Below are 90,169 nucleotides of genomic sequence, written 5' to 3'. Positions count from 1 at the left end.
AGCCAAGAAAGCCGCGCAACAGGCGGATACCCCTGCTGCGGCAGAACCGGCTCCGGCTGCCATCGAGGAAGATCCGCGCAAGGCGGCGGTCGCGGCGGCTGTCGCCCGTGCCAAAGCCAAGAAAGCGGCGCAACAGGCGGATGCCCCTGCTGCGGCGGAACCGGCTCCGGCAACCGCCGAGGAAGATCCGCGCAAGGCGGCGGTGGCGGCGGCTATCGCCCGTGCCAAAGCCAAAAAAGCCGCCAGAGAATCGCTGGCGGCGGAAACGGAAGACAAATGATGACAGCGGCGCCAGGCCACAGCCTGGCGCCGTTTAATCGATAGAGATCAGATAAGTATAATCCACTTCAATCTGGCGCAGTTTGGACTCGGGGTTCCACTCTTTGGTTTGAATGATCTCCATTTCCATACTGCCGCGCACCTTATCCTTCAATCCCGGCATCACATGTGACACCAGGTAGCCGAAAAACTGCAGACACTCTTTCGCCGTGCCCTTATGGTTGATGGAGATAAACTCGCGGCTCGGCAGATGAATGGTATCTATCTGGTGATTGGAAAGAATATCCTTTTTGTGTTCCGGATCGACCGCCATCACCAGCGTGGAGGACAGCTCTTCGCCTTCCCCCCCGGCATGAGGGGAATAGATGCTGTAAATCCGCCGGCAATCGACGTGCAACCCCTTGAAGAAGTCGTTGAAAATCTCGTCCTTCATCGCCATGCAGGAAGCGTACTCCAGCTCTTGTTCGGAGGCGAAATCCAGCCGGCGCGAGAAGCCGACCAGTTGCATCTCGGGCAAGGTCAGCCGCTTCACCTCCGGATAATAACCGGCGCCGTAGCTGGCTTCGAAGTTAAAGCGCGGCATCAGGTTTTTCACGTCCCAGTGCTCCATCGAGCGGTAGCGATTGGGGGTGGTGCCGAAGCGCTGCTTGAACATGCGGGTAAAGGTCTGCTGCGAGTCGAAGCCCAGCTCATCGGAGATGTCGATGATGGAGCGGCGAGTGATACGCAGCGCCACTGCTGCACGCGTCAGGATGCGCGAACGGATATAAGTGGCGAGTTGAATGCCGGTAATACGCTTGAATTTACGCTGCAGATGCCACTTGGAATAGCCCGAAATTCGCGCGACTTCATCCAGGTTTGGCCGTTTCTCCAGATGTATCTCCACCCACTCAATTAGCTCTTCAATAAAAAAAATGTCTTCATTTGTCATTATTATGGATTCACTGACTCAATAATGTTCGCGATAGTAACCTACACGTATTATGTGAAAGTTGTTATTTTGTGCGAAAATCTGGATAAAAATGATATTTCATTCATACGGTTACCCCGATTCCCGCAGTCAATGGCGGCACAAGTTCCACTGACAATTCCTCACGTTAGCCCATTTTCTGGCCAAAAAAAAATCAAATCGCGCCACCCTGATATTCGCGAGTGCGAAAAGGCGAATACCCCTATCATTAAGGCGTATTACCCTCGCATCGAATCAGGTAGAATGCTCGGCTATCATTTTTGCCGCGCCTTCAGAACGGCGCATCGAAACTGCCGCAGGCGCGGCGCAGAAGGTATCTTTACTCTATGAAGTTCAGGCCGGTATCACCCACAGCCGCCAAAGGCTTACACATCGCCAGCTCGCCTTTCACCCACAACCAGCAAAGCACCAGCCGCATCATGCTGTGGGTCATGTTGGCGTGCATTCCCGGCATCGCGGCACAGATTTGGTTCTTCGGCTACGGCGTATTGATTCAGGTGGCGCTGGCGGCGATCGTCGCGCTGGCGGCGGAAGGCGCAATCCTCACGCTGCGCAAGCTGCCGGTGCGCAGCCGGCTGGCGGATAACTCCGCCCTGCTGACCGCGCTGCTGCTCGGCATCAGCCTGCCGCCGCTGGCGCCGTGGTGGATGATTGTCATCGGTACTTTCTTCGCCATCGTCATCGCCAAGCAGCTGTACGGCGGCCTCGGGCAGAACCCGTTCAACCCGGCAATGGTCGGTTACGTGGTGCTGCTGATCTCCTTCCCTGTACAGATGACCAGCTGGCTGCCGCCGGATGAGCTGCGCGCCACCGCGCTGTCGCTCCACGACACGCTGCTGGCCATTTTCAGCGGCCATACTTCGCAAGGCGCGACGCTGCATGAACTGCAGATGGGCGTGGACGGCATCAGCCAGGCCACGCCGCTCGACGGCTTCAAAACCGGCCTGCGCAGCGGCCACAGCGTGGAACAGGTGTTGCAGCAGCCGCTGTTCGGCGGCGCCCTGGCCGGCATCGGCTGGCAGTGGGTCAACCTCGGCTTCCTGGCCGGCGGCCTGTTTATGCTGGCGCGCCGCCTGATCCACTGGCAGATCCCGTTTAGCATGTTGGCCGCCATCGCCTTCTGTTCCGGCCTGGCCTGGTGGATCGATCCGGCGCATCAGGCTTCGCCGCTGATCCACCTGTTCTCCGGCGCCAGCATGTTGGGCGCGTTCTTCATCGCCACCGACCCGGTCAGCGCCTCCACTACGCCGAAGGGCCGTTTGATCTACGGCGCGCTGATCGGCTTGCTGGTGTGGCTGATCCGCGTCTATGGCGGCTACCCTGACGGGGTGGCCTTCGCCGTGCTGCTCGCCAATATCACCGTCCCGTTAATCGACCACTACACGCAGCCGCGCGTGTACGGCCATCGCTAAGGAGCCGCCATGCTGAATTCCATGAGAAAGCACGGCACCACGCTGGCGGTGTTTGCGGCAGTCACCACCGGCCTGACCGCCGTGGTCTACGCCCTGACGAAAACCACCATCGCCCATCAGGCGGCGCTGCAGCAAAAAGCGCTGCTCGATCAGGTGGTACCGCCGGAAAACTACGACAACATCATGCAGAACGAGTGCTTCCTGGTCAGCGACCCGGCGCTGGGCGACGGCGCGCCGCACCGTTTGTACCTGGCGCGCAAAAACGGGCAACCGACCGCCGGCGCGCTGGAAACCACCGCGCCGGACGGCTACTCCGGCGCCATCAAGCTGCTGGTCGGCGCCGATTTCAACGGCACGGTGCTCGGCACCCGCGTGATTGAGCACCACGAAACCCCAGGGCTGGGTGACAAAATTGAACTGCGCATTTCCGACTGGATTTCTTTCTTCAGCGGCAAGAAAATCGAAGGCCCTGACGATAAGCGCTGGGCGGTGAAGAAAGACGGCGGTATGTTCGACCAGTTCACCGGCGCGACCATCACCCCGCGTGCGGTGGTCAATGCGGTGCACCGCACGGCGTTGTATATGGAAACGCTGCCGCCTAAACTTGAAAGCTTACCTGCGTGTGGAGCCAGCGAATGAGTGAAGCCAAAGAATTGATCGTCCAGGGGCTGTGGAAAAACAACTCCGCACTGGTGCAGCTGCTGGGCATGTGTCCGTTGCTGGCGGTGACCTCCACCGTCACCAACGCGCTGGGCCTGGGGCTGGCCACCACGCTGGTGCTGACGCTGACCAACGCCTCCATCTCCGCGGTACGCCGCTGGGTGCCGAGCGAGGTGCGTATTCCTATCTACGTGATGATCATCGCCGCGGTGGTGAGCATCGTGCAGATGCTGATCAACGCCTATGCCTTCGGCCTGTATCAGTCGCTCGGCATCTTTATTCCATTGATCGTGACCAACTGCATCGTGGTGGGCCGCGCCGAAGCGGTGGCCGCCAAGAAGCCGGTCGGCCTCTCGGCGCTGGACGGCATGGCCATCGGCCTCGGCGCTACCGGCGTGATGGTGACGCTGGGCTCGATGCGCGAACTGTTGGGTAACGGCACGTTGTTCGACGGCGCCGATCAGCTGCTGGGCGGCTGGGCCAAGTCGCTGCGCATCGAAGTCGTGCATTTCGACAGCCCGTTTCTGCTGGCGATGCTGCCGCCGGGTGCCTTTATCGGCCTGGGGCTGCTGCTGGCGGTCAAATATCTGATCGACGAAAAAATGAAGGCGCGCAAAGCCCGCGCCGTGGCGGTGGAACCGCTGCTGGAACAAGGACGTGCTGAGAAGGCCTGATGAACAAGCAGAAGCGACTGGAAATTCTGACCCGGCTGCGCGACAACAACCCGCACCCGACCACCGAGCTGGTGTACACCACGCCGTTTGAACTGCTGATTGCGGTGCTGCTGTCTGCGCAGGCCACCGACGTGAGCGTCAACAAGGCGACCGCCAAGCTTTATCCGGTCGCCAACACCCCCGCCGCCTTGCTGGCGCTGGGGGTTGATGGCGTCAAGGAGTACATCAAGACCATCGGCCTGTTCAACAGCAAGGCCGAAAACGTGATCAAAACCTGCCGCATGCTGCTGGAGCTGCACGGTGGCGAAGTGCCGGAGGATCGCGCCGCGCTGGAGGCGCTGCCGGGCGTCGGCCGCAAGACCGCCAACGTGGTGCTCAACACGGCCTTCGGCTGGGCGACCATCGCCGTCGATACCCATATCTTCCGGGTGTGTAACCGCACCCACTTCGCGCCGGGCAAGAATGTCGATCAGGTGGAAGAGAAGCTGTTGAAGGTAGTGCCCGCCGAATTCAAGGTCGATTGCCACCACTGGCTGATCCTGCACGGGCGCTACACCTGCATCGCGCGCAAACCGCGCTGTGGCTCGTGCATTATCGAAGACCTGTGCGAGTATAAAGAAAAGGTTTATCCGGAATCCTGAGTCTGTTCTGTTGGGTGCGGCAAACCGCACCCGTCGCTTCCTCTCCCCCGCCAGCGCCTCTTTTTTATCGGAAATGTGATATTGCGCAGCAGTAACCCCGGCGTTATCGCGGTTTTCAGTGGAAAACTCAGTACCGCGTTATTTTCAAGCGAAAAATTAGTCGAAAATTGCGGTGAGCGTCACGCTTTCGGGATCACAAGGCGTTCACAAATGCCAGTCCCGTTTTCCTAAATTTCTATAATTTTACAAAACGCGCCATATACACAACATTCCAACGGATTAATAACCGCACATACACTGATGCGCTAAAAAATAGCAATTCAGCAGAATATATCCCTGTTTAAAATCCGTATAGCTTTTAATCAAAACAAAAAATCGGCAAAACATTAAAACCCGAAAGTTAATACTGCATAACATTTGCAACATCGCAGCATAATCCTGCGGGCGTGAAATGTAACCGAATATGACAAACTGCTTGCCACGTTGACAAAGATAGTGAACATTAACCGCCGTCCCCATCCTATAACAACGCAAAAGGATGCCGTTCCGCATCCTTTTGTACTTTCCCGTCCTCCAAAGACGGGCTGCGAAAAAACAGAGGTACCAGTGTCAACAGCAAACAACCAACACCCGGAGAGCGTTAGCCTTAACGCGTTCAAACAACCGAAAGCGTTCTATCTGATCTTCTCGATCGAACTGTGGGAGCGTTTCGGCTATTACGGCCTGCAGGGCATCATGGCGGTTTATCTGGTCAAGATGCTCGGCATGAGCGAAGCCGACTCCATCACCCTGTTCTCTTCCTTCAGCGCCCTGGTATACGGCTTCGTCGCCATCGGCGGCTGGCTGGGCGACAAGGTGCTGGGCGCCAAACGCGTGATCGTGCTCGGCGCACTGGTGCTGGCCGCCGGTTACGCCATGGTGGCCTACTCCGGCCACGACATCTTCTGGGTCTACATGGGTATGGCGACCATCGCCGTGGGCAGTGGCCTGTTCAAGGCTAACCCGTCCTCCCTGCTGTCCACCTGCTATGAGAAAGACGATCCGCGTCTCGACGGCGCCTTCACCATGTACTACATGTCGGTGAACATCGGTTCCTTCTTCTCCATGCTGGCCACTCCATGGCTGGCGGCGAAATATGGCTGGAGCGTGGCGTTCTCCCTGAGCGTGGTCGGCATGCTGATCACCCTGGTCAACTTTATGATGTGCCACAAGTGGGTGAAGAAAAACGGCTCCAAGCCTGACTTCAAGCCGCTGCACCTGCCGAAACTGCTGATGGTGCTGGTCGGCATCGTGGCGCTGGTCGCCGTGTCCAGCTGGCTGCTGCACAACCAGGTGATCGCACGCTGGGCGCTGGCTCTCGTTTCCGCCGGCATCGTTCTGGTGTTCGCCAAGGAAACCTTCGCCCTGCACGGCGCCGCACGCCGCAAGATGATCGTCGCCTTCCTGCTGATGCTGGAAGCGGTAGTGTTCTTCGTGCTGTACAGCCAGATGCCAACCTCGCTGAACTTCTTCGCCATCCACAACGTGGAGCACAACATCTTTGGCGTTGCCTTCGAGCCGGAGCAGTACCAGGCGCTGAACCCGTTCTGGATCATGCTCGCCAGCCCGATTCTGGCCGCGCTGTATAACAAAATGGGCGATCGCCTGCCGATGCCGCACAAGTTCGCTTTCGGCATGATCCTGTGCTCCTGCGCCTTCCTGGTGCTGCCATGGGGCGCCAGCTTCGCCAACGAACAGGGCATCGTGTCGGTCAACTGGCTGATCCTGAGCTACGCGCTGCAGAGCATCGGTGAGCTGATGATTTCCGGCCTGGGTCTGGCGATGGTGGCACAGCTGGTGCCGCAGCGTCTGATGGGCTTCATCATGGGTTCCTGGTTCCTGACCACCGCCGCCGCCGCGCTGATCGCCGGTAAGGTTGCCGGTCTGACCGCCGTCCCAAGCGATATCAACGACGCGCACGCTTCGCTGGCCATCTACAGCCATGTGTTTATGCAGATCGGCATCGTCACCGCCGTCATCGCTATCCTGATGATGCTGACCGCGCCGAAACTGTACCGCATGACGCTGGATACCACCGAAGACGCCAATCAAAAAGCACAGGAAGCCACCGCGGCTCGCTGATCGCAGGCAAATTGAGCGTAAATAAAAACACCGGGGTTAATGCCCCGGTGTTTTTTTTATGGCCGCGAGAAAAGTGCTTACGCTGACTTGGGCTTGCCGCTCAGGTTGGCCCACATGAATTCGCTGACCAGCGCGCTGTGGAATGCCGCCTGTTGCTTATCGGCGGCGGCGCTGTGCCCGCCTTCGGTATTTTCATAGAAATAGGCCTGCTGATACCCCATCGCCTGCATGCGCGCCGCCATTTTGCGGGCGTGGGCCGGGTTGACCCGATCGTCGCTGGTCGCGGTATAGAACAGCACCGGCGGATAAGCCGTCTGCGCCTGAATGTTGTGGTACGGCGAGAAGGTCTTGATGTAGGCCCACTCCTCCGGCTTGCTCGGGTCACCGTATTCGGCGATCCAGGACGCGCCGGCGGAAAGCTGGGTATAGCGCTGCATGTCCAGCAGTGGCACTTCGCAAACGATGCAGCCGAACAGCTGCGGATACAGCGTCAGCATATTGCCCACCAACAGGCCGCCGTTGCTGCCGCCACGCGCCCCCAGATGCGGCGCCGAGGTCACCTTGCGTGCGATGAGATCTTCGGCCACGGCGGCAAAATCCTCGTAGGCGCGATGGCGGTTCTGCTTGAGCGCCGCCTGGTGCCAGGCCGGGCCGTATTCGCCGCCGCCGCGGATGTTGGCCACCACGTACACCCCGCCGCGTTCCAGCCAGGCCGGCGCCTTGCCGCCGAGATAGCCCGGCAGCAGCGGCACTTCAAACCCGCCGTAGCCGTACAGCAGCGTCGGCGTACTGCCGTCCGGTTTGAGATCTTTGGCGGCAATCTGGAAATACGGCACGCGGGTGCCGTCCTTGGAACGCGCAAAATGCTGGCTCACCTGGTAGCCTGACGCGTCAAAATCCTGCGGCGCCTGTTTCAGCAGCGTCGCCTCACCGCCGTCGAGGTTGCCCATATACAGCGAGGTCGGCTGCAGGAACCCGCTGACGGTCAGGAAATAGGCGTTGCTCTCTTCGTCGATGCCGCCGGCGGAAAGGGTGCTGATGGCGCCGGGGTTGCCCAGCGGGCGACGTTGCCAGCTGCCGCCCTGCGGCGTCAGCACTTCCAGCCGGTTGACCACGTTATCCATGATGCTGAGGATCAGATGATCGCGGGTGCCGCTGTAGCCGCTCAGCGCCTGCTCCGCCGTCGGGGTAAACAGCAGATGCAGCTCGCGCTTGCCCGCCAGGTAGTCATCGAAGTTGGCCGCCAGCAGCGCGCCGGATGGATAACGCTTGCCGCCCACCTCCCAGTCGCTGCTCGGTTTGATCAGCAGCCATTCCCGATGCGTATCCAGCTCGGCGTCGGCCGGGATGTCGATTTTTTTCTGCCGGCCATCCTGCGCCAGCAGGAAATAGTCGCGGCGATAGAAGTCCAGGCTGCGGCCGACGAAATCGCGCTCAAAGCCCGGCGTGCGATCGTGATAGGCGAAGACCGCCATATCCTCGGGCTGCGCTTCGTACAGCGTTTCGGCGGCGCTCAGCGGCGTGCCGCGCCGCCAGCGCTTGGCGATGCGCGCGTAGCCGGACTGGGTCATGGAGCCGGGGCCGAAATCGGTGGCGATGAACAGCGTATCCCGATCGACCCAGGAGACCCGGCTTTTCGCCACCGGCACGTTGAAGCCGTCCTTGACGAAGCGTTTGGCCACCAGATCGAATTCGCGGATTTCGGTAGCGTCACCGCCGTCCGGCGACAGCTGCATCAGGCAATAGCGGTATTCCGGCGCCAGCGGCTGCGAGCCCTGATAGACCCAATCCTTGCCTTCCGCCTTGCCCAACGCATCGATATCCAGCACCGTCTCCCAGGCCGGTTTGGCCTTGCGGTACTCGTCCAGCGTGGTGCGCCGCAGCAGGCCGCGCGGGTTGGCCTGGTCCTGCCAGAAGTTGTAATAGTACTCGCCGCGCTTGCTCACCCACGGGATTTGGGTGTCTTTATTGAGGATATCCAGGACTTCGCGCTCAATGCGCTGGAAGTCTTCGCCCTGGCCGAAACGCGCCACGGTACGCTGATTTTCCTGCTGCACCCATTGCAGCGCTTTTTTACCCTGCAGCTCCTCCAGCCACAGGAAGTCATCGCCGGCGGCCGCGCCGCCCTCCGCCGCCATCGCCAGGCGGATACTGTTGGGTAATGAAGTCATCGCGAATACGGCTCCTGCGGTTTGTGCGCTGAGTTTAATAAACTGACGTCGATTGGTGACCGGCAAAATCAAGCTCCTTTTGAGTCGGCTGCAACGCCGCCCCGTCATGGGCGACAGCCTGTGAAATAAGAGTCATTTTCAACAAGGTAGGCGTTTGGCGGCGCGGAGTCAAAGCCCACGGCCGCCGCGTTGAGTCAGGATTGAGGATAGTGGATCAGATCGTGGATGCGCACCGTTTGTGAACTGGCGTTGCGGTAGGCGTGCGGCCGATCGGCCTGAAAGCGCATCGCTTCACCGGCCGCCAGGCTGTGCCATTCGCCGTCTATCGCCAACTCCAACCGGCCGCTGATTACGATCACATGCTCGATCACGCCCGGCTCATGGGGCGACGATTCGCTGAGCGCGCCCGGTGCGAGATCGATGACGAACATATCGAAACCCAGCTGGCGGTCGTAGGGAAACAGCGGCACCACGCGCATATCAGCATTGTCCTGATCGTACACCGGCAGATCGCCGTAGCGGTGCAGCGTCGCTTGTTGCTGAGCGGGCGACGCCTCAAGAAAGGCGGAGAACGCCACGTTGAAGCCGGTGGCGATCTTCCACAGCGTCGCGACCGTCGGGCTGGATTCGCCGCGTTCAATCTGCCCGAGCATCGCTTTGCTGACGCCGGTGTATTCCGCCGCCTGCGTCAGGCTCCAGCCGCGCTGTGCGCGCAGCGTGCGAAGGGTGTGTGCCAAATGGCCGGCAAGTTCCTGCATCCAGTTCTCCTTTGCGTGTCGTGCCCGATTATACCCGCTTGTGCGCTATAGCGCACGGTGCTATGCTGATTTCTCAACGTGCGTTATAACGCACAATCACCGATTGGAGCTTCTCATGCGCCCAGCCCTCTCCCTACGTCATCTGACCCTGCCCGCCGTCATGGCGGGTTTTGTCGCCGTTCTGGTGGGCTACACCAGCTCTGCCGCGATCATTTTCCAGGCCGCCGCCGCTGCGGGCGCCACGCCGGCGCAGATCGGCGGCTGGCTGAGCGCGCTGGGGATCGCGATGGGCGTCACCTCGCTGGGACTGTCGCTTTACTATCGCACCCCGATCCTCACCGCCTGGTCGACGCCCGGCGCAGCGCTGCTGGTCACCAGCCTGCCCGGCACGCCGATCAACGAGGCGATCGGCGTGTTTATCTTCGCTTCAGGTCTGATCCTGCTGTGCGGCGTCACCGGGCTGTTCGCCCGCCTGATGGACTACATCCCGCAGGCGATTTCTGCAGCGATGTTGGCGGGGATCCTGCTGCGCTTCGGGCTGGACGCCTTCGCTTCACTGCAGCTCAATTTCCCTCTGAGCGCCGGCATGGGGCTGGCCTATCTGCTCAGTCGCCGTTATCAACCGCGCTACGCCATCGTGCTGACGCTGGCGGTTGGGCTGACGATCGCCGCGCTGCAGGGCGATATCAAACTGGCACAGCAGGCGCCGGCGTTCGTCATGCCGGAATTTATCGCACCGCACTTCAGCTGGCCGACGCTGCTGGGCATCGGCGTGCCCTTCTTCGTGGTGACCATGGCTTCGCAGAACGCCCCCGGCATCGCCACGCTGCAGGCGGCGGGCTACCGTGTCCCCACCTCACCGCTGATCGCCTGGACGTCGCTGACCGCGCTGCTGTTGGCGCCATTCGGCGGCTTCTCGGTGTGCATCGCCGCGATCACCGCCGCCATCTGCATGGGGCCGGACGTGCATCCCGATCCGCAGCGACGCTATATGGGCGCGGTGGCCGCCGGCGGTTTCTACCTGCTGGCCGGGCTGTTCGGCGGCGCCATCGGCCTGCTGTTCAGCGCGTTGCCGGTCGCCCTGATCCACACCATCGCCGGGCTGGCGCTGCTCGGCACCATCGGCGGCAGCCTGCAACGCGCCCTGCATGATGAAAAGCAGCGCGACGCGGCGCTGATCGCCTTCCTCATCACCGCCTCCGGCGTCACGCTGCTCGGCATCGGTTCGGCCTTCTGGGGCATTGTCGGCGGCGCCATCGCCCACCTGCTGCTGTCGCTGCCGCGGCGAGGAGCTGCAGCATAAAATGCCAACCGCACGCCGTGCATTGACAAGCACGGCGGTGACGCCTTCACTGGATGGGCATACTGCGATTTCCGCACGAGGCCCACATGAAAGAAAAGGAACAATGGTCCCAGGTCGATCGCTATATCGTAGACAGCCTGGTAGAACAAGACGATGCCCTGTTGCAGGCGCTGGCGACCAACGCCGTCGCCGGGCTGCCGGCGCATGATGTAGCGCCGAATCAGGGCAAACTGCTGCAGCTGTTCGCCCGCATGGTTAACGCCAAACGCATTTTGGAAATCGGCACGTTGGGCGGCTACAGCACCATCTGGCTGGCGCGTGCGCTACCGGCGGATGGCACATTGATCACGCTGGAAGCGGATGAAAGCCACGCCGCCGTCGCCCGCCAGAATATCGCGCGCGCCGGTCTCGATGGCCAGGTTGAGCTGCGCGTCGGCCCCGCCATCTCTCACCTGCCCACGCTGCAAACCCTGGCTCCCTTTGATCTCATCTTCATCGACGCCGACAAACCGAGCAACCCGGATTACCTGCGTTGGGCGCTTAAACTCGCTCGCCCGGGTACGGTGATTATCGGTGACAATGTGGTGCGCAATGGCGCAGTCACCGACGCCGCCAGCACGGACGCCCGTGTACAAGGCGTACGCGCATTCTTCACGATGATGGCGCAGGAGCCCCGTCTGACCGCCACCGCCTTACAAACCGTGGGCAGCAAGGGCTGGGACGGATTCTCTCTGGCTATCGTCAACTTTTAAGTGACAATGTCACCAAGGAAGCCTATGACTGAGAAAGCTGCGCTGTTGGCACAGCGCTTGATACGCAATGTCGAACGGGTAGATAAGCAACACGATCGGCGGCCGCCGCTGTATGACAGCGTCGGCGCTCGCCTCGGCACCGGCACCGCCGCCGACAAGCTGGGCGCCTCCTTCGATTGCGTAGCGCCGGGCATGCGCTCCTGCCCCTACCATTTTCACTACGCTCAGGAGGAAATGTTCATCATTCTGGAAGGCAGCGGTACGCTGCGGGTGGCCGGAGAAATGCTGCCGATCGTCAGCGGGGATGTGATTTTCATTCCGCCGGGCCCGGAATATCCGCATCAGATCATCAACACCTCCGATGCGCCGCTGAAGTACCTGTCCGTCAGCACCCGCGAGCAACCGGAGCTGGTGATGTACCCGGATTCCGGCAAATACCAGGCGATGGCGCGCAGCGCAGACGGCGAGCAGGTACGCTACCTGCAGCGCCCTTCAACCTCGCTCGATTACTGGCAGGATGAACCCTGAATCGCCGTCGGGCAGCGGAAGATCCAATGCGCGCGCCGCCAGTTCGGCCACGCGGTAGTCGATATCCGCCGCCTGCCCGTCTTCCATAAACCAGGCGGCGGAGAGCCCCGACCAGGCCAGGATCCATTGCAGCAAGCGCCGGCGCTCCAGCCCGGCCAAGCGACAGACCTGTTCCACGCGCCGCTGGAAAATGGCCGGCTCGGTGGCGATGCCGTAGTTGGGATTACAGAAAATATTGGCGTAATCGAAGCCCCGTTCGCCGTACAAACGCTTGGGATCGATCGCCAGCCAGCCGCGTTCGCCGAAGTCCAGCACGTTGTCATGGTGGATATCGCCGTGCAGCACACTCTCTTCTCGTGGGCTGCTCAGCAGCTCAGCCGCCGTCGTGGCGCTGAGACGCAGCATGCCGCCGTGCGCCTGCGCCGCCGGCCACAGCGAGCTGAACCACTCATGCAGCGGGATCAGCTCGGGCAACGGCGCCGCGCGCGGCGCATGCAAGGCGGCGATAGCCCGGCACAGGATCTGCGTGGCCAGCTCATCGTTGCCGTCACGCACCAGCTGCGCCAACGAACCTTCACCCTGCGCGCGCTCCAGCAGAATGCCGTCGTCGTGCCACGCCAGCACCTGCGCGGCGCCTTCCCCACGCCACCAGCACATCAGCTGGCCGCCGAAGCGCTCCTCCTGCTCGCGGGCGATCTTCAGCATGGCTGCTTCACCCCGGTAACGCACCGGCATCAGCAGACTGCTGTGGGTTTCGAAGGCTTTGCCGTCTTGTTCCAGTTGCCAGCGTTGCAGGTAGGGAGTAAAAAGCGGGTTCATCGTCTCATGCGTCCTTGTGGCCGATCTGCGCCGCACTGTCACATTCGCGTGAGAGACGACGTATAAAATAAAGAGGGATGATACTCTCAAATATCATCGGTGTGCGGCGTCAGGCCGCCGTTTTCTCAGTATCCTAACCAAGTTTGTCGATTTTATTAACCGGTCTTGCGCGGGGTTTGATCATGACATCATTAAAACGCACGAATTATCCGCAGTTGCCTACGCCGGGCGGCCCCTATGTGCATGCGGTGCGCCACGGCGATCGCCTGTATGTGTCGGGATTGACGGCCTTCGCCACCGACGCGCAAGGCTTGAGCGCGCCGGAACAGACGCAGGAGATCCTCGAACAGCTGGCGACCATCGCCGCCAGCGAAGGCGTAAATCTCAAAGCATTGATTAAAATCAGCGTGTTCCTGACCGACATCGCCGATCTGGCGGGCGTGCGCCCGGTGCTGTTTGACTATTTCGATGGCGCGCTGCCGGCCTGTTCGTTGGTGGCGGTCAGCGCGTTGTTCTCACCGCAGGTGTGCGTAGAGATAGAGGCGGTGATGGCGTTGCAATAATGCGCGGCTAGAGCGCGCCCTCATCCAGCACGCAGGGGCCGATCTTGAACCAGGCTTTGGCGATCTGCCCCTGTTCCACTTCGTAGATAGCGATGACATCCATTTTGCCGCGCCCCTGCGGGAAGTTGCGCGTCACCACTTCCTGATCGACCACCATGTTCCCCACCGCCATGCGTTTTATCCGTTCGCCGTACAGGCTCGGCTCCTGGAAACGCACCAGATGCCGTTCGCGGATCGCCGCCTTGCCGCTGGCCAGCAGCGTGTCGGGGTGCTCGTAATACTGCGCGTCGTCCGCCCAGCAGGCCATGAAGGCGTCGATGTCGCGGGCGTTATAGGCGTCAAGCTGTTGTTGAACCACATCCTGCGGGCGTGCCGTTTTATCGTTCATCACATCCTCCTGCCGAAGTTAACCGCCGCATGTATCGAACCCATCACGTTAACCGCCCAGTGCTGCAGCTTGATGACACGGCGAGATTTGAATAAAAACCCAAAAATAGCGAATAAATAACCTACCACGCCCAATGGACAATTCAAGCACCCGCGCACAAATTTTCTGCACCGCGCCAGGGGCGGCGAAAACCGCATGACGCCGCGCGTTAATCTTTGCGGCGGTTGGGGAAATTCTGCTAATTTAGCGTGAACAGCCTGATGATAACGAAACGCTATGCAGCAAAAACCGGTGTTGGACGAAGCCAGACAGTTAAAGCGACTCAACGCCGCCACGCGGCGTCAATCCCATATGTATAAATGGATCGCGCTGATTGCGGCGCTGGATGCGCTATTGGTGTTTTGGTATGACCGGGATATGCGCAACGTCACCTTCTCGGGAGCGGTTGCGCTGGTGTGCGGCTATCTGTGGATCCGCGATCGCAACAAGGCCCGGGGCTACCGGCGCGAGTTCGACCGCAAATTCGGCAAGCGCGGCGGCGATTAAGGCTGCATCGCTTCCAGCACTTTAGCGCTGTCGACAATCTGCACGAACTTCACGATTTTGCCGGCGCGCAGCGTATAAATATGCGCAAAAGAGGCGCTAAAGGATTTGCCGGTGGCCCGGTAGGTGCCGTGATAAAAACCTTGTGCGATCACATTGTCGCCGGCGTCGTAAAAGTGGTCGACATCGGCGCGGTAACCTTGCCATTCGCTGCCCAGGCGCTGATGCACGTTCTTGATGATGTTCTCCGGGCCGATATAGGTACCGGCGTAGGGGAAACCGGCGGCTTCGGTCCACTCGGCATCGGGGGCCAGCGCCGCCAGCAGATTACGGCCGTTTTCTTCGGAACTGCCTTCATAGGTTGCGCGCACTATCTCAAGAGGGGTTGGCATGTCTCTTCTCCAATGGCTGATGAGGATATTCCGGCCATCCCCGCGGACACAGGCTCTCACCACGCGGAGACGGCGGAATGCGGCTATTCTAGGTTGCTTGTTTCGCTGCAAAAACCGCAGTTATGACAATAGTGGGTTGCACTTTAGTAAACAATAGCCGTTTTTCTGTCATTCTCCCGGCATCCGGCGCGGCTATGCTGATTGACCGATTTCCCCCAACAGGAGCTGAACGTGTCTTTACCTTCGCTGACGCAAGAGCTGTTACAACCTTTCTCTCCCTACCAGGCGCTGGCGCAAACGTTGCTGCCGCTTACTCTCGAGTCGGACGACGGTTCGCATGACGTTGCACATCTGCACCGGGTCTGGAAGAACTGCCGCCGAATCAGCAAGCTGGAAGGCGGCGACCGGCGCATTCTCTGCGCGGCGGTGCTGCTGCACGACGCCGTCGCGGTGGAAAAAAACTCGCCGCAGCGCCATCTGGCCTCGCGCATGGCGGCGGAGCAAGCCACGCTGACGCTGACCCGGCTGGAATGGGCGTCGGCGGATATCGCGGCGGTGGCTCACGCCATCGAAGCGCACAGTTTTTCCGCCGGCATCCCCCCACAAACGCTGGAGGCCAAGATCCTGCAGGACGCCGATCGCCTCGACGCCATAGGTCTTATCGGCGTGGCGCGCTGCTTCTATATCGGCGGCCGCATGCGCAGCGCGCTGTATGACGCCGCCGATCCGCGGGCCGAACATCGTCAATATGACGACAAGCGTTTCAGCCTGGACCATTTCGAAACCAAGCTGTTCAAACTGCAAGACGGCTTCCAGACCGCCGCCGGGCGGCACATGGCCGAGCGGCGCACCGAACGCATGCGGCGCTTTGTCGACGATCTGCTGGAAGAGGTGTAATGCCGGTTTGCCGGGCATTTTCGTTATGCCCATAACATTTTCGGTCACATAACGCCGTTAAACTGTAAGTCAACTTCACCGAACGGGCGGCACAGATGAAAAAGTTGACGTTGAAAGAGATGACGGAAAGCGAACAGCGGGAAGTGAAAACCGAACTGGACAAAGCGCGCAAAAGCCACGGGCGGCCACTGACCAACGCCGAACAGCACAAGGTCAAGGATGAAGTGGTGGCGCGCATCATGGCCGCCAGAGCGAAGCTCGCCAAGGCGGAGCGTGCAGAACGCAAGGCCAACCGCTACCGGCCGAGCGGCGACACTTTCAGCTGGTCCGCCACCATCGGCTCCCGCCCGCCGCGCTGAGCCGGCCAAACCCTCCCCGCCGCCGCGGGGATTTTTATTTATTAGCCAAACTCATCCCCGCTGACGAATCATGAATAACAATGTTATCAATCTGTTGTAAATTGACAGCCTGATGAAGAATATTCATTATCACCCCACTTCCCCTTTTCGCGAGACCGCCATGGCCTATCCACGCAACGCTGACATTCTGATGACGCCTGCGTTGCCTATTGGCGGTTTGGCGGCGGTTAAATCGAAGAAACAGACGCTCATTTGACCGGGGCGAGCTGTCCCGTCAGATGAGCTGACTGGATGGCACGCAACGCTCCGCCTTCAATTTTCTCATCTGGCTTCTCTGTCGGTCACACAGAAGGAATATTTTATGGCCTCATTTTCGGGTATTTGGGTGGCGATGGTTACCCCTTTCAATCACGATGCCGTCGATCTGCTGGCGGTCAAACGCCTGGCGCGGCACCTGCTCGGCGCCGGCATCGATGGCCTGGTGGTCTGCGGCTCCACCGGTGAAGCCGCCGCGCTGAGCAAAGAAGAACAGCTGGCGGTGCTCGACGCCGTACTGGACGTGGCGCCCGCCCATCAGGTGGTGATGGGCCTGTCCGGCAATAACATGGCCGCCACGCTGCAGATGCAGCAGGCCATTCAACTGCGCGACATCGCCGGCGTGCTGATCCCGGCGCCTTACTACATCCGCCCTTCGCAATGCGGCCTGATCGACTATTTTACCCAGCTGGCCGACGCCTCAAGCGTGCCGGTGATCCTGTACAACATTCCGCAGCGCACCGGCATCGCCATGGAGCTGGCCACATTGCGCCGGCTCGCACGCCATCCGCGCATCACCGCCATCAAGGACTGCGGCGGCAACCCTGACGCCACCATGGCGCTGATCGCCGATGGCGAGATCGATGTGATGACCGGAGAAGACAATCTGATCCTCACCACGCTGTGCCTCGGCGGCACCGGCGCTATCTCCGCCGCCGCGCATGTTCACCCGGAACGTTTCGTGCAGCTGGTGCAGCAAGTCGCCGCCGGCGATCTGGCCGCAGCACGCAGCAACTTCTATGAGCTGCTGCCGATGATCCACCAGATGTTCAGCTTCCCCAATCCGGCGCCGGTCAAGACGGTGCTGGCCCAGCAGGGGCTGATCGCCAACGAGCTGCGCTCGCCGATGCAGGTGGCGCCACAGGCGCTGCAACAGCAGATCGCCGCAACGCTGGCGCAGCTGCAGCCCGCCGAGGCGATCATCGGTTAAATTTGTTAGCTAAGCCGCTGTAATTTTGGCGCTATGGGACTACGATGAGAGGTTAAGCATGCCCGTCATTCGTCATCAACAAGGAGCTTCCGATGAAACTGTTCTATAAAGCCGGCGCCTGTTCGCTGTCCCCGCATATCGTGCTGCGCGAGGCAGGGCTGGATTTTACGGCGGAGAAGGTCGACCTGGCGCAGAAGAAAACCGAGAGCGGTGCCGATTACCTCGCCATCAACCCCAAGGGACAGGTTCCGGCGCTGCTGCTGGATGACGGCAGCCTGCTGACCGAAGGCGTGGCGATCGTGCAATACCTGGCGGACAGGGTGCCGGACCGCAACCTGATCCCGGCGGCGGGCACCCTGTCGCGCTACCACGCGATCGAATGGCTGAACTATATCGCCACCGAGCTGCACAAAGGATTCAGCCCGCTGTTCAACCCAAAGACGCCCGAGGAATATAAAACCATCGCGCGCGCCAAGCTGGAGCAGCAGTTCAGCTATCTGGATTCAGTGCTGGCGAAGCAGCACTTCCTGTTGGGAAGCCGTTTCAGCGTGGCCGACGCCTACCTGTTCACCGTGCTGCGTTGGGCGTTTGCCCTGCAGTTCGACGTGCGCAAGCACGCCCATCTGGCGGCCTGGTTCGATCGCGTTGCGGCGCGCCCGGCGGTAGATGCGGCGCTGAACGCCGAAGGATTGAAGTAAACATCGGGCCCCGGCGGCTGTCGCCGGGGCCGAATGCCACTTACAGTTTGACCGCTTTGAACTCGCTGCGCGGCTGCACGATCCGATCCTGCGCCGCCACCACCTGCAGTTCGTACTCGCCCATCTCCTGCGTGGTCAACATCACCTCATACACGGCGGCGGTCACGTGCTCCAGCGCTTTATCCAGCGCCTCGCCCTTCAGCAGATCCACCAGCAGCAGACCGCTGGTCAAATCGCCGACGCCGACCGGCTGACGCGCGCCGAAGTCCACCAGCGGCCGGCTGATGTGCCAGGCCTCGTCCGCCGTCACCAGCAGCATTTCGAAACAGTCGGCGTGATAGCCGGCGCGGGCCAGGTGCTTGACCAGCACCAGCCGCGGCCCTTTGGCAATCAGCACGCGGGCGGCCTGCACCGCATCAGCCACGTCGGCGACGGCCATCTGGCTCAGCATCTCCAACTCCAGCAGGTTCGGCGCCATCATGTCGCTGCACGGCAGCGCCTGGCGGCAGTGAAACTCGGCCACGCCCGGCGCCACGATGCAGCCCTTTTCCGGATGCCCCATCACCGGATCGCAGAAATACCAGGCATTCGGGTTCGCCTGCTTAACCTGACGCACGATCTCCAGAATATGGTCGCCCTGCTCCGGCGAACCGATATAGCCACTCAACACCGCATCACAGCGCTTCAGCTGATCGATATTGGCGATGCCCTGCGCGATTTCGGTCAGATGGCTGGCCGGCATGACGCAGCCGGTCCACTGACCGTATTGCGTATGGTTGGAGAACTGCACCGTGTTCAGCGGCCAGACGTTGACGCCCATGCGACGCATTGGAAACTCCGCCGCACTGTTGCCGGCGTGACCAAACACCACGTGCGACTGGATAGAAAGAATGTTTTTCATCGACAGACTCGTTCTGAATACGGCAGCCGGGCGGCTGCCCAAAAATAAAGGGGCCGCCAGGGCCCCTTACCGTCATTATTCGCTTACTGCCAATCCACCAGGCAGTAGTGTTTCTTGCCGCGACGCAGCAGCGTGTAACGGCCGAACAGACGATCTGAATCGCTGAAGCGGTATTCGGCATCGGACTGTTTCTCACCGTTGATGGTCACCGCGTTGGAACCAATCATGGTGCGCGCCTGGCCGCGTGACGGCACCAGTTCGGCATTCACCAACGCCTGCTGCAGATCGGCGTCGCCATCCAGTTTGATGGTCGGCATACCGTCCTGCGCCAGCTGGGCGAAGTCCGCTTCGGTCATGTCATGCAGCGCGCCGGAGAACAGGCTCTGGGTGATGCGCTTGGCGGCCGCCAGGCCTTCCGCACCGTGCACCATGCCGGTCACTTCTTCCGCCAGCACGTACTGGGCGCGCGGCAAGGCGCCGCTGTTCTTGTCTTCTTCTTCCAGCGCGTTGATGTCTTCCAGGCTCATGAAGGTGAAGAACTTCAGGAAGCGGTAGACGTCGGCATCGGCGGTGTTGATCCAGAACTGGTAGAACTTGTACGGGCTGGTTTTTTCCGGCGCCAGCCAGACCGCGCCGCCTTCGGTTTTACCGAACTTGGTGCCGTCTGCTTTGGTGATCAACGGCACGGTCAGACCGAACACCTGCTTCTGGTGCTGGCGACGGGTCAGATCGATACCCGAGGTGATGTTGCCCCACTGATCGGAACCGCCGATCTGCAGCTCCACCTGGTGGCGGTTGTACAGCTCGGAGAAATCGAAGCCCTGCAGCAGGTTATAGGAGAACTCGGTGAAGGAGATGCCGGAGTCATCGCGATTCAGGCGCTGCTTGACCGCTTCCTTGTTGATCATCTGGTTGACGGAGAAGTGCTTGCCGATGTCACGCAGGAAGGTCAGCACGTTCATGCCGCCGAACCAGTCGTAGTTGTTGGCCGCGATAGCGCTGTTGCTGCCGCAGTCGAAATCGAGGAACGGAGAAACCTGCTTGCGGATCTTCTCGACCCACTCGTTCACCGTATCGGTAGTGTTCAGCTTGCGCTCCGCCGCTTTGAAGCTCGGATCGCCGATGAGGCCAGTGGCGCCGCCCACCAGCGCTACCGGCTTGTGGCCGGCCAGCTGGAAGCGCTTCAGGCACAACAGAGGAACCAGATGGCCCAAATGCAAGCTGTCAGCGGTCGGATCGAAACCGCAATACAGTGCAATTGGCCCTTGCGCCAGTCGCTCCGCTAACGCTTCCTCATCCGTAACCTGGGCAACGAGGCCCCGCTCTTGCAGTTGTTTAATCAAGTTGCTGCTTGCCATCAATGACTCCATGTATAAACGAATGCACCTTTGCCGGTACACGGCCTTTCGCCCAGTGGCGAAATAAAAATTCAGGGTAGCGCATAGAATAAAGCGCCGGCGACGTCAGCACCAGCGCTTAGAGGGGATTTTCCGTCTTCAGGGTGCCAGTCGGTCAATTTTCCAGTCATTCCCGTCCCGCTGATACAGGAAACGGTCATGCAGGCGATGGGCGCCGCCCTGCCAGAACTCGACGGAGTCGAATTTCACGCGGAATCCGCCCCAGAAACTCGGCAACGGCACCTCGCCCTGCTGGAACTTCTGTTTCAGCTCGAGGAATTTGCTTTCCAGCACGCCGCGCGCGGAAATGCGCGACGACTGCTGCGACACCCAGGCACCGATCTGGCTGTCCTTCGGCCGACTGTTGAAATACTTCAGCACGTCGAGGGTCGACAGGCGCTCCACCTGCCCGAGGAAAATCACCTGGCGGTCGAGCATGTGCCAGGGGAACAGCAGGCTGATATGCGGATTGCGCGCCAATTGCTGCGCCTTACGGCTGCCGAGGTTGGTGTAGAACACCAGCCCCTGCTCATCGAAATGCTTCAGCAGCACGATGCGTTGATAAGGCTGGCCGTGTTCATCGACGGTCGCGACGCACATAGCGGTGGGATCGGCCAGGCGCGCGTCGCAGGCCTGTTTCAACCAACGCTCGAACAGTTCGAGCGGGCTGGCGGTCAGATCGTTGCGGCGCAGGCCGCCTCGGGTGTATTCACGGCGCAGGTCCGCAACATCAAACTCATTCTTTTCAATCATCTGGGTTATCGACCAACTGAAAAATCCGTCGTTACATTCTGCGCCTGCGGCGTCAGGAACTCAATCGCTCCGACGCCGCCGCCGACCTTCACTCCGTCAACACGCAGTCGCTCATGACTACCTTGCCGTTGCGCTCAAGATAGGCGTTGCGGTCTTTCGACCAAAAAGTGTATTTGCCGTCGCTGTATTTGGCACCGGTCAGCGCCAGCACCTGCTTAAGATGCAGCTGCTCGCCATCCATCAGCAGGCTGACTTCGCTCGCCTTGCCGTCGAGCGCCACCGTCAGCGGCGTAGTGCCGCACTGGTAGTGCATCGTCTGGCTGCTTTGCGGCAGGATGTAGCTGCAGCCGGACAGCGCCAGCGCGCCGGCGACGAAAATGACTTTTTTCATGCTGTTGCTCCTTAGAAAAATCCTTCACAGGCTATCCTAACAGAGCTAACGGCCCCCCAATGGCAAAACCGGATAAATCCCACCCAACACCGTTTCACGGCTGGCGCCGGTGACCGAAGGCAAATTGCCGGCCTGGCCGGACAGCGTGCGAAACGCCAGCCAGGCAAAGGCCAAGGCCTCCATATCGTCGCCGCTGACGCCGAAATCGTCGGTCAGTCCAACTTCCGTCCCCGGCAGCAGCGCAGACAGACGCGCCATCAGCAGCGTGTTGCGCGCCCCGCCGCCGCACACCAGCAGACGCTCGCACCCGCCGGCCAGCAACACCTGTTCGCTGATGCTGACGGCGGTCAACTCCGTGAGCGTGGCCTGCACGTCGACCGGCGCAATCGCCGGCAATCCGACCAGCTGCCGCTCCAGCCAGGCGATATTGAAATACTCGCGGCCGGTGCTTTTCGGCGCCGGCAGCGCGAAGTAAGGATCCGCCAGCATCTGCTGCAGCAGCGGTAAACATACCCGCCCCTGCATGGCCCAGCCGCCGTCCTGATCGTAAGGTTGCGCGCGGTGGCGCCACACCCAGGCGTCCATCAACATGTTGCCAGGCCCGGTATCGAAACCGCGCACCGGCGCACCGGGCAACAGCAGAGAAAGGTTGGCAATGCCGCCGACGTTCAGCACCATGCGCCGCTCGACAGGATGCCCCAGCAGCGCCTGATGAAACGCCGGCACCAGCGGCGCGCCCTGCCCGCCGTAAGCCATGTCGCGCCGGCGGAAATCGCCGACGGTGGTGATATTGGTCAGCGCGGCGATGCGGTTGTTATCGCCGAGCTGCATAGAGAAACGCGCGTCGCCTTCCGGTTCATGCCACACCGTCTGGCCGTGGCAACCGATGGCGGTGATCTGCTCGGCGTCGATGCCGGTTTGCTTCAGCAAGCCAAGCACCGCCTCGCCGAACAGCCTGCCCAGCTGGGCGTCCAGCCGGCCGACAGCCGCCAACGTAGTCTGCTGCCCCTGGCACATGCCCAGGATCTCTTTTTTCAGCGCCATCGGCATCGGATGGCTATAGCTGGCCTGCTGCGCCACCATGCGATCGTCGATCGCGGCCAATACCACATCGATTCCGTCCAGACTGGTGCCGGACATGACGCCTATATAGCGGCCTGACTTCATAGCAACATCCTCTAACCCGCGCGGTAAGCAAATTCTATCCTGACAAATAAACCAGAATTGCCGGATTAACGCCATGAATTATGATGCTTTTTTTACAGGCCGTGAGCCAGACACCGCCGCCCGGCGCCGCTGTGGCACATGTTATGTGTTAAACCGTGCCATAACAGGCAACGGAATGTCGCCAAGGCTGTCATAAAGGTAAACCGCGGTTTATTATTGGTTGAACAGAGAAAAGTTAAGCTGCGTGCAGCGATGGAGCATGGCGGTGTGTCAACTTTCAGCCATACTTTGTCTATCATTTTCACTGAATCTTGCCTGGAGAGCATTACCAGGTTATGGACTACTACCATCAGGAGTTTTGTATGATCAAGCGTCTTCTCGTCGTTGCCGTCGCCGCCGTTACGCTGGCCGGCTGTGCCAATGAATCCATGTCCGGCGATGTCTACTCGTCCTCGCAGGCCAAGCAGGTGCAGAACGTCACCTACGGGACGCTGGTTTCCGTGCGTCCGGTTAAAATTCAGGGCGGCGAAGGCTCCAACGCCTTGGGGATGATCGGCGGCGCAGTGATTGGCGGCCTGTTGGGTAACACCGTCGGCGGCGGCACCGGCCGTACCCTGGCTACCGCGGCAGGCGCTATCGCCGGCGGCGCGGCGGGCAACAGCATCGGTGAAGTGGCCGGCCGTACCTCAGGCTATGAGTTGGAAATCAAAACCGACCAGAAAGAGAATATCGTGGTGGTACAGAAAGCGGGCGACACCAAGTTCAGCCCAGGCCAACGCGTGCGCATGGCGCGCATGGGCGACACCATCACCGTCTCTCCGCTGTAAGTCAGTCAGCGACACACGGTAAACCGGAGGCAAACGCCTCCGGTTTTATTTCTGATGCTGTGAAACTGTAATCGTAGAAAAATAAGAATATTATTATTTGTTCTGCAGTTCGGTGATATTTTGTTCTAACTTGCCAATCAGCCCTACCAACAGATGCACTTCGTCGACGGTAATGCCGCTTAAAATCTCACTGCGTGTAGACGTGATCACGCTGTCGACTTCCCTGATGATCGGATCGGCCGCTTCGGTCAGCTTGATGCGCTTCGCGCGGCGATCGTTGGCACAGGTGTGACGTGTGATCAGCCCTTTCTCCTCCAATTGGTCCAGAGTACGAACCAGTGACGGTTGCTCGATACCGATCGCCTTGGCCAGCTGGATTTGCGACTGCTCCGGCGGCAAACGATTGATATTGTGCAGGGTGACCCAATGCGTTTGGGTCAGCTCCAACGGCTTGAGCCGATGATCGATGAGCGCGCGCCAAACACGAACTAATCGTGCTAAATCTGAACCTAATGTTGACTCCACTTACCCCTCCTTATAATTAGCATGCTAACATTACCTCCCAGAGTTTAGACTATTTTGGGTAACTCACATTAAAAACACAAATGTATATAATGTATATTGTGGAAATAGCCACTGTTTTTGACTGCTATTGTTTAATCGTTATGCAAATATTCAACATATTCACCCTTAGGGATTGTTAATGTGAATACATCATGGTTACACGCCTCATCGCCCTTACCCGATTTGGTCCTGGGGGCATCGCTTTATTTTCCACCTATATTTAAAGCTTTTTTGCTAGGACTGGTCTTATGGCTACTGATTCATCAGCTGCTGAGAGACTGGATGTATTCCGGTGAAATCTGGCATCCCATGTTGATGGACCTGTCCATTTTCGTTCTGACCGTCAGCGGTTCCTTATGGATTTTAGCGAGTTGGTAACCCATGCAGCATAAAACATTAAAATACTTCTCTACGGTGATCGTCTGCGCCATTGCCGTCTGCGCCGGTTGGTGGCTATGGAATTATTATATGCAATCCCCATGGACCCGTGACGGAAAAGTGCGCGCAGAACTCGTCAATATCACCCCTGAAGTCTCTGGAAGATTAGAGAAAATAAGCGCGAATGACAATCAATTCGTACCTGCGGGAAGTCTGATTTTTACCCTCGACTCGGTGCCCTATCAGATCGCGCTGGACAATGCCGAGGCCGCGGTGGCAAAAGCGCAATCCGATTTGGCCAAGGCGGATCACGAGGCCGCCCGCCGCCGCGGTTTACCGCGCAACGTTATTTCCGCTGAAGATTTGGACGAGTCCAATTTAGCCGCGCAGGCAATGAAGGCCGCCTATAAAGCCGCCCTGGCCAACCTGGAACAGGCCAAATGGAATTTGAGCAAAACCAAAATTTACGCGCCAACCGACGGCTATATCACCAACCTGCAGGCGCGGGTCGGCAACTACGCCAACGCCGGCACGCCACTGGTGGCATTGGTGGATGTGCATTCGTTTTATGTGCTCGGTTATTTCGAAGAAACCAAGCTGAAACATATAAAAGAAGGCAATAAAGCCGACATCGTTTTATATAACGGCAACACGCCGCTGCAGGGGGAAGTAGAGAGTATCGGCCGCGCCATTTACGATCAGAGCGTCGACAGCAGCAACGATCTATTAATGGACGTTAAACCTAATGTTCCCTGGGTGCGTTTGGCTCAGCGCGTGCCGGTACGGATAAAATTGCTCAACGTGCCCGCCGATTTGACGCTGGTCGCCGGTACCACCTGCACCATTTCGATTCATCAGCGGAACTAAAGTGTGAACCTGCCTTTTCTGGAGTGGAGCCGCACCCCCTGGGGTAAGGCGACCGGCGGCCAATGGCGCTATGCGCTGCGCAATTCGCTGGCGATGTGTCTGGCGCTGTGGGTCGCGTTCGTGCTCGAACTCGATGAACCCTATTGGGCGCTCACCTCCGCCGCGGTGGTGAGCTTCCCGACCATCGGTGGCGTGATCAGCAAAAGCATCGGCCGCATCTTCGGCAGCCTGGTGGGCGCCGCCGCCTCGGTGGCGATCGCCGGCCACTGCCTGAACGACCCCTGGCTGTTTACGCTGTTCATCGCCGCCTGGATCGGGCTATGTACCTATATCTCCAACCATTACCAAAACAACGTCTCTTACGCGTTCGCGCTGGCGGGCTATACCGCCGCGATTATCGCCTTCGGTACGGTTAACGTCACCGATACCCAGCAGATTTTCGATATCGCGCAGGCGCGGGTTTGCGAAGTGATCACCGGCATTCTGTGCGGCGGACTGATGATGATGATCCTGCCCAGCACCTCCGACGGCGAAGCCTTGCTGACCTCACTGCGGCGCATGCAGCTACGTCTGCTGGAGCACGCCGCTATGCTGTGGCAGCCGGAGGTCACCGCGCAGATGCGCACCTCACACGAAGGCGTTATCGGCCAAATCCTGACCATGAACCTGCTGCGCATTCAGGCGTTTTGGAGCCACTACCGCCTGCGTCGGCAAAATAATCTGCTCAACTATTTGCTGCACCAGCAGCTGCGTATTACCAGCGTCATTTCCAGCCTGCGCCGCATGCTGTTGAACTGGCCGGATCGTCCCGCCAATCTGATGCCGGTGCTGACGCAACTGCTGGACGAGCTGCGCGATCCCGCCACCGACAAGTACCGTTTGGCGCGCCTGCTTCAGCAGATCGCCCCGCAAGATGCGGCGGACTACCGCCATCGCGCTTTCTGGCTGCGTCTGCGTGATTTCTGCTGGCTTTACCTGCGCTGTAACCGCTGGCTGCTGCGCCTGGAAAGCGCCACGGCGGTCAGCGATCTCCAGCCGCCGCGCGTCACCTCGCTGGCGCGCCATACCGACAGCTACGAAGCCGCCTATAACGGCCTGCGCACCTTTTTATGCATCGTGATCGGCTGCGCCTACTGGATCAACACGCAGTGGGACGCCGGCAGCGCGGCGCTGACGCTCACCGCCATCAGCTGTGTGCTCTACTCCTCCACGCCTTCGCCGATCAACAGCGTCAGCACCTTGCTCAAGGCGGTGCTGCTGCTCTCGGTTGCCTGCTTTGTGGTGAAATTCGGCTTGATGATCCAGATTGACGACTTCTGGGTGTTCTGCGCCTTCCTGTTCCCGATCCTGGTGACCATGCAGATGCTCAAGCTGCAGAACCCGCCTTATGCCGCGCTCTGGGGGCAGCTGATCGTCTTTATGGGCTCGTTCCTGACCGTCAGTAACCCACCGAGCTATGACTACCAGTCCTTCATCAATGACAACATCGGTAAAATCGTCGGCGTGCTGCTGGCCGGGCTGGCGTTTCAGATCCTGCGTCCCAGCTCGGACAAACGCAAAAGCCGCCGCATTATCCGCGCGCTGCGGCGCGATTTTATCGATCAGTTGAGCAAAAAACCGCAGCAGAGCGAAAGCCAGTTCGAATCGCTGATCTACCATCGCATCAGCCAGCTTAATCAGAGTCAGGATCAGGAGGCCCGCACCTGGCTGCTGCGCTGGGGCGTGGTACTGCTCAACTGCAGCCATATCGTCTGGCAGCTGCGCGACTGGCAGACCCGTTCCGATCCGCTGTCGGCGGTGCGCAACGTCTGTATCCACTGCCTGCGCGGCATCATGACGGAGAAAGGCGTGCAGCACAGTTCGCTGGACGCCACGCTGCAAGAGCTGCAGCGCATGAGCAACGCGCTGGCGCACCACCCGGAACAGGCGGCGCGCGATTTGGCCGGGCTGATTTGGCGGCTTTACTGCTCGCTGCAACAGTTGCAACAGGCGATGGGCCAGCCTGCCGCAACGCCGGTCGTCAGCGGCGGCTGATCACTTGATCACGCCGCAGGCAAAGCGCTCGCCGCCACCGCCGAGCGGCAGTGGATGATCCGAGTTGTTATCGCCGCCGGCGTGCACCATCAGCGCCTTGCCCTCTATTTCGCTGATTTTTTTCAGCCGCGGCGCCAGCACCGGGTAGTTAGCCATGCCGTCGGCGGTCACATAGATGGCCGGCAAATCGCCCAGGTGCCCGTCGGCGTACGGCCCGAGGTGTTTTCCGGTCTTTTGCGGGTCAAAATGCCCACCGGCCGCCAGCGCCGCCACCGCCTTGCCGTCCTTCATACCCGGCTCGCAGCTGCCTTTCTCATGCACGTGGAAACCGTGCACCCCGGCAGGCAACGCTTTCAGGCTTGGCGTGAACAGCAAGCCGTACGGCGTTTCGCTGATGACCACTTTGCCGATATCCTGACCGATGCCCTGCCCGGTCACCAAGTTCATCTCCACGTCGACCGTCGCCGCCTGCGCGGCTCCACAGGCCATCAGGCCCAGCGCCGCATACCAATAACGTTTCATCAATCAGTCTCCTTAATGTCTATGCAGAGCTATCAGTATAGGAGAGCCAGCGCCGGCACTGTTAACCAACGCACAATCTCGCCAATTTGATTCGCACGCCTAATATTTAGGGCTAATACTATTTCTACCGATGTTGGTCCTCTGACCAGCTGTCGTTCGGCTAACGTTGTTTCCCTGTTTCCACCGCCGACGCATGAGAGTTCACTCCCCGGCCAGGCGGCATAATTCATAAGGAACTGATATGGGCATCTTTAGCTATAAGGATTTGGACGAAAACGCGTCGAAAGCGCTGTTTTCCGACGCCTTGGCCATCTCCACCTACGCTTACCACAATATCGATAATGGCTTCGACGAAGGCTACCACCAAACCGGTTTCGGACTGGGCCTGCCGCTGACGCTGATCACGGCGCTCATCGGCAGCACCCAGTCGCAGGGCGGCCTGCCCGGCCTTCCCTGGAACCCCGACTCCGAACAGGCCGCGCAGGAGACGGTGAACAATGCCGGCTGGTCGGTCATCAGCGCCGCGCAGCTGGGTTACGCCGGCAAAACCGATGCACGCGGCACCTATTACGGCGAGACCGCCGGTTACACCACCGCGCAGGCCGAGGTGCTGGGCAAATATGACAGCGAAGGCAATCTCACCGCCATTGGCATCTCATTTCGCGGTACCAGCGGCCCGCGCGAGTCGCTGATCGGCGATACCATAGGCGATGTGATTAACGATCTGCTGGCCGGTTTCGGGCCGAAAGGCTACGCTGACGGCTACACGCTGAACGCCTTCGGCAATCTGCTGGGCGACGTGGCGAAGTTCGCGCAGGCGCACGGGCTGAGCGGCGAGGACGTCGTGGTCAGCGGCCACAGCCTCGGCGGGCTGGCGGTCAACAGCATGGCGGCGCAGAGCGACGCCAACTGGGGCGGCTTCTACGCGCAATCCAACTATGTCGCCTTCGCCTCGCCGACCCAGTACGAAGCCGGCGGCAAGGTGATCAACATCGGCTACGAGAACGACCCGGTGTTCCGCGCGCTCGACGGCACCTCACTGACCCTGCCGTCACTGGGCGTACACGATGCGCCGCACGCCTCCGCCACCAACAATATCGTCAACTTCAACGACCACTACGCGTCGGACGCCTGGAACCTGCTGCCGTTTTCCATTCTCAACATTCCGACCTGGCTGTCGCACCTGCCGTTCTTCTATCAGGACGGGCTGATGCGGGTGCTGAACTCCGAGTTTTATTCGCTGACCGACAAGGACTCGACCATCATCGTCTCCAACCTGTCGAACGTGACGCGCGGCAATACCTGGGTGGAAGACCTGAACCGCAACGCGGAAACGCACAGCGGACCGACGTTTATCATCGGCAGCGACGGCAATGATTTGATCAAGGGCGGCAAAGGCAACGACTATCTCGAGGGCCGCGACGGCGACGATATCTTCCGCGACGCCGGCGGCTATAACCTGATCGCCGGCGGCAAAGGCCACAATATCTTCGATACCCAACAGGCGTTGAAAAACACCGAGGTCGCCTACGACGGCAATACGCTTTACCTGCGCGACGCCAAAGGCGGTATTACGCTGGCAGACGACATCAGCACCCTGCGCAGCAAAGAAACCTCCTGGCTGATTTTCAGCAAAGAGGTGGATCATCAGGTGACCGCTGCGGGATTGAAATCGGACTCGGGCCTCAAAGCCTATGCCGCCGCCACCACCGGCGGCGACGGCGATGACGTCCTGCAGGCTCGCAGCCACGACGCCTGGCTGTTCGGCAACGCCGGCAACGACACGCTGATCGGCCATGCCGGCGGCAACCTGACTTTCGTCGGCGGCAGCGGTGATGACATCCTGAAGGGCGCCGGCAACGGTAATACCTTCCTGTTCAGCGGCGATTTCGGCCGCGACCAGCTGTATGGTTTCAACGCCACCGATAAACTGGTGTTTATCGGTACCGAAGGCGCCAGCGGGAATATCCGCGACTATGCCACACAGCAAAACGACGATCTGGTGCTGGCCTTCGGCCACAGCCAGGTCACGCTGATCGGCGTCTCGCTCGATCACTTCAACACCGATCAGGTGGTGTTGGCCTAAGGGTCGGCGTAAAAAAAGCCGGGCGCTTTCGCCGCCCGGCTTTCCTCTTTTTTTTGCTCCGCCTTACGGCACGTCATACCCCAGCGCCGCCTTGCGAATGCGGAACCACTGCTGGCGGTTCAGCACCAGTTTCTGCGCCTTCAGCGCCGAGCGCACCCGCTCAATTTTGCCGGAGCCGATGATCGGCAGCGGCGATGACGGCAGGCGCATCACCCAGGCGTACACCACCTGCTCGATGGTCTCGGCGCCGATCTCTTGCGCCACCCGCTGCAGCTCGTCGCGCAGCGGCTGGAACTCGGCGTCGTTAAACAGGCGCCCGCCCCCCAGACAGGACCAGGCCATCGGCTTGATACGCAGTTGCTGGCACTGGTCGAGCGTGCCGTCGAGAATGGCCGGTTGGTGAATCGGCGAAATCTCCACCTGGTTGGTGGCCAGCGAGAACGGCAGGCGCGACTGCAGCAGTTGGAACTGCGCGGGCGTAAAGTTTGAGACGCCGAAATGACGCACCTTGCCGCTTTTGTGCAACGCAACAAAGGCTTCGGCTACATCGTCAGCGTCCATCAACGGATCCGGCCGGTGGATCAGCAACAGATCGAGGTAGTCGGTATGCAGATGGCGCAGCGACTGTTCCGCACTCTGTACGATATGATCGCGATCGGTGATGTAGTGGCCGATCGGGTTGCCGGGCTTGGCGGTAGTGGCGATGCCGCATTTGCTCACCAGTTCCAGCGACTGACGCAGCGCCGGTTTCAGGCGCAGCGCGTCGCCGAATGCCTGTTCGCAGGCATAACCCCCATAGATATCCGCGTGATCGGCGGTGGTGACGCCCAGTTCGACATGCTGTTCGATGAACGTCAGCAGCTGCTGCGGCGACATGCCCCACTCCATCAACCGCCAGTAACCGCAAATCATGCGGGAAAATTCAGGCCCCTGCGGCGCGAGACGAATACGTTCTACCATTGCGAAAACCTCATGACATTAGTTGTCAGCCAGCATACACAAGCCGGTGAGGCACAGGGAAGCGGTAAGCCACACGAACGTGCGGCAGATCAGGAAAGGTTAAAACAGCGACGGCTGTTCCGGCAGCGGCTCGTCGGGCGCTTTATTGGCGCGCTGCAGGCGCAGGAAGCGTTGACGGCACAGGCGCAACACCTCGCGCTTCTGCGCGTCGCTCATGCTCATCCAGCCGAAGCGCTCCTCGCGGCTGCGCAGGCAGCCACGGCAGAATCCGCGATCGTCGGCCTGGCAAATGCCGCGACACGGGCTGGGGATGTCGAAAAATTCAAGCTGCTGCGCCACGGGGCCTCCTGCGTTCTCTTGCTAATTGAAGACGCCATCGCCGCCGCTGGCAAGTCCCTTTTCGCCATTGCGGCGAAAATAGTCGCGCAAATAGCGCAGCGCCTGGCGGCTTTTCTCCGGCATGTTGCGCTCGAGCGTCAACGCGTGCAGCCGGAGCGGCGCCGGCCGCCACTCCGGCAACAGCAGCAACAGCTCGCCGCGCTGCAGCTCATCGCCAATTTCATACAGCGGCTGAACGGAAATGCCCAGCCCGGCGCGGGTAAAGGCACGCATCACGTTCATGCTCTCGCTGACGATCTGCCCTTCCGCCAGCCGCAGCTTGACCTGCTGGCCGGACTGGTGCAGCAGGTCCAGGTAGGCCCCGCTGTAGCCGCTGGAGATCCAGCGGTGCTGCACCAAATCCTGCGGTTTTTCCGGCACGCCATGCTGGCTGAGATAACGCGGTGCGGCGCACAGCACCATCGGCCACGCCGTCAGCGGGTGCGCGATCATATTGGCGTCCGCCAACTGCCGGTTGGCCCGCAGCGCAATATCGACCCGCTGCTCTATCATATCGACGATGCGATCGTCCGCCAGCACCCGCAGCGTGAGCTTGGGATGCGCCTGCAACAGCGGCGATAACGCCTCCGCCAGCGAGCGGCCGCCGATGCCGACCGGGGTGGCGATGCGCAGCTCGCCCACCAGCGTATCCCGCAGCTCCGCCAGCCGCTGCTCCGCCTGCTGCGCCTGTTGCAGCATCGCCTCGCAGCCGGGGTAGAACGCCGCCCCCGCCTCGGTCAGCGCCAGACGGCGGGTGGAGCGGTGCAGCAGCGGCACCCCGAGCGCTTTCTCCAGCGAACGCATGTGCTGGCTGACTGCCGATGGCGTCATGCCCAGCCGCCGCGCCGCGCCGGCCAGCGATCCCTCCGCCACCACGGTGGCGAATATCGCCATTCGATTGAGTTTATCCACGATTATGAAGTTTTACTTAATCAAGAAAGCATGAATATGGCACTAATCACGGCTATTGTTAAGGGCTAGAGTAGAAACCACGCAGCAGGCACATCGGCCTGCTTCATGATACTGAACACATCCCCGAAGGAGCATACAGATGAAAGTAGCCATTATTGGAGCAACCGGTTTTGTTGGCCGCCGCGTGGTGGATGAAGCGCTGGCTCGCGGTCTTCAGGTGACGGCAATCGCCCGCCAGAAAAAAGAGTTGCCGGAGCACGCCAATCTGACCGTCGCGCTGGGCGACGTCGCCGATACCGCCTGGCTGGCAGGGCAATTGCACGGCCAGGATGCGGTGATCAGCGCCTACAACCCCGGCTGGGGCGAAGACAACCTGTATGAGAAAACCGCTCGAGGCGCCCAACAGATCCTCACTGCGGTCGAGCAGGCCGGCGTCAAACGCCTGTTGGTGGTCGGCGGCGCCGGCAGTCTGGAAGTGGCGCCGGGCGTTGAACTGGTGGATACGCCGCAGTTCCCGGAAAATATCCGCCCCGGTGCGCAGGCGGTGCGCGATCTGCGCAACAAGCTGCGCAATGAATCGGCGCTCGATTGGACCTATCTCTCGCCGGCCGCCCTGCTGGAGCCGGGCAAACGCACCGGTCAGTTCCGCCTCGGCACCACCCAACTGCTGATGAACGGCGAAGCGCCGGCCAGCATTTCGGTGGAGGACCTGGCGGTCGCCATCGTCGATGAGATTGAAAAACCACAGTTTATTCGCGCACAGTTCACCGCTGCCTACTAAATCGCCTCGTCGCCAGGCCGCCCGGCCTGGCGTTTTCTCCACAGTCGCCGCCGCCAGTATTCTGAATTTCTAAGGTTTTCTTAAGTTTCATCCGGTAGATTTCAAGGCATTATCTCCTCTCAGGATCCAGATTTGGCAATGTGGTTACGTCAACGCTTACAGTGCAACAGCCTCGGTTTTATCCTCGCCACCGCCCTGTTCTTCACTCTGTTTCAAAACGCGTTATTCCTGCACCGCGCCTGGTCGTATATCACCTTCGATAACGTCCACAGCGTCATTTTCGCCGCCAGCATGCCGGTGGTGATCTTCTGTGCGCTGAATATTATCTTCAGCGTGTTGACCGTGCCCTACCTGCGCAAGCCGCTGATTGTCTTTTTCCTGCTCGGCAGCGCCGCAGCCAACTATTTCATGTACAGCTATGGCGTGGTGATCGACGGCAACATGATGCAGAACGCCTTCGAAACCAATACCCAGGAAGCGACGGCACTGCTAACGCCACGCATGGGGTTGTGGTTGGCGCTGCTCGGCATTTTGCCGGCGGTGGCGGTCTGCTTCACCCATATTCGCCAGACCCGCCCCTGGTGGTACATGGTCGGACTGCGCGCCGCCAACGTCATGCTGTCGTTGGTGGTGATCCTGATCGTCGCCGCGCTGTTCTACAAAGACTACGCTTCGCTGATCCGCAACAATAAAAGCGTGGTGAAAATGTTGACGCCTTCCAACTTTGTCGCCGGCACCATCAAGTTTACCGAACAGCGCTATTTCACCCGCAATCTGCCGCTGGTAAAAATCGGTGAAGACGCGCGCAAAGGGCCGCAGATCGCCGGGCAGGCCAAGAAAACGCTGGTGATCCTGGTGGTGGGCGAAACCGCCCGCGCCGAAAACTTCTCCCTCGGCGGCTACGGGCGCGAAACCAACCCGCGTCTGAAGCAGGACGACGTGGTCTACTTCAAGAACGCCAGCTCTTGCGGCACCGAAACGGCGATCTCCGTACCCTGCATGTTCTCCAACATGCCGCGCAGAGAGTACGACGCGACTCAGGCGGCGCACCAGGAAGGCATGCTCGACGTGCTGGCGCATGCCGGCGTCAACGTGCTGTGGCGCGATAACGACGGCGGCTGCAAAGGCGCCTGCGACCGGGTGCCGCACATCGACATGACCACGTTAAAGCTGCCGCAGGACTGTGACGGCGAGGTTTGCATGGATAACGTGCTGCTGTACAAGCTGAACGACTACATCAATAGCCTGAAAGACGACGGCGTGATCGTGCTGCACCAGATGGGCAGCCACGGCCCGGCTTACTACCGCCGCAGCACGCCAGAATTCCAGACGTTTTCGCCAACCTGCAACAGCAATCAGATCCAGGATTGCAGCCACGAACAGCTGGTGAACACCTACGACAACTCGATCTTGTATACCGATGCGATGCTCGATGCCACCATCAAGCTGCTGCAGCAGTATGACGACCGCTTCAATACCGCGCTGGTCTATTTGTCCGATCACGGCGAATCGCTGGGAGAAAACGGTATGTACCTGCACGGCACGCCTTATGTCTTCGCGCCGAGCCAGCAAACGCACGTGCCTTTCCTGATGTGGATGTCTGCCGACTATCAGCGTAACTTCGGCATCGATCGCCAGTGTCTGAACGCATTGGCGGAAAAGGACGACGTGTCGCAGGACAACCTGTTCCATACCCTGTTGGGTATGTTGGACGTACAAACCCGCGAATATCAATCCCGGCTGGATATCCTGCAGCGTTGCCGCAACGCGGCGTAAGCGCTTAACTTCCTCGTGCCGCTGGGGCACAATAGTTTGCAGACAACCGGCGTTTTGTGCGCCGGTTTTTTTATTCCCATTGACCTAGACCAATCGGTCTATTATGCTCGGCACCATGATGACCAAATCAACGCATTGCAACGTGGACACACGTGAACATCTGCTCGCCGCCGGTAAACCCTCAGCCTACGCCTGGGCTTTACCGGCATGGGGCTGAGCGAACTGCTGGCCACTGCGGGCGTGCCGAAAGGTTCGTTCTACCACTATTTCCGCTCGAAGGAAGCCTTCGGCGAAGCGATGCTGCAACGCTATTTCGCGCATTATGATGCAGAAATGCAGAAACTGTTTGCCGACGAACACAGCGATGCCCGCCACCAGCTCTTGGGCTATTATGCCCAGGCCATCAGCTATCATTGCCGCAGCGAATGTCACAACGCCTGTCTGGCGGTGAAACTCTCCGCCGAGGTGAGCGACCTGTCGGAGCCGATGCGCCATGCGTTGGAAATAGGGACCGCCCGTGTGATCGGCCACCTGCAGGCGGCCATTGAACGCGGCATCGCCGAGGGATCGTTGTCGGTAGCCATGAGCCCGGCGGCCACCGCAGAGACGTTGTATGCCCTCTGGCTCGGCGCCTCGTTGCGCGCCAAGATTCGACGCTCGTTGGCCCCGTTGACCAGCGCGCTGGAAAGTATCGAGTTGCTGCTGCGCCCGCCGCAGCCGTAACGACAACCGTCTTTTTTCGTGAAAAATGCAGTTCGTGTTTTTTTATCGCCATCACTAGACGACCGGTCTATTAAATACAGGATGCACTATGAAAACTGAAAAATTGCTCTCTCCGCTGAAGGTTGGCGCCGTCACCCTACCCAACCGCGTGTTTATGGCTCCGCTGACGCGTCTGCGCAGCATCGAACCGGGCGATATTCCTACGCCGCTGATGGCTGAGTATTATGCGCAGCGCGCCGGCGCCGGCCTGATTGTGACCGAAGCAACGCAGATCTCCTTCCAGGCGAAAGGCTACGCCGGTGCGCCAGGCCTCCATACTCCGGAACAGATCGCCGCATGGAAACACATCACGCAGGCAGTGCATGATAAAAACGGCCACATCGCCGTGCAGCTGTGGCACGTCGGCCGCATCTCCCACTCAAGCCTGCAGCCGGGCGGACAAGCGCCGGTCGCGCCTTCGGCGATCAACGCCGAAACCCGCACCACCGTGCGAGATGAAACCGGCGCCTGGGTGCGCGTACCAACCTCCACGCCGCGTGCGCTGGAAACCAGCGAGATCCCGGGTATCGTCAACGATTTTCGTCAGGCGACCGCTAACGCGCGTGAAGCCGGCTTCGACTTCATCGAACTGCATGCGGCTCACGGCTATCTGCTGCACCAGTTCATGTCCCCTGCCTCCAACCAACGTACCGATCAATACGGCGGCAGCATCGAGAATCGCACCCGCTTGACGCTGGAAGTGGTCGACGCGGCGGTCGCCGAATGGGGCTCCGAGCATATCGGCATCCGCATCTCACCGCTGGGGCCGTTCAACGGTCTGGACAACGGTGAAGATCAGGAAGACGCGGCGCTGTATCTGGTGGAAGAGCTGAACAAGCGCAATATCGCCTACCTGCACATCTCCGAACCGGACTGGGCCGGCGGCAAACCGTATTCCGACGCCTTCCGCGACTCGGTGCGCGCCCACTTTAAAGGGGTGATTGTCGGTGCCGGCGCCTACACCGCTGAAAAAGCCGAAGCGTTGATCGAAAAAGGCTTCATCGACGCGGTGGCCTTCGGCCGCAGCTACATCGCCAACCCGGATCTGGTGGAGCGTTTCCGTCAGCACGCTCCGCTGAACGAGCCTAAGCCGGAAACCTTCTATGGCGGCGGCGCCGAAGGCTATACCGACTATCCGTTTCTGGCGAAGTAACTCGTCCTGACTCCAACGGCCACGCAACCGCCTGGCCGTTTTTTTATGTGCCACGCGCAAAAAGGCCCGCACAAGGCGGGCCGGGGTTCCCTGGTGTTGGTTATGCTGCAGTTCAATTTCTACACGGTTACGTGAGGAATTGATAATTGATTGTGCAGATCAATTACTTCGTATCGATCGGTACACTCGATCAATATTTAGACACCCTCGGCGCGAAGCCAATAGGTGACATTGTCACTCAATCGTCACGTTGAATTCCCTTGCGGGACAAGGCTATACTCGCTTGTGCTTCAATCCACCCGCCGTCTGCCACGGCACAGTCAATCCAGAGGAATTATGCGCTTACTCCATACCATGATCCGCGTCGGTGACCTGCAACGCGCCATCGACTTCTATACCAAGGTATTAGGCATGCGCCTGCTGCGCACCAGCGAAAATCCGGAGTACAAATACTCGCTGGCTTTCGTCGGCTATACGGAAGAGAGCGAAGGTGCGGTTATCGAACTGACCTATAACTGGGGCACCGACAGCTACGACATGGGCACCGCCTTCGGCCACCTGGCGCTGGGCGTGGACGACGTTGCCGCCACCTGCGACAGCATCCGCCGCGCAGGCGGCAAGGTCACCCGCGAAGCCGGTCCGGTGAAGGGCGGCACCACGGTAATCGCCTTTGTCGAAGATCCGGACGGCTACAAAATCGAGCTGATCGAAAACAAACACGCCGGTCAGGGCCTCGGCCACTAAGCCTCCCCTTCAGGGCGCGCTGGCGCCCTGCTGATTCTCCGCGCGATAGCGCCTGCAACCGGGCGCAAAATTTGCCATAATGCGCGCTGCATTCGATGAAGATAAGAAACTGATGGCCGAAAAAAGTGATCTTAACGCCCTGAGTGGTCGTTTTCGTGGGTTTTATCCCGTAGTAATAGATGTTGAAACCGCCGGCTTCAACGCCAATACCGATGCGTTGCTGGAGATCGCCGCCGTCACGCTGAAAATGGATGAAGATGGCTGGCTGCAGCAGGACGAGACCCTGCACTTCCACGTGGAGCCTTTCGAGGGCGCCAACCTGCAGCCGGAAGCGTTGGCGTTTAACGGCATCGATCCGCACAACCCACTGCGCGGCGCGGTCAGCGAATACGACGCGCTGCACGCCATTTTCAAAGCGGTGCGCAAAGGGCTCAAGGATCGCGGTTGCAATCGGGCCATTATCGTGGCGCACAACGCCAACTTCGATCACAGCTTCCTGATGGCCGCGGCCGAACGCGCCGGCCTGAAGCGCAACCCGTTCCATCCGTTCGCCACCTTCGATACCGCCGCGCTGAGCGGTCTGGTGCTGGGCCAAACGGTACTGGCGAAAGCCTGCATCGCCGCCGGCATGCCGTTCGACAGCAGCCAGGCACACTCCGCGCTGTACGACACCGAACAAACCGCCCTGCTGTTTTGTGAGCTGGTTAACCGCTGGAAACGCCTCGGCGGCTGGCCGCTGCCCGCCGGCGATCTCGCCGAATAAGCCCAACAAAAAAGGCGGCCCAGTTTGCACTGGCGCCGCCCGATACGCGATAACCGCAAGCCTGTCGATTAAGACTGCTGGTCTTCCTGCGCTTTATACTTTTCTGCCGTTTCTTTGATCAGCTGCTGCAGTTCGCCGCGCTGATACATCTCGATGATGATATCGCAACCGCCGACCAGCTCACCGTCTACCCACAGCTGTGGGAACGTAGGCCAATTGGCGTATTTTGGCAGCTCGGCGCGGATGTCCGGGTTTTGCAGAATATCCACGTAGGCGAAACGCTCGCCGCAGGCGGACAGCGCTTGCACAGCCTGTGCAGAGAAACCGCAGCTCGGCAGCTTTGGCGAACCTTTCATGTACAGCAGAATCGGGTTTTCAGCGATCTGGTGCTGAATTTTTTCAAGTGTCGTCGTCATTTATTGCTTCCTCAAGCCACATTTCATGGCTACAACATGCATCACGCGGGCTATTGTAGCGGCTGGAACAGTCGCAAGAAAACGCCATCTTTTGCAAGGATATTCGCCCGCCGCCGATCGCGTTTCACCGGCCACGTCATTCCGGTCAAAACATACGTTGAGAATAACATTTTTAATCCGACCATTTCACTAATATATTGCGCCGCGATGACGACGCGGCTTAATTATATCCGCCGCCGCCCCCTGGCGTTTTTTCATACATTAACGGGCTGATTTTAAACCAAAAAAAATGTCATTAACGTTTTCTCACAATATGGATTATTATTTATGAGTTCTTCGCTGTTTTATATGGCGAAATTCGGGAATACTGTAACTCTTTCGATATCCGTTTCGGGGCCAAGGTTGGTGACGTCGACATGCGTTTAATTCTTACGCTCTTTGCGCTGCTGTTTACGCAGCTCTTCTTCAATTTGGCGCACGCTGCGCCACAGGCGCGTGTTGCCGCCGAGCAGCGTAAAAGCCATGCTAATGAAGCGCGGCCCGATGACCGCAGAAAAAAGAAAGCGGACAAAGCCGCTAAAAAAGCCAAAGTGACGGCTCCCGAGAAAAAAGCCAAGACCGCCAAGGCGAAAAGCGAGAAAAGCGCGAAAAAGATCGCCAGCGCCAAACCCAAGGCCAAAGCGCAGAAAACAGCCAAGATTAAAGTTACCCCGCCGAAAAAGGGCTATAAAAAAGGCTATGGCCGCCACCGCGAAGCCGGTATGGCCACCGCCAAACTGGCGCGTGAAGAAAAGCCGTTGAAACTCAGTCCCGCCCACAAAAAACGCTACCAACACGCCAAACAAACCGCGATGGCCAAGCTGATGGGCCAGATGGGCAAACCTTACCGCTGGGGCGGCAGCTCGCCGCGCACCGGCTTCGACTGCAGCGGCCTTATCTATTACGCCTACAAAGACGTAGTGAAAATCAAGATGCCGCGCACCGCCAACGAGATGTATCACCTGCGCGATGCGGCGCCGATCAAGAAAAGCGAACTGGAAAGCGGCGATCTGGTGTTCTTCCGCATCAACAACCGCGGCGTGGCGGACCATGTTGGCGTCTACCTCGGCAACGGCAAATTCATCCAGTCGCCGCGCACCGGCGAAGAGATCCGCATCAGCCAGCTCGATAACGACTATTGGCAAAACCACTACATCGGCGCACGCCGCGTAGTGACGCCGAAAACTATCCGTTAATTCCCTGTTTTGCGCGGTTGCGGCCCTGGTCGCAACCGCCTGCTCAAGCTATCGCCCATCGCACCGCCCCACGCGCATTTCTCGCTTTTCTTCCTGTTTTTTATGACGAAAATTGTTAAGATTGAATGACCACAATAAAAAACGGCCCATATGATTCTCGCCCGGCGGGAAGCGAATGGCGCTGTAAAGGAGGAAGCAATGTCGTTTGAATTACCTGCATTACCGTATGAGAAAAACGCGCTCGAGCCGCACATCTCCGCCGAGACCCTGGAATACCACTACGGCAAGCACCACAACACCTACGTGGTTAACCTGAACAACCTGGTGAAAGGCAGCGAGTTCGAGGGCAAATCGCTCGAAGAGATCATCAAGACCTCTAACGGCGGCGTCTTCAACAACGCCGCGCAGGTGTGGAACCACACCTTCTACTGGCACTGCCTGTCACCACAGGGCGGCGGTGAACCGCAGGGCGAACTGGCGGCGGCGATCGTCAAATCCTTCGGCTCTTTCGCTGCGTTCAAAGAGCAGTTCACCGATGCCGCAGTGAAAAACTTCGGTGCAGGCTGGACCTGGCTGGTGAAAAAACCGGACGGCGCGCTGGCGATCGTCAACACCTCCAACGCGGCCACCCCGCTGACCGGTGAAGACAAACCGCTGCTGACAGTTGACGTGTGGGAACACGCGTATTACATCGATTACCGCAATGCGCGTCCAAAATACCTGGAAAACTTCTGGGCGTTGGTCAACTGGACCTTCGCAGCGGAAAACCTGCGCTTACGCCAGGTTCTGAGGTGATGAGGCGCAGCCAGGCTGCGCCTTTTTTATCGCCGGCGGGAAATCAATTCAACGCGGCAACGAAGCTGAAAGCGATAATGACCGCCAACGCGCAGACGGTAGTGAACAGCGACATCTTCAATTCGGTATCCATGACAACTCCTTTAAAATAGGCTTTCCTAAGGATAAAAGGCGCACAATTAGTACGTCAAATCATTTTCCCACAGTTCGCCGATAAAATCTTGTTATCATTTCCCGGTTTATAATCTCGATTACCTCTTCCACTTTTGTTCAATATGCGACAAAATTCGCAGTTCACAACTGCGTACCGGCATCCATGCCCCTCCTGATTAAGCGCTGAAGACTTCAACACACTAAAAACTCAGTTTTCGCTTCTCTGGAGAAGGATCTACGTAGGCAAACGATTAACATCACACTTACATGCTGTAAACATGTGAGTTCAGGAGTCATTCCTTACATGGCAACGATTAAAGATGTGGCCAAACGCGCGGGCGTTTCCACCACCACCGTTTCGCACGTCATCAATAAGACTCGTTTCGTCGCCGAAGAGACCAAAGCGGCCGTGTGGGCCGCCATTAAAGAGCTGCACTATTCGCCGAGCGCCGTGGCGCGCAGCCTGAAAGTCAATCACACCAAATCGATCGGCCTGCTGGCCACCTCGAGCGAAGCCCCCTACTTTGCCGAAGTGATCGAAGCGGTGGAAAACAGCTGCTACAGCAAAGGCTACACCCTGATCCTGTGCAACTCGCACAACAATCTGGACAAGCAGCGCGCCTACCTGGCGATGCTGGCCCAAAAGCGCGTCGACGGCCTGCTGGTCATGTGCTCCGAGTACCCGGATCAGTTGCTGGGCATGCTGGAAGACTACCGTAACATCCCGATGGTGGTGATGGACTGGGGCGCCGCGCGCGGCGACTTCACCGACACCATCATCGATAACGCATTCGAAGGCGGCTATCTGGCCGGCCGTTACCTGATCGAACGCGGTCACCGCGAGATCGGCGCCATTCCGGGCCAGCTGTCGCGCAACACCGGCGGCGGCCGTCACCAGGGCTTTATGAAGGCGCTGCAGGAAGCGCATATCGACATTCGCGAAGAGTGGATCGTCCAGGGCGACTTCGAGCCGGAGTCCGGCTACAAGGCGATGCACCAAATTCTGTCGCAAAAACAGCGGCCGACCGCGGTATTCTGCGGCGGTGATATCATGGCGATGGGTGCCATCTGCGCCGCCGACGAGCTGGGCCTGCGGGTGCCGCAGGATATTTCCGTGATCGGCTACGACAACGTGCGCAACGCCCGCTACTTCACCCCGGCGCTGACCACCATTCACCAGCCGAAAGAGCGCCTGGGCGAAATGGCCTTCACCATGCTGCTGGATCGCATCATCAGCAAGCGCGAAGAGTCGCAGGTGATCGAAGTGCATCCGAAGCTGATCGAACGCCGCTCGGTCGCCGACGGGCCGTTCATCGACTACCGCCGCTAATCCCCCGCGCCGGAAGCCTGCGCGGCTTCCGGCTTCGCCTCGCTCAGCCACTCCTGATTCAGCGTCTCCCCATCGCCCAGATACGCCAGCAGCCAGCTCATCGCCGGTGACGGTTTATCCTGCTGCCAGGTCAGGCAGCACGGGCTGGCGGGAAACGGCTGCTGCAGCTGCAACGCCTTCAACTCACCGCGCTGCACCCGCGGCAGCGCCAGATGCGCCGGCATCATACCGACGCACAACCCGGCGCACAGACAGTCGAGCGCCGAGGTCCAGTCCGGCACCACCAGCCGCCGCTGGTTATCCAGCGTCCAGGTGACGCGCTTGGGCAGATTGCGCGAAGTGTCTTCCAGACAAAGCGCAGGGTACGGCCTAAGCCGATCGTCATTCAGCGGCCCTGCCAGTTGCGCGAGCGGGTGCTGTGGGCTGACCACGCACAGCCAGTTCATATACCCCATGTCGCGAAAGGCGAAGCCGCCGCCGACCGGCACCGCGCGGGTGGCACCGATCGCCATGTCCGCTCTGCCGTCCACTAACGCATCCCACACGCCGTTAAACACCTCGGGTTGCAACATCAGTTCGACATCGGGGAAATGCCGGTAAAAATCCAGCACCAGCTGGCGGCTGCGCTGCGGTTTGACGATGATGTCCACGGCGATATTCAGCTGGCCGCGCCACCCGTTGGCCACCTGCTGACAGTGGCGGCGGGTGTCGAGCATTTTTTTGATAACAACTCGCGCATCCTTGATAAACAGCGCACCGGCCGGCGTCAACTCCACATCACGGTGACGCCGCTCAAACAGCGGCACCGCCAGCCATTGTTCCAGCTGCCGTACCGTGTAGCTCACCGCCGACGGCACCCGGTGCAGCTCCTGCGCCGCCGCGCTGAAACTGCCGGTACGCGCCACCGCGTCGACCACTTCAAGAGAATATTCAGACCACATCGCTTTGCCTTCAATTTTTTTAACAGCACTTTGCAAATATTACCGTTTCACAAGCAGAGATCCAGCCGGATACACTGGCCGGCGCTAAAAACCTGCGACACTAAAATATTAACGAGAAATACCATGCGAAATTCCTTTGGTTTTATGTTCTATCTCGCCGGCCTGAGCATGCTGGGTTATCTGGCGACCGATATGTACCTGCCCGCCTTTGGCGCCATGCGGGAGGAACTGCAAATTTCCGCCGGCGCGGTCAGCGCCAGCCTGAGCATCTTCCTGGCCGGCTTCGCCTTCGCGCAGCTGCTGTGGGGGCCGCTCTCCGACCGCCTGGGCCGCAAACCGGTATTATTGATCGGCCTGACGCTGTTCGCCGTCGGCTGCCTGGGCATGCTGTGGGTGGAGAACGCCGTGCAGCTTTGGATCCTGCGTTTTATCCAGGCCGTTGGCGTCTGCTCCGCCGCCGCCATCTGGCAAGCGCTGGTGGTCGACCGCTATCGCGAAGGCCAGGCCAATCGCGTATTCGCCACCATCATGCCGCTGGTCGCGCTGTCGCCGGCGCTGGCGCCGCTGCTGGGCGCCTGGCTGCTGAACCACGCCAGCTGGCGTGCGATCTTCGCCGTGCTGCTGGCCATCACCGCCCTGCTGCTGCTGCCGACGCTGTTGCTCAAAGATCGCGCCAAAACGCAACCCACCGCCGATGCGCCAAAAAACGGCGTCAGCTTCTGGCAACTGTTGAAATCCCCGGTGTTCAGCGGCAACGTCGCCATGTACGCCGCCTGCTCGGCCGGCTTCTTTGCCTGGCTGACCGGCTCGCCGTTCATCCTCGGTGATATGGGCTACGGCCCGAGCGACATCGGTCTGAGCTATGTGCCGCAAACGCTGGCTTTTCTGCTGGGGGGCTATGGCTGTCGCGCCGCGCTAAAGCGCATCAATGGCAAAACCCTGCTGCCGTGGCTGCTGGTAGCTTATGGTGTCAGCATGGCGGCGCTGTATCTGGTGGCAACCCTGACCGCTCCGACGCTCACCACGCTGCTGATCCCGTTCTGCGTGATGGCGCTGGTCAACGGCGCCGGCTACCCGATCATGGTGGCGAATGCGCTGATGCCGTTCCCGGAAAGCAGCGGTAAAGCCGCCGCGCTGCAAAATACGCTGCAGCTGGGGCTGTGTTTTGTGGCGAGCATGCTGGTGTCGGCGTTTATTGCCCAGCCGCTGTTGGCGACGGTGACGGTGATGGTATCGACGGTGATCCTGGCCGCGCTGGGGTATTTCCTGCAGCGGGGAAAAGTGGCCGATGCGCAGCAAAAAGCGCAGCGGGAGCATGCTAACTCAGCGTCATAATTACTAAGCTCAATAATCACTTAAAGAATATGCGTGCCGAGTGCGATTTACAGTTGAGTCAACGTCTCGGCACGCCTATACTCAAAAACAACCTTGTAAAGTAACACCTTATAATCCCTATATCTCAATTAGCTATTGTGTACGCGCCTTGCGTCACACTCTTTTTTAAGGATGCGTTTTTCCTGCGCCGTTTGCGTCGGGCCGCTTCTTTAAATTTCCTCTGTTCATAGTCGGATATCAGACGCCGCGGGCTTATTTCCCGTCGGTAAACGTATGCACCCGCAGAAATTGTCTAAGCTGTTTCCTAACGGGTCATCAGTCAGAAGAAGGTGATGGAGAAGCTATGAGTTCATCGTGTATAGAAGATCTGAGCATCCAGGATAATCAGTGGTACCGTATCGCGCATGAAATGCTCGGCCTGGCCGGCATTGAAATCAACGGATCGCGCCCCTTCGATATTCAGGTTAAAAATCCCGAATTCTTTAAACGCGTCCTGCAGCAAGGGTCGCTGGGCCTCGGCGAAAGCTATATGGACGGTTGGTGGGAATGCGAACGGCTGGATATGTTCTTCCAGCGCGTGGTCAGCGCCGGGCTGGAGAAGAAACTCCCCCACCACCTGAAAGATACCCTGCGTATCGCCGCCGCGCGCCTGACCAATCTGCAATCGAAAAAGCGCGCCTGGATCGTCGGCAAAGAACATTACGATCTCGGCAACGATCTGTTTACCCTGATGCTCGATCCTTACATGCAATATTCCTGCGGCTACTGGAAAGACGCCACCACGCTGGAGGAAGCGCAGGAAGCCAAGCTGCGGATGATCTGCGAAAAACTGCAGCTGCAACCGGGCATGCGTTTGCTGGATATCGGCTGCGGCTGGGGCGGCCTCTCCGCCTATGCGGCGAAACATTACAGCGTGTCGGTGGTCGGCGTGACCATTTCCGCCGAGCAGCAGAAGCTGGCTCAGGCGCGCTGCGCCGGGCTGGATGTGCAGATCCTGCTGCAGGATTATCGCGATCTGCATCAGCAGTTCGATCGCATCGTCTCGGTCGGCATGTTCGAGCACGTCGGGCCGAAAAACTACCGCACCTACTTCAACGTGGTGGAGCGCAATCTGGTGCCGCACGGCCTGTTCCTGCTGCACACCATCGGCTCGAATAAAACCGACATGAACGTCGATCCGTGGATCAACAAGTACATTTTCCCGAACGGCTGTCTGCCTTCAGTGAGCCATATCGCCGAAGCCAGCGAAGGCCATTTCGTGATGGAAGACTGGCACAACATCGGTGCCGACTACGATCGCACGCTGATGGCCTGGTTTGAACGCTTCAAACAGGCGTGGCCGCAGCTTGCCCCGCGCTATTCCGATCGCTTCGAGCGGATGTTCAGCTATTACCTGAACGCCTGCGCAGGCGCGTTCCGGGCGCGCGATCTGCAGCTGTGGCAGATGGTATTCAGCCCGAAAGGCGTTGAAGGCGGCATTCGCGTCGCCCGCTGAATGCTTTCCCGATAAAAAAGCCCCGGCAACATCATCGCCGGGGCTTTTTTTTTGCTCTTTCGGACCCTGCGGGTTAACCGCAATAAACGCGAATGATTTTATCGTTGCTATCGCCAAGGAAGTTCAGACGGCGCAGGTTGAAATCCATGGTAACGGCAGAGTTGTACGGAATGGCGCGCACCTTGGCGTCGATCCGCACGCCTTCCAGCGACGTCATCGGCTTACCGACGAAGTTTTGATACTGCGAAGCGCCGCAGGTATCGTCCGCATCGGCCATTTGCGCGCCGGCGCCCTGCTCAGGTGAGCTGCTGCAGGCGCTCAGCGCCAGCAACGCGGTTAACAACAACGTTTTCCCATAAAACTTCACGCGTTTCTCCTCTCTGCTTATGATTCGATTCCGGCGGCAACGCCAGAATCGCTGTCAGTCTTTGTGCGCCGGCGCCATCGCCGCCGCCAGCGTCGCTTCCCGGTTGGCCAGCACCCGCTCGACGGTATCCACCACCGCCTGCGTTTGCGGATCGATTTCGATGTTCACCTTATCGCCCAGGCGTTTCTTACCCAGCGTGGTGCGATCCAGCGTTTCCGGGATCAGGTGCACGCAGAAACGGTTATTCACCACTTCGCCGATGGTCAGGCTAATGCCGTCGATGCCGATGAAACCTTTGTGCAGCACATATTTCATCAATTCCGCATTCGGCATGCGCAGCCATACCTGCCGATTATTTTCCGACGTATAAATCTTGGCCACTTCCGCCGTGCAGATAATATGGCCGGACATCAAATGACCGCCAATTTCGTCATTGAACTTCGCCGCGCGCTCGATATTGACGATGTCGCCCAGCGCCAGATCGCCGAGGTTGGTCAGGCGCAGCGTTTCCTTGATCAAATCGAAGCTGACGCGGTTGCCCTCCACCGCAGTGACGGTCAGGCAGCAGCCGTTATGGGCTACCGACGCGCCCAGCTCCAGCCCCGGCAGCAGTTCTGCAGGCATCTCGATCACGTGGGTGCGGAAATTGGGTTTTTCATCAATGGCGACCAGCGGCGCGGTGCCTTGTACGATACCGGTGAACATATGTGCCTCTTCTACTAAATAGGTTAAAACGCTTCCGGCAGTTTGCCCCAGTTGGCACGGAAAACCAAATCCGCGACGGCAAAAATCGGGTGCCTGCGCATTTAATAACTATTTATCTGCGGCGTTTGCTTAACGACGCCGAGCAGGTACAATCTTTTTGACAAAATTCCGCTATTTTAATTGTTGTCCTCTCGCGGCAGCCCTCCCTCCCACATATATAAATAGAAAAGGTGTATGCGTGCAGAAGTACTTAATTGAAGCGCGTAGTTTATTGGCTCTCGCTATCCCGGTCATCATCGCGCAAATATCGCAAACTGCCATGGGCGTGGTGGATACCATCATGGCCGGCGCCTACAGCGCCACCGACATGGCGGCGGTTGCGGTCGGCACTTCAATCTGGCTGCCGGCCATCCTGTTCGGCCACGGCCTGCTGCTGGCGCTGACCCCGGTTATCGCCCAGCTCAACGGCGCCGGCCGCCGCGATCGTATCGGCCATCAGGTGCGCCAGGGCTTCTGGCTGGCCTCCGGCGTCTCCGTGCTGTTGATTGTCGTACTGTATAACTGCAAGTTCGTCATCGACATGATGCACAACATCGATCCGCAGCTGGCGGATAAAGCCGTTGGCTATCTGCACGCCATCATGTGGGGGGCGCCGGGCTACCTGTTCTTCCAGGTGATGCGCAACCAGTGCGAGGGGTTGTCCAAAACCAAGCCCGGCATGGTGATCGGCTTCCTCGGCCTGCTGGTGAATATCCCGATCAACTACATCTTCATCTACGGCAAGTTCGGCATGCCGGAACTCGGCGGCGTCGGCTGCGGCGTCGCCACCGGCAGCGTCTACTGGATCATGTTCCTGATGATGCGCTGGTACGTGAAGCGCGCGCCGTCGCAGCGCGACATCAAACGCCAGGCAGGCGATCTCGGCGGCCCGGACTGGGCGGCGCTGAAGCGCCTGATCGGCATCGGCATGCCGGTGGCGCTGGCGCTGTTCTTCGAAGTCACGCTGTTCGCCGTGGTGGCACTGCTGGTTTCGCCGCTCGGGATCGTTGCGGTTGCCGGCCACCAGATCGCGCTTAACTTCAGCGCGCTGATGTTCGTGCTGCCGCTGTCGCTGGGCGTCGGCGCCACCATCCGCGTCGGTTATCGCCTGGGGGAAGGCTCGGTCGAAGGCGCGCGCGTCGCCGCCTACTCTGCCATCGGCGTCGGCATCACCATGGCCGTCTGCACCGCGCTGTTTACCGCCACCTTGCGCGAACCGATCGCCCTGTTGTACAACGACAGCCCGGCGGTGGTGGCAATGGCTTCACAGCTGATGCTGTTGGCGGCGCTGTATCAAATCTCGGACTCGATCCAGGTGATCGGCAGCGGCGTGCTGCGTGGCTATAAAGACACCCGCGCGATCTTCTTCATCACCTTCATCGCTTATTGGGTGTTGGGCCTGCCGAGCGGCTATCTGCTGGCGTTAACCGACGTGGTGGTGCCGGCGATGGGGCCAAGCGGTTTCTGGATCGGCTTTATCATCGGCCTGACCTTCGCCGCCATCATGATGGCGCTGCGCATGCGCTGGCTGCAGAAACAACCGACCGCCGTCATCCTGCAGCGATCGACACGCTGAATCCGCTCCCGGCCGGTTTCATCCCCGGCCGGGCTGCGGTTTGCGGAAAAAAACGCCGGACTGCGCACAACCTCAGCAATCGCGTGAAATACCGAATAAAATTGCGCTTTTCCCCTTGCCAGCGCGCAGGTAGCTCGTTAATATTCGTCCCCGCTGTCAGCCATGACAGACAGGAAAAGATGCGTCCGTAGCTCAGTTGGTTAGAGCACCACCTTGACATGGTGGGGGTCGGTGGTTCGAGTCCACTCGGACGCACCATATTGCTGATTCATCTCTTCCCCTATCGCGTTATACTTCCCGTTATTTCATCTCTGCCCGACCGCCCGATTGTTATGTCGATCGCGCCGTGCTACCGCCATCAGCCACCAGGAACGCCACATGACCACCTTTACCGCCAAAACCGCCTTTTTACCGCTCGACAATGGCCTCGCCCGCCGTGAAGGCGTGATGAGCGACGGTTCGCCGGCGGCGGAAGTGCGTTTCGAGGCCGGCGCCTTCGGCCAGCTGCAAAAGCCCCCGCACGCGCGGCAAACTCGGGTAGTATCCGGTGAATTCGAGTTTACCCTCGGCGGCGATACACAGGTAATGCGGGCCGGCGAAAGCCTGATCCTGCCGGCGAACGTCGCCAGCGGCTGTTTCTGCCTGAGTGCCGGCGTGCTGCTGGAAATTCCCCAAACGCATTAAACCTGCATTTACAGCATGGTTATTTGCGCAACAAGTGGCCCGCAACGCGTTGCATTTGCGCCACATTTGCTCCCGTTTTGATATATCCACCGCGCCGCAGCGGTTTTTTATTTTGTTTCCCACCGCTTAGCCTTTATAATGCGCAACGTCTATCAGTTGAATGGTTTCAGCCCTTGATCTGCGAAAACGCTATAACAACACGATGTGATCTTACCCCGTTGCGCAGCATCCCCGCGCCCCCGCACGGGCTGAATTTTTCCGCCCCGCTTCAACTGTCGTCACCTATCCTTAACTATGTTTTTCACCACCAGGCACGGCCCAAATTCCCTACCGGCGTAAAGCACGCCGGTCAAATTCATTTTTTTATCCATCACAACTTGTAGAAAACTCCGCCATGAAAAAGACCAAAATTGTTTGTACCATCGGTCCAAAAACCGAATCGGAAGAAATGCTGACCAACCTGCTCAATGCGGGCATGAACGTGATGCGTCTCAACTTCTCTCACGGCGATTATGAAGAGCACGGCAACCGCATCAAGAACATGCGCGCCGTGATGGCGAAAACCGGTATCAACGCCGGCATCCTGCTGGATACCAAAGGCCCGGAAATTCGCACCATGAAACTGGAAGGCGGTAAAGACGCCTCGCTGGTCGCCGGCCAAACCTTCACTTTCACCACCGACCAGAGCGTGATCGGCAACAGCGATCGCGTGGCGGTCACCTACGCCGGCTTCGCCGCCGACCTGAAGATCGGCAACACCGTACTGGTTGACGACGGCCTGATCGGCATGGAAGTCACCAACGTGACCGAAAACGAAGTCATTTGTAAGGTGCTGAACAACGGCGACCTGGGCGAGAACAAGGGCGTCAACCTGCCGGGCGTTTCCATCCAGCTGCCTGCGCTGGCCGAGAAAGACAAACGCGACCTGATCTTCGGCTGCGAACAAGGCGTCGACTTTGTGGCTGCGTCCTTCATCCGTAAACGCTCCGACGTGCTGGAGATCCGCGAACACCTGAAAGCCCACGGCGGTGAGCAGATCCAAATCATCTCCAAGATCGAAAACCAGGAAGGCCTGAACAACTTCGACGAGATCCTCGAAGCCTCCGACGGCATCATGGTTGCCCGTGGCGACCTGGGCGTCGAGATCCCGGTCGAAGAAGTGATCTTCGCCCAGAAGATGATGATCGAGAAATGCAACCGCGCGCGTAAAGTGGTGATCACCGCCACCCAGATGCTCGATTCCATGATCAAGAACCCGCGCCCTACCCGCGCAGAAGCCGGCGACGTCGCCAACGCCATCTTGGACGGTACCGATGCCGTCATGTTGTCCGGCGAGAGCGCCAAAGGCAAATACCCGCTGGAAGCGGTCAACATCATGGCGACCATCTGCGAGCGTACCGACCGCGTGATGCCAAGCCGCATCGACACCCTGAACGATCGTCGCAAGCTGCGCATCACCGAAGCGGTGTGCCGCGGTGCGGTTGAAACCGCAGAGAAACTGGACGCGCCGCTGATCGTCGTCGCTACCAGCGGCGGCAAATCGGCGAAATCCGTGCGCAAGTACTTCCCGAACGCCGTGATCCTGGCGCTGACCACCAACCAGACCACCGCGCATCAGCTGGTGCTGAGCAAGGGCGTTATCCCGCAGATGGTCAAAGAAATCGCCTCTACCGACGACTTCTACCGCATCGGTAAAGAGGCCGCGCTGGCCAGCGGCCTGGCGCAGAAAGGCGACGTCGTGGTGATGGTTTCCGGCGCGCTGGTGCCGAGCGGCACCACCAACACCGCCTCGGTACACGTGCTGTAATATAAAACGTGACATAATTGCCTTGATCAAAACGCCGCTTTGCGGCGTTTTTTTTATCGGCAGTAAACTATTTTTCTCAAAACGCAACCGCGATCCGCTCATTATTTAGCTAATAATAAATCGGAGAAGTCCCATGGAAGCCGGCTGTTTTCCCTCGATTTTTTAACTAATTTGTAAAACCAGATGCAAGTTTGAGCGAACGATCAAAATAAAGCACCCCAACACTAAAAAATTATTCTCTTTCGAAAAAAGTTTGTGTAATACTTGTAACGCTACATGGAGATTAACTCAATCTAGAGGGTGTTATAATGAATCGTACTAAACTGGTACTGGGCGCGGTAATCCTGGGTTCCACTCTGCTGGCTGGCTGCTCTAGCAACGCTAAAATCGATCAACTGTCTTCTGACGTTCAGACTCTGAACGCTAAAGTTGATCAGCTGAGCAACGACGTGAACGCAATGCGTTCTGACGTTCAAGCGGCTAAAGACGACGCAGCACGCGCTAACCAGCGTCTGGACAACCAAGCTCACGCTTACAAAAAGTAAGATAGCTTTGGTTATTGAAAACGGCGCACATTGTGCGCCGTTTTTTTTTGCCTGCTCATCGGCCCTGGAGTTCTCCTTCGGCAGATAAAAAAAGAGGCTCAGCACGCTGAACCTCTCTTCGACCGCTCAATCCTGCAAACTTAGTTCACCGAACTGATTGGCGCTGCCTTGAATGGGCTCTTATTCGCCGCAGGCGCCGCTACAGGCGTTAAACTCACTTCAGACGGGTTCTCCCCTACGTTGACCAGCACCGGCATGCCAGAACGGCGTACAACCGCGTTATCGAACACGGCGCGATCGGTCTGACCATCCGCAACAAAAGCTTTCTCTGCTTTAGACAGCGCAATCGGCATGGTCTGCGGATCGTCGCTTTCTACCCGCGACAGCGGCTGATGCACTTCCACATAGCGTTTGCCGTCCGGCTCAACCGAAATCTTCACCGGATCGTTGATCACCTGCACCCGTGTACCACGCGGCACCTGATTGAACAGCGCTTCGATGTCCGTCGGACGCAGACGAATACAGCCGGAGCTGACGCGCATACCAATACCGAAATTGGCATTGGTGCCGTGGATCAGGTATTCACCGCGCCCCATCGCCAGACGCAGGGCGAACAGCCCCATCGGGTTCTCAGGGCCGGCCGGCACCACGGCAGGTAGCGTCACGCCCTGGGACTGATAGCGTTTGCGGATGTTGGCGGTTGGCGTCCAGGTCGGGTTAGGGATCTTCTGGCTAATGGAGGTCACTTCCAGCGGCGTGTGCATCCCGGTCTGGCCGATACCGATCGGATAGACGATCACTTTATTCTCGCCTTTCGGATAGTAGTAAAGGCGCAGCTCGGCCAGGTTGACGATAATCCCTTCACGCTTGGTGTCAGGCAGCAGCATTTGGGTCGGAATGGTCAGCACCGTACCCGGCTTAGGCAGGAACGGATCGGTGCCGGGGTTGGCTTCCAGCATGCCCAGCAGGCCAATCTTGTAGTCGGCGGCAATCGCCTCCAGCGGACGGCCGTCGTTTGGCACGGTATAAGTGGTGTTTTCGCCGATCAGACGGCTGTCCGGCGGCGGCAGCGGGTACTCGGTCGCACTGGCGGCCTGCGTGCCGGCCAATACGGTGGCGAAGACCATGCCCATTAAACTCAACGCACGTTTCATTATCATCCCTATATTTTTTATGACGGTTCGTCCCCAAGGCTAGCGAGCGCCCGGCGGCGGGTAAATCAGACAATACCTGATTAATACTAGCAACGCTGGCATCAAAGGCAATAAGTTCTCTAAAAATCAACACGTTATAACGTAATCGCCGCCGCTGATTGTCAACGAAACGTCAACGGATAAGCTGCTGAAATATCACTGAATTGGGGATGTTATCTGGGGGGAAAGCGTGGATTGTAAAGGCTCATTGACAAAGCGAATATATCAATGAGCCCTTAAGGACGGGAGGCGTTCAGGCTCAGGCCAGCTGAGCGGCTTTACTGCGAATGGCGCGGATCATCGCCTCCAGCCCCTGTGAACGCGAAGGCGTCAGGTGTTGGCTGAGCGCCAGCTCGGCGAAAAACGGCCGCACATCGAGCTCGACAATCTGCTGCGGCGTCAATTGGCGATACAGAATAAACACCACCGCCAGCAGCCCTTTGACGATCGCCGCGTCGCTATCGCCGTGAAACTCGACCTGTCCCTGTTCATCGCGGCGCATCACAATCCACACCTGGCTCTGACAGCCGGAGATCAGGTTGCCGGCCTGTCGCTCGGCCTCGTCCAACGGCGGCAATTTGGCGCCGAGTTCAATCACGTACAGGTATTTTTCCTCCCAGTTCAAACAGCGGGAGAAATTACGCACCAATTTATCTTTGTCCGGCAAATTCGCCATGGGGATCCTTTTGTACCGCCGGGGACGCGCCCCGGCCTAGCCTAATAGCTGATGAATGCGTTGCAGCCCGGCCACCAACCGGTCCACCTCTTCGCGGGTATTATATAACGCCAGCGAAGCGCGGCACATGCTCGGCACCTGATAAAACGCCATCAGCGGCATCGCGCAGTGATGGCCGGTGCGAATGGCGATGCCGTACTGATCGAGGAAGCTGCCGACGTCATAGGCGTGGTGTTCCCCCAGATTAAAGGCGATCACCCCGGCGCGATGGGCCGGGCCATAGACTTTCAGCGTCGGCACCTGGCTGAGTGCCTCCAGCGCATAGTGCATCAGCGACTGTTCATAATCATGGATCGCATTCAGGCCCAGGGCGTCGACGTACTCGAACGCCGCCCCCAGCCCCATGATGCCGGCGGTGTTCGGCGACCCGGCCTCGAAACGCCACGGCGGATCGGCAAAGGTGGTGCCCGCCGTCAGGCTGACCTGACGGATCATCGAGCCGCCCCCTTCCCACGGCGGCATCTGCTGCAGCAGCGCCTGGCGGCCATACAGCATGCCGATACCGGAAGGGCCGTACAGCTTGTGGCCGGAAAACACGTAAAAATCGCAGTCCAGCGCCTGGACATCGACGCGCTGGTGCATCACCGCCTGTGCGCCGTCCACCAGCACCGTCAAATCCGGTGCCAAGGCTCTGGCACGGGCGATGATATCGCGCACCGGGTTGACGGTGCCCAGCACGTTGGAGACCTCGGTCAGCGCCAGCAGCTTACAGGACGCGTCGACCAATTCCGGCAGCCGCGCCAGATCCAGCGTACCGTCCGGCTGCAGCGGCCACACCCTCAGCTGCAGCCCGCGCTCCTGCGCCAGCATCTGCCACGGCACGATGTTGGCGTGGTGCTCCATCTCGGTGATGAGAATCGCATCGCCCGGCTGCAGCAGGTGGCGGCCAAAGCTGTTGGCCACTAGGTTGATGCCTTCGGTGGTGCCTTTGACGAACACCATCTCTTCCGCCGAGGCGGCGTTGATAAAGCGCGCCGCCTGTTCCCGCACCGCTTCCATCTGCTGAGTCGCCTCAGCGCTCAGGGTGTGGATGCCGCGATGCACCGCCGCATAACCGTGGCGGTAGAACGCCAACTCGCGGTCGATCACCGACTGTGGTTTCTGCGCGCTGGCGGCGCTGTCGAGATAGGCCAGCGGTTGGCCGTTCACCTCACGCGTCAACAGTGGAAAATCGCTGCGCACGCGTTCAATCGGATAACTCATGCAGCCTCCCCCGGCAGGCGCTGGGCGATGCGCGCCAGCACCCGTTCCCGGATGGTGTCATTGTCGATGCCTTCGGTCAGCTCGGCGGCGAAGGCGAAGATGATCATCTGCTGCGCCGCGTGTTTGTCGATGCCGCGCGACTGCAGGTAGAACAGCTGCTCTTCATCGATGCGCCCCACGGTGGCGCCGTGGCTGCATTTGACGTCGTCGGCGTAGATCTCCAGCTGCGGCTTGGTATCCACCTCCGCCACCTTGCCCAACAGCAGGTTATGGTTGGTCATCTGGCCGTCGGTTTTGATCGCGTGCTTGGCCACTTTGATCATGCCGTTGAACACCGCCTTGCCGCGATCGCTGACCACGGTTTTATGCAGCTGGCGGCTCTCGCAATAGCCTTTGTTGTGCTCCAGATAGGTGCGGGTATCGCAGATCTCTTTGCCCACCGGCAGCACCAGGCTGTTGATTACCAGGTTCGCGCCTTCGCCGTTCAGCTGCGCGCTGGTGTTGTGACGCGTCAGACCGGCGCCCAGCAGGAAACTGTCGCTTTTCACCCGCGCGTCGCGGCCGATAACCAGATCGTTATGGGCAAAGTGATAGCTCGGCTGGCTCTCAAACGCCAGCTTGCAGTGCAACAGCCCGGCGTTGTCCGCCACGTTGGCGGTCAGGCGCGCGCCGGTGAAGTGTGCGGCCTCGCCCAGGCTGACGTAGTGTTCAATCACTTCCGCCTCAGCCCCGCGCCCAATCTCCAGATGATGGCGGTGATGCACGGTGTTCACTTCGCCGCTGGCGCCGCGTCCGCTGCTGATATGCAGCAGGTACAGCGGGCGAGCTGGGGCCTTGCCGGCCGGCAGGCGAATCAGGCTGGTTTCCTGCGCCAGACTTTCGGTCAGGTGCAGGAAAATCTCCGGCTGGACCGGCTCCGGCAGCGCCTGCGGCGTGCCGTAGGCAGTCAATTCAAACTGGTAGTCGCCCAGTTCGCTATCGCTGAGTGCGGCGCTGTAGCGGCCGTCGATAAACACCAACCGACAGGCATCGATGCCAAGCGCCAGCGCCTCAAGCTGCTCTGCGCTCACCGGCGCGGGCTGCGGATCGAGGAACTGCTGCTCCAGCAGGCTCTCCAGCGGCGTGTACTTCCAGTTTTCATGCTTGCGCGTCGGCCAGCCGAGGCGCAGCGCCTGCTGCCAGTGCGCCAAGGCATGCGGCGAACGCTCGCCGCCGCGGCCTTCGAACAGGCGATACAGCTGCTGCAGCGCGTTTGAATTACTGTTGGTCGGTAAGCCAGCCATAGCCCTGCTCCTCCAACTGTTTCACCAGCGAGAAATCGCCGGATTTGACGATGCGCCCCTGGGACAGCACGTGTACGTAATCCGGCTGGATGTAGTCCAGAATGCGCTGATAATGGGTCACGATGATAAAGGCGCGCTTGCCGTCCCGCAGCGAGTTGACGCCGTTGGCGACGATCTTGAGCGCATCGATGTCCAGACCGGAGTCGGTTTCATCGAGAATGCACAGATCCGGCTCCAGCGCCGCCATCTGCAGAATGTCGTTGCGCTTTTTCTCGCCGCCGGAGAAACCGACGTTGACCGAACGGGTCAACAGATCGGCCGGCATGTCCAGCAGCGCAATTTTCTCTTCGATGAAATCGGCGAAGTCAAAACGATCCAGCGGCTCCTGCTCGCGGTATTTGCGCACCGCGTTGACCGAGGTCTGCAGGAAGAAGTGGTTGCTGACGCCGGGGATCTCCACCGGGTACTGGAAGGCCAGAAACACGCCCTCGCCGGCGCGATCTTCCGGATCCAGTTCCAGCAGGTCCTTGCCCTTGAAAGTGACTTCCCCTTCGGTCACTTCGTACTCTTCACGCCCGGCCAGCGTGGCGGACAGCGTGCTCTTGCCCGAGCCGTTCGGCCCCATGATGGCATGCACTTCGCCCGGTTTGATCTCCAGATCCAATCCCTTGAGGATCTCGTTGCCTTCCACGCTGACTTTCAAATTCTTGATGCTTAACATGCTGTGTCCTCAGATAGCGCCGACGGCGCTAAAAATGCGGCGATTAACCCACGCTGTGTTCCAGGCTGATGGCCAGAAGTTTCTGCGCCTCGACGGCGAACTCCAGCGGCAGCTCGGAGAAAACGTCCTTGCAGAAACCGTTGACGATCATCGAAATGGCGTCATCCTCGCTGATGCCGCGCTGCAGGCAGTAGAACAGCTGGTCGTCGCCGATCTTCGAGGTGGTGGCTTCGTGCTCCAGCTGAGCGCTGTTGTTGCGCGCTTCAACGTAAGGGAACGTGTGGGCACCGCTGTCCGGCCCGATCAGCATCGAGTCGCACTGGGTAAAGTTACGGGCGTTTTCCGCCCCCGGCAGGATTTTCACCAGGCCGCGATAGGTGTTTTCGCTGTGGCCGGCGGAAATGCCTTTGGCGATGATGGTCGACTTGGTGTTTTTGCCGATGTGGATCATCTTGGTGCCGGTGTCCGCCTGCTGATGGCCGCTGGTCAGCGCCACCGAGAAGAATTCGCCGATCGAGTTGTCGCCCTGCAGGATCACGCTCGGGTATTTCCAGGTGATGGCCGAGCCGGTTTCCGACTGGGTCCAGGACATTTTCGAGCCGGCGCCTTCGCACAGCGCGCGCTTGGTGACGAAGTTGAGGATACCGCCCTTGCTCTCGCCGCCGGAGAACCAGTTCTGCACCGTCGAGTATTTCACTTCGGCGTCTTTATGCAGGATCACTTCCACCACCGCTGCGTGCAGCTGGTAGCTGTCGCGCACCGGGGCGGAACAGCCTTCGATGTAGCTGACATAGCTGCCTTCGTCGGCGATCAGGATGGTGCGCTCGAACTGGCCGGTTTTGGCGGCGTTGATACGGAAATAGGTCGACAGCTCCATCGGGCATCGCACGCCCTTCGGCACATAGACGAAGGTGCCGTCGGAGGCCACTGCGGCGTTCAACGCGGCGAAGAAGTTATCGTTGGAGGGCACCACGCGCCCCAGGTACTGACGCACCAGATCCGGGTATTCCTGAATCGCTTCGCCGAACGAGCAGAAGATCACCCCGCTCTCCGCCAGTTTTTCACGGTAGGTGGTAGCGACCGAGACCGAGTCGAAGATGGCGTCCACCGCCACCTCGCTGCCCTCGCGCACCGGCACCCCGAGCTGATTGAACGCCAGCTCCACTTCGCTGGTCAGGTAATCTTTTTCCGTCGCCGCGCCCGGTTGCTGCTCGGCGCCGGGTTGCGAACCGCAGGCGTCGTCGCAGCTGCCGCAGGAGGGCGCCGAATAGTAACTGTAGTCCTGGTAGTTCAGGCGATCGTAATTGGCCTTCAGCCAGTGCGGCTCTTCCATCTGCAGCCAGGCGCGGTAGGCCTCGAGGCGGAATTCCAGCATCCACTCGGGTTCGTTGCGCTTGGCCGAGATGGCGCGCACCACCTCTTCGTTGATGCCTTTGGCCAACTCATCGGTTGCCAGCTGGGTGAAGAAACCTTCTTTGTAGCGACCTTCGCTGACCCAAGCCTGCACTTCATTAGGCATTTCTACATTGCTTCGTGTCATGTTGATTGCATCGCTCAAACGCCAAAGCTCTCGCCGCACCCGCAGGCATGCTGAGCTTTAGGGTTGTTGAATTTGAATATCTGATTCAGCCCTTCGCGGACGTAATCTACCGTGGTGCCATCGATGAACGGCATGGCCTTCAGCGGCACATAGAGTTTGGCGCCGTCGCGCTCAAACAGCAGATCGTCATCGGCGGGTTCGCGGGTCAGATCCAGCACATAGGCAAAGCCGGCGCAGCCGGATTGTTTCACCCCTAGCTGCAGCCCTTTCACCTGCGGATCCTGCTGCATCAGTTTCGTTATTTGTCGTACGGCGCTGTCGCTGAGCGAAATGCCTTGCCAGACATTTTCATCCAGAGAAAAAGTGCCGACATTTTCCGTTTGCATAGGGTCTACCTCACACTCGTGTTTGGCCACAGCCAATCTGGGTTGCTTATATGTTAGTGATAACGATTATCACTTCAACCGTTTGTTTTGCGGGGGTATCCGCCGCCAGCGCGGTTTTTCGCTGCGGCGTGCGGCAAGCCAGCGGGACATTCGTGGCGGCTTGCGGCGTCCGGCGGCAAGGTGTGCATGCTATCCCTATGAATTTATTATCTATCCTGCATCACCGTACCGCACTCCCCGGTGGCCCGTCAGCGTTACAGCGCTGCGGTGCGTTGCCGATCTAAACATTCATAGAAAATACCTATTTCTGCATTCTGTCTGTCGTAAATGTGCGTTTATCGGCATTTCGTGGCGCTGCGCAAGCGCGCAGCCCTCAGGTTAAAGTTTAGTCGCTCAGGATTAAGTTGGGGCGGCGGCGGTCTTTTACCCTTCCGCGCAATAAAAAAACGCCACGCCGGGGATTGATCGGCAACGCGGCAGTTTATATGATAATGATTATCATTCAATTTGAATTTGAGCGCGAAGCCAATGACTCTTTCGATCAACGCATGGTTACTGGGCAAGATTGATGACTACAAATTCAGCGTGCGCGACGCCACGGTGGACTTTTATATGGCCGAAGCGGCGCTGCGGCGCCCGGAATGCAATATCGACCACCTGAAGCGGTACAACAGCGTCAGCCTCACCATGGCCAATCTGTGCCTGGAGAACGGCGACGATGACAGCTACCTGCACGCGCTCAGCAAGCTGCACAACCGGCTGATCGTCGAGATCAACAATCCGCAGCGCTGCCAGCTGTTTCGGGTGCAAAGCTATCACTTCGCCCGCCACACGCTGACGCTGATCTGCCAAAAGTATGCGATGGAAGGCACCTGGGAGAAGGCGAACGCGTTTCAGAAGGACTTCGTCAAACGCGTACCGTTTCAGCTGTAAAGCGAAAGGCTCCGCAGGCCGGCAGCCTGCGGAAACCGGCGAGAATCAGTCGATAACCGCCGTGGTCAGACGCGAGGTGCAGCACAGCCGATCGCGCGCGTCGAAGATCTCGATTTGCCACACCTGATGGCGACGGCCGACGTGCAGTGCGCGACATACCCCGCGCACCTGGCCATCGAACACCGCGCGCAGGTGGTTGGCGTTGATCTCCAGCCCCACCACTTTCTGCTCGCCCTCACTGCACAGGTAACCGGCCATCGATCCCATCGATTCCGCCAGCACCACCGACGCCCCGCCGTGCAACAGCCCGAACGGCTGGCGGGTACGGCTATCGACCGGCATGGTGGCCTCGAGGAAATCCTCGCCCAATTGGGTAAACTCGATGCCCACATGGCTGACCATGCAGCCGTCGCCGGCGCGGTTCAGCTGCTCCAGCGATGTTTCACGTTTCCACAATTTCACTCAATCATCTCCAGAAGTGCCTGTAATGGGTGGCGCACGCCATTGCCCTCGATGCGTTTCACCTGGCTGCGGCAGGAATAGCCGGTCGCCAGGCAGCGCTGCCTTGGCAAACGCTGCAGTGTCGGGTGCCATGATAACTCATAAATGCCGAGCGAGTTTTGCAGGTTCTTGGCTTCGTGGCCGTAAGTCCCCGCCATGCCGCAGCAGCCGACGCTGACGTTTTCCAGTTTGGCGCCGAAGCGGGCGAAGATCGCCGCCCACTGTTGGCCGCTGGCCGGCAGCGCGGTGGTTTCGGTGCAGTGGCCGAACAGATACCACGGCTCGCCGGTCGCCGGCTGTTCGGCGCGATCCGCGATCCGCTGCTGCAGCCATTCATGCACCAGCTGCACCTGGAAATCGCCGCGCTCAGCGCCGAGGATCTCGCGGTATTCGTCGCGGTAACACAGCACCAGTGCCGGATCGACGCCCACCAGCGGCATGTCGAGCTGCGCTACGCGGTTGAGAAAATCGGCGGTTTTGCGCGCGGTGCGGGCAAAGCGCGTCAGGAAACCTTTCACATGCTGCGCCTTGCCGTTCGGCGAGAACGGCAGCAGCACCGGTTTATAGCCGAGCTTCTCCACCAGGCGGACAAAGTCCGCCACCACTTTGGCGTCGTAATAGCTGGTGAACGGATCCTGGACGATCAGCACGTGATCGGCGCGCTGATCGGCGCTCAGCCTTTCCAGCTGCTCCAGCGTCAGCGTGGTCGCGCGGTGGCCGGACAGCTGCTGACGCAGCGTCGGGCTGGACAGCAGTGGCAGATCGACCATGCCGATGGCGTTGCGGCTCATCTCCCGCAGCCACGGCTGGCGGAAGAAGAAGTTGAACACCTTCGGCGCGCGGGCCATCAACGGGGTATAGCTCTCCACACCGGCGACCATGTAGTCGCTTACCGGGCGCAGATAGCGGGTGTGGTAGAGCTGCAGGAAGCGCGAACGGAATCCCGGCACGTCAATCTTGATCGGGCACTGGGTGGAGCAGGCCTTGCAGGCCAGGCAGCCGGACATCGCCTCTTTCACTTCGTGCGAGAAGTCATACTCGCCCTTGCCCGCGTGCCAGCTGTTGCGGGTCTTTTCGATCAAACCGCGCAGGCTGACTCGCTGCTGCGGCAGCTGTTTCTCCAGCGCCAAAGGATCGACGCCCTGCTCGGCCAACAGACGCAGCCACTCGCGCACCAGCGTCGCCCGCCCTTTCGGTGAATGAATGCGGTTGCCGCTGATCTTCATCGACGGGCACATCGGGCTGCGCACGTCGAAGTTGAAGCACAGGCCGTTGCCGTTACACTCCAGCGCGCCGCGGAACGAAGTGCGCACCTCGACCGGGATCTGACGATCGAAGGTGCCGCGTTTAACCGCGTCCACCTGCATCATCGGCGCATCTACCGCCAGTGGCGAACAGATCTTGCCCGGGTTCAGCCGGTTATCCGGATCAAACGCCGCCTTGATGCGGCGCAGCTCTTCATACAGCGTTTCCCCGAAGAACTCAGGGCTGTACTCGGCACGGAAGCCCTTACCGTGCTCACCCCACAGCAGGCCGCCGTATTTGGCGGTCAGCGCCACCACCTGATCGGAGATCTGCTTCATCAGCACTTCCTGCTGCGGGTCGCACATGTCGAGCGCCGGGCGCACGTGCAGCACCCCGGCGTCGACGTGGCCGAACATGCCGTAGCTCAGGTGGTGGTCGTCGAGCAGTTGACGGAATTCGACGATATAGTCCGCCAGGTGTTGCGGCGGCACGCAGGTGTCCTCGGCGAACGGAATCGGCTTGGCGCGCCCCTTGGCGTTGCCCAGCAGCCCGACCGCCTTCTTGCGCATGTTGTAAATGCGCTCGATGCCGACCAGATCGCCGCAGATCTGGTACCCGATCACACCGCCCTGCCGCTGCCCGATCAGTTCATCCAGCCGTTGGCACAGCGTCTCCATCTGACCGTCGATCAGCGCCCGATCGTCGCCGGCGAACTCAACGATGTTCAGCCCCAGCATCTCTTTATCCGGCACGTCGGCGATCAGTTCGTTCACCGAGTGCCAAACGATGTCTTCACGCGCCAGGTTCAGCACCTTGGAATCGATGGTTTCCACCGACAGCGCCTTGGCTTCGACCATAAAGGGCGCATTGCGCAGCGCCGAGTCGAAGGAGTCATACTTCACGTTGACCAGGCGGCGCACTTTCGGCAGCGGCGTGATATCCAGCCGCGCCTCGGTGATAAACGCCAGCGTGCCTTCGGCGCCGGTCAGGATGCGCGTCAGATCGAAAGTTTGCAGATCGTCGCTCAGCACATGGCGCAGATCGTAACCGGTGAGGAAGCGGTTGAGTTTGGGGAATTTCTCGAGGATCAGCGCACGCTGCTCGCGGCAGCGGTTGAGCACCGTGCGGTAGATGCGCCCTTCGGCGGTCTCTTCCAGAGCAATCGTTTCCGCCAGCGCCGTCGGCATGGCGCGGGTATCGATCATCTCACCGCCCAGCAGCACCGCCCGCAGGCCTAACACGTGATCGGAGGTTTTGCCGTACACCAACGAGCCCTGGCCGGAGGCGTCGGTGTTGATCATGCCGCCCAGCGTGGCGCGGTTGCTGGTGGACAGTTCCGGCGAGAAGAAATAGCCGAACGGCCGCAGATACTGATTCAGCTGATCCTTGATGACGCCGGCTTCGACTTTTACCCAGCCTTGTTCGACGTTGATTTCCAGAATGCGGTTCATATGGCGCGACATATCGACCACGATGCCGGTATTGAGTGACTGGCCGTTGGTGCCGGTGCCGCCGCCGCGCGGGCTGAAGGTCAGCGTCTTGAATCGCTCCTCCCCGGCCAGGCGGGCGATCAGCGCCACGTCGGCGGTGGAACGGGGAAACACCACCGCATCGGGCAACAGCTGATAGATGCTGTTGTCGGTAGCCATCGTCAGCCGGTCAGCGTAGCTGGTGGCGGTGTCGCCGTTGAATCCGTTTTGCTTCAGTGCTTCCAAAAAGTCGAGCACCCGTTGAACGAGGCCGGGCGCCTGAGAAATCTGTGGGATCATTCGCTTTTTTGACCCTGTCCGTCTATTTTTTATGCGCTGATGTACGCTGAATCGGGCCTTTAATTCAGACCCACCCTATTTTTTAGTGACACTAAAAACTAACATACTCGTTTAGTGAAGGCATTCACATTATTACCGCCCTGCGAGCGCCGCCACAGGCGGCCGCCCGGCGGTGATAAACCGACCGACAGGCACCCCGATTCCCCGGTGCCAGGGATTTAATTGACCAGGATGAGAAGCCACTGATGCCACTCCCGCAATCGCGTTACGACTTACCGCGAATTATTTTCGGCGTGCTGTTTATCGCCATCATGATCGTCGCCTGTTTTTGGGTGATCCAACCGTTTATTCTCGGCTTCGCCTGGGCGGGCATGGTGGTGATCGCCACCTGGCCGCTGCTGCTCAAACTGCAAAAGCTGCTGTGGGGCCGCCGCTCGCTGGCGGTGCTGGTCATGACCCTGCTGCTGATCCTGCTGTTCATTCTGCCTATCTCCCTGCTGATCAGCAGCGTGGTGGATAACAGCGCACCGCTGATCGCCTGGGCCAGTTCGCCGGGCAAGCTGCACATTCCCGATCTCGCCTGGCTGCAGTCCGTGCCGATGATCGGCGACAGGCTCTACACCAGCTACCACACGCTGATTAACGCCGGCGGCGCCGCGCTGCTGGCGAAGGTGCAGCCATACTTCGGCCAGACCGCCACCTGGTTCGTGGCGCAGGCGGCGCATATCGGCCGTCTGCTACTGCACTGCGCGCTGATGCTGCTGTTCAGCGCATTGCTGTATGCGCGCGGCGAGCAGGTAGCTCTGGGTATCCGCCACTTTGCGGTGCGCCTCGGTTCTGCGCGCGGCGATGCGGCGGTGCTGCTGGGTGGCCAGGCGATCCGCGCCGTCGCGCTGGGCGTAGTGGTGACGGCGCTGGTGCAGTCAGTTCTGGGCGGTATCGGTCTGGCGGTGAGCGGCATTCCGGCCGCCACCTTGTTGACGATGCTGATCTTTATCTGCTGCGTAGCGCAATTGGGGCCACTGTTGGTGCTGGTGCCGGCCATCATCTGGCTGTACTGGCATGGCGACACCACCTGGGGCACCGTGTTAGTGGTCTGGAGCTGCGTGGTAGCCACGCTGGATAACGTGCTGCGCCCGGTGCTGATCCGTATGGGCGCCGACCTGCCGCTGCTGCTGATCCTGTCCGGCGTTATCGGCGGCTTGCTGGCCTTCGGCATGATCGGCCTGTTCATCGGCCCGGTGGTGTTGGCAGTATCTTATCGCCTGCTGACCGCCTGGATGAATGAAGCGCCGGAGCCGACCACCGCGCCGGAGCAAGTCATCGAAGATCTGGAAAAACGCTAATTCCCCCTTCCGCCCGCATCGTCGGGCGGAATATTTCCCTCGTCATTATTCCTACCTCATTCGAGTAATATCTACTCCAAATATAATGCCGCGATATATTGATTGAGGCCCGGCGAATGAAAGGTGCAATGTAAATCTCTGTTTGTTGCAAGCGGCAAAAAGAGATAACGCCCGCAAATAAAATGTGATGACGCTATCGATTAGGATGATTCTTAATGACTAGTCGCGTTCAAAAATCTAGTATTATGGCCATCTATTGCTTCAAATCACTGATTTTAAAGCAACCTTTCTGAACAATGTAATGCCATACATGTGAATTGCTGTGTGTAGTCTTTGCCCATCTCCTACGGTGGGCTTTTTTTTATTCTTTTTTCGCCAAATTGATTATTTTACGCGCCGTTATTTACATTCAGAAATAAAAAGGCCGCAGCGTTAACTGCGGCCCGGCGTTAATGCCTTAGCGATGCCGAGACATTATTTCTTTTTCGACAAATTAATCCAGGTCTGCACCACGGTGTCCGGATTGAGCGACAGGCTGTCGATGCCCTGCTCCATCAACCATTCGGCAAAGTCTTCGTGGTCGGACGGGCCCTGGCCGCAGATGCCGACGTATTTGCCGTGGCGCTTGGCCGCCTGAATCGCCATCGACAGCAGCGCTTTCACCGCCTCGTTGCGTTCATCGAACAGCTCCGACACCACGCCGGAATCGCGATCCAGCCCCAATGCCAGCTGGGTCATGTCGTTGGAACCGATAGAGAAGCCGTCGAAGTGCTCGAGGAACTGATCCGCCAACAGCGCATTGGACGGGATCTCGCACATCATGATCACTTTCAGCCCGTTTTCGCCGCGCTTCAGCCCCTGACGCGCCAGCTCCGCCACCACCGCTTCCGCCTGGGCCACGGTGCGCACGAACGGCACCATGATTTCGACGTTGGTCAGCCCCATTTCATTACGCACGCGTTTCACCGCCTCGCACTCCAGCGCGAAGCAATCGCGGAAGCTGTCGGCCACGTAACGGCCGGCGCCACGGAAGCCCAGCATCGGGTTCTCTTCGTGCGGTTCATACTTGTCGCCGCCCACCAGGTTGGCGTACTCGTTGGATTTGAAGTCGGATAGGCGCACGATCACGCGCTTCGGCCAGAAGGCGGCGCCCAGCGTCGCGATGCCTTCGGTCAGGCGGCCGACGTAGAACTCGACCGGGTGATCGTAACCCTGCATCAGCGCGCGAATTTCGTTTTGCAGCGCCGGCGTCTGCTGATCGAATTCCAGCAGCGCGCGCGGGTGCACGCCGATCATGCGGTTGATGATAAATTCCAGCCGCGCCAGGCCCACGCCTTCGTTCGGCAAACGCGCAAAGTCGAAGGCGCGATCCGGGTTGCCGACGTTCATCATGATCTTCAGCGGCAGATCCGGCAGCTCGGTGACTTCGGAGCTCTGCACGCTGAAGTCCAGCATGTCGCTGTAAACGAAGCCGGTATCGCCTTCCGCGCAGGAGACGGTGACTTTTTGGCCGTCTTTCAGCACGTCGGTGGCGTGGCCGCAGCCCACCACCGCCGGAATGCCCAGCTCACGGGCGATGATCGCCGCGTGACAGGTGCGCCCGCCGCGGTTGGTAACGATCGCGGCGGCCTTCTTCATGATCGGCTCCCAGTCCGGGTCGGTCATGTCGGTCACCAGCACGTCGCCTGGCAGGATGCGATCCATTTCGCTGATGTCGTGGATCACTTTCACCGGGCCAGCGCCGATGCGGTGGCCGATGGCGCGGCCTTCCACCAGCACCGGGCTGGAACCGTTCAACTGATAGCGCTCCATGGTCTGCTCGTTGGAGCGCACGGTCTCCGGACGCGCCTGCACGATCAGCAGCTTGCCGGTATGGCCGTCTTTCGCCCACTCGATATCCATCGGGCGGCCGTAGTGTTTTTCGATCAGGATCGCCTGCTGCGCCAGCGCCTGCACTTCGTCATCCGTCAGCGAGAAACGGCTGCGCTGCGCTTCCGGCACGTCTTCGATGCGCACCTGTTTGCCGTGATCCTGCGACGGCGCGTACACCATACGGATCTTTTTCGAGCCCAGGTTGCGGCGCACGATCGCCGGCTTGCCGTTTTGCAGCGTCGGTTTGTGCACGTAGAACTCATCCGGGTTCACCGCGCCCTGCACCACCATTTCGCCCAGGCCGAAGGCGGAGGTGATGAACACCACCTGATCAAAGCCGGACTCGGTGTCGATGGTGAACATCACGCCCGAGGAGGCCAGATCGGAGCGCACCATACGCTGTACGCCCGCCGACAGCGCCACGCCGCGGTGGTCATAGCCCTGATGCACGCGATAAGAGATGGCGCGGTCGTTGAACAGCGACGCGAAGACGTGCTTGATCGCCACCATCACGGCGTCGATGCCCTGCACGTTGAGGAAGGTTTCCTGCTGGCCGGCAAAGGACGCGTCCGGCATGTCTTCCGCCGTGGCGGAGGAGCGCACCGCAAAGGAGGCTTCCGGTTCGCCGTCGGCGAGCTGTTGGTAAGCCTGATGAATTTCACGTTCGAACTCGGCGTGGAACGGCGTGTCGATCACCCATTGGCGGATCTGGGCGCCGGCCTTGGCCAGTTGTGCAACGTCGTCAACGTCGGTCTGATCCAGTAGCTGATAGATGCGCTGGTTAACACCGCTTTGTTCGAGGAAATCGTTAAACGCCTGTGCGGTGGTGGCAAAACCGTTCGGCACGGCCACGCCCAAATCGGAAAGATTGGTGATCATTTCACCGAGGGAGGCGTTTTTGCCGCCGACACGGTCAACGTCGTGCATGCCAAGCTGGTTGTACCAAAGCACATTACGCAAGTCTGGGCCATTGTTGGACATCGAGACAATCCTTATTGCTATCAGTAGGGTAAAGACGGATTTAATTCGCTTGCTTTACGGCGCCGCTAACACGGAGCCGAATCAGACTAGCACACTGATCTGGGGAAAATGGAAAGGTGAATCGATCAACCCACTGAAGAAAGTGGTTTTTAAGAGAATGTCCTAACCGGCTGATTTGCCTGGGAACCGTTCCCAATCGCACGAAAAGCTTAGTTCTCAACAAATTACGTTGTTTTTAAACTTCTGTTTTAATGACCACGCAAACGCTACCGTTTTTGGTGAAAATAGCGGCAAATTGGCATTTCGGATCGAAAAGCGTCGCTGCGCCACGATTTTTACCGCCGCCAAAGCGCGCTTTTCTTCACGCGCCGCCGCAAGGCGGTTTACCGCCGCGCCGTCACAATTTTTTCCCTCACCCCTTTACCGACGAATCGTCTGCAGCTCATGATATTGGCAGTGATCAACTGCAGGAACACCGTTTTCAGGTAAGGAGCCTCGGGTGGAAAGAAGCGTTTTTTATATTTCGGATGGTACGGCGATCACCGCCGAAGTGCTGGGGCACGCGGTGCTGTCGCAGTTCCCGGTCACGGCAACCACGTACACCTTGCCATTTGTCGAAACCGAGGCCCGTGCACGCGCAGTTCGCCAACAAATCGATGATATTTATAATGAAACCGGCGTGCGGCCGCTGGTGTTTTACTCCATCATCTCGCCGGAAGTGCGCGATGTGATCGTCCAGAGCCAGGGCTTCTGTCAGGATATCGTGCAGGCGCTGGTCGGCCCGCTGCAGGGCGAGCTGGACGTGGAACCGACGCCGGTGCCGAACCGCACCCACGGCCTGACCGCCAGCAACCTCGGCAAGTACGATGCGCGCATCGCCGCCATCGACTATACCCTGGCGCACGATGACGGCATTTCGCTGCGCAACCTCGATCAGGCGCAGGTGATCCTGCTCGGCGTGTCGCGCTGCGGCAAAACCCCCACCAGTCTCTATCTGGCGATGCAGTTCGGCATCCGCGCCGCCAACTACCCGTTTATCGCCGACGATATGGACAATTTGCACCTGCCGGCTTCGCTGAAACCGTTTCAGCATAAATTATTCGGTCTGACCATCGATCCGGAGCGCCTGGCGGCGATCCGCGAAGAACGGCGCGAAAACAGCCGTTACGCCTCATTGCGCCAGTGCCGCATGGAGATCGCCGAAGTCGAGGCGCTGTTCCGCAAAAATCAGATCCGCTACCTCAATACCACCAACTATTCGGTCGAAGAGATCTCCACCAAAATCCTCGATATCCTCGGTATGAGCCGCCGCATGTTCTGATCTTTTTCCCGCGGGGCCGTCGCGCCCCGCCGCCTGGCGTTTATTTCAGCAATAGCTGATTTTTTTGTGCTTTTTTTCGCGGCTTTGATCAACAGAACGCAATCTCTACGGTTGAATTCAGCGCTTTTTGCGTTATTGTGATCGCCATCACTTCCCGGCACTCCTGCCGCAGAGAAGAACAGTTTCCAGGGAACAGCATGTACAAAACAGATGAACTGCGGACCGCGCGCATCGACAGCCTCGTCACGCCGCAAGCGTTGGCGGACAAGCTGCCGATCTCGGCGGCCGTTGCCGATAACGTGACAGCGTCACGAAAACGCATTGAAAAAATCCTCACCGGTGAAGACCGCCGCCTGTTGGTGGTGATCGGCCCCTGCTCCATCCACGATCTCGACGCCGCCGTCGATTACGCTGGCCGGCTGAACGCCCTGCGCGAACGCTACCAGGATCGCCTGGAGATCGTGATGCGCACCTACTTCGAAAAACCGCGCACCGTCGTCGGCTGGAAAGGTCTGATCTCCGATCCAGCGCTGGACGGCACTTTCCAGGTCAACCGCGGCATCGAAATGGCGCGCCGCCTGCTGCTGGAAGTGAACCAGCTCGGTCTGCCGACTGCCACCGAATTTCTGGACATGGTGGTCGGCCAATACATCGCCGATCTGATCAGCTGGGGTGCCATCGGCGCACGCACCACCGAAAGCCAGATCCACCGTGAAATGGCTTCGGCGCTCTCTTGCCCGGTCGGCTTCAAAAACGGCACCGATGGCAACACTCGCATCGCCATCGACGCCATTCGCGCGGCGCGCGCCGGGCACATGTTCCTGTCGCCGGACAAACATGGCCAGATGACCATCTACCAGACCAGCGGCAACCCGTATGGCCACATCATCATGCGCGGCGGCAAAACGCCGAACTACCACGCCAGCGACATCGCCACCGCCTGCGACAGCCTGCGCGAGTTCGATCTGCCTGAACACCTGGTGATCGACTTCAGCCACGGCAACTGCCAGAAGATGCACCGCCGCCAGCTGGAAGTGGCCGACAATGTCTGCCAGCAGATCCGCGCCGGCTCCGCCGCCATCACCGGCGTGATGGCGGAAAGCTTCCTGGTGGAAGGCACGCAAAAAATCGTCGCCGGCCAGCCGCTGACCTATGGCCAGTCGATCACCGATCCTTGCCTGAGCTGGTCCGACAGCGAACAGCTGCTGGCGATGCTGGCGGATGCGGTCGATAGCCGTTTCTAACCCAGTAGAGGCCGGGGCCACGCCCCGGCTTTATTCCTTCTGCCCCGCTCATCTATACTGATCGCAACACTTTAGCACCCGCCGAAATGCACCTGGAGCCCCGGCATGATTCACTCTCTGTTATCCATCCCCTGCGTCACGCTGCAGGGCGAGCAAAAAACGCTGGGAGATTTCCCGGCGCGCGCTTATCTGGTGGTCAACACCGCCAGCAAGTGCGGCTTCACCCCGCAATACCGCGGGCTGGAAAATTTGTGGCAATACTATCGTGAACGCGGCCTGGTGGTGCTCGGCTTCCCCTGCAACCAGTTTGGTTCTCAGGAGCCGGGCAGTCCACTGGAGATCGCCAATTTTTGCAGCCTCAACTACGGCGTCAGTTTCCCGCTGTTCAACAAGATAGACGTTAACGGTCCCGGCGCACACCCGCTGTTCAATGAGCTGAAACGCCTGGCGCCCGGCATTCTGGGCAGCCGCCGCATCAAGTGGAATTTCACCAAGTTCCTGCTCACCGCCGACGGCCAGCGCGTCACGCGTTTTGCACCGATCACCAAGCCCGAACGTCTGTTTGACCGCATCGAAACCCTGCTGAAATAACGCCCCTTTTTTACGGGCCGAGTGCGCTCGGCCCGCCGCCGGATGTCCATTCGACAAAAAGGTTCCATCGGTAAGAAAATTTTCCTTGATGTAACCTTTCCTTCACATGATAATGATTCTCAGTTTGATATTAATTACCATTTAATGGTCTGTTTTATAAGCACAATGATGATGGATACTGCCAACACGCCTACCCCCGCCGCCGCGGCCCCGACCGAGCACAGCGCAAACGCGCCGCCCAGCTACGACAGCGCACAGCTGCTCGGTGCCGACGGCATCGCGTTCATTACCCATCAGGGCCAGCGCTATCAGCTGCGGCAGACCAAAGCCGGGAAATTGATCCTGACCAAATAACCACAGAATCCTCAAACGCCAGCCACCCCGATCTTTTGATCCAGGCAGCCAGCAAATCTATTGATATGTTTTATTACATACGGAGAGTTGCACCATGCCTCTGACATTTTCCACCCGGCTGCGTTTTTCCGCTTTGAGTCTGGCGATTGCCTGCGCTCTGCCTACGGTGGCCTTGGCACAAAACACCAGCACAACATCCTCTTCCAACGCGGCAGCGGCCAAAAAAGCCAAAGCCGCCGACGAGACCATGACCGTGGTCGCCACCGGCAACCAACGCAGCAGCTTTGAAGCGCCGATGATGGTCACGGTGATCGAAGGCAACTCGCCGGAAAGCCAGACCGCCACCTCGGCCGCCGATATGTTGCGCCGCGTGCCGGGCATCACCGTCAACGGCACCGGGCGCAGCAACGGTCAGGACGTGACGATGCGCGGCTACGGCAAAAACGGCGTGCTGACGCTGGTCGACGGCATCCGCCAGGGGACCGATACCGGCCACATCGGCGGCACCTTCCTCGATCCGGCGCTGGTCAAGCGCATTGAAATCGTGCGTGGCCCCTCTGCGTTGCTGTACGGCAGCGGCGCACTGGGCGGCGTCATCGCCTACGAAACCGTCGATGCCGCCGATCTGCTGCTGCCGGGCCACGATACCGGGTTCCGCGTCTACGGCACTGCCGGCACCGGCGATCACAGCCTGGGCATGGGCGCCAGCGCCTACGGCAAGACCGATAACCTCGACGGCCTGCTGTCGTTCGGTACTCGCGACGTCGGCAATCTGCGTCAGGGCAACGGCTTCGATGCGCCAAACGACGAAACCATCAGCAACGTGCTGGCCAAAGGCACCTGGAAAATCGACGACAATCAGTCATTGAGCGGCGATCTGCGCTACTACAACAACAGCGCCCAGGAACCGAAAAACCCGCAGACGCCGGACAGCTCGAGCGGCAACCCGATGACCAACCGCTCCACCATCCAGCGCGATGCCGCTCTGAGCTATAAGCTCAAGCCGGTCGGCCAGGATTGGCTGGACGCCACCGCCAAGCTGTACACCTCGGAAGTCAAAATCAATGCGCACAACGCCGGTGCGACCGACGAATTCCGCAAGCAGACCACCAACGGCGGCAAGCTGGAAAACCGTACGCGTCTGTTCGCCGACAGTTTTGCGTCACACCTGCTGACCTACGGCTCCGAAGTCTATGAACAGAAACAGCAGCCGGGCGGCGCCACCACCAGCTTCCCGCAGGCCAAGATCAACTTCGCCTCCGGCTGGCTGCAGGATGAAATTACGCTGCGCGACATTCCGATCACCGTGCTGGCCGGCACGCGCTACGACGATTACAAAGGCAGCAGCCAGGGCCACGAAGACGTCAAGGCCGACAAATGGTCGTCCCGCGGGGCCCTGAGCTACTCGCCGACCGACTGGCTGATGCTGTTCGGCTCCTATTCCCAAGCCTTCCGTGCCCCGACCATGGGCGAGATGTACAACGATTCGCGCCACTTCCCCGGCAACTATTGGGTGCCTAACCCGAATCTGCGGCCGGAAACCACCAGCACCACCGAAGCCGGTTTCGGCCTGCGCTTCGACGATCTGCTGCTGGCGGATGACAGCCTGCAATTCAAGGCCAGTTATTTCGATACCGACGCCAAAGACTACATCTTCATGTATGTCACCCGCACGCAGACCGCCTCAGCGAATATCTCTCGCGCCAAGATTTGGGGTTGGGACACCTCGCTGAACTACCAGACCAAGTGGTTTAACTGGGATCTGGCTTACAACCGCACACGCGGCAAGGACAAGTCTCGCAATGGCGAATTGAACGCGAAAAGCGGCGATTGGCTGGCCGACATCAGCCCGGATACCGTTACCAGTTCGCTGGACGTGCCGCTGGGAGAAACCGGTTTGTCCGCCGGCTGGGTCGCCACCTTCGCCGAGCGCGCCACCCGTGTCCAAACGGGGACGCCGGAGCAAGGCGGCTACGGCGTCAACGACTTCTATCTGAGCTACAAGGGCCGCGATCGGCTGCAGGGTATGACCACCACCGTGGTGCTGGGCAACGCCTTCGACAAAGAATATTACTCGCCGCAGGGCGTCCCGCAGGATGGCCGCAACGCCAAACTGCTGGTCAGCTACCAGTGGTAATCATTTGACTATCTGGCGGACAACCCGGTTGTCCGCCGTTCGCATCACAGCGCAGGAGAATCCCGCATGAGCAACACCCTATACGAACGCTACCAACAGGCTAAAATCGATCACCCCGGCAAATACGCCCGCGATCTGGCGGCGATCCTTGGCGTCAGCGAAGCGGAGCTGACGCACGCCCGCGTCGGCCACGACACCCGCCGCCTGCTGGCCGATGCGCGCACCCTGCTGACCGAGCTTGAGCAGGTCGGCGTCACCAAGTCCATCACCCGCAACAGCTATGCGGTGCATGAGCAGATGGGCCGCTACCGCAACCAGCACCTCAACGGCCACGCCGGGCTGATCCTCAACCCGCGCGAGCTGGATCTGCGCCTGTTCCTCAACCACTGGACCAGCGTTTTCGCCATGAGCGAAACCAACAAGCGCGGCGTGCGCCACAGCATCCAGTTCTTCGACCAACAGGGCGATGCGCTGCACAAGGTCTACACCACCGAAGAGACCGATCTGCCGGCCTGGATGGCGCTGGTGGAGCGCCACCTGAGCGAAGAAAACCCAGCGCTGGCGCTGCAACCCGCCGAGGTGAGCACCGCGGATGAAACGACGCAGGATCATGCCAAAATCGACGGTGAATGGCGCGCGATGACCGACGTTCACCAGTTCTTCCAGCTGCTGAGCCGCAACAAACTGACGCGCCAGCAGGCGTTCCGCGCCGTCGGCGACGATCTGGCCTATCAGGTGGACAACCGCGCACTGTCGCAGCTGCTGGAAGCGGCGCAGCAGCAGCAAAACGAGATCATGATCTTCGTCGGCAACCGCGGCTGCGTGCAGATCTTCACCGGCCAGATCGAACGTTTGATGCCGCAGGAAGGCTGGATCAACGTGTTCAACCGCCGCTTCACGCTGCACCTGATCGAAGACGCCATCGCCGAAAGCTGGATCACCCGCAAACCGACCAAGGACGGTATCGTCACCAGCCTGGAGCTGTTCGCCGCCGATGGCACGCAGATTGCGCAGCTGTATGGCCAGCGTACCGAAGGGCAGCCGGAACAAACCCAGTGGCGCGAGCAGGTTGCCGCGCTCGCCGCCAAGGACATCGCCGCATGAAATCTTCCTTGATCCGCCGCCTGACGCTGATGATGACGCTGGCGCTGCCGCTCACCGCGGCGGCGGCGGCGCAGCGCATCGTCTCGATCGGCGGCGACGTGACGGAAATCGCCTTCGCGCTCGGCGCCGGCGACGACGTGATCGCCCGTGACAGCACCAGTCTGCATCCGGAGGCGGTGAAAAAGCTGCCGGACGTCGGCTACATGCGCCAACTGAACGCCGAAGGCATTTTGGCTCTCAAACCGACGCTGGTGCTGACGACCGAGCTGGCGCAGCCGGCGCTGGTGCTCAAACAGCTGGCGGACAGCGGCGTCAAAGTGGTCAGCGTGCCGGGTGACACCACCCTGCAGGCGGTGCCGCAGAAAATCGCCGTGATCGCCGCCGCGCTGCAGCGTGATGGGCAAGGCAAACAGCTGAGCGAGCGCTATCAACAACAGCTGGCGGCGGTCGACACCTCTCCGCTGCCGGTCAAGGTGCTGTTTGTGATGAGCCACGGCGGCATTACGCCGATGGCCGCCGGGCAACACACGGCCGCCGACGCGGTGATCGCCGCCGCCGGATTGAAAAACGCCATGCAGGGTTTTGACCGCTATCGTCCTCTGTCGCAGGAAGGCGTCATCGCCAGCGCGCCGGACCTGTTGCTGGTCACCACCGACGGCGTGCGCACCCTCGGCGGCGAACAGCAGCTGTGGACGCTGCCGGGCCTGGCGTTGACGCCGGCAGGCAAGCAGCGCCGCGTACTGATCGTCGATGACATGGCGCTGCTGGGCTTCGGTCTGGAAACGCCCGCGGCGCTGGCCAAACTGCGCCACGCGGCGGAGCAAAAGTAATGCGCTGTCGCACCTCGCCTCAGTTGGCCATCATCGGCCTGCTGGTGCTGCTGACGTTGCTGGCCCTGGTCGCCGCCAACCTGGGCGCGCTGACGCTGTCGTTTCGCACCCTGTGGCGCGAACCCTTCAGCGACGCCGCCTGGCACATCTGGCTGAACATTCGTCTGCCGCGCGTGCTGCTGGCGGTAGTGATCGGCTGCGCATTGGCGGTGTCCGGCGCGGTGATGCAGGGGCTGTTCCGCAACCCGCTGGCGGATCCGAGCCTGCTGGGCATCAGCAGCGGCGGCGCGCTGTTTGTCGCCCTGTTCATCGTGATGCCGCTGGCGTTGCCGGTGACGATCGCGCTGTACGGCCATATGCTGGCGGCGTTCCTCGGCAGCCTGCTGGTGTCGCTATTGATCTACGGCATCAGCCGCAGCGGGCACGGCAATCTGTCGCGGCTGTTGCTGGCGGGCATCGCCATCAACGCCCTGTGCATGGCGGCCATCGGCGTGCTCTCCTACGTCAGCAGCGATCAACAGCTGCGCCAGTTCTCGCTGTGGATGATGGGCAGCCTCAGCCAGTCACAGTGGCCGACGCTGGCCGTTTCCGCCTCGCTGATCCTGCCCGCCGCGCTGCTGACGTTGCTGCAGGCGCGCCGGCTGAACCTGTTGCAGCTGGGGGACGAAGAGGCCCACTACCTCGGGGTGAACGTCCAGCGCGCCAAGCTGCAGCTGCTGCTGCTGAGCGCCCTGCTGATTGGCGCGGCGGTAGCGATGAGCGGCGTGATCGGCTTCGTCGGTTTGGTGGTGCCGCATCTGGTGCGCATGCGCCTCGGCGGCGATCACCGCTGGCTGCTGCCCTGCTCCGCGCTGGGCGGCGCCTGCCTGCTGCTGGTCAGCGACACGCTGGCGCGCACGCTGGTGGCGCCGGCCGAAATGCCGGTGGGGTTAATGACCAGCCTGATCGGCGGTCCTTACTTCTTGTGGCTGGTGATGCGCCAGCGGGAGCGAACCGGTGGATAACGCCGCCTGCCTGACGGCCCGAGAGCTGCGTTACAGCCTCGGTGCGCGCCGCCTGATCAACGACGTTTCGCTCAGCCTCGCCGGCGGTGAAATGGTGGCGATTATTGGCCCTAACGGCGCCGGCAAATCGACGCTGCTACGCTTGCTGACCGGCTATTTGACGCCGGACTGCGGCGAATGTCGCCTGCTTGACCGCCCGCTGGAACACTGGGCGCCGCAGCAGTTGGCCAAAGTCCGAGCCGTGATGCGCCAGTACAGCGATCTGGCGTTTCCGTTCAGCGTGGAGGAAGTGGTCAGCATGGGGCGGGCGCCGCACGGCAAACGCGACGAGCATCAGGCGATCCAACAGGTGATGGCGCAGACCGATTGCCTGGCGCTGGCGCAGCGCGACTATCGCCAACTGTCCGGCGGCGAACAACAGCGGGTGCAGCTGGCGCGGGTGTTGGCGCAGCTGTGGCAACCGCAACCGTCTCCCGCCTGGCTGTTTCTCGACGAGCCGACCTCGGCGCTGGATCTGTACCACCAGCAGCACACCCTGCGCCTGCTGCGCTCGCTGACGCGCCAACAGCCGCTGGGCGTCTGCTGCGTGCTGCACGATCTCAATCTGGCGGCGCTGTACGCCGATAGGATCCTGCTGTTGCATCAGGGGCGCCTGGTGGCGAGCGGTACGCCGCAGGAAGTGTTGCAGACGGAGATCCTCACCCGCTGGTATCAGGCCGATCTCGGCGTGGTGCATCATCCCGAAGTGTCGCTGCCGCAGGTCTACCTGCGTCAATAACGTCAAGGGCGCCATAAAGCGCCCTTTTTTCATCTCAGCTGGAGCAGGAAATCTCCAGATGTTTACCCCAGTCCGGCGGCAACGCGGCGAGATCGTCATACTCCGGCGCATCGTCGAACGGCCGCAGCAGGGCCTGATGCAACCGTTGCAAACGGCTCACGTCGTCTTTCTCCGCGTCCTCAATCGCCTGCTGCGCCAGATAGTTGCGCAGGATCAGCCGCGGGTTCACCGCCTTCATCGCCCGCTGCCGCTCCGCATCGCTGATCTGCTCCTGTTGCAAACGCTGACGATACTGCTGATACCAGGTGTCGAACGCCGCGCGGTCGATAAACTCGTCGCGCAGTGGCGACTGCGCCTGTTGCTGTTCAGTGTCGCTCAACAGGCGGAACGTGCGGGTATAGTCCCGCCCTTCCTGCGCCATCAGGCTCAACAGTCCGGTGAGCACGTCGTTGTCCTGCGCCGTCGGCGTGAAGAAGCCGAGTTTGGCGCGCATCTGTTCGCCGTAGGCGCGCATCAGCGCCGGTTCATACGCCGCCAGCGCCTGCTGCAGCTGTTCGGTGGTCATCAACCCAGACAGGGTTTGTGCCAGGCGATGCAGGTTCCACAGCGCCACCGCCGGCTGATTGTCGAAGGCGTAACGCCCCTGGTGATCGGAGTGGTTGCAGATATAACCGGGCTGGTAGTCGTCCAGGAAGCCATAAGGGCCGTAGTCGATGGTGATGCCGAGAATCGACATGTTGTCGGTGTTCATCACGCCGTGAGCGAAACCGACGGTTTGCCAATGGGCGATCAGGCGCGCCGTGCGTTCGACCACGTCGGTAAACCACAGCAGGTAACGCTCAGCCTGATCCTGCAGCTCCGGCCAGTGACGGGCAATGACGAAATCCGCCAGCTGCCGCACCTGCTCCGGCTGTTTACGGTAGTAAAAGTGTTCGAAGTGGCCGAAGCGCACGTGGCTTTCCGCCACCCGCATCAGCATGGCGCCGCGTTCCGGCTGCTCGCGGAACACCGGCTCCCCGCTGGTAACGATGGTCAACGCCCGGGTGGTCGGGATCCCCAAATGATGCAGCGCCTCGGAGGCCAGAAACTCGCGGACAACCGAACGCAGCACCGCGCGGCCGTCTCCCATACGTGAATATGGCGTCAGCCCGGCGCCCTTCAGATGCCAGTCGCGGTGGCTGCCGTCCGCCAGGAGCTGTTCGCCCAGTAAAATGCCGCGGCCATCCCCCAGTTGCCCGGCCCACACGCCAAACTGATGGCCACTGTACACCTGCGCCAGCGGCTGCATGCCGGGCAGCAGCGATTCTCCCGCCCAAATGGGAGTTTTATCCTGGGTAAACCAGCTTTCATCCAGCCCCAGCTCGCCCGCCAGCGGCTCGCTGTGGTACAGCAGGCGTGCATCCTTGAGCGGCGTCGGGTTCAGGGCGGTGTAGAAACCGGGTAACTGTTGGTAGTAAGCGTTATCGAACTGCGGCATAGGCCCTCCGTTTCAGCGTAGTGTAGAGCCTGAACGGGCGGATTAACACCGAAGGAATGCAGGGAGAACGCATCCGCCTGTCGCCAGGACGGATGCGGGGAGTTTGGCGTTTCCGCCTGGCGGAGGAAACGCGGTTTAACGCAGGCTGACAAAACGGTGTCATCAGCCAAAAAACGATGGCGAATAACGGCGATGGAATCACGGCAAACATCACCCCGCACATTATTTACCTCATTGTGTGTAGTTTTTTATATCACTTCTTAATTATTGAACTCGCTGGGCTTCGCCAGCAAAGTTTGCAGATTATCCACACCAACGCTGGGCCATAAAAAACCTTGCAGGCCTAAAACACCGGCGTATCTGAGTTTATTAAAGTACTCTTTTTTCTCTATTCCTCCGACGATCACGCCTTTACACAACAGGTTGATATTCTTTAACAACGAGTCGATGACCACGTCATACCCCTGATGGGTGAACAGCTGCCAGTAAAAACGCTTGTCTATCTTTACATAGTCAAACAAACCATCATACAGCGCGGTCAAGGTGGCTTTACCGGAACCGAAATCATCGAGCCACAGCGTAAACATTTCGCTTAAACGCTGCACGCTCGGGTTGTTCTTCCCGGCCGAAAGATTCGGAAAACTCTCACTCATTTCGAATGCAATAAAAGGATATTGCCTGATCCATTGGCACAATGCCGGATCGGAAAGAATAAGCTCGACGATGGTTTCTTCGATATTGATGGTCAACTGCACGCTGTTACCGGTAAACCAGTCCGCATGCCGCTCCGCAAGTTTCAATTGCTCATTAAATAACTCAATCCTTTGTTCAGACGCCAATAAATTAATCCCAATTTCGGCCGGCATGGCTAAATCACCGTCGAGACTGTTGAAACGGCTCAACATTTCCACCGCCAACAGCCTGCCCTCCATTGAGTAAACGGGTTGAAAAACATAGCTACTAATAAAGTCAGCTTCGAGTTGGATGTTCATTTTAATGCCACAGGATGAATGGCTAGCGTATCATCGTATATCAATATATTTTATCGATCAATCCTTCTGGGATTAATCGGAAATATCAATGCAAATACCCATGAAATATCATTTAATTGATAGATTAAAGCTATACGACAATCGCGAAAGGCGCAAAAGAAAAGCAGCCGAACTTATGCCACCTTTCTTGCCCAACGCGTGATCTGAAAAGGTATTTGGCTTAAGTGGAATGGATGAAGGGCTAAATTTGACTTATCTCCGTTGTTTTATTTAAGAAAAATCTTAAATAAAGTAAAATAATCTTTCTGCCGTAACGCCGATTTTTCCTGCCGTTAACGATGACTGATTAAATTTAATAACACATCAATTCCGCCCGTTATTCTCAGCATTGAAAACGTAAAAAAATGCCCACCTTGATTTTCAGAAAATCTGCGCTACGCCCCTGCGAAACGTCGATTTCAGCGATAAAAAAAGGGATGAGCACGCTCATCCCCTTCACCCTCCCACGCCGGCTAGCGGATCGTTTCGCTCAGCCATTGCCGCAGTTCGGTCAATTCGGCCGTCTGTTGCGGATAATCCGCCATCAGTCTATCGCAGCAGGCGGCAACGGGCTCGCTGCGATACGCACAGCCCACCAGCGCTTCCGCCAACCGCTGCAGCGGAGCGGGATTCAGGCTGTCGGTGAACACCTGCGTACGAACAATCGTTCCCTTCTCCACGTCGAAGAACAGATCCACGCCGCCCCAGACGAAGCGCTCGTTAAGCAGATGGCTGAACGCCGGCGCCTTGCCGAAGTTCCATTCCCAACTGCTCTGTTTGGCGAACTGCGCGGCAAAATCGGGCAAATCGGGGAATACGTCCGGCGAAATGATCTCGGGCTCGGCCGTCTCGCCATAGTGGGCAAAAAAGGCCTGCACGATGGCTTCACACACCTGTTCATGGCTGATACCCGGTAAAAACTCCGCCAAATTGGCGACGCGCGAACGCACCGAGGTGATGCCCTTGGCCTGTAGCTTTTTAGGATCCGGATTGAGGTAGTCCGCCAGCCGCTCCAGATCGGCGTTCAGCAGCAGCGTGCCGTGGTGAAAACCGCGATCCTGCGTTTCTCTATAGGCCGAGCCGGATATTTTGCGCGGACCGTCGGCGGTTTCCATCACCAGATCGTTGCGCCCCGACGCGCCGGCCGTGACGCCCAGCTGCCGCAGCGCTTGCAGAATGATGTCGGTCGAGACGCTTTTGTCGTAACCCGGTTTGCCGGCCATAAAGGTGAAACAGGTATTGCCCAGGTCGTGAAATACCGCCCCGCCGCCGCTGCTGCGCCGCGCCAGCCGAATGCCGTCCTGCTCCATGCGTCGGGTGTTGCACTCTTTCCAGGGGTTCTGCGACTGACCAATCACGACCGTTTCGGCATTGCGCCACAGGAAGAGGATTTTTTGCGTGGTCATCTCGCGGAAGATGCATTCTTCCACTGCCAGGTTAAACCAGGGGTCGTAGGAGTCGGAGATCAGTAAACGCAGGCTGTTCATGGCAGGCACCGTTCAAAATACGTGATGCCGCCATGATACACCAAATCAACGGGTTAAGGCTAAATGCGTCGCGCCTGCCAGTACACCCGCTTCCAGTAGACGTTATCGAGCGAGGAGCGAATCACGCCGCGACTGGTCGAGGCGTGGATAAATTGGTCGTTGGTATCGTATATGCCGACGTGCAGGCCGTTCTCACCGCCGCCGGTTTTGAAAAACACCAGGTCGCCCGGCATCAGCTCATCACGCGAAACCTTGGTACCCAGCGAGGTTTGTTCTTCGGTCGAACGCGGCAGCTGCATGTCGAAACGATCGCGGAACGTGCGGTAAACAAAGCCGGAACAATCCACGCCGCCGCGATCCAAGCCGCCGTAACGGTACGGCGTGCCGTACCACTGACGCAGTTGCTCGTTGAGCTGGGCCACCACCACGATAGAGTCCGCCAGGCGGCCGCTCGGCGGCGGCGCATGGCTGCTGCAGCCGGCGAGGATCAAACTGGCTAATAAAAACCACACACGCATCCGCATAATATTCCTTCATTGAACACGCTGCCGCATTATGCCAATCGGCACACCACCACCGCCTGCGAGGCAAAGCCGGCACCACGTAAGGAGAGCGCTATTTGGCGTTAATTTATCTCCCGCACGGGGAAAAAGGCAAGCGCCATGAGGGAGATAATAGCAGGATCGCCGGTTTTGACCCTATTCCGGCGATTTTGTCTCGGATTTGCTGTTAATCAGCCCGACACCGAACAGAATAAACAGCGTGCCCAACGTTTTCAGCAGCGTAGCGGATTCGTTAAACCACGGCAGGATCACCGCCGCCAGATAGACCAGCGCGTAGCTGACGCTCAGCAGAGGATAAGCGCGGTTTAACGGCAGGTAGCGCAGCGCAAAGAACCAACACAGCATCGACAGCGCATAACCGAAGATGCCGCCGCCCACCGCCAACAGCGGCAGCCAGTAGTCGCCGATCAACGCCAACGAGACGTCGGCGAACGACATCAGCGGGATTTGCACCATGCCCCACTTCATCAGCAACTGCGCCAGCGTCACCAGCAACACGCTGGCGGCGCCCCAGGCATAGCCCCTCATGAATGCACGCTCATCAGCAGGATCCCCAACATAATCGACGCCACGCCGCACCAGTGGCGCGCGGTTGTCGGCTCATGAAACAGCCAGCGCGCCGCCAGCGTCACCATCACGAAGTTCAGGCTGAGCATCGGGTAAGCCAGGCTGAGCGGCAGGCGTTGCAGCACATTGAGCCACACCGCCATGCCCAACCCCAGCAGCAGCACCGCCAGCGCCAGCCAGCGCAGCGTCTGCTTCAGCCGCGCCTCGCCCGCCCGTTCCCAACAGTGCGCCGCCTGTTTCTGGCACAGCTGCCCACCGCAGGTGAGCAGGCTGACCACTATCACCAACAGAAAACCCATCATGGTTGCTGTTTATACCACATCAGCACCAGGCGATTCATGCGATCCACCTTGTCTGCGGCAGGCAGCTCCTGCGGCAGCGCTTCGCCACGGGACAGCTGCAACACCAGCGACACGTTCCCCTGCTTGCGCGCCTGCGCCAGCCACTGCGGGAAGTCGGCGTCGCTGATCAGGTGGCCCTTGGCGTCCGGATACTCCAGACCATAAGCTACCTCGCCTTTCTGGCTGTACATCAGCACGTCGCTACGCTTCAGTTCCCAGGCCAAACCGGCCGCTACCCCGACGCTGTCGGTCAGCACGTAACGGCTGTCGCCCAGCTCGGCCATCGTGGCGCGCGCGAAGTTCTGCGGCAGCTTGGAATCGGTCACCTGTTGCGGGATGGCGTAGCCGATCACCAGGCACAGCAATACCGGGCAGGCCGCCGCCCAGCGCCATTGACGACCGTTATCGCGTGCGGAGACCAGCGCGAACAGCAGCCAACCGCCGAAGGCGATCAGGCCGAGCACTACCTTCGGCCACTCTTGCGCGGTAAACAGATGGGCTTTCGGCAGCAGGCCGGAGCTCAACACCATCAGCGCCACGATGCCGATCAGCCCGAACAGGCCGTTCAGCCAGGCATTGGCCTTGAACAACCGGGCGCGCAGGGTGGCGGCGTAGTCTTCCGCATAGGCGGTCATCAGCAGCGCCAGCGGTGCCATGCACGGCAGAATGTAGGTCGGCAGCTTGCCTTTGGCGATGCTGAAGAAGATCAGTGGCATCATCGCCCAGCTCAGCAGGAAGAACAGCTCCGGGCGCTGTACGCGTTCGCGCCAGCCCTTGAGCAGCGCACCGGGCAGCAGCGCCAGCCACGGCAGCACCGCTGCCAGCAGGATCGGCAGGTAATACCAGAACGGCGCCTTGTGCTGGGCGTTATCTTCGGCGAAACGCTGAATATGTTCGACCCAGAAGAAGTAATTCCAGAAATCGGGTTCACGTTGCGCGATCGCCAGCGCCCACGGCAGGCTGAGCAACGTGGCGGTCACGATCGCCACCGGGCCGTAGCACAGCAGATCCTTGATGCGACGTTGCTGGATGACGATCGGGATCACCGCGATCACCGGCACCGCCAGCGCCAGGAAGCCCTTGGTCATAAAGCCCATGCCGCAGGCCAGGCCCAGCAGCGCGTAGGCGCCCAGCTTGCCTTTGACCGAGGTGGCTTTCAGCGCCAGGTAGTAGCTGATCATCGCTGCCGCCAGCCACAGCGAGATCATCGGATCCAGCACGCTGTAGGTGCCGATGCTGAACACCAGCACCATCGACAGGAATATCAGCGCCGCCAGGCTGGCGCGGCGCGCATTGCGCCACATCAGCATTGCCAGCGCAAACACCAGCAGTGCGGTCATGCCGGTGCTGAACACCGAGCCGAAACGCACCGCAAAGTTGTTTTCGCCGAACAGCCACTGGCTGATGTTATTGAACCAGTAACCCGCCACCGGCTTTTCGAAGTAGCGCAGCCCCAGCAGGTGCGGCACAACCCAATCGCCGCGCTGCAGCATTTCGCGGCTGATCTCGGCATAACGCGTCTCATCCGGCTGCCACAGCAGGCGGCCGTTAAGCGGGATCAGGTAAACCAGAGCAAAAAAAACGGCCAGCAGAATGGCCCAGGATCCTTTTAGCGCCTTCATGTAACGTCCTTCACATCGGTTTGACAACCCAGCCAACCTTCGCGGCCGGGGAAAGGAGCACGCTTGATGCGGCCCAACGGCAGTGACGCCAAATCTTGTGGTAACAGCGCGCTAAGCGGACAGAATTCGATGCCCTGCTGCCGTGCGCGTTGCAATAACTGTTCGAACATCGCCGCTTGCGACATGCCTTCCACTTCGGTGTGAATGGTGTACACCGGCACGCCGCGATCGTTCTCGATGGCGCGCAGAATGTAGTCGTTGAAGTCGGCCATGCTGACTTCGCTGCCGATCACTTCGTCGAAGGTCGGCAACGTCACCGGGATCTGCACCGTGCCGTGGCGCCCGTCGCTCAGCACCGGACGGAACGGATGGGTGCCGCGGCAATCGCTGTTGTAATGAAAGCCGAAGCGTTGCTTGACCTCCAGTACGCGCGTATCGGCACGCCAGCCCGCCACGGCGGAGCATTTCACCGGCTGGCCGGTGCTGGCGCTCAGGGCGTCGACGCCCCGCTGTACCTGCTCGGTCAGCTGCGCCTCGCTCCACTTGCCGACCTTGGCCTGCCACCCCTGGTGATCCCAGGCGTGCAGCCCGACTTCATGGCCGGCTTCGGCGGTGCGCTTCATCAGCGGCCCCAACGCGCGTGAAATGTTGCGCCCCGGCCAGGCGGTGCCGGCCAGCAGAATGTCCAGGCCGTACAGCGAGGCGGCGTTCGAACGCAGCATTTTCCACAGAAATTTCGGACGCAAAAGGCGCCAAAGATGGCGCCCCATGTTGTCCGGTCCCACGCTGAAGAAGAAGCTGGCCTGAATGTCATACTTGTCGAACAGGTCCAGCAACTGCGGCACCCCTTCACGGGTGCCGCTGAAGGTATCTACATCAACCCGCAGACCGACTTTCTTCATGCACCGTTCCCTTCCTGAACGGTAGTGCGCAAGAAGTAGTCCAGCGTATCGGCGACGGTTTGCTTCATCTCGATGGTCGGCTGCCAGCCCAGCAGGCGGTGAGCGTTCTTGATGCTCGGCGTGCGGTGCTCGACGTCCTGGTAACCTTTACCGTAGTAGCTGCTGCTCTCAACGTCCTTAAAGCCGGCAAACGGCGGGAAGCGGTCGCGCAGCGGGTGGTTGTTGAAGCTTTCCAGCAGCATTTCTGCCAGCTCGCGGATGCTCGCTTCGTTGGTCGGGTTGCCGATGTTGACGATCTGGCCGTCGCACAGGCCGTCGCGGTTCTCGATGATGCGGAACAGCGCTTCGATGCCGTCGTTGATGTCGGTGAAGCAACGTTTCTGCGCGCCGCCGTCCATCAGTTTGATTGGCGAACCTTCCACCAGGTTGAGGATCAGCTGGGTGATGGCACGGGAAGAACCAATACGCGCGGCGTCCAGGTTATCCAGACGCGGCCCCATCCAGTTGAACGGACGGAACAGCGTGAACTTCAGGCCTTCTTTAGCGCCGTAAGCCCAGATCACCCGATCCAGCAGCTGTTTGGAGACCGAGTAGATCCAGCGCTGTTTGTTGATTGGCCCGACGATCAGGCGCGAATGGTCTTCGTCGAACTCTTTGTCGTCGCACATGCCGTACACTTCTGAGGTGGACGGGAAGATGATGCGCTTGTTGTATTTCACGCAGTCGCGAACGATCTTCAGGTTTTCTTCGAAGTCCAGCTCGAACACGCGCAGCGGGTTACGGGTGTATTCGATCGGCGTCGCGATCGCCACCAGCGGCAGCACCACGTCGCATTTCTTGATGTGATACTCGATCCACTCGGAGTGGATGCTGATGTCGCCTTCCACGAAGTGGAAACGCGGGTTGTCAAGGAAGCGGCTGATGGCGTCAGAACCGATGTCCAGGCCGTAGATGTCGTAGCGATCGTCACGCAGCAGGCGTTCGGTCAGGTGGTTACCGATGAAGCCGTTGACCCCGAGGATCAGCACGCGAGTGCGGCGTTTCATTACGGCATTCGGCTTGGCGGCCAGACGCACGTCGGTGACGATGCCCATTTCCTGCGCCAGGCGGCTGCCCTGCACATACAGGCCGCTGTCGTTCTGACCGGCAACGATCTCCAGTGCGCCTTCGCCACAGGCGATAACCAGCGGAGAAGTGCTCAGCACGGTACCCGGCTGCTTGTCGTGTTGGGTATCCAGCACGCGAGAGCGCCAGACGATCAGCTTGCGCTGGCCGAGGTAGCTGAAAGCACCCGGGTACGGTTCAGTGACGGCGCGTACCAGGTTGTTGATCTCTTTGGCGGACTTGTGCCACAGGATCTCGCCGTCCGCCGCGGTGCGACGGCCGAAGTAGCTGGCCTGAGACTCATCCTGCTTGGTGAAGGTGGCGGTGCCGTTCTTCAGCTTCGGCAGCTGCTCTTTCAATACGGCCTGCGCGGCTTCCAGCACTTTTTTGTGCAGCGTCAGCGCGGTGTCGCTGTCGGCGATGGTCACTTTCTGCTGACCGACGATGTCGCCGGCGTCCGGGCGTTTCACCATCTTGTGCAGCGTGGCGCCGGTTTCGGTTTCGCCGTTCACCAGCGCCCAGTTCACCGGGGCGCGGCCACGGTAATGCGGCAGCAGCGAACCGTGCAGGTTGAAACCGCCCTGCGGTGCCAGCGACAGGATCTCGTCGCTCAGCATGTGGCGGTAGTAGAACGAAAAGATCACGTCCGGCTGCAGGTCGCGAATGCGGTCAACCCACAGCGGGTGGTTCACGTCTTCCGGCGCGTAGACCGGCAGATCCAATTCGGCGCCCAAACGGGCCACGGAGGAGAAGAAGTTGTTCTCACCAGGGTCGTCGGTGTGCGTAAATACGGCCTGCACGTCATAACCCGCCTCAGTCAGCGCTTTCAGACCTGCGCAGCCAATATCATGGTAAGCAAATACAATAGCTTTCATCATTCTTCTTCCTGAGTATTGTGGTCCTGCTGTACGCCGACCACTTTCTGAACAAAATAGCGAGGACGTGCGCGCACGTCGGTATAGATGCGGCCGATGTATTCACCCAGTAGCCCCATGCCAACAAACTGGGCGCCGATAAAGGTGAACAGCACGGCGAAGAGGGTGAACACGCCGCCGGCGGCCCATTCAGGGCCGAGCAGCAGACGCAGCGCAATCAGCACCAGTGCCAATACAAACCCGGACAGCGCCACGATGCTGCCGACCACGCTGAGCAAACGCAGCGGCGTGGTGGTCAGACAGGTGATCAGGTCGTACATCAGGTTGATCAGCTTCATCAGGCTGTACTTGGAATCGCCAAACTCGCGCTCGGCGTGACGCACGTCGATCTCGGTCGTGCGACGGGCGAAGGTGTTCGCCAGAATCGGGATAAAGGTGCTGCGCTCGTGGCAGTGCAACATCGCCTCAACGATATGACGACGGTAGGCGCGCAGCATGCAGCCGTAGTCCCCCATCGACTTGCCGGTGGCGCGTTGAATCATCATGTTGATCACGCGCGAAGCGCTTTTGCGGAACCAGGAGTCTTGACGGTTGGCGCGCACGGTGCCCACCACGTCATAGCCCTCTTCCGCCACGCTGACCAGACGAGGGATCTCCTCCGGCGGGTTCTGCAGATCGGCGTCCAGCGTAATCACCAGATCGCCGGTCACCTGATTGAAACCGGCCATGATCGCCGAGTGCTGGCCATAGTTGCGGTTCAGCAAAACGGCGATGACGTGGCTGTCCGGCTTTTCCGCCGCCGCGGTCAGCATGTCAGCGGAATTGTCGCTGCTGCCATCGTCGACGAGGATGATTTCATAAGGTTGAGATAACTGCTTGCAAGCGGCGGTCGTACGCTCCAGCAACGCCGGCAGACTTTCCTGCTCGTTGTATACCGGGATGACTATCGACACTTTTTTAATCGGTTCAACGCGAGACACGTAAAGACTCCACAACAGAAGACAAGGCATTGACCACGCGATCCACGTCTGCGTCGGTCATATCAGGGAATAGCGGTAAGGTGCACAGCCGCGCCGAGTTCCATTCGGTATTCGGCAAGGAAAGCTGCGGATAACGCTCACGGTAGAACTTCTGGGTATGCGCGGCGCGGAAATGCAGCCCGGTGCCGACGCCGACCTCTTTCAGGCGCTCCATCAGCTGGTCGCGATCGATGCCGCAGCGCGCTGGATCGACGCGCACCATAAACAGGTGCCAGGCATGGTCATGCGGGTAATCCGGCACGCCCAACGGCTGGAACGGCGAGCCTTCCAGCGCGCTCAGGTAGCGCTGTGCCAGCGCCTTACGGCGCGCGTTCAGCTCAGCGAAGCGCGACAGCTGCACCACGGCGATCGCCGCGTGAATGTCGGACAGGTTGTATTTGTAACCCGGCTCCACCACTTCGGCCTGCGGTTTGCGGCCAAGCTGCTGACGATCGAAGGCATCGACGGCCAGACCGTGGAACTTCAGGCAACGCAGGCGATCCGCCAGCGCATCGTCGTCGGTGGCGATCAGGCCGCCTTCGGCGCAGGTCACGTTTTTAATCGCGTGGAACGAGAAAATCGCCGTGCCGCGCGCGCCGACCCACTCGCCGTTGTAGCGCGTGCCGACCGCATGGGCGGCGTCTTCGATCAAAGGCAGGCCGTGGCGTTCGGCCACGGCGCGCAGCGCGTCCATCTGCAGAGGAGCGCCGGCGTAGTGCACCGGAACAATCGCTTTGGTTTTCGGGGTGATGGCAGCCTCGACATCGGCGGCGCTGACCATCAACGTATCACGGTCAACGTCGATCATCACCGGCGTGGCGCCCAGCAGCTCGATCATGTTGAGGGTGGAAACCCAGGTTTGCGAAGGGGTGATGACTTCGTCGCCGGGGCCGATGCCCAGCGCCATCAGCGTGATGTGCATGCCCGCCGTGGCGGAACTGACGGCGATCGCATGTTTACAGCCGAAGGTGGAACAGAAGTCGCTTTCCAGCTGCTGGTTTTGCGGCCCGGTGGTGATCCAACCGGAACGCAACACTTTCTCTACCGCGGCGATTTCTTCATCGCCGATGGCCGGACGAGAGAAAGGCAAAAATTGATCCATAGTTAACCCCAAACGTATCGAACTGCTTTTGATGACACTGTAAATCCCTTTCGTTTAACGGATATTAAACGCCAGAGAAGAATCGTTTCCGTGGATTAACTGCCAATGTAAGGCCGCAAGCTTAACTAAACCTTAAGACGAGACTTGTCATCAGTGGGTCAACTGATTGGTGGGTGTCGCCATCATCTATTTAAAATTATTATAAAAATCAATTTATTATATTTATTAATAATTATTTACGTATTTTATTTTTGCCGAATCAAGCGTAGCACGTCATCGACGTTTTTCAAGAAAATCGATAAGAAAGTGAGAGGCAGCCCAATATTAACCGATGATTACCCGGCTATTTATATTCACTACGTTTAGTTTTCGTTTACGTTGCGCGCCGCCGCCGCCGCGATTTAAGCCGTACGGGTCATGATCCAACGCTGGTCCCCCACCCATTGCAGGTGGAAATCCACTTCATAGATCTGCGACAACAGCCCGGGTGCCATCACCTCACGCGTGGCTCCCTGTGCCACCAGCCGCCCGGCGTGCAACAACCAAACCCGATCGGCCTGCTGTAGGGTGTGATTCAAATCGTGCGCGCACACCAGCGCGCTGCGCCCGCTTTGGCAGAACTCACGCAGCAGGCGATCCAACGCGACTTTCTGCGCCACGTCCAGACTGTTGGTCGGCTCATCCAGCAACAACAGCCGGCTGTGCGGATTGACGCTGGGCCACACCTGCAGTAACACCGCCGCCAGCCGCACCCGCTGCCATTCGCCACCGGAGAGCTGCGTCAGCATGCGTGACAGCTTATCCACCAGCTTCAGCCGCTGGCACAAATAGAGAATGGCGTGTTCCACATCGGTTTGCGCCGCTGCCGCAGGCCGATGCAACGCCAAATACTGGAACACCGGCATCAGCGACACCGGCGGCTGTTGCTGGCTGAGATAGCCGCGCCGGCATGCCAGCGCGTTCCCCGGATAATCGGCCAGCGCACGCCCGTCCAGACGGACCTCGCCCAGCCCCGGCAGCATGCCCGCCACCCGCGCCAGCAGGGTGCTCTTCCCGGCGCCGTTTGGGCCGATCAGATGGACCTGCAACCCGCCGTCAATCTGTGCCGAAAAAGGCGCCAGGCGCCCCGCCACCCCAACCTCAACGAGTTGCAGCATCCGTCTTATCCTGCCAGCGCTTGTTTCACCGCCGCCACCAGCGCCGGATCTTCCGGCGTAGTATCAGGCGAGAAGCGCTGGATCACCGTGCCATCGCGCGCGATGAGGAATTTCTCGAAGTTCCACAGAATATCGCC

89 protein-coding genes, 1 tRNA gene, 1 other RNA gene and 2 pseudogenes (1 of these 93 cut by a window edge) are annotated in these 90,169 nt (G+C 59.6%); 49 read left to right on the top strand and 44 right to left on the bottom strand.

Annotation, left to right across the window (positions count from 1 at the left end):
- Window positions 1-280, top strand: a pseudogene (locus FUU19_RS24205) (electron transport complex subunit RsxC); the annotation flags it as partial.
- 33 nt (window positions 281-313) lie between these two features.
- On the opposite strand, the gene FUU19_RS24200 reads toward FUU19_RS24205, so the two are convergent.
- The gene (locus FUU19_RS24200) at window positions 314-1,210 is read right to left on the bottom strand and encodes a helix-turn-helix domain-containing protein (protein ID WP_197833852.1); all 897 of its coding nucleotides are present in this window, start codon (window positions 1,208-1,210) and stop codon (window positions 314-316) included.
- A 365-nt stretch (window positions 1,211-1,575) separates the two neighbouring features.
- Between FUU19_RS24200 and rsxD the strand changes: the two genes are divergently transcribed.
- From rsxD to dtpA, 5 genes are all read left to right on the top strand, one after another.
- The gene (gene rsxD / locus FUU19_RS24195; RefSeq protein WP_202669426.1) at window positions 1,576-2,661 is read left to right on the top strand and encodes an electron transport complex subunit RsxD; all 1,086 of its coding nucleotides are present in this window, start codon (window positions 1,576-1,578) and stop codon (window positions 2,659-2,661) included.
- 9 nt (window positions 2,662-2,670) lie between these two features.
- Window positions 2,671-3,300: an electron transport complex subunit RsxG gene (gene rsxG, locus FUU19_RS24190; protein ID WP_230490525.1), complete on the top strand. Its 630-nt coding sequence runs from the start codon at window positions 2,671-2,673 to the stop codon at window positions 3,298-3,300.
- Complete coding sequence (locus tag FUU19_RS24185; RefSeq protein WP_038873082.1) at window positions 3,297-3,995, top strand: electron transport complex subunit E; 699 nt, start codon at window positions 3,297-3,299, stop codon at window positions 3,993-3,995. Before rsxG ends, FUU19_RS24185 begins: the two co-directional genes overlap by 4 nt.
- A complete protein-coding gene (nth, locus tag FUU19_RS24180; protein ID WP_141969074.1) occupies window positions 3,995-4,636 on the top strand; it encodes an endonuclease III in 642 nt (213 codons plus the stop codon). Before FUU19_RS24185 ends, nth begins: the two co-directional genes overlap by 1 nt.
- Before the next feature lie 606 nt (window positions 4,637-5,242).
- Window positions 5,243-6,757, top strand: coding sequence for a dipeptide/tripeptide permease DtpA (gene dtpA, locus FUU19_RS24175; RefSeq protein ID WP_141969076.1), 1,515 nt, complete (start codon window positions 5,243-5,245; stop codon window positions 6,755-6,757).
- Window positions 6,758-6,834: 77 nt separating this feature from the next.
- On the opposite strand, the gene FUU19_RS24170 is transcribed toward dtpA, so the two are convergent.
- Together FUU19_RS24170 and FUU19_RS24165 are read right to left on the bottom strand one after the other, a co-directional pair.
- The gene (locus FUU19_RS24170; protein WP_230490524.1) at window positions 6,835-8,928 is read right to left on the bottom strand and encodes a prolyl oligopeptidase family serine peptidase; all 2,094 of its coding nucleotides are present in this window, start codon (window positions 8,926-8,928) and stop codon (window positions 6,835-6,837) included.
- Window positions 8,929-9,122: 194 nt separating this feature from the next.
- Window positions 9,123-9,686 carry a helix-turn-helix domain-containing protein gene (locus FUU19_RS24165; RefSeq protein ID WP_033638405.1) on the bottom strand — a complete coding sequence of 188 codons (564 nt, stop codon included), beginning with the start codon at window positions 9,684-9,686 and terminating at the stop codon, window positions 9,123-9,125.
- 115 nt (window positions 9,687-9,801) lie between these two features.
- Here FUU19_RS24165 and FUU19_RS24160 point away from each other — a divergent pair, with 115 nt between their 5' ends.
- The 3 genes from FUU19_RS24160 to FUU19_RS24150 all read left to right on the top strand — a co-directional run bounded on the left by FUU19_RS24160 (window position 9,802) and on the right by FUU19_RS24150 (window position 12,269).
- Window positions 9,802-10,989, top strand: coding sequence for a benzoate/H(+) symporter BenE family transporter (locus FUU19_RS24160; RefSeq protein WP_202669423.1), 1,188 nt, complete (start codon window positions 9,802-9,804; stop codon window positions 10,987-10,989).
- A gap of 86 nt (window positions 10,990-11,075) precedes the next feature.
- Window positions 11,076-11,741: an O-methyltransferase gene (locus FUU19_RS24155; protein WP_141969081.1), complete on the top strand. Its 666-nt coding sequence runs from the start codon at window positions 11,076-11,078 to the stop codon at window positions 11,739-11,741.
- 24 nt (window positions 11,742-11,765) lie between these two features.
- Window positions 11,766-12,269: a cupin domain-containing protein gene (locus tag FUU19_RS24150; RefSeq protein ID WP_048233594.1), complete on the top strand. Its 504-nt coding sequence runs from the start codon at window positions 11,766-11,768 to the stop codon at window positions 12,267-12,269.
- On the opposite strand, the gene FUU19_RS24145 is transcribed toward FUU19_RS24150, so the two are convergent.
- The gene (locus FUU19_RS24145; protein WP_230490523.1) at window positions 12,234-13,088 is read right to left on the bottom strand and encodes an aminoglycoside phosphotransferase family protein; all 855 of its coding nucleotides are present in this window, start codon (window positions 13,086-13,088) and stop codon (window positions 12,234-12,236) included. The genes FUU19_RS24150 and FUU19_RS24145 overlap by 36 nt on opposite strands.
- Window positions 13,089-13,270: 182 nt before the next feature.
- On the opposite strand from FUU19_RS24145, the gene FUU19_RS24140 reads away from it, so the two are divergent.
- Complete coding sequence (locus FUU19_RS24140; RefSeq protein WP_038874872.1) at window positions 13,271-13,651, top strand: RidA family protein; 381 nt, start codon at window positions 13,271-13,273, stop codon at window positions 13,649-13,651.
- Window positions 13,652-13,658: 7 nt separating this feature from the next.
- On the opposite strand, the gene FUU19_RS24135 is transcribed toward FUU19_RS24140, so the two are convergent.
- Entirely contained in the window at window positions 13,659-14,039 is a 381-nt protein-coding gene (locus tag FUU19_RS24135; protein ID WP_127146137.1) for a nuclear transport factor 2 family protein, read from the bottom strand.
- 276 nt (window positions 14,040-14,315) lie between these two features.
- Between FUU19_RS24135 and FUU19_RS24130 the strand changes: the two genes are divergently transcribed.
- Entirely contained in the window at window positions 14,316-14,585 is a 270-nt protein-coding gene (locus FUU19_RS24130) for a hypothetical protein (RefSeq protein WP_107226861.1), read from the top strand.
- Here the strand turns inward: FUU19_RS24130 and FUU19_RS24125 are convergent.
- Entirely contained in the window at window positions 14,582-14,974 is a 393-nt protein-coding gene (locus tag FUU19_RS24125) for a nuclear transport factor 2 family protein (protein WP_004938379.1), read from the bottom strand. The two genes, FUU19_RS24130 and FUU19_RS24125, sit on opposite strands and share 4 nt — an antisense overlap.
- 201 nt (window positions 14,975-15,175) lie before the next feature.
- Here FUU19_RS24125 and FUU19_RS24120 point away from each other — a divergent pair, with 201 nt between their 5' ends.
- The 5 genes from FUU19_RS24120 (at window position 15,176) to gstA (ending at window position 18,174) form a co-directional block, all read left to right on the top strand.
- Window positions 15,176-15,871 carry an HD domain-containing protein gene (locus tag FUU19_RS24120; RefSeq protein ID WP_255703317.1) on the top strand — a complete coding sequence of 232 codons (696 nt, stop codon included), beginning with the start codon at window positions 15,176-15,178 and terminating at the stop codon, window positions 15,869-15,871.
- Between the two features lie 95 nt (window positions 15,872-15,966).
- Window positions 15,967-16,230 carry a YjbD family protein gene (locus tag FUU19_RS24115; protein WP_004938373.1) on the top strand — a complete coding sequence of 88 codons (264 nt, stop codon included), beginning with the start codon at window positions 15,967-15,969 and terminating at the stop codon, window positions 16,228-16,230.
- A gap of 112 nt (window positions 16,231-16,342) precedes the next feature.
- Complete coding sequence (locus tag FUU19_RS24110) at window positions 16,343-16,486, top strand: hypothetical protein (RefSeq protein ID WP_185742296.1); 144 nt, start codon at window positions 16,343-16,345, stop codon at window positions 16,484-16,486.
- 105 nt (window positions 16,487-16,591) lie between these two features.
- Window positions 16,592-17,476: a 4-hydroxy-tetrahydrodipicolinate synthase gene (dapA, locus tag FUU19_RS24105; protein ID WP_230490521.1), complete on the top strand. Its 885-nt coding sequence runs from the start codon at window positions 16,592-16,594 to the stop codon at window positions 17,474-17,476.
- A 92-nt stretch (window positions 17,477-17,568) separates the two neighbouring features.
- Window positions 17,569-18,174 (top strand): glutathione transferase GstA, encoded by a 606-nt coding sequence (gene gstA, locus FUU19_RS24100; RefSeq protein WP_016927904.1) that lies wholly within the window; start codon window positions 17,569-17,571, stop codon window positions 18,172-18,174.
- A 40-nt stretch (window positions 18,175-18,214) separates the two neighbouring features.
- Here the strand turns inward: gstA and pdxY are convergent, their stop codons facing one another.
- From pdxY to anmK, 5 genes are all read right to left on the bottom strand, one after another.
- A complete protein-coding gene (pdxY, locus tag FUU19_RS24095) occupies window positions 18,215-19,075 on the bottom strand; it encodes a pyridoxal kinase PdxY (protein ID WP_049273332.1) in 861 nt (286 codons plus the stop codon).
- Between the two features lie 83 nt (window positions 19,076-19,158).
- Window positions 19,159-20,433: a tyrosine--tRNA ligase gene (tyrS, locus tag FUU19_RS24090; protein ID WP_230507410.1), complete on the bottom strand. Its 1,275-nt coding sequence runs from the start codon at window positions 20,431-20,433 to the stop codon at window positions 19,159-19,161.
- Window positions 20,434-20,571: 138 nt separating this feature from the next.
- Window positions 20,572-21,225 (bottom strand): pyridoxamine 5'-phosphate oxidase, encoded by a 654-nt coding sequence (gene pdxH, locus FUU19_RS24085; protein ID WP_141969088.1) that lies wholly within the window; start codon window positions 21,223-21,225, stop codon window positions 20,572-20,574.
- An 88-nt stretch (window positions 21,226-21,313) separates the two neighbouring features.
- A complete protein-coding gene (locus FUU19_RS24080) occupies window positions 21,314-21,616 on the bottom strand; it encodes an MliC family protein (RefSeq protein ID WP_004931294.1) in 303 nt (100 codons plus the stop codon).
- 45 nt (window positions 21,617-21,661) lie between these two features.
- On the bottom strand, window positions 21,662-22,783 hold the full coding sequence (gene anmK / locus FUU19_RS24075) for an anhydro-N-acetylmuramic acid kinase (protein ID WP_141969089.1): 1,122 nt from the start codon (window positions 22,781-22,783) through the stop codon (window positions 21,662-21,664).
- Between the two features lie 362 nt (window positions 22,784-23,145).
- Here anmK and FUU19_RS24070 point away from each other — a divergent pair, with 362 nt between their 5' ends.
- The gene (locus FUU19_RS24070; protein ID WP_025159710.1) at window positions 23,146-23,610 is read left to right on the top strand and encodes an outer membrane lipoprotein; all 465 of its coding nucleotides are present in this window, start codon (window positions 23,146-23,148) and stop codon (window positions 23,608-23,610) included.
- Between the two features lie 93 nt (window positions 23,611-23,703).
- Here FUU19_RS24070 and slyA read toward each other — a convergent pair whose 3' ends face one another.
- On the bottom strand, window positions 23,704-24,135 hold the full coding sequence (gene slyA / locus FUU19_RS24065; protein WP_141969091.1) for a transcriptional regulator SlyA: 432 nt from the start codon (window positions 24,133-24,135) through the stop codon (window positions 23,704-23,706).
- A gap of 180 nt (window positions 24,136-24,315) precedes the next feature.
- On the opposite strand from slyA, the gene FUU19_RS24060 reads away from it, so the two are divergent.
- The 3 genes from FUU19_RS24060 to FUU19_RS24050 are packed head-to-tail and all read left to right on the top strand — an operon-like array spanning window position 24,316 to window position 27,453.
- Entirely contained in the window at window positions 24,316-24,552 is a 237-nt protein-coding gene (locus FUU19_RS24060) for a DUF1656 domain-containing protein (protein ID WP_025159708.1), read from the top strand.
- Window positions 24,553-24,555: 3 nt separating this feature from the next.
- On the top strand, window positions 24,556-25,419 hold the full coding sequence (locus FUU19_RS24055; RefSeq protein ID WP_230490518.1) for an efflux RND transporter periplasmic adaptor subunit: 864 nt from the start codon (window positions 24,556-24,558) through the stop codon (window positions 25,417-25,419).
- Between the two features lie 3 nt (window positions 25,420-25,422).
- Entirely contained in the window at window positions 25,423-27,453 is a 2,031-nt protein-coding gene (locus FUU19_RS24050; protein WP_197833863.1) for an FUSC family protein, read from the top strand.
- Here the strand turns inward: FUU19_RS24050 and sodC are convergent, their stop codons facing one another.
- The gene (gene sodC, locus FUU19_RS24045) at window positions 27,454-27,975 is read right to left on the bottom strand and encodes a superoxide dismutase family protein (protein WP_141969094.1); all 522 of its coding nucleotides are present in this window, start codon (window positions 27,973-27,975) and stop codon (window positions 27,454-27,456) included.
- Window positions 27,976-28,216: 241 nt separating this feature from the next.
- On the opposite strand from sodC, the gene FUU19_RS24040 reads away from it, so the two are divergent.
- Window positions 28,217-30,061, top strand: coding sequence for a polyurethane esterase (locus FUU19_RS24040; RefSeq protein ID WP_230490517.1), 1,845 nt, complete (start codon window positions 28,217-28,219; stop codon window positions 30,059-30,061).
- Between the two features lie 63 nt (window positions 30,062-30,124).
- Here FUU19_RS24040 and FUU19_RS24035 read toward each other — a convergent pair whose 3' ends face one another.
- From FUU19_RS24035 to FUU19_RS24025, 3 genes are all read right to left on the bottom strand, one after another.
- Window positions 30,125-31,021, bottom strand: a complete 897-nt coding sequence (locus FUU19_RS24035) for an aldo/keto reductase (RefSeq protein ID WP_033638383.1) — start codon at window positions 31,019-31,021, stop codon at window positions 30,125-30,127.
- 99 nt (window positions 31,022-31,120) lie between these two features.
- Window positions 31,121-31,360 carry a DUF1289 domain-containing protein gene (locus tag FUU19_RS24030; RefSeq protein ID WP_019455980.1) on the bottom strand — a complete coding sequence of 80 codons (240 nt, stop codon included), beginning with the start codon at window positions 31,358-31,360 and terminating at the stop codon, window positions 31,121-31,123.
- A 21-nt stretch (window positions 31,361-31,381) separates the two neighbouring features.
- A complete protein-coding gene (locus tag FUU19_RS24025) occupies window positions 31,382-32,311 on the bottom strand; it encodes a LysR substrate-binding domain-containing protein (protein WP_197833864.1) in 930 nt (309 codons plus the stop codon).
- A gap of 139 nt (window positions 32,312-32,450) precedes the next feature.
- Here FUU19_RS24025 and FUU19_RS24020 point away from each other — a divergent pair, with 139 nt between their 5' ends.
- The 6 genes and pseudogenes from FUU19_RS24020 (at window position 32,451) to rnt (ending at window position 38,290) form a co-directional block, all read left to right on the top strand.
- Window positions 32,451-33,092, top strand: coding sequence for an NAD(P)-dependent oxidoreductase (locus FUU19_RS24020; RefSeq protein ID WP_141969100.1), 642 nt, complete (start codon window positions 32,451-32,453; stop codon window positions 33,090-33,092).
- A 138-nt stretch (window positions 33,093-33,230) separates the two neighbouring features.
- Entirely contained in the window at window positions 33,231-34,868 is a 1,638-nt protein-coding gene (eptA, locus tag FUU19_RS24015; RefSeq protein ID WP_202669417.1) for a phosphoethanolamine transferase EptA, read from the top strand.
- A gap of 103 nt (window positions 34,869-34,971) precedes the next feature.
- A pseudogene (locus tag FUU19_RS24010) lies at window positions 34,972-35,591 on the top strand (TetR/AcrR family transcriptional regulator).
- A gap of 88 nt (window positions 35,592-35,679) precedes the next feature.
- Window positions 35,680-36,783: an alkene reductase gene (nemA, locus tag FUU19_RS24005; protein WP_202669416.1), complete on the top strand. Its 1,104-nt coding sequence runs from the start codon at window positions 35,680-35,682 to the stop codon at window positions 36,781-36,783.
- A 336-nt stretch (window positions 36,784-37,119) separates the two neighbouring features.
- Complete coding sequence (gloA, locus tag FUU19_RS24000; RefSeq protein ID WP_004931325.1) at window positions 37,120-37,527, top strand: lactoylglutathione lyase; 408 nt, start codon at window positions 37,120-37,122, stop codon at window positions 37,525-37,527.
- A 79-nt stretch (window positions 37,528-37,606) separates the two neighbouring features.
- The gene (gene rnt / locus FUU19_RS23995; protein WP_038874795.1) at window positions 37,607-38,290 is read left to right on the top strand and encodes a ribonuclease T; all 684 of its coding nucleotides are present in this window, start codon (window positions 37,607-37,609) and stop codon (window positions 38,288-38,290) included.
- Window positions 38,291-38,358: 68 nt separating this feature from the next.
- Here the strand turns inward: rnt and FUU19_RS23990 are convergent, their stop codons facing one another.
- Window positions 38,359-38,706: a Grx4 family monothiol glutaredoxin gene (locus FUU19_RS23990; RefSeq protein WP_004931329.1), complete on the bottom strand. Its 348-nt coding sequence runs from the start codon at window positions 38,704-38,706 to the stop codon at window positions 38,359-38,361.
- A gap of 416 nt (window positions 38,707-39,122) precedes the next feature.
- Between FUU19_RS23990 and FUU19_RS23985 the strand changes: the two genes are divergently transcribed.
- Window positions 39,123-39,941, top strand: a complete 819-nt coding sequence (locus FUU19_RS23985) for a C40 family peptidase (protein WP_141969104.1) — start codon at window positions 39,123-39,125, stop codon at window positions 39,939-39,941.
- Window positions 39,942-40,139: 198 nt separating this feature from the next.
- Entirely contained in the window at window positions 40,140-40,736 is a 597-nt protein-coding gene (sodB, locus tag FUU19_RS23980; RefSeq protein ID WP_230507408.1) for a superoxide dismutase [Fe], read from the top strand.
- Window positions 40,737-40,779: 43 nt separating this feature from the next.
- Here the strand turns inward: sodB and cydH are convergent, their stop codons facing one another.
- Entirely contained in the window at window positions 40,780-40,869 is a 90-nt protein-coding gene (gene cydH / locus FUU19_RS23975) for a cytochrome bd-I oxidase subunit CydH (protein ID WP_019455989.1), read from the bottom strand.
- A gap of 324 nt (window positions 40,870-41,193) precedes the next feature.
- Between cydH and purR the strand changes: the two genes are divergently transcribed.
- Complete coding sequence (gene purR / locus FUU19_RS23970) at window positions 41,194-42,219, top strand: HTH-type transcriptional repressor PurR (protein ID WP_141969106.1); 1,026 nt, start codon at window positions 41,194-41,196, stop codon at window positions 42,217-42,219.
- Here the strand turns inward: purR and punR are convergent.
- Entirely contained in the window at window positions 42,216-43,160 is a 945-nt protein-coding gene (punR, locus tag FUU19_RS23965) for a DNA-binding transcriptional activator PunR (protein ID WP_197833868.1), read from the bottom strand. The genes purR and punR overlap by 4 nt on opposite strands.
- 123 nt (window positions 43,161-43,283) lie before the next feature.
- Between punR and punC the strand changes: the two genes are divergently transcribed.
- Both punC and cfa read left to right on the top strand, forming a co-directional pair.
- Entirely contained in the window at window positions 43,284-44,495 is a 1,212-nt protein-coding gene (punC, locus tag FUU19_RS23960) for a purine nucleoside transporter PunC (RefSeq protein ID WP_230490516.1), read from the top strand.
- 343 nt (window positions 44,496-44,838) lie between these two features.
- Window positions 44,839-45,990, top strand: a complete 1,152-nt coding sequence (gene cfa, locus FUU19_RS23955) for a cyclopropane fatty acyl phospholipid synthase (protein ID WP_230490515.1) — start codon at window positions 44,839-44,841, stop codon at window positions 45,988-45,990.
- A 73-nt stretch (window positions 45,991-46,063) separates the two neighbouring features.
- Here cfa and FUU19_RS23950 read toward each other — a convergent pair whose 3' ends face one another.
- On the bottom strand, window positions 46,064-46,357 hold the full coding sequence (locus tag FUU19_RS23950) for an I78 family peptidase inhibitor (protein ID WP_038874785.1): 294 nt from the start codon (window positions 46,355-46,357) through the stop codon (window positions 46,064-46,066).
- 54 nt (window positions 46,358-46,411) lie between these two features.
- Window positions 46,412-47,062 carry a riboflavin synthase gene (locus FUU19_RS23945; protein ID WP_016927930.1) on the bottom strand — a complete coding sequence of 217 codons (651 nt, stop codon included), beginning with the start codon at window positions 47,060-47,062 and terminating at the stop codon, window positions 46,412-46,414.
- A 238-nt stretch (window positions 47,063-47,300) separates the two neighbouring features.
- On the opposite strand from FUU19_RS23945, the gene FUU19_RS23940 reads away from it, so the two are divergent.
- The 5 genes from FUU19_RS23940 (at window position 47,301) to FUU19_RS23920 (ending at window position 51,713) form a co-directional block, all read left to right on the top strand.
- A complete protein-coding gene (locus FUU19_RS23940; protein ID WP_043141143.1) occupies window positions 47,301-48,677 on the top strand; it encodes an MATE family efflux transporter in 1,377 nt (458 codons plus the stop codon).
- 181 nt (window positions 48,678-48,858) lie between these two features.
- A tRNA-Val gene (locus FUU19_RS23935) sits at window positions 48,859-48,935 on the top strand.
- A gap of 120 nt (window positions 48,936-49,055) precedes the next feature.
- Window positions 49,056-49,361: a cupin domain-containing protein gene (locus FUU19_RS23930; RefSeq protein ID WP_141969115.1), complete on the top strand. Its 306-nt coding sequence runs from the start codon at window positions 49,056-49,058 to the stop codon at window positions 49,359-49,361.
- Between the two features lie 394 nt (window positions 49,362-49,755).
- Entirely contained in the window at window positions 49,756-51,168 is a 1,413-nt protein-coding gene (pykF, locus tag FUU19_RS23925; RefSeq protein ID WP_038870996.1) for a pyruvate kinase PykF, read from the top strand.
- A 308-nt stretch (window positions 51,169-51,476) separates the two neighbouring features.
- Entirely contained in the window at window positions 51,477-51,713 is a 237-nt protein-coding gene (locus tag FUU19_RS23920) for a major outer membrane lipoprotein (RefSeq protein ID WP_004931354.1), read from the top strand.
- A gap of 140 nt (window positions 51,714-51,853) precedes the next feature.
- Here FUU19_RS23920 and FUU19_RS23915 read toward each other — a convergent pair whose 3' ends face one another.
- From FUU19_RS23915 to sufA, 7 genes are all read right to left on the bottom strand, one after another.
- On the bottom strand, window positions 51,854-52,867 hold the full coding sequence (locus tag FUU19_RS23915; RefSeq protein WP_202669412.1) for a L,D-transpeptidase family protein: 1,014 nt from the start codon (window positions 52,865-52,867) through the stop codon (window positions 51,854-51,856).
- 298 nt (window positions 52,868-53,165) lie between these two features.
- Window positions 53,166-53,582, bottom strand: a complete 417-nt coding sequence (sufE, locus tag FUU19_RS23910) for a cysteine desulfuration protein SufE (RefSeq protein WP_060432959.1) — start codon at window positions 53,580-53,582, stop codon at window positions 53,166-53,168.
- A gap of 36 nt (window positions 53,583-53,618) precedes the next feature.
- Entirely contained in the window at window positions 53,619-54,845 is a 1,227-nt protein-coding gene (gene sufS / locus FUU19_RS23905; protein ID WP_230490514.1) for a cysteine desulfurase SufS, read from the bottom strand.
- Window positions 54,842-56,128 carry a Fe-S cluster assembly protein SufD gene (gene sufD, locus FUU19_RS23900; RefSeq protein ID WP_230490513.1) on the bottom strand — a complete coding sequence of 429 codons (1,287 nt, stop codon included), beginning with the start codon at window positions 56,126-56,128 and terminating at the stop codon, window positions 54,842-54,844. Before sufD ends, sufS begins: the two co-directional genes overlap by 4 nt.
- Window positions 56,103-56,849 carry a Fe-S cluster assembly ATPase SufC gene (gene sufC / locus FUU19_RS23895; protein ID WP_016927936.1) on the bottom strand — a complete coding sequence of 249 codons (747 nt, stop codon included), beginning with the start codon at window positions 56,847-56,849 and terminating at the stop codon, window positions 56,103-56,105. Before sufC ends, sufD begins: the two co-directional genes overlap by 26 nt.
- Before the next feature lie 43 nt (window positions 56,850-56,892).
- The gene (gene sufB, locus FUU19_RS23890) at window positions 56,893-58,389 is read right to left on the bottom strand and encodes a Fe-S cluster assembly protein SufB (RefSeq protein ID WP_033638360.1); all 1,497 of its coding nucleotides are present in this window, start codon (window positions 58,387-58,389) and stop codon (window positions 56,893-56,895) included.
- Window positions 58,390-58,403: 14 nt separating this feature from the next.
- Window positions 58,404-58,775, bottom strand: a complete 372-nt coding sequence (gene sufA / locus FUU19_RS23885) for a Fe-S cluster assembly scaffold SufA (RefSeq protein WP_004931368.1) — start codon at window positions 58,773-58,775, stop codon at window positions 58,404-58,406.
- 528 nt (window positions 58,776-59,303) lie between these two features.
- On the opposite strand from sufA, the gene FUU19_RS23880 reads away from it, so the two are divergent.
- Window positions 59,304-59,708, top strand: coding sequence for a hypothetical protein (locus tag FUU19_RS23880; RefSeq protein WP_004931369.1), 405 nt, complete (start codon window positions 59,304-59,306; stop codon window positions 59,706-59,708).
- A 45-nt stretch (window positions 59,709-59,753) separates the two neighbouring features.
- Here FUU19_RS23880 and menI read toward each other — a convergent pair whose 3' ends face one another.
- A complete protein-coding gene (menI, locus tag FUU19_RS23875; protein WP_004931370.1) occupies window positions 59,754-60,170 on the bottom strand; it encodes a 1,4-dihydroxy-2-naphthoyl-CoA hydrolase in 417 nt (138 codons plus the stop codon).
- The gene (ydiJ, locus tag FUU19_RS23870; RefSeq protein WP_230490512.1) at window positions 60,167-63,223 is read right to left on the bottom strand and encodes a D-2-hydroxyglutarate dehydrogenase YdiJ; all 3,057 of its coding nucleotides are present in this window, start codon (window positions 63,221-63,223) and stop codon (window positions 60,167-60,169) included. Before ydiJ ends, menI begins: the two co-directional genes overlap by 4 nt.
- Window positions 63,224-63,468: 245 nt before the next feature.
- Between ydiJ and ydiK the strand changes: the two genes are divergently transcribed.
- A complete protein-coding gene (gene ydiK, locus FUU19_RS23865; protein ID WP_230490511.1) occupies window positions 63,469-64,569 on the top strand; it encodes an AI-2E family transporter YdiK in 1,101 nt (366 codons plus the stop codon).
- A 255-nt stretch (window positions 64,570-64,824) separates the two neighbouring features.
- Window positions 64,825-64,934: antisense sRNA RprA (gene rprA, locus FUU19_RS23860), an RNA gene on the top strand.
- 109 nt (window positions 64,935-65,043) lie between these two features.
- Here rprA and ppsA read toward each other — a convergent pair.
- Entirely contained in the window at window positions 65,044-67,422 is a 2,379-nt protein-coding gene (gene ppsA, locus FUU19_RS23855; protein WP_141969125.1) for a phosphoenolpyruvate synthase, read from the bottom strand.
- A 499-nt stretch (window positions 67,423-67,921) separates the two neighbouring features.
- Between ppsA and ppsR the strand changes: the two genes are divergently transcribed.
- From ppsR to FUU19_RS23810, 9 genes are all read left to right on the top strand, one after another.
- Entirely contained in the window at window positions 67,922-68,743 is an 822-nt protein-coding gene (gene ppsR, locus FUU19_RS23850; RefSeq protein ID WP_025302640.1) for a posphoenolpyruvate synthetase regulatory kinase/phosphorylase PpsR, read from the top strand.
- Window positions 68,744-68,940: 197 nt separating this feature from the next.
- A complete protein-coding gene (locus tag FUU19_RS23845) occupies window positions 68,941-69,987 on the top strand; it encodes a 3-deoxy-7-phosphoheptulonate synthase (RefSeq protein WP_038871025.1) in 1,047 nt (348 codons plus the stop codon).
- Between the two features lie 105 nt (window positions 69,988-70,092).
- Entirely contained in the window at window positions 70,093-70,578 is a 486-nt protein-coding gene (locus tag FUU19_RS23840) for a glutathione peroxidase (RefSeq protein ID WP_141969127.1), read from the top strand.
- Between the two features lie 171 nt (window positions 70,579-70,749).
- Entirely contained in the window at window positions 70,750-70,932 is a 183-nt protein-coding gene (hemP, locus tag FUU19_RS23835; protein ID WP_016927944.1) for a hemin uptake protein HemP, read from the top strand.
- Window positions 70,933-71,026: 94 nt separating this feature from the next.
- Entirely contained in the window at window positions 71,027-73,069 is a 2,043-nt protein-coding gene (locus FUU19_RS23830; RefSeq protein WP_230490510.1) for a TonB-dependent hemoglobin/transferrin/lactoferrin family receptor, read from the top strand.
- A gap of 66 nt (window positions 73,070-73,135) precedes the next feature.
- Window positions 73,136-74,173 (top strand): hemin-degrading factor, encoded by a 1,038-nt coding sequence (locus FUU19_RS23825; protein WP_230490509.1) that lies wholly within the window; start codon window positions 73,136-73,138, stop codon window positions 74,171-74,173.
- Window positions 74,170-75,003 carry a heme/hemin ABC transporter substrate-binding protein gene (locus FUU19_RS23820; protein ID WP_230507406.1) on the top strand — a complete coding sequence of 278 codons (834 nt, stop codon included), beginning with the start codon at window positions 74,170-74,172 and terminating at the stop codon, window positions 75,001-75,003. The genes FUU19_RS23825 and FUU19_RS23820 overlap by 4 nt, the downstream gene beginning before the upstream one ends.
- Window positions 75,003-76,007 (top strand): FecCD family ABC transporter permease, encoded by a 1,005-nt coding sequence (locus FUU19_RS23815; protein ID WP_048233553.1) that lies wholly within the window; start codon window positions 75,003-75,005, stop codon window positions 76,005-76,007. The genes FUU19_RS23820 and FUU19_RS23815 overlap by 1 nt, the downstream gene beginning before the upstream one ends.
- Window positions 76,000-76,785, top strand: coding sequence for a heme ABC transporter ATP-binding protein (locus FUU19_RS23810; protein WP_148875450.1), 786 nt, complete (start codon window positions 76,000-76,002; stop codon window positions 76,783-76,785). Before FUU19_RS23815 ends, FUU19_RS23810 begins: the two co-directional genes overlap by 8 nt.
- A gap of 34 nt (window positions 76,786-76,819) precedes the next feature.
- On the opposite strand, the gene FUU19_RS23805 is transcribed toward FUU19_RS23810, so the two are convergent.
- From FUU19_RS23805 to FUU19_RS23745, 13 genes are all read right to left on the bottom strand, one after another.
- Entirely contained in the window at window positions 76,820-78,262 is a 1,443-nt protein-coding gene (locus FUU19_RS23805; protein ID WP_230490508.1) for a protein adenylyltransferase SelO, read from the bottom strand.
- 260 nt (window positions 78,263-78,522) lie between these two features.
- Complete coding sequence (locus FUU19_RS23800; protein ID WP_230490507.1) at window positions 78,523-79,254, bottom strand: EAL domain-containing protein; 732 nt, start codon at window positions 79,252-79,254, stop codon at window positions 78,523-78,525.
- Between the two features lie 512 nt (window positions 79,255-79,766).
- Window positions 79,767-80,780, bottom strand: a complete 1,014-nt coding sequence (gene lplA / locus FUU19_RS23795) for a lipoate--protein ligase (protein ID WP_197833876.1) — start codon at window positions 80,778-80,780, stop codon at window positions 79,767-79,769.
- A 59-nt stretch (window positions 80,781-80,839) separates the two neighbouring features.
- Window positions 80,840-81,304, bottom strand: coding sequence for an NlpC/P60 family protein (locus tag FUU19_RS23790; protein WP_016927954.1), 465 nt, complete (start codon window positions 81,302-81,304; stop codon window positions 80,840-80,842).
- A 174-nt stretch (window positions 81,305-81,478) separates the two neighbouring features.
- Window positions 81,479-81,871 carry a 4-amino-4-deoxy-L-arabinose-phosphoundecaprenol flippase subunit ArnF gene (gene arnF / locus FUU19_RS23785; protein WP_025302629.1) on the bottom strand — a complete coding sequence of 131 codons (393 nt, stop codon included), beginning with the start codon at window positions 81,869-81,871 and terminating at the stop codon, window positions 81,479-81,481.
- On the bottom strand, window positions 81,868-82,212 hold the full coding sequence (arnE, locus tag FUU19_RS23780; protein WP_141969143.1) for a 4-amino-4-deoxy-L-arabinose-phosphoundecaprenol flippase subunit ArnE: 345 nt from the start codon (window positions 82,210-82,212) through the stop codon (window positions 81,868-81,870). The genes arnF and arnE overlap by 4 nt, the downstream gene beginning before the upstream one ends.
- Window positions 82,209-83,873, bottom strand: coding sequence for a lipid IV(A) 4-amino-4-deoxy-L-arabinosyltransferase (arnT, locus tag FUU19_RS23775; protein ID WP_230490506.1), 1,665 nt, complete (start codon window positions 83,871-83,873; stop codon window positions 82,209-82,211). The genes arnE and arnT overlap by 4 nt, the downstream gene beginning before the upstream one ends.
- Window positions 83,870-84,775, bottom strand: a complete 906-nt coding sequence (arnD, locus tag FUU19_RS23770) for a 4-deoxy-4-formamido-L-arabinose-phosphoundecaprenol deformylase (protein ID WP_043143382.1) — start codon at window positions 84,773-84,775, stop codon at window positions 83,870-83,872. Before arnD ends, arnT begins: the two co-directional genes overlap by 4 nt.
- Window positions 84,772-86,754 (bottom strand): bifunctional UDP-4-amino-4-deoxy-L-arabinose formyltransferase/UDP-glucuronic acid oxidase ArnA, encoded by a 1,983-nt coding sequence (arnA, locus tag FUU19_RS23765; RefSeq protein WP_047730733.1) that lies wholly within the window; start codon window positions 86,752-86,754, stop codon window positions 84,772-84,774. Before arnA ends, arnD begins: the two co-directional genes overlap by 4 nt.
- Window positions 86,754-87,734 carry an undecaprenyl-phosphate 4-deoxy-4-formamido-L-arabinose transferase gene (gene arnC, locus FUU19_RS23760; protein ID WP_033642884.1) on the bottom strand — a complete coding sequence of 327 codons (981 nt, stop codon included), beginning with the start codon at window positions 87,732-87,734 and terminating at the stop codon, window positions 86,754-86,756. Before arnC ends, arnA begins: the two co-directional genes overlap by 1 nt.
- Window positions 87,721-88,875 (bottom strand): UDP-4-amino-4-deoxy-L-arabinose aminotransferase, encoded by a 1,155-nt coding sequence (arnB, locus tag FUU19_RS23755; protein ID WP_141969147.1) that lies wholly within the window; start codon window positions 88,873-88,875, stop codon window positions 87,721-87,723. Before arnB ends, arnC begins: the two co-directional genes overlap by 14 nt.
- A 401-nt stretch (window positions 88,876-89,276) precedes the next feature.
- Entirely contained in the window at window positions 89,277-90,032 is a 756-nt protein-coding gene (btuD, locus tag FUU19_RS23750) for a vitamin B12 ABC transporter ATP-binding protein BtuD (RefSeq protein ID WP_197833878.1), read from the bottom strand.
- Between the two features lie 5 nt (window positions 90,033-90,037).
- Window positions 90,038-90,169, bottom strand: partial view of a glutathione peroxidase gene (locus FUU19_RS23745; protein WP_141969151.1) — the final stretch only. 420 nt of this gene lie beyond the right edge of the window; only the last 132 of its 552 coding nucleotides appear in the window; its start codon lies beyond the right edge, outside the window — the gene reads right to left on this strand; its stop codon occupies window positions 90,038-90,040.

The organism is Serratia montpellierensis, assembly GCF_020858655.1.
In the GTDB taxonomy this organism is placed as follows: Bacteria; Pseudomonadota; Gammaproteobacteria; order Enterobacterales; family Enterobacteriaceae; genus Serratia; species Serratia montpellierensis.
Note: the sequence above shows the minus strand (reverse complement) of the source record. Positions and strands in the feature narration are given on the sequence as shown.

Excerpts from the sequence above, each read along its gene's own strand:
- arnA (WP_047730733.1), bottom strand. The coding sequence starts at position 86,754 with ATGAAAGCTATTGTATTTGCTTACCATGATATTGGCTGCGCAGGTCTG.
- FUU19_RS23845 (WP_038871025.1), top strand. The coding sequence starts at position 68,941 with ATGTACAAAACAGATGAACTGCGGACCGCGCGCATCGACAGCCTCGTC.
- FUU19_RS24160 (WP_202669423.1), top strand. The coding sequence starts at position 9,802 with ATGCGCCCAGCCCTCTCCCTACGTCATCTGACCCTGCCCGCCGTCATG.
- ppsA (WP_141969125.1), bottom strand. The coding sequence starts at position 67,422 with ATGTCCAACAATGGCCCAGACTTGCGTAATGTGCTTTGGTACAACCAG.
- FUU19_RS23990 (WP_004931329.1), bottom strand. The coding sequence starts at position 38,706 with ATGACGACGACACTTGAAAAAATTCAGCACCAGATCGCTGAAAACCCG.
- sufB (WP_033638360.1), bottom strand. The coding sequence starts at position 58,389 with ATGACACGAAGCAATGTAGAAATGCCTAATGAAGTGCAGGCTTGGGTC.
- FUU19_RS24035 (WP_033638383.1), bottom strand. The coding sequence starts at position 31,021 with ATGGTAGAACGTATTCGTCTCGCGCCGCAGGGGCCTGAATTTTCCCGC.
- arnF (WP_025302629.1), bottom strand. The coding sequence starts at position 81,871 with ATGAGGGGCTATGCCTGGGGCGCCGCCAGCGTGTTGCTGGTGACGCTG.
- rsxD (WP_202669426.1), top strand. The coding sequence starts at position 1,576 with ATGAAGTTCAGGCCGGTATCACCCACAGCCGCCAAAGGCTTACACATC.
- lplA (WP_197833876.1), bottom strand. The coding sequence starts at position 80,780 with ATGAACAGCCTGCGTTTACTGATCTCCGACTCCTACGACCCCTGGTTT.
- FUU19_RS23825 (WP_230490509.1), top strand. The coding sequence starts at position 73,136 with ATGAGCAACACCCTATACGAACGCTACCAACAGGCTAAAATCGATCAC.
- dapA (WP_230490521.1), top strand. The coding sequence starts at position 16,592 with ATGGCCTCATTTTCGGGTATTTGGGTGGCGATGGTTACCCCTTTCAAT.
- FUU19_RS23820 (WP_230507406.1), top strand. The coding sequence starts at position 74,170 with ATGAAATCTTCCTTGATCCGCCGCCTGACGCTGATGATGACGCTGGCG.
- FUU19_RS23930 (WP_141969115.1), top strand. The coding sequence starts at position 49,056 with ATGACCACCTTTACCGCCAAAACCGCCTTTTTACCGCTCGACAATGGC.
- FUU19_RS24125 (WP_004938379.1), bottom strand. The coding sequence starts at position 14,974 with ATGCCAACCCCTCTTGAGATAGTGCGCGCAACCTATGAAGGCAGTTCC.
- pykF (WP_038870996.1), top strand. The coding sequence starts at position 49,756 with ATGAAAAAGACCAAAATTGTTTGTACCATCGGTCCAAAAACCGAATCG.
- FUU19_RS24055 (WP_230490518.1), top strand. The coding sequence starts at position 24,556 with ATGCAGCATAAAACATTAAAATACTTCTCTACGGTGATCGTCTGCGCC.
- ydiJ (WP_230490512.1), bottom strand. The coding sequence starts at position 63,223 with ATGATCCCACAGATTTCTCAGGCGCCCGGCCTCGTTCAACGGGTGCTC.
- punR (WP_197833868.1), bottom strand. The coding sequence starts at position 43,160 with ATGTGGTCTGAATATTCTCTTGAAGTGGTCGACGCGGTGGCGCGTACC.
- sufC (WP_016927936.1), bottom strand. The coding sequence starts at position 56,849 with ATGTTAAGCATCAAGAATTTGAAAGTCAGCGTGGAAGGCAACGAGATC.
- arnT (WP_230490506.1), bottom strand. The coding sequence starts at position 83,873 with ATGAAGGCGCTAAAAGGATCCTGGGCCATTCTGCTGGCCGTTTTTTTT.
- sufS (WP_230490514.1), bottom strand. The coding sequence starts at position 54,845 with ATGAGTTATCCGATTGAACGCGTGCGCAGCGATTTTCCACTGTTGACG.
- arnD (WP_043143382.1), bottom strand. The coding sequence starts at position 84,775 with ATGAAGAAAGTCGGTCTGCGGGTTGATGTAGATACCTTCAGCGGCACC.
- FUU19_RS24145 (WP_230490523.1), bottom strand. The coding sequence starts at position 13,088 with ATGAACCCGCTTTTTACTCCCTACCTGCAACGCTGGCAACTGGAACAA.
- FUU19_RS24130 (WP_107226861.1), top strand. The coding sequence starts at position 14,316 with ATGCAGCAAAAACCGGTGTTGGACGAAGCCAGACAGTTAAAGCGACTC.
- rnt (WP_038874795.1), top strand. The coding sequence starts at position 37,607 with ATGCGCGCTGCATTCGATGAAGATAAGAAACTGATGGCCGAAAAAAGT.
- FUU19_RS23920 (WP_004931354.1), top strand. The coding sequence starts at position 51,477 with ATGAATCGTACTAAACTGGTACTGGGCGCGGTAATCCTGGGTTCCACT.
- FUU19_RS23915 (WP_202669412.1), bottom strand. The coding sequence starts at position 52,867 with ATGAAACGTGCGTTGAGTTTAATGGGCATGGTCTTCGCCACCGTATTG.
- ydiK (WP_230490511.1), top strand. The coding sequence starts at position 63,469 with ATGCCACTCCCGCAATCGCGTTACGACTTACCGCGAATTATTTTCGGC.
- FUU19_RS24080 (WP_004931294.1), bottom strand. The coding sequence starts at position 21,616 with ATGAAAAAAGTCATTTTCGTCGCCGGCGCGCTGGCGCTGTCCGGCTGC.
- gstA (WP_016927904.1), top strand. The coding sequence starts at position 17,569 with ATGAAACTGTTCTATAAAGCCGGCGCCTGTTCGCTGTCCCCGCATATC.
- tyrS (WP_230507410.1), bottom strand. The coding sequence starts at position 20,433 with ATGGCAAGCAGCAACTTGATTAAACAACTGCAAGAGCGGGGCCTCGTT.
- gloA (WP_004931325.1), top strand. The coding sequence starts at position 37,120 with ATGCGCTTACTCCATACCATGATCCGCGTCGGTGACCTGCAACGCGCC.
- FUU19_RS23815 (WP_048233553.1), top strand. The coding sequence starts at position 75,003 with ATGCGCTGTCGCACCTCGCCTCAGTTGGCCATCATCGGCCTGCTGGTG.
- pdxH (WP_141969088.1), bottom strand. The coding sequence starts at position 21,225 with ATGATTGAAAAGAATGAGTTTGATGTTGCGGACCTGCGCCGTGAATAC.
- FUU19_RS23800 (WP_230490507.1), bottom strand. The coding sequence starts at position 79,254 with ATGAACATCCAACTCGAAGCTGACTTTATTAGTAGCTATGTTTTTCAA.
- FUU19_RS24165 (WP_033638405.1), bottom strand. The coding sequence starts at position 9,686 with ATGCAGGAACTTGCCGGCCATTTGGCACACACCCTTCGCACGCTGCGC.
- punC (WP_230490516.1), top strand. The coding sequence starts at position 43,284 with ATGCGAAATTCCTTTGGTTTTATGTTCTATCTCGCCGGCCTGAGCATG.
- anmK (WP_141969089.1), bottom strand. The coding sequence starts at position 22,783 with ATGAAGTCAGGCCGCTATATAGGCGTCATGTCCGGCACCAGTCTGGAC.
- FUU19_RS24155 (WP_141969081.1), top strand. The coding sequence starts at position 11,076 with ATGAAAGAAAAGGAACAATGGTCCCAGGTCGATCGCTATATCGTAGAC.
- nth (WP_141969074.1), top strand. The coding sequence starts at position 3,995 with ATGAACAAGCAGAAGCGACTGGAAATTCTGACCCGGCTGCGCGACAAC.
- sufD (WP_230490513.1), bottom strand. The coding sequence starts at position 56,128 with ATGGCTGGCTTACCGACCAACAGTAATTCAAACGCGCTGCAGCAGCTG.
- FUU19_RS23985 (WP_141969104.1), top strand. The coding sequence starts at position 39,123 with ATGCGTTTAATTCTTACGCTCTTTGCGCTGCTGTTTACGCAGCTCTTC.
- nemA (WP_202669416.1), top strand. The coding sequence starts at position 35,680 with ATGAAAACTGAAAAATTGCTCTCTCCGCTGAAGGTTGGCGCCGTCACC.
- sufA (WP_004931368.1), bottom strand. The coding sequence starts at position 58,775 with ATGCAAACGGAAAATGTCGGCACTTTTTCTCTGGATGAAAATGTCTGG.
- FUU19_RS23840 (WP_141969127.1), top strand. The coding sequence starts at position 70,093 with ATGATTCACTCTCTGTTATCCATCCCCTGCGTCACGCTGCAGGGCGAG.
- FUU19_RS24150 (WP_048233594.1), top strand. The coding sequence starts at position 11,766 with ATGACTGAGAAAGCTGCGCTGTTGGCACAGCGCTTGATACGCAATGTC.
- FUU19_RS24040 (WP_230490517.1), top strand. The coding sequence starts at position 28,217 with ATGGGCATCTTTAGCTATAAGGATTTGGACGAAAACGCGTCGAAAGCG.
- eptA (WP_202669417.1), top strand. The coding sequence starts at position 33,231 with ATGTGGTTACGTCAACGCTTACAGTGCAACAGCCTCGGTTTTATCCTC.
- FUU19_RS24170 (WP_230490524.1), bottom strand. The coding sequence starts at position 8,928 with ATGACTTCATTACCCAACAGTATCCGCCTGGCGATGGCGGCGGAGGGC.
- FUU19_RS24185 (WP_038873082.1), top strand. The coding sequence starts at position 3,297 with ATGAGTGAAGCCAAAGAATTGATCGTCCAGGGGCTGTGGAAAAACAAC.
- cydH (WP_019455989.1), bottom strand. The coding sequence starts at position 40,869 with ATGGATACCGAATTGAAGATGTCGCTGTTCACTACCGTCTGCGCGTTG.
- FUU19_RS23945 (WP_016927930.1), bottom strand. The coding sequence starts at position 47,062 with ATGTTCACCGGTATCGTACAAGGCACCGCGCCGCTGGTCGCCATTGAT.
- FUU19_RS24135 (WP_127146137.1), bottom strand. The coding sequence starts at position 14,039 with ATGAACGATAAAACGGCACGCCCGCAGGATGTGGTTCAACAACAGCTT.
- hemP (WP_016927944.1), top strand. The coding sequence starts at position 70,750 with ATGGATACTGCCAACACGCCTACCCCCGCCGCCGCGGCCCCGACCGAG.
- FUU19_RS24115 (WP_004938373.1), top strand. The coding sequence starts at position 15,967 with ATGAAAAAGTTGACGTTGAAAGAGATGACGGAAAGCGAACAGCGGGAA.
- FUU19_RS24200 (WP_197833852.1), bottom strand. The coding sequence starts at position 1,210 with ATGACAAATGAAGACATTTTTTTTATTGAAGAGCTAATTGAGTGGGTG.
- arnB (WP_141969147.1), bottom strand. The coding sequence starts at position 88,875 with ATGGATCAATTTTTGCCTTTCTCTCGTCCGGCCATCGGCGATGAAGAA.
- FUU19_RS24020 (WP_141969100.1), top strand. The coding sequence starts at position 32,451 with ATGAAAGTAGCCATTATTGGAGCAACCGGTTTTGTTGGCCGCCGCGTG.
- FUU19_RS23880 (WP_004931369.1), top strand. The coding sequence starts at position 59,304 with ATGACTCTTTCGATCAACGCATGGTTACTGGGCAAGATTGATGACTAC.
- FUU19_RS23805 (WP_230490508.1), bottom strand. The coding sequence starts at position 78,262 with ATGCCGCAGTTCGATAACGCTTACTACCAACAGTTACCCGGTTTCTAC.
- cfa (WP_230490515.1), top strand. The coding sequence starts at position 44,839 with ATGAGTTCATCGTGTATAGAAGATCTGAGCATCCAGGATAATCAGTGG.
- FUU19_RS23790 (WP_016927954.1), bottom strand. The coding sequence starts at position 81,304 with ATGCGGATGCGTGTGTGGTTTTTATTAGCCAGTTTGATCCTCGCCGGC.
- sodB (WP_230507408.1), top strand. The coding sequence starts at position 40,140 with ATGTCGTTTGAATTACCTGCATTACCGTATGAGAAAAACGCGCTCGAG.
- FUU19_RS24140 (WP_038874872.1), top strand. The coding sequence starts at position 13,271 with ATGACATCATTAAAACGCACGAATTATCCGCAGTTGCCTACGCCGGGC.
- FUU19_RS23830 (WP_230490510.1), top strand. The coding sequence starts at position 71,027 with ATGCCTCTGACATTTTCCACCCGGCTGCGTTTTTCCGCTTTGAGTCTG.
- FUU19_RS24110 (WP_185742296.1), top strand. The coding sequence starts at position 16,343 with ATGAAGAATATTCATTATCACCCCACTTCCCCTTTTCGCGAGACCGCC.
- btuD (WP_197833878.1), bottom strand. The coding sequence starts at position 90,032 with ATGCTGCAACTCGTTGAGGTTGGGGTGGCGGGGCGCCTGGCGCCTTTT.
- rsxG (WP_230490525.1), top strand. The coding sequence starts at position 2,671 with ATGCTGAATTCCATGAGAAAGCACGGCACCACGCTGGCGGTGTTTGCG.
- pdxY (WP_049273332.1), bottom strand. The coding sequence starts at position 19,075 with ATGAAAAACATTCTTTCTATCCAGTCGCACGTGGTGTTTGGTCACGCC.
- sufE (WP_060432959.1), bottom strand. The coding sequence starts at position 53,582 with ATGGCGAATTTGCCGGACAAAGATAAATTGGTGCGTAATTTCTCCCGC.
- arnE (WP_141969143.1), bottom strand. The coding sequence starts at position 82,212 with ATGATGGGTTTTCTGTTGGTGATAGTGGTCAGCCTGCTCACCTGCGGT.
- sodC (WP_141969094.1), bottom strand. The coding sequence starts at position 27,975 with ATGAAACGTTATTGGTATGCGGCGCTGGGCCTGATGGCCTGTGGAGCC.
- FUU19_RS24070 (WP_025159710.1), top strand. The coding sequence starts at position 23,146 with ATGATCAAGCGTCTTCTCGTCGTTGCCGTCGCCGCCGTTACGCTGGCC.
- purR (WP_141969106.1), top strand. The coding sequence starts at position 41,194 with ATGGCAACGATTAAAGATGTGGCCAAACGCGCGGGCGTTTCCACCACC.